At 59.6% G+C, this 112,156-nt stretch carries 114 protein-coding genes and 1 rRNA gene (1 of these 115 cut by a window edge); 66 read left to right on the forward strand and 49 right to left on the reverse strand.

From position 1 onward, the window contains the following. Nucleotides 1-76 (forward strand): 5S ribosomal RNA (gene rrf / locus H9C73_RS16475); the annotation flags it as partial. Nucleotides 77-224: 148 nt separating this feature from the next. Here the strand turns inward: rrf and H9C73_RS00005 are convergent. Next, on the reverse strand, nt 225-1,052 hold the full coding sequence (locus H9C73_RS00005) for an HDOD domain-containing protein (RefSeq protein ID WP_209285723.1): 828 nt from the start codon (nt 1,050-1,052) through the stop codon (nt 225-227). Nucleotides 1,053-1,142: 90 nt separating this feature from the next. On the opposite strand from H9C73_RS00005, the gene H9C73_RS00010 reads away from it, so the two are divergent. Then, nucleotides 1,143-1,802: a tRNA-uridine aminocarboxypropyltransferase gene (locus H9C73_RS00010; protein ID WP_209285724.1), complete on the forward strand. Its 660-nt coding sequence runs from the start codon at nt 1,143-1,145 to the stop codon at nt 1,800-1,802. Nucleotides 1,803-1,817: 15 nt separating this feature from the next. On the opposite strand, the gene secB is transcribed toward H9C73_RS00010, so the two are convergent. From secB to H9C73_RS00025, 3 genes are read right to left on the reverse strand one after another with little or no spacing between them, the layout of a single operon-like run. Next, complete coding sequence (secB, locus tag H9C73_RS00015; protein WP_209285725.1) at nt 1,818-2,297, reverse strand: protein-export chaperone SecB; 480 nt, start codon at nt 2,295-2,297, stop codon at nt 1,818-1,820. Nucleotides 2,298-2,325: 28 nt separating this feature from the next. Continuing rightward, nucleotides 2,326-2,580 carry a glutaredoxin 3 gene (gene grxC, locus H9C73_RS00020; RefSeq protein ID WP_209285726.1) on the reverse strand — a complete coding sequence of 85 codons (255 nt, stop codon included), beginning with the start codon at nt 2,578-2,580 and terminating at the stop codon, nt 2,326-2,328. A gap of 5 nt (nt 2,581-2,585) precedes the next feature. After that, the gene (locus tag H9C73_RS00025) at nt 2,586-2,999 is read right to left on the reverse strand and encodes a rhodanese-like domain-containing protein (protein WP_209285727.1); all 414 of its coding nucleotides are present in this window, start codon (nt 2,997-2,999) and stop codon (nt 2,586-2,588) included. 167 nt (nt 3,000-3,166) lie between these two features. Here H9C73_RS00025 and gpmI point away from each other — a divergent pair, with 167 nt between their 5' ends. From gpmI to H9C73_RS00040, 3 genes are read left to right on the forward strand one after another with little or no spacing between them, the layout of a single operon-like run. Beyond that, a complete protein-coding gene (gpmI, locus tag H9C73_RS00030; RefSeq protein WP_209285728.1) occupies nt 3,167-4,717 on the forward strand; it encodes a 2,3-bisphosphoglycerate-independent phosphoglycerate mutase in 1,551 nt (516 codons plus the stop codon). Nucleotides 4,718-4,725: 8 nt separating this feature from the next. Further along, nucleotides 4,726-5,859 (forward strand): murein hydrolase activator EnvC family protein, encoded by a 1,134-nt coding sequence (locus H9C73_RS00035; protein ID WP_209285729.1) that lies wholly within the window; start codon nt 4,726-4,728, stop codon nt 5,857-5,859. Between the two features lie 23 nt (nt 5,860-5,882). Then, nucleotides 5,883-7,172, forward strand: a complete 1,290-nt coding sequence (locus tag H9C73_RS00040; RefSeq protein ID WP_209285730.1) for a S41 family peptidase — start codon at nt 5,883-5,885, stop codon at nt 7,170-7,172. 51 nt (nt 7,173-7,223) lie between these two features. On the opposite strand, the gene slmA is transcribed toward H9C73_RS00040, so the two are convergent. The 5 genes from slmA to coaBC are packed head-to-tail and all read right to left on the reverse strand — an operon-like array spanning nt 7,224 to nt 11,861. Continuing rightward, entirely contained in the window at nt 7,224-7,826 is a 603-nt protein-coding gene (slmA, locus tag H9C73_RS00045) for a nucleoid occlusion factor SlmA (protein ID WP_209285731.1), read from the reverse strand. Next, complete coding sequence (argB, locus tag H9C73_RS00050; protein ID WP_209285732.1) at nt 7,823-8,743, reverse strand: acetylglutamate kinase; 921 nt, start codon at nt 8,741-8,743, stop codon at nt 7,823-7,825. Before argB ends, slmA begins: the two co-directional genes overlap by 4 nt. A 28-nt stretch (nt 8,744-8,771) precedes the next feature. Next, nucleotides 8,772-10,160, reverse strand: coding sequence for a phosphomannomutase/phosphoglucomutase (locus tag H9C73_RS00055; protein ID WP_209285733.1), 1,389 nt, complete (start codon nt 10,158-10,160; stop codon nt 8,772-8,774). 37 nt (nt 10,161-10,197) lie between these two features. Beyond that, nucleotides 10,198-10,653 carry a dUTP diphosphatase gene (dut, locus tag H9C73_RS00060; RefSeq protein WP_209285734.1) on the reverse strand — a complete coding sequence of 152 codons (456 nt, stop codon included), beginning with the start codon at nt 10,651-10,653 and terminating at the stop codon, nt 10,198-10,200. Beyond that, nucleotides 10,650-11,861 carry a bifunctional phosphopantothenoylcysteine decarboxylase/phosphopantothenate--cysteine ligase CoaBC gene (gene coaBC / locus H9C73_RS00065; protein ID WP_209285735.1) on the reverse strand — a complete coding sequence of 404 codons (1,212 nt, stop codon included), beginning with the start codon at nt 11,859-11,861 and terminating at the stop codon, nt 10,650-10,652. The genes dut and coaBC overlap by 4 nt, the downstream gene beginning before the upstream one ends. Before the next feature lie 112 nt (nt 11,862-11,973). Between coaBC and radC the strand changes: the two genes are divergently transcribed. The 8 genes from radC (at nt 11,974) to H9C73_RS00105 (ending at nt 17,698) form a co-directional block, all read left to right on the forward strand. Then, a complete protein-coding gene (gene radC / locus H9C73_RS00070) occupies nt 11,974-12,648 on the forward strand; it encodes a RadC family protein (protein WP_209285736.1) in 675 nt (224 codons plus the stop codon). Nucleotides 12,649-12,840: 192 nt separating this feature from the next. After that, the gene (rpmB, locus tag H9C73_RS00075; RefSeq protein WP_209285737.1) at nt 12,841-13,077 is read left to right on the forward strand and encodes a 50S ribosomal protein L28; all 237 of its coding nucleotides are present in this window, start codon (nt 12,841-12,843) and stop codon (nt 13,075-13,077) included. 12 nt (nt 13,078-13,089) lie between these two features. Beyond that, the gene (gene rpmG, locus H9C73_RS00080) at nt 13,090-13,260 is read left to right on the forward strand and encodes a 50S ribosomal protein L33 (protein ID WP_036511775.1); all 171 of its coding nucleotides are present in this window, start codon (nt 13,090-13,092) and stop codon (nt 13,258-13,260) included. A gap of 124 nt (nt 13,261-13,384) precedes the next feature. Further along, complete coding sequence (locus H9C73_RS00085) at nt 13,385-14,272, forward strand: DMT family transporter (RefSeq protein ID WP_209285738.1); 888 nt, start codon at nt 13,385-13,387, stop codon at nt 14,270-14,272. A gap of 44 nt (nt 14,273-14,316) precedes the next feature. After that, nucleotides 14,317-15,129, forward strand: a complete 813-nt coding sequence (gene mutM, locus H9C73_RS00090) for a bifunctional DNA-formamidopyrimidine glycosylase/DNA-(apurinic or apyrimidinic site) lyase (RefSeq protein WP_209285739.1) — start codon at nt 14,317-14,319, stop codon at nt 15,127-15,129. An 8-nt stretch (nt 15,130-15,137) separates the two neighbouring features. Next, nucleotides 15,138-16,052 (forward strand): alpha/beta hydrolase, encoded by a 915-nt coding sequence (locus H9C73_RS00095; protein ID WP_236013986.1) that lies wholly within the window; start codon nt 15,138-15,140, stop codon nt 16,050-16,052. Between the two features lie 72 nt (nt 16,053-16,124). Beyond that, the gene (locus tag H9C73_RS00100; RefSeq protein WP_209285740.1) at nt 16,125-16,655 is read left to right on the forward strand and encodes a phosphatase PAP2 family protein; all 531 of its coding nucleotides are present in this window, start codon (nt 16,125-16,127) and stop codon (nt 16,653-16,655) included. After that, a complete protein-coding gene (locus H9C73_RS00105) occupies nt 16,655-17,698 on the forward strand; it encodes an MJ1255/VC2487 family glycosyltransferase (RefSeq protein ID WP_209285741.1) in 1,044 nt (347 codons plus the stop codon). The genes H9C73_RS00100 and H9C73_RS00105 overlap by 1 nt, the downstream gene beginning before the upstream one ends. A gap of 344 nt (nt 17,699-18,042) precedes the next feature. Here H9C73_RS00105 and elbB read toward each other — a convergent pair whose 3' ends face one another. Beyond that, nucleotides 18,043-18,696, reverse strand: coding sequence for an isoprenoid biosynthesis glyoxalase ElbB (gene elbB / locus H9C73_RS00110; RefSeq protein ID WP_209285742.1), 654 nt, complete (start codon nt 18,694-18,696; stop codon nt 18,043-18,045). Nucleotides 18,697-18,885: 189 nt separating this feature from the next. On the opposite strand from elbB, the gene hemB reads away from it, so the two are divergent. Together hemB and ppk1 are read left to right on the forward strand one after the other, a co-directional pair. Beyond that, nucleotides 18,886-19,896, forward strand: coding sequence for a porphobilinogen synthase (gene hemB / locus H9C73_RS00115; RefSeq protein ID WP_209285743.1), 1,011 nt, complete (start codon nt 18,886-18,888; stop codon nt 19,894-19,896). A gap of 48 nt (nt 19,897-19,944) precedes the next feature. Continuing rightward, on the forward strand, nt 19,945-22,122 hold the full coding sequence (gene ppk1 / locus H9C73_RS00120) for a polyphosphate kinase 1 (protein ID WP_209285744.1): 2,178 nt from the start codon (nt 19,945-19,947) through the stop codon (nt 22,120-22,122). Here ppk1 and H9C73_RS00125 read toward each other — a convergent pair whose 3' ends face one another. Further along, entirely contained in the window at nt 22,123-22,953 is an 831-nt protein-coding gene (locus H9C73_RS00125; RefSeq protein WP_209285745.1) for an SDR family oxidoreductase, read from the reverse strand. 51 nt (nt 22,954-23,004) lie between these two features. Between H9C73_RS00125 and H9C73_RS00130 the strand changes: the two genes are divergently transcribed. The 3 genes from H9C73_RS00130 to H9C73_RS00140 are packed head-to-tail and all read left to right on the forward strand — an operon-like array spanning nt 23,005 to nt 26,510. Further along, the gene (locus H9C73_RS00130) at nt 23,005-23,922 is read left to right on the forward strand and encodes a hydrogen peroxide-inducible genes activator (RefSeq protein ID WP_209285746.1); all 918 of its coding nucleotides are present in this window, start codon (nt 23,005-23,007) and stop codon (nt 23,920-23,922) included. Further along, entirely contained in the window at nt 23,909-25,987 is a 2,079-nt protein-coding gene (recG, locus tag H9C73_RS00135) for an ATP-dependent DNA helicase RecG (protein WP_209285961.1), read from the forward strand. Before H9C73_RS00130 ends, recG begins: the two co-directional genes overlap by 14 nt. Beyond that, entirely contained in the window at nt 25,974-26,510 is a 537-nt protein-coding gene (locus H9C73_RS00140; RefSeq protein WP_209285747.1) for a DUF501 domain-containing protein, read from the forward strand. Before recG ends, H9C73_RS00140 begins: the two co-directional genes overlap by 14 nt. 53 nt (nt 26,511-26,563) lie before the next feature. Here H9C73_RS00140 and H9C73_RS00145 read toward each other — a convergent pair whose 3' ends face one another. Continuing rightward, on the reverse strand, nt 26,564-26,812 hold the full coding sequence (locus H9C73_RS00145) for a YfhL family 4Fe-4S dicluster ferredoxin (protein ID WP_209285748.1): 249 nt from the start codon (nt 26,810-26,812) through the stop codon (nt 26,564-26,566). Nucleotides 26,813-26,844: 32 nt separating this feature from the next. Next, entirely contained in the window at nt 26,845-27,327 is a 483-nt protein-coding gene (coaD, locus tag H9C73_RS00150; protein ID WP_209285749.1) for a pantetheine-phosphate adenylyltransferase, read from the reverse strand. A gap of 273 nt (nt 27,328-27,600) precedes the next feature. Here coaD and H9C73_RS00155 point away from each other — a divergent pair, with 273 nt between their 5' ends. Then, entirely contained in the window at nt 27,601-28,218 is a 618-nt protein-coding gene (locus tag H9C73_RS00155) for a TetR family transcriptional regulator (protein WP_209285750.1), read from the forward strand. On the opposite strand, the gene rsmD is transcribed toward H9C73_RS00155, so the two are convergent. Both rsmD and H9C73_RS00165 read right to left on the reverse strand, forming a co-directional pair. Then, the gene (rsmD, locus tag H9C73_RS00160) at nt 28,189-28,818 is read right to left on the reverse strand and encodes a 16S rRNA (guanine(966)-N(2))-methyltransferase RsmD (RefSeq protein WP_209285751.1); all 630 of its coding nucleotides are present in this window, start codon (nt 28,816-28,818) and stop codon (nt 28,189-28,191) included. The two genes, H9C73_RS00155 and rsmD, sit on opposite strands and share 30 nt — an antisense overlap. Further along, the gene (locus H9C73_RS00165) at nt 28,802-29,980 is read right to left on the reverse strand and encodes a hypothetical protein (RefSeq protein ID WP_209285752.1); all 1,179 of its coding nucleotides are present in this window, start codon (nt 29,978-29,980) and stop codon (nt 28,802-28,804) included. The genes rsmD and H9C73_RS00165 overlap by 17 nt, the downstream gene beginning before the upstream one ends. Before the next feature lie 123 nt (nt 29,981-30,103). Here H9C73_RS00165 and ftsY point away from each other — a divergent pair, with 123 nt between their 5' ends. The 10 genes from ftsY (at nt 30,104) to H9C73_RS00215 (ending at nt 38,134) form a co-directional block, all read left to right on the forward strand. Further along, a complete protein-coding gene (ftsY, locus tag H9C73_RS00170) occupies nt 30,104-31,822 on the forward strand; it encodes a signal recognition particle-docking protein FtsY (RefSeq protein WP_236013987.1) in 1,719 nt (572 codons plus the stop codon). Nucleotides 31,823-31,835: 13 nt separating this feature from the next. After that, the gene (ftsE, locus tag H9C73_RS00175) at nt 31,836-32,501 is read left to right on the forward strand and encodes a cell division ATP-binding protein FtsE (protein ID WP_209285753.1); all 666 of its coding nucleotides are present in this window, start codon (nt 31,836-31,838) and stop codon (nt 32,499-32,501) included. Then, nucleotides 32,494-33,483 (forward strand): permease-like cell division protein FtsX, encoded by a 990-nt coding sequence (gene ftsX, locus H9C73_RS00180; RefSeq protein ID WP_209285754.1) that lies wholly within the window; start codon nt 32,494-32,496, stop codon nt 33,481-33,483. The genes ftsE and ftsX overlap by 8 nt, the downstream gene beginning before the upstream one ends. 142 nt (nt 33,484-33,625) lie before the next feature. Then, nucleotides 33,626-34,483, forward strand: coding sequence for an RNA polymerase sigma factor RpoH (gene rpoH, locus H9C73_RS00185; protein WP_209285755.1), 858 nt, complete (start codon nt 33,626-33,628; stop codon nt 34,481-34,483). A 93-nt stretch (nt 34,484-34,576) separates the two neighbouring features. Beyond that, nucleotides 34,577-34,978 carry a DUF423 domain-containing protein gene (locus H9C73_RS00190; RefSeq protein WP_209285756.1) on the forward strand — a complete coding sequence of 134 codons (402 nt, stop codon included), beginning with the start codon at nt 34,577-34,579 and terminating at the stop codon, nt 34,976-34,978. After that, a complete protein-coding gene (gene thiS / locus H9C73_RS00195) occupies nt 34,956-35,156 on the forward strand; it encodes a sulfur carrier protein ThiS (RefSeq protein WP_209285757.1) in 201 nt (66 codons plus the stop codon). The genes H9C73_RS00190 and thiS overlap by 23 nt, the downstream gene beginning before the upstream one ends. Before the next feature lie 56 nt (nt 35,157-35,212). After that, nucleotides 35,213-36,010: a thiazole synthase gene (locus tag H9C73_RS00200; protein ID WP_209285758.1), complete on the forward strand. Its 798-nt coding sequence runs from the start codon at nt 35,213-35,215 to the stop codon at nt 36,008-36,010. Nucleotides 36,011-36,056: 46 nt separating this feature from the next. Continuing rightward, the gene (gene trmB, locus H9C73_RS00205) at nt 36,057-36,749 is read left to right on the forward strand and encodes a tRNA (guanosine(46)-N7)-methyltransferase TrmB (RefSeq protein ID WP_209285759.1); all 693 of its coding nucleotides are present in this window, start codon (nt 36,057-36,059) and stop codon (nt 36,747-36,749) included. A 19-nt stretch (nt 36,750-36,768) separates the two neighbouring features. Beyond that, nucleotides 36,769-37,209, forward strand: coding sequence for a GlcG/HbpS family heme-binding protein (locus H9C73_RS00210; RefSeq protein WP_209285760.1), 441 nt, complete (start codon nt 36,769-36,771; stop codon nt 37,207-37,209). A gap of 7 nt (nt 37,210-37,216) precedes the next feature. Next, the gene (locus tag H9C73_RS00215; RefSeq protein WP_209285761.1) at nt 37,217-38,134 is read left to right on the forward strand and encodes a DMT family transporter; all 918 of its coding nucleotides are present in this window, start codon (nt 37,217-37,219) and stop codon (nt 38,132-38,134) included. Nucleotides 38,135-38,156: 22 nt separating this feature from the next. Here the strand turns inward: H9C73_RS00215 and H9C73_RS00220 are convergent, their stop codons facing one another. After that, nucleotides 38,157-38,612 carry a Spy/CpxP family protein refolding chaperone gene (locus H9C73_RS00220; protein ID WP_209285762.1) on the reverse strand — a complete coding sequence of 152 codons (456 nt, stop codon included), beginning with the start codon at nt 38,610-38,612 and terminating at the stop codon, nt 38,157-38,159. A 137-nt stretch (nt 38,613-38,749) separates the two neighbouring features. On the opposite strand from H9C73_RS00220, the gene H9C73_RS00225 reads away from it, so the two are divergent. Both H9C73_RS00225 and H9C73_RS00230 read left to right on the forward strand, forming a co-directional pair. Next, nucleotides 38,750-39,481, forward strand: a complete 732-nt coding sequence (locus H9C73_RS00225) for a response regulator transcription factor (protein ID WP_209285763.1) — start codon at nt 38,750-38,752, stop codon at nt 39,479-39,481. Next, nucleotides 39,478-40,746: a sensor histidine kinase gene (locus H9C73_RS00230; protein WP_209285764.1), complete on the forward strand. Its 1,269-nt coding sequence runs from the start codon at nt 39,478-39,480 to the stop codon at nt 40,744-40,746. Before H9C73_RS00225 ends, H9C73_RS00230 begins: the two co-directional genes overlap by 4 nt. On the opposite strand, the gene astA is transcribed toward H9C73_RS00230, so the two are convergent. After that, on the reverse strand, nt 40,718-41,752 hold the full coding sequence (gene astA / locus H9C73_RS00235; protein WP_209285765.1) for an arginine N-succinyltransferase: 1,035 nt from the start codon (nt 41,750-41,752) through the stop codon (nt 40,718-40,720). The two genes, H9C73_RS00230 and astA, sit on opposite strands and share 29 nt — an antisense overlap. 117 nt (nt 41,753-41,869) lie before the next feature. Here astA and H9C73_RS00240 point away from each other — a divergent pair, with 117 nt between their 5' ends. Next, a complete protein-coding gene (locus H9C73_RS00240) occupies nt 41,870-42,022 on the forward strand; it encodes an entericidin A/B family lipoprotein (RefSeq protein ID WP_236013988.1) in 153 nt (50 codons plus the stop codon). A gap of 48 nt (nt 42,023-42,070) precedes the next feature. Here the strand turns inward: H9C73_RS00240 and glnK (H9C73_RS00245) are convergent, their stop codons facing one another. The 3 genes from glnK (H9C73_RS00245) to glnK (H9C73_RS00255) all read right to left on the reverse strand — a co-directional run bounded on the left by glnK (H9C73_RS00245) (nt 42,071) and on the right by glnK (H9C73_RS00255) (nt 44,204). Further along, entirely contained in the window at nt 42,071-42,409 is a 339-nt protein-coding gene (glnK, locus tag H9C73_RS00245) for a P-II family nitrogen regulator (RefSeq protein ID WP_209285766.1), read from the reverse strand. A gap of 138 nt (nt 42,410-42,547) precedes the next feature. Continuing rightward, nucleotides 42,548-43,822, reverse strand: a complete 1,275-nt coding sequence (locus H9C73_RS00250) for an ammonium transporter (RefSeq protein ID WP_209285767.1) — start codon at nt 43,820-43,822, stop codon at nt 42,548-42,550. 43 nt (nt 43,823-43,865) lie between these two features. After that, a complete protein-coding gene (gene glnK / locus H9C73_RS00255; protein ID WP_010324569.1) occupies nt 43,866-44,204 on the reverse strand; it encodes a P-II family nitrogen regulator in 339 nt (112 codons plus the stop codon). 284 nt (nt 44,205-44,488) lie between these two features. On the opposite strand from glnK (H9C73_RS00255), the gene H9C73_RS00260 reads away from it, so the two are divergent. Further along, a complete protein-coding gene (locus H9C73_RS00260) occupies nt 44,489-44,764 on the forward strand; it encodes an accessory factor UbiK family protein (protein WP_209285768.1) in 276 nt (91 codons plus the stop codon). 41 nt (nt 44,765-44,805) lie between these two features. Continuing rightward, nucleotides 44,806-46,323: a YifB family Mg chelatase-like AAA ATPase gene (locus H9C73_RS00265; RefSeq protein ID WP_209285769.1), complete on the forward strand. Its 1,518-nt coding sequence runs from the start codon at nt 44,806-44,808 to the stop codon at nt 46,321-46,323. On the opposite strand, the gene H9C73_RS00270 is transcribed toward H9C73_RS00265, so the two are convergent. Then, nucleotides 46,289-47,521, reverse strand: coding sequence for a putative bifunctional diguanylate cyclase/phosphodiesterase (locus tag H9C73_RS00270; RefSeq protein ID WP_209285770.1), 1,233 nt, complete (start codon nt 47,519-47,521; stop codon nt 46,289-46,291). The two genes, H9C73_RS00265 and H9C73_RS00270, sit on opposite strands and share 35 nt — an antisense overlap. Before the next feature lie 206 nt (nt 47,522-47,727). On the opposite strand from H9C73_RS00270, the gene rep reads away from it, so the two are divergent. Further along, nucleotides 47,728-49,743, forward strand: coding sequence for a DNA helicase Rep (gene rep, locus H9C73_RS00275; protein ID WP_209285771.1), 2,016 nt, complete (start codon nt 47,728-47,730; stop codon nt 49,741-49,743). Here the strand turns inward: rep and H9C73_RS00280 are convergent. From H9C73_RS00280 to H9C73_RS00295, 4 genes are all read right to left on the reverse strand, one after another. Then, complete coding sequence (locus tag H9C73_RS00280) at nt 49,718-51,550, reverse strand: sensor histidine kinase (RefSeq protein WP_209285772.1); 1,833 nt, start codon at nt 51,548-51,550, stop codon at nt 49,718-49,720. The two genes, rep and H9C73_RS00280, sit on opposite strands and share 26 nt — an antisense overlap. A 44-nt stretch (nt 51,551-51,594) precedes the next feature. Next, the gene (locus tag H9C73_RS00285) at nt 51,595-53,838 is read right to left on the reverse strand and encodes a putative bifunctional diguanylate cyclase/phosphodiesterase (RefSeq protein WP_209285773.1); all 2,244 of its coding nucleotides are present in this window, start codon (nt 53,836-53,838) and stop codon (nt 51,595-51,597) included. Between the two features lie 102 nt (nt 53,839-53,940). Further along, nucleotides 53,941-55,320: a TRAP transporter large permease gene (locus tag H9C73_RS00290; protein ID WP_209285774.1), complete on the reverse strand. Its 1,380-nt coding sequence runs from the start codon at nt 55,318-55,320 to the stop codon at nt 53,941-53,943. Beyond that, nucleotides 55,317-55,868 (reverse strand): TRAP transporter small permease subunit, encoded by a 552-nt coding sequence (locus tag H9C73_RS00295; RefSeq protein ID WP_209285775.1) that lies wholly within the window; start codon nt 55,866-55,868, stop codon nt 55,317-55,319. The genes H9C73_RS00290 and H9C73_RS00295 overlap by 4 nt, the downstream gene beginning before the upstream one ends. A gap of 137 nt (nt 55,869-56,005) precedes the next feature. Here H9C73_RS00295 and H9C73_RS00300 point away from each other — a divergent pair, with 137 nt between their 5' ends. From H9C73_RS00300 to H9C73_RS00310, 3 genes are read left to right on the forward strand one after another with little or no spacing between them, the layout of a single operon-like run. Beyond that, nucleotides 56,006-56,611 (forward strand): YjaG family protein, encoded by a 606-nt coding sequence (locus H9C73_RS00300; RefSeq protein ID WP_209285776.1) that lies wholly within the window; start codon nt 56,006-56,008, stop codon nt 56,609-56,611. Then, nucleotides 56,611-56,877, forward strand: a complete 267-nt coding sequence (locus H9C73_RS00305) for a hypothetical protein (protein WP_236013989.1) — start codon at nt 56,611-56,613, stop codon at nt 56,875-56,877. Before H9C73_RS00300 ends, H9C73_RS00305 begins: the two co-directional genes overlap by 1 nt. 14 nt (nt 56,878-56,891) lie before the next feature. Then, entirely contained in the window at nt 56,892-57,380 is a 489-nt protein-coding gene (locus tag H9C73_RS00310; protein ID WP_209285777.1) for a hypothetical protein, read from the forward strand. A gap of 1 nt (nt 57,381) precedes the next feature. Here the strand turns inward: H9C73_RS00310 and H9C73_RS00315 are convergent, their stop codons facing one another. Further along, nucleotides 57,382-58,323 (reverse strand): NADP-dependent oxidoreductase, encoded by a 942-nt coding sequence (locus H9C73_RS00315; RefSeq protein WP_209285778.1) that lies wholly within the window; start codon nt 58,321-58,323, stop codon nt 57,382-57,384. Between the two features lie 114 nt (nt 58,324-58,437). Between H9C73_RS00315 and cysZ the strand changes: the two genes are divergently transcribed. Further along, nucleotides 58,438-59,193, forward strand: coding sequence for a sulfate transporter CysZ (gene cysZ / locus H9C73_RS00320; RefSeq protein ID WP_209285779.1), 756 nt, complete (start codon nt 58,438-58,440; stop codon nt 59,191-59,193). Here cysZ and phoR read toward each other — a convergent pair. From phoR to H9C73_RS00365, 9 genes are all read right to left on the reverse strand, one after another. Beyond that, nucleotides 59,177-60,478 carry a phosphate regulon sensor histidine kinase PhoR gene (gene phoR, locus H9C73_RS00325; RefSeq protein WP_209285780.1) on the reverse strand — a complete coding sequence of 434 codons (1,302 nt, stop codon included), beginning with the start codon at nt 60,476-60,478 and terminating at the stop codon, nt 59,177-59,179. The genes cysZ and phoR overlap by 17 nt on opposite strands. Nucleotides 60,479-60,520: 42 nt before the next feature. Beyond that, a complete protein-coding gene (gene phoB / locus H9C73_RS00330) occupies nt 60,521-61,216 on the reverse strand; it encodes a phosphate regulon transcriptional regulator PhoB (RefSeq protein ID WP_209285781.1) in 696 nt (231 codons plus the stop codon). 105 nt (nt 61,217-61,321) lie between these two features. Beyond that, nucleotides 61,322-62,203 (reverse strand): 4-hydroxybenzoate octaprenyltransferase, encoded by an 882-nt coding sequence (gene ubiA, locus H9C73_RS00335; protein WP_209285782.1) that lies wholly within the window; start codon nt 62,201-62,203, stop codon nt 61,322-61,324. A gap of 23 nt (nt 62,204-62,226) precedes the next feature. Further along, nucleotides 62,227-62,769, reverse strand: a complete 543-nt coding sequence (locus H9C73_RS00340) for a chorismate--pyruvate lyase family protein (RefSeq protein WP_209285783.1) — start codon at nt 62,767-62,769, stop codon at nt 62,227-62,229. Nucleotides 62,770-62,865: 96 nt separating this feature from the next. Further along, on the reverse strand, nt 62,866-63,615 hold the full coding sequence (phoU, locus tag H9C73_RS00345; RefSeq protein WP_209285784.1) for a phosphate signaling complex protein PhoU: 750 nt from the start codon (nt 63,613-63,615) through the stop codon (nt 62,866-62,868). Nucleotides 63,616-63,635: 20 nt separating this feature from the next. Then, the gene (pstB, locus tag H9C73_RS00350) at nt 63,636-64,469 is read right to left on the reverse strand and encodes a phosphate ABC transporter ATP-binding protein PstB (protein ID WP_209285785.1); all 834 of its coding nucleotides are present in this window, start codon (nt 64,467-64,469) and stop codon (nt 63,636-63,638) included. Between the two features lie 37 nt (nt 64,470-64,506). Then, nucleotides 64,507-66,195, reverse strand: coding sequence for a phosphate ABC transporter permease PstA (gene pstA / locus H9C73_RS00355; RefSeq protein ID WP_209285786.1), 1,689 nt, complete (start codon nt 66,193-66,195; stop codon nt 64,507-64,509). A 24-nt stretch (nt 66,196-66,219) separates the two neighbouring features. Continuing rightward, the gene (locus tag H9C73_RS00360) at nt 66,220-68,484 is read right to left on the reverse strand and encodes an ABC transporter permease subunit (protein WP_209285787.1); all 2,265 of its coding nucleotides are present in this window, start codon (nt 68,482-68,484) and stop codon (nt 66,220-66,222) included. A 139-nt stretch (nt 68,485-68,623) separates the two neighbouring features. Further along, the gene (locus tag H9C73_RS00365) at nt 68,624-69,592 is read right to left on the reverse strand and encodes a PstS family phosphate ABC transporter substrate-binding protein (protein ID WP_209285788.1); all 969 of its coding nucleotides are present in this window, start codon (nt 69,590-69,592) and stop codon (nt 68,624-68,626) included. Between the two features lie 218 nt (nt 69,593-69,810). On the opposite strand from H9C73_RS00365, the gene H9C73_RS00370 reads away from it, so the two are divergent. Continuing rightward, nucleotides 69,811-70,212: an acyl-CoA thioesterase gene (locus H9C73_RS00370; RefSeq protein WP_209285789.1), complete on the forward strand. Its 402-nt coding sequence runs from the start codon at nt 69,811-69,813 to the stop codon at nt 70,210-70,212. A 43-nt stretch (nt 70,213-70,255) separates the two neighbouring features. On the opposite strand, the gene H9C73_RS00375 is transcribed toward H9C73_RS00370, so the two are convergent. From H9C73_RS00375 to ilvD, 4 genes are all read right to left on the reverse strand, one after another. Continuing rightward, nucleotides 70,256-71,590 (reverse strand): SLC13 family permease, encoded by a 1,335-nt coding sequence (locus H9C73_RS00375; RefSeq protein WP_209285790.1) that lies wholly within the window; start codon nt 71,588-71,590, stop codon nt 70,256-70,258. A 102-nt stretch (nt 71,591-71,692) separates the two neighbouring features. Further along, the gene (locus H9C73_RS00380) at nt 71,693-71,860 is read right to left on the reverse strand and encodes a hypothetical protein (RefSeq protein WP_328797904.1); all 168 of its coding nucleotides are present in this window, start codon (nt 71,858-71,860) and stop codon (nt 71,693-71,695) included. 13 nt (nt 71,861-71,873) lie between these two features. Continuing rightward, a complete protein-coding gene (gene ovoA, locus H9C73_RS00385) occupies nt 71,874-73,979 on the reverse strand; it encodes a 5-histidylcysteine sulfoxide synthase (RefSeq protein ID WP_209285791.1) in 2,106 nt (701 codons plus the stop codon). 154 nt (nt 73,980-74,133) lie between these two features. Continuing rightward, the gene (gene ilvD / locus H9C73_RS00390; RefSeq protein ID WP_209285792.1) at nt 74,134-75,966 is read right to left on the reverse strand and encodes a dihydroxy-acid dehydratase; all 1,833 of its coding nucleotides are present in this window, start codon (nt 75,964-75,966) and stop codon (nt 74,134-74,136) included. Nucleotides 75,967-76,101: 135 nt separating this feature from the next. Between ilvD and ald the strand changes: the two genes are divergently transcribed. The 6 genes from ald (at nt 76,102) to H9C73_RS00420 (ending at nt 80,215) form a co-directional block, all read left to right on the forward strand. After that, complete coding sequence (gene ald / locus H9C73_RS00395) at nt 76,102-77,223, forward strand: alanine dehydrogenase (protein ID WP_209285793.1); 1,122 nt, start codon at nt 76,102-76,104, stop codon at nt 77,221-77,223. Nucleotides 77,224-77,272: 49 nt separating this feature from the next. After that, entirely contained in the window at nt 77,273-77,506 is a 234-nt protein-coding gene (locus H9C73_RS00400) for a hypothetical protein (RefSeq protein ID WP_209285794.1), read from the forward strand. 26 nt (nt 77,507-77,532) lie between these two features. Then, the gene (locus tag H9C73_RS00405) at nt 77,533-77,724 is read left to right on the forward strand and encodes a YgaP family membrane protein (RefSeq protein ID WP_209285795.1); all 192 of its coding nucleotides are present in this window, start codon (nt 77,533-77,535) and stop codon (nt 77,722-77,724) included. A gap of 96 nt (nt 77,725-77,820) precedes the next feature. After that, nucleotides 77,821-78,156 (forward strand): PepSY domain-containing protein, encoded by a 336-nt coding sequence (locus H9C73_RS00410; RefSeq protein WP_209285796.1) that lies wholly within the window; start codon nt 77,821-77,823, stop codon nt 78,154-78,156. Further along, a complete protein-coding gene (locus tag H9C73_RS00415; protein ID WP_209285797.1) occupies nt 78,153-78,833 on the forward strand; it encodes a response regulator transcription factor in 681 nt (226 codons plus the stop codon). The genes H9C73_RS00410 and H9C73_RS00415 overlap by 4 nt, the downstream gene beginning before the upstream one ends. A 2-nt stretch (nt 78,834-78,835) precedes the next feature. Further along, the gene (locus H9C73_RS00420) at nt 78,836-80,215 is read left to right on the forward strand and encodes an ATP-binding protein (RefSeq protein WP_209285798.1); all 1,380 of its coding nucleotides are present in this window, start codon (nt 78,836-78,838) and stop codon (nt 80,213-80,215) included. Here the strand turns inward: H9C73_RS00420 and argA are convergent. The 3 genes from argA to H9C73_RS00435 form a co-directional block, all read right to left on the reverse strand. Further along, the gene (gene argA, locus H9C73_RS00425; protein ID WP_236014006.1) at nt 80,199-81,479 is read right to left on the reverse strand and encodes an amino-acid N-acetyltransferase; all 1,281 of its coding nucleotides are present in this window, start codon (nt 81,477-81,479) and stop codon (nt 80,199-80,201) included. The two genes, H9C73_RS00420 and argA, sit on opposite strands and share 17 nt — an antisense overlap. A gap of 167 nt (nt 81,480-81,646) precedes the next feature. Beyond that, on the reverse strand, nt 81,647-82,912 hold the full coding sequence (locus H9C73_RS00430) for an inorganic phosphate transporter (RefSeq protein WP_209285800.1): 1,266 nt from the start codon (nt 82,910-82,912) through the stop codon (nt 81,647-81,649). Between the two features lie 22 nt (nt 82,913-82,934). Then, the gene (locus H9C73_RS00435) at nt 82,935-83,612 is read right to left on the reverse strand and encodes a TIGR00153 family protein (protein ID WP_209285801.1); all 678 of its coding nucleotides are present in this window, start codon (nt 83,610-83,612) and stop codon (nt 82,935-82,937) included. Nucleotides 83,613-83,768: 156 nt separating this feature from the next. Here H9C73_RS00435 and H9C73_RS00440 point away from each other — a divergent pair, with 156 nt between their 5' ends. Both H9C73_RS00440 and glnE read left to right on the forward strand, forming a co-directional pair. After that, the gene (locus H9C73_RS00440) at nt 83,769-84,395 is read left to right on the forward strand and encodes a CYTH domain-containing protein (protein WP_209285802.1); all 627 of its coding nucleotides are present in this window, start codon (nt 83,769-83,771) and stop codon (nt 84,393-84,395) included. 14 nt (nt 84,396-84,409) lie between these two features. Next, nucleotides 84,410-87,322: a bifunctional [glutamate--ammonia ligase]-adenylyl-L-tyrosine phosphorylase/[glutamate--ammonia-ligase] adenylyltransferase gene (gene glnE, locus H9C73_RS00445; protein WP_209285803.1), complete on the forward strand. Its 2,913-nt coding sequence runs from the start codon at nt 84,410-84,412 to the stop codon at nt 87,320-87,322. A gap of 51 nt (nt 87,323-87,373) precedes the next feature. Here glnE and H9C73_RS00450 read toward each other — a convergent pair whose 3' ends face one another. Beyond that, the gene (locus tag H9C73_RS00450; RefSeq protein WP_209285804.1) at nt 87,374-88,369 is read right to left on the reverse strand and encodes a branched-chain amino acid aminotransferase; all 996 of its coding nucleotides are present in this window, start codon (nt 88,367-88,369) and stop codon (nt 87,374-87,376) included. A 200-nt stretch (nt 88,370-88,569) separates the two neighbouring features. Between H9C73_RS00450 and H9C73_RS00455 the strand changes: the two genes are divergently transcribed. The 8 genes from H9C73_RS00455 to H9C73_RS00490 are packed head-to-tail and all read left to right on the forward strand — an operon-like array spanning nt 88,570 to nt 96,406. Further along, nucleotides 88,570-89,469, forward strand: coding sequence for a mitochondrial fission ELM1 family protein (locus H9C73_RS00455; protein ID WP_209285805.1), 900 nt, complete (start codon nt 88,570-88,572; stop codon nt 89,467-89,469). Further along, the gene (gene tviB / locus H9C73_RS00460; protein ID WP_209285965.1) at nt 89,469-90,743 is read left to right on the forward strand and encodes a Vi polysaccharide biosynthesis UDP-N-acetylglucosamine C-6 dehydrogenase TviB; all 1,275 of its coding nucleotides are present in this window, start codon (nt 89,469-89,471) and stop codon (nt 90,741-90,743) included. Before H9C73_RS00455 ends, tviB begins: the two co-directional genes overlap by 1 nt. Continuing rightward, nucleotides 90,740-92,020: an O-antigen ligase family protein gene (locus tag H9C73_RS16300; protein WP_209285806.1), complete on the forward strand. Its 1,281-nt coding sequence runs from the start codon at nt 90,740-90,742 to the stop codon at nt 92,018-92,020. Before tviB ends, H9C73_RS16300 begins: the two co-directional genes overlap by 4 nt. A gap of 5 nt (nt 92,021-92,025) precedes the next feature. Beyond that, nucleotides 92,026-93,144, forward strand: a complete 1,119-nt coding sequence (locus H9C73_RS00470; protein WP_209285807.1) for a glycosyltransferase family 4 protein — start codon at nt 92,026-92,028, stop codon at nt 93,142-93,144. Beyond that, nucleotides 93,141-93,869: a hypothetical protein gene (locus H9C73_RS00475; protein WP_209285808.1), complete on the forward strand. Its 729-nt coding sequence runs from the start codon at nt 93,141-93,143 to the stop codon at nt 93,867-93,869. The genes H9C73_RS00470 and H9C73_RS00475 overlap by 4 nt, the downstream gene beginning before the upstream one ends. After that, nucleotides 93,805-94,581, forward strand: coding sequence for a CatB-related O-acetyltransferase (locus tag H9C73_RS00480; protein WP_209285809.1), 777 nt, complete (start codon nt 93,805-93,807; stop codon nt 94,579-94,581). The genes H9C73_RS00475 and H9C73_RS00480 overlap by 65 nt, the downstream gene beginning before the upstream one ends. A 15-nt stretch (nt 94,582-94,596) precedes the next feature. Next, nucleotides 94,597-95,367, forward strand: coding sequence for a hypothetical protein (locus tag H9C73_RS00485; protein ID WP_209285810.1), 771 nt, complete (start codon nt 94,597-94,599; stop codon nt 95,365-95,367). After that, nucleotides 95,357-96,406 carry an ELM1/GtrOC1 family putative glycosyltransferase gene (locus H9C73_RS00490; protein WP_209285811.1) on the forward strand — a complete coding sequence of 350 codons (1,050 nt, stop codon included), beginning with the start codon at nt 95,357-95,359 and terminating at the stop codon, nt 96,404-96,406. Before H9C73_RS00485 ends, H9C73_RS00490 begins: the two co-directional genes overlap by 11 nt. Here the strand turns inward: H9C73_RS00490 and H9C73_RS00495 are convergent. The 3 genes from H9C73_RS00495 to lpxL are packed head-to-tail and all read right to left on the reverse strand — an operon-like array spanning nt 96,384 to nt 99,270. Further along, nucleotides 96,384-97,460 (reverse strand): glycosyltransferase, encoded by a 1,077-nt coding sequence (locus H9C73_RS00495; protein ID WP_209285812.1) that lies wholly within the window; start codon nt 97,458-97,460, stop codon nt 96,384-96,386. The two genes, H9C73_RS00490 and H9C73_RS00495, sit on opposite strands and share 23 nt — an antisense overlap. A gap of 29 nt (nt 97,461-97,489) precedes the next feature. Next, nucleotides 97,490-98,305, reverse strand: coding sequence for a hypothetical protein (locus H9C73_RS00500; protein WP_209285813.1), 816 nt, complete (start codon nt 98,303-98,305; stop codon nt 97,490-97,492). Between the two features lie 41 nt (nt 98,306-98,346). Beyond that, nucleotides 98,347-99,270: an LpxL/LpxP family Kdo(2)-lipid IV(A) lauroyl/palmitoleoyl acyltransferase gene (gene lpxL / locus H9C73_RS00505; protein WP_209285814.1), complete on the reverse strand. Its 924-nt coding sequence runs from the start codon at nt 99,268-99,270 to the stop codon at nt 98,347-98,349. 166 nt (nt 99,271-99,436) lie between these two features. Here lpxL and H9C73_RS00510 point away from each other — a divergent pair, with 166 nt between their 5' ends. From H9C73_RS00510 to waaA, 4 genes are read left to right on the forward strand one after another with little or no spacing between them, the layout of a single operon-like run. Next, the gene (locus H9C73_RS00510; RefSeq protein WP_209285815.1) at nt 99,437-100,606 is read left to right on the forward strand and encodes a nucleotide sugar dehydrogenase; all 1,170 of its coding nucleotides are present in this window, start codon (nt 99,437-99,439) and stop codon (nt 100,604-100,606) included. Nucleotides 100,607-100,625: 19 nt separating this feature from the next. Beyond that, nucleotides 100,626-101,648 carry an NAD-dependent epimerase gene (locus tag H9C73_RS00515; protein ID WP_209285816.1) on the forward strand — a complete coding sequence of 341 codons (1,023 nt, stop codon included), beginning with the start codon at nt 100,626-100,628 and terminating at the stop codon, nt 101,646-101,648. After that, complete coding sequence (gene msbA, locus H9C73_RS00520; protein ID WP_236013991.1) at nt 101,638-103,419, forward strand: lipid A export permease/ATP-binding protein MsbA; 1,782 nt, start codon at nt 101,638-101,640, stop codon at nt 103,417-103,419. The genes H9C73_RS00515 and msbA overlap by 11 nt, the downstream gene beginning before the upstream one ends. Continuing rightward, complete coding sequence (gene waaA / locus H9C73_RS00525; protein ID WP_328797905.1) at nt 103,416-104,693, forward strand: lipid IV(A) 3-deoxy-D-manno-octulosonic acid transferase; 1,278 nt, start codon at nt 103,416-103,418, stop codon at nt 104,691-104,693. Before msbA ends, waaA begins: the two co-directional genes overlap by 4 nt. On the opposite strand, the gene cyaY is transcribed toward waaA, so the two are convergent. Then, nucleotides 104,679-105,011, reverse strand: a complete 333-nt coding sequence (gene cyaY, locus H9C73_RS00530; protein ID WP_209285817.1) for an iron donor protein CyaY — start codon at nt 105,009-105,011, stop codon at nt 104,679-104,681. The two genes, waaA and cyaY, sit on opposite strands and share 15 nt — an antisense overlap. A gap of 141 nt (nt 105,012-105,152) precedes the next feature. Between cyaY and lptM the strand changes: the two genes are divergently transcribed. The 6 genes from lptM to H9C73_RS00560 are packed head-to-tail and all read left to right on the forward strand — an operon-like array spanning nt 105,153 to nt 109,712. Next, nucleotides 105,153-105,272: an LPS translocon maturation chaperone LptM gene (gene lptM, locus H9C73_RS00535; RefSeq protein ID WP_456238091.1), complete on the forward strand. Its 120-nt coding sequence runs from the start codon at nt 105,153-105,155 to the stop codon at nt 105,270-105,272. An 8-nt stretch (nt 105,273-105,280) separates the two neighbouring features. Beyond that, entirely contained in the window at nt 105,281-106,534 is a 1,254-nt protein-coding gene (lysA, locus tag H9C73_RS00540) for a diaminopimelate decarboxylase (protein WP_209285819.1), read from the forward strand. A gap of 12 nt (nt 106,535-106,546) precedes the next feature. Further along, the gene (dapF, locus tag H9C73_RS00545) at nt 106,547-107,377 is read left to right on the forward strand and encodes a diaminopimelate epimerase (protein WP_209285820.1); all 831 of its coding nucleotides are present in this window, start codon (nt 106,547-106,549) and stop codon (nt 107,375-107,377) included. Beyond that, the gene (locus H9C73_RS00550) at nt 107,374-108,072 is read left to right on the forward strand and encodes a DUF484 family protein (RefSeq protein ID WP_209285821.1); all 699 of its coding nucleotides are present in this window, start codon (nt 107,374-107,376) and stop codon (nt 108,070-108,072) included. The genes dapF and H9C73_RS00550 overlap by 4 nt, the downstream gene beginning before the upstream one ends. A gap of 1 nt (nt 108,073) precedes the next feature. Further along, nucleotides 108,074-108,985: a tyrosine recombinase XerC gene (gene xerC, locus H9C73_RS00555; protein WP_209285822.1), complete on the forward strand. Its 912-nt coding sequence runs from the start codon at nt 108,074-108,076 to the stop codon at nt 108,983-108,985. Between the two features lie 4 nt (nt 108,986-108,989). Then, on the forward strand, nt 108,990-109,712 hold the full coding sequence (locus H9C73_RS00560; RefSeq protein ID WP_328797908.1) for an HAD family hydrolase: 723 nt from the start codon (nt 108,990-108,992) through the stop codon (nt 109,710-109,712). Nucleotides 109,713-109,721: 9 nt separating this feature from the next. Here H9C73_RS00560 and H9C73_RS00565 read toward each other — a convergent pair whose 3' ends face one another. Beyond that, nucleotides 109,722-111,578, reverse strand: coding sequence for a methyl-accepting chemotaxis protein (locus H9C73_RS00565; RefSeq protein ID WP_209285824.1), 1,857 nt, complete (start codon nt 111,576-111,578; stop codon nt 109,722-109,724). A 56-nt stretch (nt 111,579-111,634) separates the two neighbouring features. Then, a protein-coding gene (gene hemW / locus H9C73_RS00570) for a radical SAM family heme chaperone HemW (RefSeq protein ID WP_209285825.1) crosses the window boundary here: on the reverse strand, nt 111,635-112,156 show its 3' portion. It continues 624 nt past the right edge of the window; only the last 522 of its 1,146 coding nucleotides appear in the window; its start codon lies beyond the right edge, outside the window; the stop codon is at nt 111,635-111,637.

Below are 112,156 nucleotides of genomic sequence, written 5' to 3' on the forward strand. Positions count from 1 at the left end.
CGAACTCAGCAGTGAAACGCGTCATCGCCGATGGTAGTGTGGGGCTTCCCCATGTGAGAGTAGGTCATCGCCAAGCATTTAATTAAGTGAAAACCCCGGTCTCGTTGAGGCCGGGGTTTTTGCGTTATGGGCGGGTGAAACTGAATCGGAAGGAATCAGCGGTCGCTGGCCAAGGGGGAAGCAAGGGGGGAAGCGCCTGCTCACCCCGCTGCGACGGACAAAGATCAGTTAAGGGAGTCGATCAGGGATTCCCTGATGCTGAGATAGTCGTAATCGGTAAGGGCCAGGAACGCCAAGGCCTTGTTAACGCGGGGAGCAAGGTCATTCGGCTGGATACGCCAGTAATAGCGGAACTCGGCGCTGACATCCTGCGCGAGAGTAAGAATGGCAAGCAGTTCGCGCGTACGCTCATCCACCTGAACCCTGTCATTGAGCACATCTTCAAGCTGGGGCTGATAGCGGATGCTATCCGCCAAATGCTGCGGCAGGAACCAGCGCTCTGCCATCCGGCTGCCAACCTGATAATGACTGAACCCGTAGTGCTGCTTCTGCAGGGCTTCAAGCTCGGCGCTGTTATAGCAGGACGAAGCGCGCAGGGTGTCACGGAAGTCGGGATAGGCCTGAATCATCAGGGGGAGCCCGCAATCGTGCAGCATGCCCAGGGCATGCATGTCATCACGGTCCAGTTTGAGTTTCAGTCTGCTCAACAGCCTCAGTGACAGGTCCGATACATCCTTGGCGGTATCCCAGAAGCGTTCCATGCGGCCGGTCTTTTTCAGGGTGTTGCGCATGATGGTAAGCCGAACCAGATTGAACACCTGTCCCGTTCCCAGCAGGTTGATTGCATGCTCAACGGAGATCACCGGCGCTCTCAGCCCGTAGAAAGGGCTGTTAATGGTTTTGAGTACCACTGAGTAAAGTGCCACGTCCTGCTTGATAAGGGCACTGATCTGTTTCAGGTCAGGATTATCCTGTTTGAACAGCTTGGCCAGTTTAAGGAGGATCTCCGGCTGTGGCGGGATCAGAGAACGAAAGTCATGAGGCTGTGTCATCGCGAAGGTCTGCCAGAAGTCTAAGGGCCTTGTTTGGCTACAGACCCGCCAGTATAGTGCCGCTTTTGTTTACTTGCAGCAGGTTTGACCGTGAGAATTGAAAACCCACCTCGCAAGCCATTTCTGGCCCGTGGTTCAGGCGTCAAACGATGCCCTGACTGTCGGCTGCCTGCAGAGGTCTGTATTTGCGAGTGGCGGACTCAGGTGGGGGCGCGGTGTCATTTCTGGCTGCTGACCCATCGATACGAGCTGTACAAGCCGACCAACACCGGCCGCCTCATCGATGACTGTATCGCACAGACACGCATCTTTGAGTGGTCCCGCACTGAGCCGGGCCAGGATCTGCTGGATGCATTAAATGACCCTGCCTATGCTCCCTGTCTGGTGTTCCCGGCGGGTGACGACTATCAACACCGCATGCTGGATGCAGAAGCGGTGGCCGAGGGTGATACACGCATCCCGGTATTCATCATACTGGACGGGACCTGGCGACAGGCGCGGCGCATGTTTCGTCATAGTCGGTATCTTCAGCACCTGCCGGTTGTGGAGCCGCAAACGGATCGACTGACACGCTATAAGCTGCGCCGTTCAAAGGTGGACCATCACCTGTGTACGGCAGAGGTGGCGATTGCGCTGCTGGAGCAGATAGGCGATGAAATGGCGGCGGGCCATCTGGAGGGATACTTCGAACGCTTTAATGCGAACTATATTGCGACACGCCGGCGATGGGCGAAACGGGAGCCCGAGTAGACTCCCGTACCTGAATCAGTGCTTCTCTTCGCTGCCTTCCTGCTCGGCACGCTGCTGCATCTGCTGCGCGTACAGGGCATCGAAGTTGACCGGTGCCAGCATCAGCGGAGGGAAGCTGGCCTTGGTCACGAAGTTGTCGACGGCTTCACGCGCGTAGGGGAACAGCAGGTTGGGGCAGAAGGCACCCAGGGTGTGGTGCAGCTCTGCACCTTCAATACCGGCCACGAGGAAGATACCGGCCTGCTGAACCTCAACCAGAAACGCGGTTTCATCAGCGTTTTTGGCCGTGACGGTCAGCGTCAGTACCACTTCGTGATGATGCTCATCCAGTGAGTTGGTGCGCGTGTTCATTTCCAGATTCACTTCAGGCTGCCATGGCTGGGTAAATGCCTTGGCGCCCGCCGGTGTTTCCAGAGATGCGTCCTTCACATAGACACGCTGGAGGGCGAACTGTGGCTGAGTAGCTTGCTGGTTGGAAGTTTCGGTATCAGACATCGGTATATCCTTGCGGTTTATTGTTCTTTCAGGCGTTGAGCAGTGCGTCGAGCTTGCCCTCGCGCTCCAGCGCAAACAGCTCGTCGCAGCCACCGACGTGGGTCTCGCCAATGAAAATCTGAGGGACAGTGCGGCGCTGGCTTCGGGTCATCATTTCCTGACGCAGCTCAGGGGCAGCATCAACGTCAATGGCCTCATACTCGACCTGCTTGCTGTCCAGCAGAGCGAGTGCACGAGTACAGAAAGGGCACCAGCGCGTGAGGTAGATGGTCGTTTTGGCCATGGCAGTCACTTAACGATAGGCATGTTCTGGTTTTTCCATTCGGTCATACCGCCAGACAGGCGAACAACCTGCTCGTAACCGGCTGCCTTGAGCTTTTTGGTAGCCGTTCCGGCTGCCTGTCCGAGGTTGCACACCACAATCACCGGCTTGTTCTTGAACTTGTCGAGCTCGTTCAGACGACGGTCAAGGTCCGCAAGCGGGATGTGGTGGGCGCCGGTGATGTGTCCGGTATCCCACTCCTTGCGCGTGCGGATATCCAGCACGGCACCGGACTCCTTGTTGATGAGTCGGGTCGCCTCGGCCGGGGTGACGGATTTGCCGGACTTGCGTTTCTCTGCCGCCAGCAGGAGAACCAGGGTCAGGACCCAGGCGCCTACCAGGTAGTAATGCTGTATTGCGAATTCGATCAGGCGTTCCATAGTTGTTCCGATCAGATGCACGGATAGTGAAGACAGCAAGTATACATGCCCACCGAGACAGCGATAAGGGCAGCGCGGCAAATCCTGAGGGTGAGCGTTAGCTAATCCGCGCCCGGAGCGTTAAAATGGCTGCCTGTTTTTTAACCGACCGGACAGATAAGCACACCATGACTGACGCACGCGCAACCAAGGCACTGATTATTCTTGATGGCTTCGGCGTGGAGGTCACGCCCTCCTCGGCGGTCGAAGCAGCCCATACCCCCACCTGGGACCGGCTGCTGGCAGATAACCCCAATTCCCGCATCGAAACCTCCGGCATGGCGGTAGGCCTGCCGGATGGACAGATGGGCAATTCCGAAGTGGGGCACATGAATATCGGGGCAGGCCGCACCGTGTATCAGAACTTTACCCGCATCTCCAAGTCGATTGCCGACGGCGACTTTTTTGACAACGCTGCCCTGTGTGAGGCGATGGACAAGGCGATCGAAGCCGGACGCGCCGTGCATGTGATGGGGCTGTTGTCTCCGGGTGGTGTGCACAGCCATGAAGAGCACATTTTTGCGCTGCTGGAAATGGCCGTAAAGCGCGGTGCCAAGTCGGTGTATCTGCATGCGATTCTGGACGGGCGTGATATGCCGCCGCGCTCGGCTGAGCCCTCACTCAAGGCTGCGCAGGCAACCTTTGAGCGCCTGGGTACCGGCGCCATCGCAACCGTGGTCGGACGCTATTACGCCATGGACCGCGACAACCGCTGGGAGCGGGTGGAGCAGGCCTATGATGCCATGACGCGGGGTCAGGCCGAGGTCACCGCGGAAAGTGCACTGCAGGCGCTGGAAGCCGCCTATGCGCGCGATGAAAACGATGAGTTTGTAAAAGCAACGGTCATCACCGGCGCAGACGGGCAGCCGGTTGCAACTGTTGAAGCGGGCGATGCACTGATCTGTGCCAACTTCCGTCCGGACCGTGCGCGCGAAATTACCCGCTGCTTTGTGGAGCCCGAGTTTGACGGCTTCGCCCGGAAGGCGCATCCGGCGCTGAGCGGCTATGTCATGATGACCGAGTATGCGGCGGACATTCCGGCGCCGGTGGCTTTCCCGCCGGAACAGATCCATAACGATCTGGGGGAATATCTGGCGGCGCAGGGCAAAACACAGCTGCGCATTGCCGAAACCGAGAAGTACGCTCACGTCACCTTCTTCTTCAATGGTGGCCAGGAAGCGGTCTATCCCGGTGAAGACCGTATTCTGGTGCCCTCACCCCAGGTCGCGACCTATGACCTTCAGCCCGAAATGAGTGCACCTGAAGTCACCGAAAAGTTGTGTGAGGCGATCCGCAGCGGCAAATACGACCTGATCGTCTGCAACTACGCCAACGGTGACATGGTTGGCCATACCGGCAACTTTGATGCGGCCGTGAAAGCGGTCGAAACCGTGGATCAGAGCCTGACTCAGGTGCTCGCTGCTCTGGCGGACGTGGGCGGCGAAGCGCTGATTACGGCGGACCACGGCAACGTCGAGATGATGCAGGACCCCAATACCGGACAGCCCCATACGGCACACACGAACTGGCCTGTTGCATTGATCTACGCAGGCCCCCGTGCCGAACGGGTGACACTGTCCGACGGTGCACTCTGTGACCTGGCCCCCACGCTGCTGGACCTGATGGAACTGTCGGCGCCAACCGAAATGACAGGCCGTAGCCTGGTCAGCCTGGCCTGACATTGAATATGCGGGCCTACGGCCTCCTGCTCTCACTGCTGTTGTCAGTGGGAGCCGTGCAGGCTGCCCCCGATCCTGCCACCACCGAGCGTGAGCTCAAGGCGGTCAAGCAGCAGATCAGCCAGTTGCAGAAGACGCTGGCCAAGCGTCAGCAGCGTCTGGAGGCTGCCGAGCGTGAGCTGAAGCAGCATGACAAGCGTATCGGTGAAGTGAAGGCTCGCCTGCAGGCACTGGGCGAAGAGCAACAGACCCTGCAGAGCCGCCGCAGTGAACTGGGCAAGAATGAGGATCAGCTGCTTGCCGTTCTGCAGGCACGGGAAAGTCAGATTCGTGAGCTGCTGCGTGAGCAGTACCGCCTGGGACGTCAACCGGCTCTCAAGCTGCTGCTGTCACAGGAGGACCCTCAGTCGGTATCACGCATGTTGCGGTATTACGATCACCTGACCGATGCGCTGAATGCCGAGCTCAAGGGGTATCGTCAGGCGCTGGCAGAGCTGACCGAAACCCAGTCTTCGATTGCCGAAACGGACTCCAGCCTGCTCAGCACCCGGGAGCAGCTTGAAGCCCGGCGGCAGGAGCTGGCCGATGCGCGCGCTGCTCAGGCCAAGACACTGGCTCGCTTGCGTCAGCAGCAGTCCAGTGATCGTGGGCGGCTGGGACAGCTGGAGCAGGATCAGGTTGAGCTGGCGGCGGTACTGAAAGAGATCCGGCGCTCGCTGGAAGAAGTCCGGCTGCAGCAGGATGGTCTCAAGTTCCATCAGCGCAAGGGCAAGCTGAGCTGGCCGGTGAAGGGGCGGATCAAGCGTGCCTTTGGTGCCCAGGTGGAAAATGTGGCCTATGAAGGGTTGCTGATCGACGCCAGCGCCGGTACCGAGGTCAAGGCGGTCCACCATGGCCGTGTCGTCTTTGCGGACTGGCTGCGGGGCTACGGCCTGGTATTGATTCTTGATCATGGAGGTGGTTACCTGAGCCTCTATGGCCACAATGACAGCCTGTTGCGAGAGCCGGGTGAGTGGGTTGGTACGGGTGAAACCCTGGCGTTGGCAGGCAGCAGTGGCGGCAGTACCGAGCCGGGCCTTTACTTTGCCATTCGCTACAAGGGGCGCTCAACGGACCCGATTGTCTGGCTGGAACGGCGTTAACATACCAAGCAGGGAAATCGATGATGAAGCTTTTCAAGCGTAATCCGCTCATGGCTGCCGTACTGGGCTGTACCCTGTGCCTGTCGGTACCGGCTCAGGCGCAGGACGAAGGCACGGACGGCCAGAATACGCTACCGCTGACCGAGTTGCGCATGTTCGCGGACGTGTTCGATCGCATCAAGCAGGCCTACGTGGAGCCGGTGGATGACCGTGACCTGCTGGAAGACGCCATTCGTGGCATGCTGACCGGGCTGGACCCTCACTCTGCCTATCTTGAACCGGAGGCCTTTGAAAGCCTTCAGATTCACACCAGTGGTGAGTTTGGCGGTTTGGGGATTGAAGTGGGTCTGGAAGACGGCTTCATCAAGGTGATCGCGCCGATCGACGATACCCCGGCTCAGCGTGCCGGCGTGCGTGCCGGCGACATGATCATTCGCCTTGATGACACCCCGGTGCAGGGCATGGACCTGAACGAGGCGATTGACCTGATGCGGGGCGAGGTGGGAACGCCCATTCGCCTCACCATCATGCGTGAAGGGCGTGACCAGCCGCTGGAAATCAAGATCGTGCGTGACGTGATCAAGGTGAAGAGCGTGCGTCATGAGTTGCTGGAGCCGGGATACGGTTATCTGCGCATCTCCCAGTTCCAGTCCCACACTGGAGAGGACACGGTCGCGGCTATCCGCTCACTGGCCGAGGAGGCGCCGCTGAAGGGGCTGGTGCTGGATCTGCGTAACAACCCGGGCGGGGTACTGCAGGCGGCGGTAGCGGTGAGTGATGCGTTTCTGACGGAGGGCACCATCGTGTACACCGAAGGGCGCCTGCCCAACTCCGAACTGCGTTTCAATGCCAGCAGCGAGACGGTGGCACCGGACACCCCGCTTGTGGTGCTGATTAACGGTGGCAGTGCGTCTGCCTCTGAGATCGTGGCCGGCGCGCTGCAGGACCATGAACGTGCGCTGATCATGGGCACGGACAGCTTCGGTAAGGGGTCGGTACAAACGGTGTTGCCGCTGGGGCAGGAGCGTGCGATCAAGCTGACCACGGCACGTTACTTCACGCCGGGCGGACGCTCCATTCAGGCTCAGGGCATCAAGCCGGACCTGAGAGTGGATGAGGCGCGTTTGACCTTGCTGGAAGAGGAAGGTCGCGTCAAGGAGCGCGATCTGGCCGGACATCTGGAAAATGCCAACGGGGAATCAACCGAGCAGGCGTCTGCGTCAGAAGGGCTTCTGTCACGGGATTTCCAGCTGTTTGAAGCGCTCAACCTGCTGAAGGCGATGCAGATCCTGCAGCGCAACCCGGCGGGCTGAAGTCGAACGTTGCTGGAAGGGGCCAGAGCCCCTTCCGGATAGCCTGCCGCTTTAGCCTGTGGCCCTGAACAGACCACTGCCCAAACGGGCCCACTGCTCGGGCCAGAACTCCGTGGGCCGGCGCTTGAACTCGGAGCGGACGAACTGGCGAATGCGCCCTTCGGCGGCGGCAATGGCCAGGTTGGCGGCGGATCCGGCCGGGATCTCGGTACGCAGCCCTTCCTTCAGTTCCGCTTCTCGCATCACCTGTTTCAGCTGTGTCTCCAGTCGCTCAAACAGCTGATTCACCCGCACCCTGAGGCGGTCGGTCTCGCCCGACAGCGCATCACCGGTCAGGATACGTGCCATGCCCGGGTTCTTCTCCACAAACGCCAGCAGCAGGGTCAGAATCTGCTCGCACTGGCGAGTGGCCGGAATATCCGACTGGATGATCCGCTTGATGCGCGAGAACAGCGTTTCTTCGATAAACCCGATCAGACCCTCGAACATGCGCGCCTTGCTGGGGAAGTGGCGATAGAGTGCCGCTTCGGATACACCCACTTCGCGGGCCAGTGCCGCCGTGGTAATGCGCTGGCCCGGGTTGGTTTCCAGCATGCGGGCCAGTGCCTGCAGGATCTGCTCCCGACGTGAAATCTTCTGTGCCTTGTCGCTCATGCGGACGCGCTCACTCCGATGTCGTCATTGGTGATCAGGGTACCCACACCTTCATCCGTGAAGATCTCCAGCATGCAGGCGTGCTCGACGCGGCCGTCAATGATATGGGCACTGCGGACGCCGCTCTTGACCGCACTCAGGGCACAATCAATCTTGGGCAGCATGCCGCCATAGATGGTGCCGTCTTCGATCAGTGCGTCCACCTGAGCCGTATTCAGGCCGGTGAGGACCTTGCCTTCCTTGTCCAGAAGGCCCGCGATGTTGGTCAGCAGCATCAGCTTTTCGGCCTTGAGCACTTCCGACACCTTGCCGGCCACCAGATCGGCGTTGATGTTGTAGGAGTGGCCGTCTTCGCCAACGCCGATGGGCGCGATCACCGGAATAAAGTCCGAGTTCACCAGCATGTCGAGCACACGGGTGTTGACGCTGTCGACTTCACCCACATGGCCGATGTCGATGATCTCGGGCGCTTCCATCTCCGGGGTCTTGTGCTTCACTTTCAGCTTGCGGGCACGCAGCAGTTCGCCATCCTTGCCGGTCAGACCAATCGCCTTGCCACCGGCGGCGTTGATCAGGCCAACGATCTCCTTGTTCACCATGCCGCCGAGTACCATCTCGACCACGTCCATGGTCTTGGAGTCGGTCACTCGCATGCCGTTGATAAAGTGGGACTCGATCTTGAGCTGCTCCAGCAGGTTACCGATCTGCGGGCCACCGCCATGCACCACGATCGGGTTCAGGCCGATCAGTTTCATCATGACCACATCGCGGGCAAAGCTGGCTTTCAGCTTTTCGTCGATCATGGCGTTGCCGCCATACTTGATCACGATGGTCTTGCCGACGAAGCGCTGAATATAGGGCATCGCCTCGGACAGAACCTGGGCGGTGGACATGGCTTGAGAACGTGACAAAGGCATGATGTCTCCTTGTAAGCTTCCTTGAGGTTCAGGCGTCAGGGATCAGCAGGCTGCTGTCGATGGCGCTCAGGCGGGCCTGAAACTCGTTCTTGATTCGGTTGAGGGCGGTACGGCTTTCGGCTTCAAAACGCAGCACCAGCACCGGCGTAGTGTTGGAGGCGCGCATCAGGCCCCAGCCATCAGCATAGTCGACCCGCACACCGTCGATATGGCTGACCTGCCCGTCCGGAAATTCGGCCTGCTGCAGCGCCTCGACCAGCGCGAACTTGTTGTCTTCACGCACTTCGATATTGATCTCCGGCGTGCTGATGTCTTCCGGGTAGGCGGTAAAAATGGCATCGGCATCCTGATCGCGGCCGGACAGAATTTCCAGCAGGCGAGCCGCGCTGTAGAGCCCATCGTCAAAGCCGTACCAGCGTTCCTTGAAGAAGATGTGGCCGCTCATCTCGCCTGCCAGCAGCGCACCCGACGCCTTCATCTGGCGCTTGATCAGCGAATGACCGGTTTTCCACATGGTGGCCTTGCCGCCGGCCTGTTCGATCACCTGCGGCAGCAGACGGGAGCATTTGACGTCGAAGAGGATCTCGGCGCCCGGGTTGCGGCTCAGCACATCCTCGGCGAACAGCATCATCACCCGGTCCGGGTAGATGACGTGGCCGCTGGGCGTGATCACACCGACGCGGTCGCCATCGCCGTCGAAGGCCAGTCCCAGATCCGCCCGGTGCTCGGCCACGGCCGCAATGGCGTCCTGCAGGTTCTTCAGCTTGCCCGGGTCCGGGTGATGGTTGGGAAAGGTGCCATCCACCTCGCAGTAGAGCGGGATCACCTCGCAGCCAAGCTGCTCGATCAGTGCCGGGGCCAGCTTGCCGGGGATGCCGTTACCGCAGTCGACCACGACCTTCATGCCGCGCTTGAGCCGGATGTCGTCCAGAATGCGCTGCAGGTAAGAGTGCTCAACTGCCAGCGAACGGGCCGACCCCGTGCCCTCGACGTAATCGCGGGCCTCGATGCGGTCCGCCAGCGCCTGGATCTGATCCCCCGACAGGGTTTCACCCCCCAGCATCATCTTGAAGCCGTTGTAGTCGGAGGGGTTGTGGCTGCCGGTGATCATGATGCCGGTCTGATCGGCCTGCTGGTGAGCGGCAAAATAGAGGGTAGGCGTCGGCACGTACCCCACATCCAGTACCTGACAGCCGCTGTCGGTCAGCCCCTGAATCAGGATCGTTTTCAAGTGCGGGCCGGACAGGCGGCCATCCGCGCCCACAACGACCTCAGAGATCTGGCGCGCAGCGGCCTCGGCCGCAAAGGCACGGCCGATATGGTAGACGCAGGTATCGGTCAACGACTGGTCGACGATGCCGCGAATGTCGTAGGCACGAAAGATATCGCGATCAAAGTGCTCAAGCGGGTAAGGCATGAACGGGCAGTCCTCTGGTCAGTCAGTACTCACTTGCTTAATGGCGGCCGGATGAACCGAAGCCGCCCGCGCCACGGTCCGAGTCGCTGAACTCGTCGACGATCTCGAACTCGGCCTGTACAACCGGCACCAGTACCATCTGGGCAATACGCTCGCCCGGCTCGACGGTGAACGTAGTCTGGCCGCGGTTCCAGCAGGAGACGAACAGCTGACCCTGGTAGTCGGAATCGATCAGACCGACCAGGTTGCCTAATACGATGCCGTGCTTGTGGCCCAGTCCCGAGCGCGGCAGGATCATGGCGCAGAGGCTGGGGTCTTCAATATGGATCGCCAGCCCGGTGGGAATCAGCTCCGTCTGGCCCGGCTCCAGGGTGAGGGCTTCATCGAGACAGGCGCGCAGATCCAGGCCTGCAGAGCCTTCGGTTGCATAGGCGGGCAGCGGAATGTCGCGACCGATACGGTCGTTCAGGATTTTGACTTGCAGTGCTTTCATGAGGTGCTCTTCAGGTAGTGCTGTGCAATCTGTTCAATCAGCTGGCGTGCCAGCTGGCGTTTGGACGTTTGAGGCAGCCCCGTCTCGCCCTCGGCGCTGACCAGCGTGACGGCGTTGTCGTCGCTGTTGAAACCGATCTCCGGGTTGGACACGTCATTGGCTACGATCAGGTCCAGCCGTTTGCGGGCCAGCTTGCTGCGGGCATAGTCGATCACGTCACGGGTCTCGGCGGCGAAGCCCACGGTGAACGGGCGCCCTGTTTCAAGTCCGGCGACGGTGGCGACAATATCCGGATTCTTGACCAGGCGCAGCTCCATGATCTCTTCGCTGCCTTTCTTGATCTTGTGCTCGGCGATGGCGACCGGGCGGTAGTCGGCGACCGCCGCTGCCGCGATAAACAGGTCACACGCTTCGATGCCGTCCAGCGTGGCGGCCAGCATCTCTTCGGCCGTTTCCACCTGAACGCATTCGACCCGAGGGGGGACGGGCAGCATGACGGGGCCGCTGACCAGCTTGACGCTGGCGCCGGCGTCTGCGGCGGCTTCGGCCAGTGCGTAGCCCATCTTGCCGGAGCTGTGGTTGGAGATGTAACGCACCGGATCCAGCGGTTCCCGGGTCGGGCCGGCCGTAATTACGACGCGCTTGCCGGACAGAACCGTATGTTCAAACTGTTCGGCAGCCAGTTCGGCCAGCTCCTCGGGCTCCAGCATTCGGCCCGGGCCCGTATCGCCACAGGCCTGAGCGCCCACACCCGGTCCCAGCAGCGTCACCCCCTGTGACGTCAGCTTGTGGGCATTCGCTTGGGTGCGCGGGTCCCGCCACATCGCCTGGTTCATGGCTGGTGCCAGGCAGATGGGTGCGTCCGACGCCAGGCAGAGGGTGGTCAGCAGGTCGTCGCCCATGCCGGCACTGAAGCGGGCGATGAAATCGGCACTGGCGGGTGCGACCAGAATCAGGTCGGCCCACTTGGCCAGTTCGATATGGCCCATGCCGGCTTCCGCTTCCGGGTCCAGCAGCTGCAGATGAACCGGGTGGCCCGACAGCGCCTGCAGGGTGAGGGGGGTGATGAACTCGGTCGCGGCGGGGGTCATCACGATGCGAACATCGGCACCGGCGCCCTTGAGCAGCCGTGTCAGTTCGGCACTTTTGTACGCGGCGATACCACCTGTAATGCCGAGTAGAATGCGCCGGTTAGTAAGTCTCTGCATACCCTGAATATCCGGTTGTTTCTCATCTTGGGACAGGGCGCTAAGATACCACTTTGGCTGAACAAAGCGTAGGGAGGTTCAGCTTCCATACAGAACTCACAGGGAGGTGGGTATGACAATCAGGGACTGGCCGGCGTCCGAACGGCCACGGGAAAAGCTGCTTGCACGCGGCGCAACGGCACTGTCCGATGCGGAGCTGCTGGCGATCTTTCTGCGCACCGGTGTACAGGGACGCAGTGCCGTTGATCTGGCGCGGCAACTGCTGGCGCACTTTGGTGGTCTGCGGGCGTTACTGGAATGTGACCAGCAGGCATTTTGCAGTGCTCACGGCCTGGGGCCGGCCAAGTTTGTTCAGTTACAGGCCGTGCTGGAAATGTCACGGCGTCATCTTGCGGCGCAGCTGGAACGCGCCTCGGCGCTGGAAAGCCCTGCCATGGTGCGGCGCTATCTGGCCACCCGGCTGCGGCATGAGCCACGTGAGGTGTTTGCCTGCCTGCTGCTCGACAACCGACATCGGGTGATCCGCTATGAAGCTCTGTTCTACGGCACCATCAATGCCGCCAGCGTACATCCGCGCGAGGTGGTGAAGCTGGCGCTGGCCCATAATGCGGCCGCGTTGATTCTGGCGCACAACCACCCCTCCGGCGTTGCCGAACCCTCGCAGGCGGATCGCCAGATTACGGATCGGCTGGTGCAGGCTCTGGGGCTGGTGGAGATACGGGTGCTGGACCATATCGTGATCGGCGATGGAGAGGCGGTGTCCTTCGCCGAGCGTGGCCTGCTCTAGCGCCTGGTGAAAAAATCAACAATTCACTGGCGCTCGTGGCAGATGCTCTATATAATACGCCGCCTTCTGTCCCTTAATGGTACGGTATTTTGTCCGGGTACGTTTGGACGCTCCGCCTGAGGCTGCGCCGGTTGTGCAGCCAATAAACATCGGACAGAAGTTACTTAACTCTGGTAAGAAAGGTTTACCGATATGTCTCGAGTTTGCATGGTAACGGGCAAGGGCCCGGTCACCGGGAACAATGTATCCCACTCAAACCGTAAAACGCGTCGTCGCTTCCTGCCGAACCTGCACTGGCACCGTTTCTGGGTAGAAAGCGAAAACCGTTTCGTTCGTCTGCGTGTTTCCTCCAAGGGCATGCGTATCATCGACAAGAAGGGCATCGATGTAGTTCTGGCTGAACTGCGTGCCCGCGGCGAGAAAGTCTGAGGAGATTGAATCATGGCTGCTAAAGGCGCACGCGAGAAGATCCGCCTGGTATCCTCTGCTGGTACCGGTCACTTCTACACTACTGACAAAAACAAGCGTAACACTCCGGACAAGTTCGAATTCAAGAAATACGACCCGGTTGTTCGCAAGCACGTGATCTACAAGGAAGCCAAGATCAAGTAATTGATTCTGGACTGGAGATCCCGGAACCCCGCACTGCCTTGCGCACTGCGGGGTTTTTTTATGCTGGCCGTTACCCGCCCGGGTCGTTTAGGATAATGATCATTACACTTGCAGGAGGCTCCAAATGACGTCGTTCCCCCCGGGCGTGATTCGCTTTGTTCCGCTGATATTTGTGCTGCTGTGGAGTACCGGTTTTATCGGTGCCCGGTTTGGCCTGCCCTACATTGAACCCTTTTACCTGCTGTTGATTCGCAACCTGCTGACGCTGGGCGTTTTTCTGGGGCTGATACTGCTCTTCCGGGCACGCTGGCTGTCACCGCGACAGGCGCTGCATCAGATGGTCACGGGGGCGCTGGTACACGGCTGCTATCTGGGCGGTGTGTTTGCGGCCATCAAGTGGCAGCTGCCGGCGGGGGTGACGTCCATTCTGGTCGGCCTGCAGCCCGTGCTGACAGCGGTGCTGGCCTGGGCCATGCTGGGCCAGGCACTGCAGAAGCGCCAGTGGCTCGGACTGATGCTGGGCCTGGTGGGCGTGGTGCTGGTGTTGGGCACCGGCCTGCAGCCGGGGCAGTTCGAGTTGCGCTACGAAGCCGTGCTGGCCGCGATGCTGGCGCTGGTGGGGATCTCGGTGGGCACGCTCTACCAGAAGCGCTTCGGTGCCGGAACGGACCTGCTGACCGGCTCCTTCTATCAATACCTGTCCACGGCACTGATGATGGCGGTGCTGACCTTTGCATTCGAGCAGCAGCATGTCGAGTGGCATCCGCAGCTCATCGGAGCCCTTCTGTGGCTGGTGTTTGGCCTTTCGGTCAGTGCCATTCTGTTGCTGATGCTGATGATCCGGGAAGGGGAGGTATCGCGCGTGGCCAGCTACTTCTATCTGGTACCGCCGGTGACAGCGCTGGAAGCCTGGCTGCTGTTTGATGAGCAGCTGTCCGCCATTGCGCTGGGGGGCATGGTGCTGGCCGTGCTGGGCGTCTATCTGGTGCTCCGTACCAGGCCGGCTGCGTAAGCAGAACCTGATATACTGGCCTGAGTGAATAACGAGGAGTTTGCATGCCGGAGTTGCCTGAAGTTGAAACGACCCGGCGCGGTATCGCCCCCCATATTGAACAGCGCCGCGTAAAAGCCCTGCGGGTACGTCAGCCCAAACTGCGCTGGCCGGTACCTGCCCAGCTGCCGCAGTGGATCGAAGGGGACTGCATCCAGTCGGTCGAACGGCGGGCCAAGTACCTGTTGCTGCGCTTCAGTCGCGGCACCCTGATCCTGCATCTGGGCATGTCCGGCAGTTTGCGCATTCAGCCCTGCAACACTGAACCCGGCAAGCACGACCATGTGGACCTTGAGCTGGATTCTGGCCAGTTGCTGCGCCTGACAGACCCCCGCCGTTTCGGCGCGGTCCTGTGGCAGGAGAACGGCACGGTCCATCCGCTGCTGGCTTCTCTGGGACCGGAACCGCTGGACGAGGCCTTTGATGCCGCCTATCTGCAGCGCTGCTGCAAGGGGCGTCGCACCGCCATCAAGGCACTGATCATGAATGCCGAGATTGTCGTGGGGGTTGGCAATATCTACGCCAACGAAGCCCTGTTCCGTGCCGGGATTGACCCGCGCCGTGCGGCCGGCCGCATCGCGGCGGCACGTTTGGAAAAGCTGGTGGCTGCGATCAAATCGGTACTGGCCGCGGCGATTGAGCAGGGAGGCACCACCCTGAAGGATTTTGTGGGCGGTGACGGCAAGCCGGGGTATTTCAAACAGGCGCTGGATGTCTACGGTCGCGGCGGTGAGCCCTGTCACCAGTGTGGTGAGCCGTTGTCTGAAATTCGATTGGGGCAGCGCAGTACCGTGTTCTGTCGCCAGTGCCAGCGTTAGGAGCTGCCATGACTGATCTTGCCGTGTCCCCCCGTATGGACAGTGCCTTCAAGCAGCATCGCACGCTGCTGCGCCGCAAGCTGGACATCAACCAGCAGCTCAAGCGTCGGCGCTGTGTGTCCATCGGTGACCTGCCGATTCATACCGAGTTCTATGCCAGCCACGAAGAGGCGCCGCTGCTGCTCTTTGTGCCGGGGATCGGCACCTACAGCGAGCTCTATGCGCAACTGCTTAGCCAGTTGTGCGACCACGGCTTCAATGTGGTGGGGGTGGATCTGCGCGGGCATGGCTACTCCGGTGGTCCTCGGGGTCAGTACCGGGTTGAAGACGTCATTCAGGATTTGCAGCAAGTGATTGATCACTATCAGCAAAGCCCTGATCAACCGGTTTATCTCTATGGCTACTCGATCGGGGCCCTGCTCTCGGTGGCGGCGGCCGAGGCGGACCCGCGTATTCAGGCGGTTGCCTGTGGCACCTTGCTGGTGCCTTCGCTGGCACCGGATATGCTGCACCAGGTGGGCTGGTCCTGGATCTGGGGCAGTGCAATGTTGATGCCGGGCATCGCGCTGCCGATGCAGAGCTTTATTGATTACGAGCAGCTCCTGGCCGGACATCCTGCCGGCGAAGAGATCAACGCGGACCCGCTGGTGGTATTCGATTATCCGCTGGGGACGCTGTCGAGCCTGTTTACCTGGCGGCTGGGCTGCCTGCAGCAGCGTTATCCGTTCCAGGGGCTGATCATCCACGGGGACCGCGACGAGGTACTGCCGCTGAGTTACTCCGAGCGGGTGCAGGCCACGCTGGCCCATCCGTTTGAACTGCAGAAAGTGGCGGGGGAGGGGCACATGCTGCCCTGGGACCGGCCCGGCCTGCTGGCGCGCATGATCAGTGACTGGCTCAAGGGCACTGTCACGAAAGCGTAAGCATGCGTTCATCGGCGTGTCACGCCGGACTGGCCACAATGCCAACCTGTAGCACAAGACAGGGTGGCTGCCATGAACCGTCTGCAGAAGCTGAATGCCTTCGATACCCGAGCGTTTTACTGGTTCAACGGATATGGACGCTCGACCCCCGTACTCACCAGCAGTCGCTGGATCTCCCGTATGGGAGACGGCAGCCTCTACCTGCTGCTGGGGCTGGCGCTTGCACTCTGGGAGGCGGAAGACGGCCGTGCCTTCCTGCAGGCCGGGCTGATTGCCTATGCGATCGAGTTGCCGCTCTATCTGGTCCTCAAGAACACCATTCGACGCGATCGCCCCTGCCATCGGTACGCTGGCTTTCAGGCGGCGATTGAGCCGTCCGACAAGTTCAGTTTTCCGTCGGGCCACGCCGCTGCCGCCTTCGTGTTTGCCACCCTGCTGGCCGAGTTCTACCCTTCGATTGCACCGCTGGGTTTTGCGCTGGCCACGCTGGTGGGCGGTTCCCGCGTAATGCTGGGGGTACATTACCCCACGGATATTCTGGCCGGTGCGCTGCTGGGGATGCTTACGGCGGGCCTGGGTATCGGGCTCTGGGAGGTGCTCTGATGCGGATCCTCTATGGTGTTCAGGCGACCGGCAATGGCCATATCACACGTGCACGGGTGCTGCTGCCTGCGCTGCAGGCCGCCGGAGCCGAGGTGGATGTGCTGTTCAGTGGCCGCCCCCGTGAGCGGCTGTTCAATATGGAGCCCTTTGGCCGCTATACCCACCGCCGGGGGCTGACCTTCATCACTGAGGCGGGACGGGTAAAGTGGTGGCAAACACTGCTGCAAAACCGGCCGGTGGAGCTGATGCGTGATATACGGGCACTGGATGTGCGCGGCTATGACCTGGTGCTCAGTGACTTTGAACCGGTGACAGCCTGGGCGGCGCGCCGAGCAGCTGTCCCTTCGCTTGGCATCGCACACCAGTATGCCTTCCTGTACCCCATCCCGGGGACCGGCTTTTCCCCCTGGCTCAAGCCGTCGATCCGGCTCTTTGCCCCCGTAGACGAAGCCGTAGGCCTGCACTGGAGCGCCTTTAACGCACCTATCCTTCCCCCCATGATCGAACCTCTGACAGGCCAGCCGAGCCGCGAAGCGGACAAGGTACTGGTATATCTGCCGTTCGAGGCGCGCGACGAGGTGGTGTACTGGCTATCCGGGTTGCCCAAGGTACGCTTTCGTGTGTATTGCAATGTGGATCAGCCGCGCACAGTCGATAACGTGGAGCTGCTGCCGTTCAGCCGCAGCGGCTTTCAGCAGGACCTGTACACCTGCCGAGGCGTGATCGCCAATGCAGGTTTTGGCCTGTGCAGCGAAGCGATCCAGGCAGGCAAGAATCTGTTGGTGAAACCCTTGAGCGGTCAGCTGGAGCAGGTGTCCAACGCGGTCGTGCTGGAGCAGATGGGGCTGGCGCAGGTGATGCCGCGGCTGGGACTTGACCCCATTCGGCATTGGCTGGAGCAGCCGGCGGCCAACCCTGTGCCCTGGCCCAATGTGGCCTCCACACTGGCGCGCTGGATTCTGACTGGGCGTCAGGTGCCGCTGGAACAGTTGTCTCGAGAGCTCTGGCAGGATACCCGCGTGCCTGTGATCACACCGGCCTGAGCAACTGCTGCCTGTACAAATTATTGCGTATGCTGCTGAACGATAATGGCATTTCGGATGCGTGCAGGCGCGTGCTGCTGGAGAGTGCGTGGTGAAGGTGGCCCTGGCGGCCAGGATCGGATAGGAAATGTGGGGGCCTGAGCGAAAGGGGTGTAATGGTCCGTTACCACACCCCTTCCTCTGGCTTCCTATCCGTGCGGTTAAGCGGCGTCCTGCCGTGTCGTCCCTCGGTCCTGTACCGCTGCAGGGCCATCCTTGCATTCGTTCCCTGAACAGGAGATCCACGGTTCTAATTATGCGGATCAGGGAATTTCTGGATATAGGAATTTTTCCTAATTTTCACTTCAGGCCATCTGAAGGACTTTATCCACCAGCTTATTGATACCGGCCCCGGCTTCTGAAATGGAGCCGGCCAGCATGTATGCAGGCGTGGTGACGACCTTGTTCTCGCTGTCGACCACAATCTGGTCTACGGCACAGGTCTGGTGCTGGCCGCCCATGGTCTCAATGGCACCGGAGACGCCTTCGTCGTTACCGATGGTGCACTGGATGCCGGTGCCCAGCAGCTTGGGAGTCAGCGCAGGTGTGATACAGATCAGGCCGACCGGCTTGCCGGCTTCATGGATGGCGCGGGCAAAACGAACCAGGTCAGCATTCAGGCTGCAGTCGGCCCCCTTGACCGCGAAATCACTCAGGTTCTTGGCGGCACCGAAGCCTCCCGGGATGATCAGAGCATCGAACTCGTTCGGGTCAGCCGTGGCCAGGTCCTGGATCTCCCCGCGTGCCAGTCGGGCCGCTTCCACCAGCACATTGCGGGTTTCACCTTCAGCGACTTCGCCGGTCAGATGGTTGATGACATGCATCTGGTCGATATTGGGGGCAAAGCACTGGTACTTCACGCCGTGGTGCTCAAGGCGGAGAAACGTCAGAACGGACTCGTAGATCTCGGAGCCGTCAAACACACCACTTCCGGACAGAATCACTGCAACTTTATTCATGCTCTGCTTGCTCCTTGAAAAATGGAACTCAAAAGTGTCGGAACGTGTTGATACGTACCATGTCGAAGTTGTTCAAGATTACGTTAAGATGGAAAGCATTACCAAATGCATGGTGGCGTGTGACAGCTGTCGTTGTCATCCCACTGTCATCTTGTTGTCGTCAAATGCACCCAGATAAAGGATACCGCCGTGGCTTTTACCAACAGTCAGCGTTACTACCCTGAAACCCGGATGCGCCGCATGCGCGCTGATGAATTCTCCCGTCGTCTGATGCGAGAAAGCAGCCTGAGCACCGATGACCTGATCTATCCGGTCTTTGTGCTGGAGGGTGAGGGGCAGGTAGAGGCGGTGCCCTCGATGCCGGGTGTGAAACGCTACAGCATCGACCTGCTGCTTGAGAAAGCGCGCGAGTGGCATGCGCTGGGCATTCCGGCACTGGCACTTTTCCCGGTCACGCCCGCCAGCGTCAAGAGCGAGCTGGCAGAGGAGGCGTTCAACCCTCAGGGGCTGGTGCAGCGTGCCGTGCGGGCGCTCAAGGCGGCGCTGCCGGAGCTGGGCATCATGACTGATGTGGCGCTGGACCCGTTCACGACCCATGGTCAGGACGGCATCATCGATGAAAACGGCTATGTTTTGAATGACCGCACTGTGGATACGCTGGTGCGTCAGGCCGTGTCACATGCAGAAGCCGGTGCCGACATCGTGGCGCCCAGCGACATGATGGATGGCCGTATCGGGGTGATCCGTGACGAGTTGGAAAGTCATGGCTTTGTGAATACGCGCATCATGGCGTACTCGGCCAAGTATGCAAGTGCTTACTATGGTCCTTTCCGCGACGCTGTGGGTTCCGCCGGCAATCTGGGCAAGGGCAACAAGTCCAGCTACCAGATGGATCCGGCCAACACGGACGAGGCTCTGCATGAAGTCGCACTGGACCTGGCAGAAGGGGCCGACATGGTGATGGTCAAACCCGGCATGCCCTATCTGGATATCGTGCGCCGCGTCAAAAACGAGCTGAAAGCGCCGACGTTCGCCTACCAGGTCAGCGGTGAGTATGCGATGCACATGGCCGCGTTTCAGAACGGCTGGCTGGATGAAGAGGCCGTCATCATGGAGAGCCTGCTCAGCTTCAAGCGGGCAGGTGCCGATGGCATTTTGACCTATTTTGCCGTCAGGGCGGCCGAAATACTTAACCGCTGATAGAAGTGGATGCAGATGGACGACAGCTTGAATCCAGGAGGCGATACGATGAACGACAACATACAGGAACCGGCCTTTCAGCCGGAGCAGCAGGAAGCCACCGCCGCGCTGGTGGAGAGCCGCGAGATTCTGCCAACGATCGACCCGATTGAAGAAGTACCGGTCGATCTCAAGGCACCTGAGCTGTATATCAACCGTGAGCTGAGCCATCTGCAGTTTAACGTGCGCGTACTGGAGCAGGCGCTGGACGAAAGCTATCCCCTGCTTGAGCGGCTGATGTTCCTGCTGATTTTTTCCAGCAACCTGGACGAGTTTTTCGAAATTCGGGTGGCGGAGCAGTTGCGTCAGCTCAAGTACGGGCGTGAAGCCGTGGGGCCGGATGCGATGCATCCGCAGAAGGTGCTCGACAAGATCAGCGAGATCTGCGCCGTCAACGTGGACCGTCAGTACAAGATTCTGAACGAGATCATGTTCCCGGCGCTGGAAGCGGAAGATATCAAGTTCCTGCGCCGTGCCGACTGGACCGATGCCCAGCGGGAGTGGGTCAAGGAGTATTTTGAAGACCAGTTGCTGCCGGTGATCAGCCCCATCGGGCTGGATCCGTCGCATCCCTTCCCGCGGCTGGTCAACAAGAGTCTGAACTTCATCGTCGAGCTGGACGGCAAGGATGCGTTCGGCCGTGAAACCGGCATGGCGATCATCCCGGCGCCGCGCTCCCTGCCGCGCCTGATTCGGCTGCCGGACGAGCTGTGCGATGGCGGTGACAACCTGATCTTCCTGTCGTCCATCATCCACGAATTTGCCGAAGAGCTGTTCCCCGGCATGAAGGTGGACGGCTGCTTCCAGTTCCGTATTACCCGTAACGCGGACCTGAGCTTTGATTTTGAAGAGATCGAAGACCTGGCCCGCGCCCTGCGGGGCGAGCTGCATTCGCGCAAGTTCGGTGATGCCGTCCGCCTTGAGGTGGACAGCCGGACCCCGGCGGAGCTGATCAGTTTCCTGCAGGCGGAGTTCAATCTGCCGGACAGCCATGTGTATCGCGTTAACGGCCCGGTCAACCTGACCCGTCTGATGGCCGTGCGTGATCTGGTCGAGCGGCCGGACCTGCGCTGGAAGCCCTTTACGCCGGGCATGCCCAACAAGCTGAAAAACACCGAGGATATCTTTGCGGTCCTGCGCAAGAACGACCAGCTGCTGCAGCACCCCTTCCAGTCGTTTACGCCGGTCGTCGATCTGCTGCGTCAGGCGGCCAAGGATCCTCAGGTGGTGGCGATCAAGCAGACGCTGTACCGCACCGGCGTCAAGTCCGATATCGTCAACGCGCTGGTGGAAGCGGCGCGCAACGGCAAGGAAGTCACCGTGGTGATCGAGCTGCGGGCCCGTTTTGACGAAGAGAGCAACCTGCAGCTGGCCAGCCGCCTGCAGGAAGCAGGCTGCCTCGTGGTATATGGCGTGGTGGGCTACAAGACCCATGCCAAGATGATGCTGGTGGTACGCCGGGAGGGCGCAGATCTGGTGCGCTACAGTCACCTGGGCACCGGGAACTACCACTCGGGCACGGCGCGCCTGTACACGGACTACAGCTACATGACCGCCGATGATGAAGTCGGGGAAGATGTACACAAGATCTTCCAGCAGCTCACCGGCATGGGCAAAATCCAGAAACTGCAAAAACTCTACAACGCGCCCTTTACCCTGCATGCCAAGATGCTGGACCTGATCCAGAACGAAATTCGCAATGTGAAGGCGGGCAAAAAGGGTCACATCATCATCAAGGTGAATGGGCTGACCGAACCCAAGCTGATTCGGGCGCTGTATGAAGCCTCCCAGGCCGGTGTTCAAATCGATCTGATTATCCGAGGCATGTGTCGCCTGCGCCCGGGGCTGGAAGGCATCTCCGACAATATCCGCGTGCGCTCCATTATCGGCCGTTTCCTGGAGCACACCCGCATCTACTGGTTCGCCAACGAAGGCGGCAAGCCGGTCGTGATCGGGTCCAGTGCCGACTGGATGGAGCGCAACATGCTCAACCGTGTCGAAACCGGCTTTGAACTGTTCGGCAAGCATGCCGAGCGCATTCGTAATGAGCTGGAATACTACCTGCGAGATAACGTCCAGGCCTGGGAGCTGCACTCCGATGGCAGCTACAGCCTGGTGCAGCCGGCCGAAAGTGAAGAGCGGGTCAGCGCCCAGCAGAAGCTGCTGGACGATCTGGCCCTGTTCTGATCAGCGCAGCAGCGCCCGGAAGCCGCTGCGGTAGTCCGGGTACTGAAAGCGGTATCCGCTGGCCCTGAGCCGGCGGTTGCTGCAGCGCTTGCTGCCACCCCGGCGTACCTCTTCGCGCCGGGTAATATCGACCCCCAGCTGCTCGGCCAGCCACTCCATCACTTCGTGAATGGGCGTCGGTGCATCATCGCTGGCCAGATACAGCGGCTTGAGTGCCTTGCCATCTTCCAGCAGTTGCAGCAGGTGGTGGAGTACCCCCACACAGTCGTCCCGGTGAATACGGTTACTGAAGTGAATCGGCTCTGACGGGGCTGCGATGCCGGCCATCACCTTGCGCAGCAGGTGGTCACGCCCGGGGCCGTAGATGCCGCTGAAGCGGACCACGGTGGCCGGAATGCCGCTGTTCAGCGCCAACTGCTCACTGGCCAGCAACGCCTTGCCGCTTTCGGTGGTGGGTTGCACCGGCGACTGCTCATCGACCCAATCATGCTCGTGTTGATGGTAGACACCCGTGCTGCCGGTCAGAAACAGGTGGCGTGGCGGGACCGGCAAGGCGGCCAGCAGGTTGCGCAGGCTGTCCACGTAGGTGTGCTGGTAGGCTCCCGGCTCACGGCTTTTGGGTGCCGCGGTAAAGAACAGATGGTCACACTCCGGCAGCTCGGTCAGAGTTTCGGGCCGGGTCATATCTGCGGCAATGCCGTGGATGCCTTGGGGCAGCTGGTTTATAGTACGCCGAAGGCCAAACACCTGTGCCCCCTCGGCGGCCAGTTTGAGCCCAAGGCGGGTTCCAATGTCGCCACAGCCGGCGATGAGCACGCGTTGTTCCTGCATGTTGCCCCCTATTGAAAGTCGAGTTGTCCATCCTAACAGAGGTACGTCCCCATGACGTTGACAGAGCTGCGATACATAGTGACCCTGGCCCGGGAGCAGCATTTTGGTCATGCTGCCGAGCGCTGCTATGTCAGCCAGCCCACCCTGTCGATCGCGGTAAAAAAGCTTGAAGAAGAGCTGGGCGTCGCTCTGTTCGAGCGCAGCAAGAATGCCGTACGCGTGACCCCGGTTGGTGAAAAGGTCGTCCGTCAGGCCCAAACCGTGCTGGAGCAGGCGGAAGCGATCAAGGAGCTGGCGCGGGAAGGCAAGGACCAGCTGGCCAGCCCGCTGCGGATTGGTGCGATCTACACCATCGGGCCTTACCTGTTTCCGCAGCTGATTCCCCAGATTCAGCGTCTGGCACCGGATATGCCGCTCTATATCGAAGAGAATTTCACTGACAACCTGCGCACCAAGATTCGCAACGGGGAGCTGGATGCGATCATCATCGCGCTGCCATTCCATGAGGCGGATGTGCTGACACGCCCGTTGTATGACGAGCCCTTCCTGATGGCCATGCCCAAGGGGCATGAACTGGCCAGCCAGAGCGAGATTGATACCCGCCAGATGAACGAGATCCGCATGCTGCTGCTGGGTGAAGGGCACTGCTTCCGCGATCAGGTACTGGAAGCCTGCCCGACCCTGAACCAGTCGTTCCATGACCAGCATACGGTGACAGAAGGCAGTTCGCTGGAGACGATTCGGATGATGGTGGCGTCGGGGCTGGGCACCAGTGTCTTGCCTCTCTCGGCCGTTGAAAACCATCCGACCAGTGACCTGATCGAAATACGCCCGTTCAAGCAGCCCCAGCCGATGCGTACCGTCGCCGTGGCCTGGCGGGCCAGTTTTCCGCGACCCAAGGCGATCGATGTGCTGGTCGAAGCGATCAACCACTGTCAGGTGAAGGCCGCGAGTGATGACTCCACCTGACAACGGCGTGTCCGTTACTACCCTCAAGGGCGTAGGGACGGCACTTTCGCTCAAGCTTGAGCGGTTGGGTATTCATACGGTGCAGGATCTGCTGCTGCACCTGCCGCTGCGCTATCAGGATCGCACCCGTGTTGTTCCTGTGGGCAGCCTGCGCTCAGGGGACGAAGCCCTGATAGAAGGCACGGTGCGCGCGGCCGATATCGCGCAGGGGCGCAGGCGCAGCCTGATGTGCAGGATTCAGGATGGCAGTGGTTCCCTGACGTTACGCTTTTTTCACTTCCGAGCCGCGCAGAAGAACAGCTTCCAGCCGAGCACGCGTCTGCTCTGCTTTGGCGAGGCCCGTCCGGGGCCGGGTGGCCTTGAAATGGTTCACCCCGAGTACAAGTTGCTGAAAGGCGATGGGCCGGCGGTCATGTCCGAGCAGCTGACGCCGGTGTATCCGCTGACGGAAGGGCTGACACAGGGGCGTATCCGCAGCCTGATTACATTGGCACTGGAATGGATGCGGGATCAGGGCTTGAAAGACCTGCTGCCGGATACATTGCTTCAGCAATGGAAACTGCCGAGCCTGCCTGATTCCCTGGAATACCTGCACAACCCGCCGGTCGATGCGGACCAGTCGCTGCTGCTGGACGGAAAGCATCCGGCGCAGCGCCGGTTGGCGATGGAGGAGCTGCTGGCGCACCACTTGTCGCTGCAGAAGGCGCGGGAGCGGGTACAGCAGCAGGGGGCACCTGCTCTCAAGGCGACCGGTGCGTTCAGCCGTCCCTTTCTGGCCGGGCTGCCGTTCGAGCTGACCGGCGCGCAGCTGCGAGTGGCGCGAGAAGTGGCCCGAGACCTGCAGCAGCCGCTGCCCATGCTGCGGCTGGTGCAGGGGGATGTCGGGTCAGGCAAAACCGTAGTGGCGGCGCTGGCGGCATTGCAGGCGGTTGAAAACGGCTTGCAGGCGGCGGTCATGGCGCCGACCGAGATACTGGCCGAGCAGCACCATATCAACTTCAGTCACTGGCTGGAGCCGCTCGGTATTCGGGTGGCCTGGCTGGCCGGCAAGGTCAAGGGCAAGGCGCGTGAGGCCCAGCTGGAGGCGATTCGCAGCGGCGAGGCCCAGATTGTGGTCGGCACCCATGCCCTGTTTCAGGAAGAGGTCCGGTTTGCGGATCTGGGGGTCGTGGTGATCGATGAGCAGCACCGCTTCGGGGTGCACCAGCGCCTGAGCCTGAAAGAAAAGGGACGCAACGGTGAGCGCAGCCCGCATCAGCTGATCATGACGGCAACCCCCATCCCCCGCACGCTGACCATGAGTGCCTATGCAGATCTGGACTGCTCGATCATCGATGAGTTGCCACCGGGCCGAACGCCGGTACAAACGGTCGTGGTGGCTGATTCCCGCCGTGACCAGGTGGTGGAGCGGGTACGTCAGGCCTGTGACGAAGGGCGCCAGGCCTATTGGGTCTGCACCCTGATTGAAGAATCCGAGGCCCTTCAGTGTGAAGCAGCCGAGGTGACAGCCGAGCGTCTCAAGGAGGCGCTGCCGCAGCTGCGGATCGGCCTGGTCCATGGACGCATGAAGCCGGCGGAAAAGGCGGATATCATGGCGCGCTTCAAGGCGGCCGAGCTGGACCTGCTGGTTGCGACCACGGTGATTGAAGTCGGTGTGGACGTGCCTAACGCAAGTCTGATGATTATCGAGAACCCGGAGCGGCTCGGGCTGGCCCAGCTGCACCAGCTGCGTGGACGGGTCGGGCGCGGCAGTGTCGAAAGCTACTGTGTGCTGATGTACCATGCGCCGCTTTCCAAACAGGGGCGTGAACGTCTGGGTGTCATGCGCGAGACGACGGACGGTTTCCGCATTGCCGAAAAGGATCTGGAGCTGCGGGGGCCCGGTGAAGTGCTGGGCACACGGCAGACCGGCATGATGCAGTTTCGTATTGCCGATCTGCAGCGTGACGCGGACCTCTTGCCCCGTATCCATCAGGTGGCCCTCGAACTGAAAACAGAGCCCGCACTGAATGATGCTTTGATCCGGCGCTGGCTGGGAACAGGAGATATGTATGCACAGGTTTAATACCCACCGGCAGCCGCCTACGGACGCGCAGCTGGCGCTGATTGAGCAGCAGATCGGGCGTGAGCCACGCGGGATCGAGGCCGTGGCCTGTGCCACGGATACCGGACTGCCGCTGGTGTTGCAGATGCGTACGCTGGTCGCGGACCAGCCGTTCCCCACACTGTATTGGCTGTGTGGTCGTGACCTGTGTCGTGCCATCGGGCGCATCGAGGACAGTGGTTGGGTGAAGCAGATTGAGCAGGCGTTACAGGATGACGAGGACCTGCGCGAGACCTATCTGGCGCAGCAGCAGCGCTATGTGGAGCGACGCTGGGCGCTGATGCGGGAAGAGGACCGACAGCGCATTGAACAGCTGGGATTTACCGAGCTGTTTGACCGCTATGGCATTGGCGGGATCGCCCAGTGGGACAAGGTGCGGTGCCTGCACATGCAGTATGCCCACTGGCTGGCGGAGGGGGATAACATCATCGGGGAACGCCTGGAGCAGGCCTTTTCGCCCAGCACGCTGGACATGAAACTCTGAAAACACAAACGGCGACCCGAGGTCGCCGTTTGTTGAATACCGTTGCGGGCCGCTTACTTGCCGGTCAGCTTGTGGTACTTGTCCATCAGCATATCTTCGGTCTCAACGTGATCCGGATCTTTCGGGATACAGTCGACCGGGCACACTTCCACACATTGTGGCGTGTCGTAGTGACCTACACACTCGGTACATTTGTTCGGGTCGATTTCATAAATCTCGTCCCCCGGAGAGATCGCCTCATTCGGGCATTCCGGCTCACATACATCACAGTTGATGCATTCATCAGTAATCATCAATGCCATGACTGGCTACCTCACTCAATCTGACAGGTTCTTTATTGCTGGCTCAGGTGCTGCTCAAGTGCTTGGGCAACGGCCGGGTGCACAAACTGGCTCACATCTCCGCCCAGTGACGCGATTTCGCGAATCAGGGTGGAGGAGATGAACGACAGGTGCTCGGCCGGTGTCAGGAACAGACTTTCGGCCTGAGGCGCCAGCTTGCGGTTCATGTTGGCCAGTTGAAATTCGAACTCGAAGTCCGAGACGGCACGCAGGCCGCGCAGAATAATGTTGGCCTTCTGGTCCTGGACCAGTGTTGCCAACAGACAGTCAAATCCGATGACCTCGACGTTTGGCAGATGTTCGAGGGCGGTCTTGGCCAGCTCCACGCGCTGTTCCAGCGGCAGCATGGGGCGCTTCTTGGGGCTTGCAGCCACCGCGACCACAACCCGGTCGAACAGACGCGCTGCGCGTCCCACCAGGTCGGAATGGCCATTGGTGATCGGATCAAAAGTACCGGGATAGATTGCCGTATTCATAGCGGTTCAGCTGACCTTCTGGTGGCTAATGGGCAACACTGTTGAGCGGGATGTTAGCCGAATTGTCACAGGGGCACAAATAGATTAGAGGAATGATAAGTATGCTTAAAGTTATTAAAAAATAATCTTTTATTTTTAAAGGTTATATTTGAGGGCGCCTTGAATATGACAGTTTGATGAAGCTCAGGCCGGGAGGCTTGTGCCCTTGCAGCGGCCACACTAGTGTCTATGCTCTTCATATACCTGTAGCAATGTAAATAAGGATATCCCGCCATGGCTCGACGGACTCGGGAAGAGGCCGAACAGACTCGCCAGACCCTTCTGACCACAGCACTGACGCTGTTCAGTGAGCAGGGGATTGGCACCACCACCCTGAAACAGATTGCGCGTGAGGCCGGCGTGACGCACGGTGCGGTATATTGGCATTTTCGCAATCGACCGGACCTGCTGGAACAGATTCACCATGCGTACATGCTGCCGTTTGAAGCGCAGTACCTGGAGCAGCGTCAAGGTGTGCAGCAGGATGCACTGGCGGCACTGGACCACTATTTTCTGGGCGTGCTCAGGGCCTTCAGTCAGGATGAGCAGGCGCAGCAGCTCTACCGCGTTTTCTATATGCCGGCCAGCCCGGTGGCCGACCTTGCCGGGCTCGAACAGCGGCTGGCGGATAATCGCCAGCTGTGGCAGGAGCAGCTGCGGTACTTCCTCAAGCAGGCCCGCAAACAGAAGCAGCTGCGCAAGAAAGCCTCACCTGCCGCACTGGCGCAGACGCTTCAGCTGATGCTGGATGGGCTGCTGTGCCAGTGGCTGCGCAGCGGTCAGGCGTTTGATCTGGTCGAACAGGGGCGCAGTCTGCTGGCGTTACTGCGCGACGGGCTGCCGGAGAAATAGCCGATAGGCCACCTGCCCCGCCTGCTTTTCCCGGTGCAGCTGCCAGTTGTCGGGCAGGCCCTCCAGCGCCAGCTCGGCTTCGGTTTCCAGGTAAATCAGGGCATGGGCCTGCAGCAGGTTACGTTCTTCCAATAATGTGCAGATCGGCAGGGCCATGTCCTGACGGAAAGGCGGGTCCAGAAAAACCAGATCATACCGCACCTCTTCATCCGCCTTTTGCTGGGCCAGCCAGTCCTGTGCTGAGGCCGCAATAATCTCGGCGTTCTGCGCCTTGAGCAGATTGAGGTTGGTGCGCAACTGGCTGATGACGGCCGGTGCCCGGTCGACGAAAGTGACGCTGCCGGCGCCGCGTGAGAGTGCCTCCAGCCCCAGTGCTCCGCTGCCGCTGAACAGATCCAGACACTGCGCACCCGGCAGGTCGGCCTGGACCCAGTTGAACAGCGTCTCGCGAACCCGGTCCGGCGTTGGCCGCAGGCCCTCAACGGCGGGAAAGTCCAGCTTGCGTCCGCGCCACTGGCCGCCAATGATGCGCAGGCTGGATCGAACGGCATCCACGCCATTTTTGGGGCGGGGCGGGCGGTGGTTATTGCGACGGGGCATAGCGGTCCTCGGTGGCACTGGGAAAGATCAGGCGACGATAACTATCAGAGGCGGGCCCCTGCTGCAAGCGCTGGTTGAGTGACGCGCGTTCGATCTGGGACAGTTTCGATGTGACGTCCGAGAACGGAGTGGGCGAGAGCCCGTATCGAGCCAGTTGCAGCAGCCAGCTTTGTGGCTGGCGCTCGGTCAGCGCTGTCCAGCCTGTGCGCCATTCCTGTTTGAGAGCCTCAAAGCGAGCGCCCTGGGGGCATTGCAGCAACTCGGTCAGCTCCAGTTGGCTGGGGGAGGGTATAAACAGGCTCAGTTGCCCGCCGGAGTGCCAGGCGCGCCAGCGCATGCGGATATCCGCGTGCCGAATGGCTGAGGTCTGATGGCGCAGACACTGGAGTGCCAGTTGCTGCTCCAGCCATTCATCCGCACTGGAAGGGGCCGGCCAGCGCCACTGATGTACTGTGCCGGCCGGTGCGCTACCGGGATGAGGCAGCAGCTGCATGAATAGACTGCTCTCGGGGGTTGGCTCAGCGGCTCTGGCTTGAGGGGCCACAAGGGGCTGCTGCTCTGGTGTCAGCAGGCTCAGGCGCCAGTGCTGCGGTGCCGTATACTGGCTGACGAGTTGAGCCGGGCGAGTATGCCAGCCCGAGGGCAGCGGCCCATCCAGCAGTTCGGGGAACGGCTGAGTGCCTTCGGATTGCTGCGCCAGATAATGCGCGGCACTCAGCTGCTCCAGCCGGGCACTCCAGTTGACTGTCGCAAAGTCGCCCAGCAAGTCGAGCAGCTCTTCGATGGCTGCGGGGGTAGGTGGTTGCTGGCTGAGCAGGCTGAGTCGCCACTCGGTTGGGTCCGATGCGTGCTGCAGCCCTTGCCAGCCCTTGCTGCGCAGCCACTGCTGCAGATCGGGCGATGTCAGGCGTGTCGACAGGAGTGAGGGAATCAGCCGGGCAGCCAGCCATTGATCCGCCGTCTCGGGGGGCGGCAGCGGCAGCTGTAACGCCAGCCGGTAGTTGTTGCGCGGCTGCGGTTGCTGGAACACGCGCCGCTCCGGATCCGCCAGTATCTGCGGCTCGCCGGGCATGGGGCCGAGCAGGGTGAGCAGCAAAATGATGCCGGGCAGCAGGATGATCAAGAGCCATAGCTGGCGTCGGCTCAGAAACGGTCGGTTCATAGGTGGCCCTGAATTGACTGGCGCCGGGTTGGTCGTGGGGGGCTCTGTGCTAAGATAGCGCCCCATTAGGTTTTGAACTCGCAGGCCTGTTTCCAGGCCCCTCTACCGCGGATATTACAGACTATGGAAGCGCTCTACACCTGGATGACCGAGCAGGGCATCGATCCTGCCATTTTGCCCTATCTGGCCGGTGCATTGGCCATTGTATTCTTGCTGATCGTTGTGCGTGTCATGCGCAAGCCGTCTGTGACGGATACGCAGCTGAACGCGCGTACCTCAACCGATGAAATCGCACCCAAGGCGGACGTTGCCGAGGCCGCGCGCCAGGTGGCCGAAGAGGCGGAGCAGCGCGCGAGCGAGGAAGCCGAGCGCAAGGCGGCCGAGGACGAGACTGCCCGTCAGGCGGCCGAGGCAGAAGCAGCACGTCAGGCGCGTGAAGAAGCCGAGCGCAAGGCGGCAGAAGAAGAGGCAGCCCGTCAGGCGGCCGAGGCAGAAGCGGAACGTCAGGCCCGTGAAGAAGCCGAGCGCAAGGCGGCAGAAGAAGAGGCGGCACATCAGGCGGCCGAGGCGGAAGCAGAACGTCAGGCCCGTGAAGAGGCCGGGCGCAAGGCTGCCGAGGAAGAGGCAGCCCGTCAGGCGGCTGAGGCGGAAGCGGAACGTCAGGCCCGTGAAGAAGCCGAGCGCAAGGCGGCAGAAGAAGAGGCGGCACGTCAGGCGGCCGAGGCGGAAGCAGAACGTCAGGCCCGCGAAGAGGCCGAGCGCAAGGCGGCAGAAGAAGAGGCGGCTCGTAAGGCGGCCGAGGCAGAAGCGGAACGTCAGGCCCGCGAAGAGGCAGAGCGTAAGGCTGCTGAAGAAGAGGCTGCTCGCAAGGCCGCAGAAGAGGAGGCAGCGCGCAAGGCCGCCGAGGAAAGCCCGGAGCAGAAAAAGGCCGGCTTTTTCTCACGCATTAAAACCGGCCTGAGTCGCACCAAGGCCAACCTGACCGAACAGCTCAGCGATCTCTTTCTGGGCGCGAAGGAGATTGATGATGATCTGCTGGAGGAGATCGAAACCACCCTGCTGATGGCGGATATCGGGGTAGAGGCGACCACGGAGATTATCGAACGCCTCACCGACCGGGTAGAACGCAACCAGCTCAAGGATGCAGAAGCGCTGAAACAGGCGCTCAAGGAGGAGCTGGGCGACCTGCTGGGCGGTGTTGAGCACCCGCTCAACCTGCCGGCAAAGAAACCGGCCGTGATCCTGATGGTCGGCGTCAACGGTGTGGGCAAGACGACCACCATTGGCAAGCTGGCCAAGCGGTTCCAGAACGAAGGCAAGTCCGTCATGCTGGCGGCGGGTGATACCTTCCGTGCCGCTGCCGTTGAGCAGCTTCAGGTGTGGGGCGAGCGCAACAGCGTACCGGTGGTGGCTCAGCACACCGGTGCAGACTCGGCATCCGTGATCTTTGATGCCCTGCAATCGGCCCAGTCGCGAGAAATCGATGTATTGATCGCCGATACCGCGGGTCGTCTTCAGAACAAGGACAACCTGATGCAGGAGCTGGAAAAGGTCGTGCGCGTGATGAAAAAGCTCGACCCCGACGCCCCGCATGAGGTGATGCTGGTGCTGGATGCCGGCACGGGCCAGAACGCCATCAGCCAGGCCAAACAGTTCAAGGAGTCGGTGGGCGTGACCGGTATTACCCTGACCAAGCTGGACGGTACCGCCAAGGGCGGCATTATTTTTGCCATTGCCAAGCAGTTTGGCCTGCCCATCCGCTTTATCGGGGTGGGTGAGCAGGTAGATGATCTGCGTCCGTTTGAAGCGGACGAGTTCGTACAGGCATTGTTCGAGGACTGACCGGGAGCCTGTTATGGCCGCCATTCGCTTCAGTAATGTATTCAAGCGCTACGCCAGCGGGCAGGATGCCCTGCTGGGCGTGAACTTCGAGCTGGCATCCGGTGAGATGTGCTTTCTCACCGGCCACTCGGGGGCGGGCAAAAGTACCCTGCTGAAGCTGATCATGCTGATGGAGCGGCCCAGTCGCGGCCAGGTCTGGGTGGGTCAGCAGGACCTGTCCAAACTGCACCGTGCCCAGATTCCGCTGCTGCGCCGTCAGGTCGGCGTGGTGTTTCAGAACCACCAGCTCCTGTTTGATCGCAGCGTGTTCGACAATGTCGCCCTGCCACTGCAGATCAGCGGGTATGATCCGGCCGATGCCGCGCGCCGGGTCAGGGCCGCGCTCGATAAGGTCGGACTGCTGGATCGTGAGCGGCATAACCCGGTGACGCTGTCCACGGGTGAACAGCAGCGGGTGGGGATTGCCCGTGCCATCGTCCACAAGCCGCGCCTGCTGCTGGCGGATGAGCCGACCGGGAACCTGGACCCGGAACTGTCGGAAGACATCATGCGCCTGTTCGGGCAGTTCAATCAGATCGGCACCACCGTGCTGATTGCCAGCCACGACCACTCATTGATCAACCGGATGCACCACCGAGTGCTGACGCTTAGAAATGGACGCCTGATCGCCGATGACTAAACGCACTGCGCCTGATACGCCCCCTCGCCGCGGTGCACGTCAGCACCGGGTAGATTCTTCCGACCGTCGTCGCAGCTGGCGTCGTCACCACGCCAGCGTGGCGCGAGGGGCGTTGCTGCGTCTGCGTCAGACACCGGTCGCATCCACCATGACACTGGCCGTACTGGCCATCGCGCTGGCCCTGCCGGGCTTTTTGCTGACAGTTCTGACCAACCTGCAGGCACTGACCGCAGGCTGGGACACCCAGCCGCGCATCGCTCTTTATATGCAGACAGAGCTGAGCGACGCGGCCATTGACCGTTTCAGTCGAGAGTTGCTGTTGCGGGACGACCTGAGTGGCGTTGAGCTGATCAGCCGGCAGAAGGGGCTGGAGGAGTTCAGCGAATACTCCGCTTTTTCCGACCTGCTGGAGCAACTGGAGGCCAATCCGTTGCCGGCGGTGATTATGGTCACGCCCCTGTCGGATGATCCGGTCAAGCTGCCGCTGCTGAAAACGGAGCTGGCGGGGCTGTCGCAGGTGTCCGAGGCGGTGCTGGACATGGAGTGGGTACAGCGGCTGGAAGCCGTGCTGGCGCTGGCGCAGCGCGGCAGCTATGTACTGGGCGGGTTGCTGGCACTGGCGGTATTGCTGGTGGTGGGCAACACCGTTCGGATGACCATCGAAAGCCGGCGTGACGAAATTCTGGTCAGCAAGCTGGTCGGGGCAACCGATGCCTGGGTACGTCGCCCGTTTCTGTACAGCGGTTTCTGGTTTGGTCTGCTGGGCGGTGTGCTGGCCTGGCTGCTGGTGCAACTGGCTCTGTTGATGCTGGAGGCTCCGGCGCGCGCACTGGCCGAGCTGTACCTGAATCGGTTTGAGCTGCAGGGGCTGGGGCTTGAGGGCTCGGTGCTGATGCTGGGAGCCTCGGTGCTGCTGGGCTGGGTCGGGTCCTGGCTGGCGGTGGCCCGTCACCTGCGTGAAATCGAACCGGGTGAAGTGTAAGTCGGTTGCAATACTTGCGCTGTATCCTGAATCGCGTTAGATTTTTCTGTCCTTTGCCAGTTTGACGGCGCTGAAGTGGAACTTTCGCCGCTGAATAGCGTCACAAACGTGAATATAGTGAATACTGCGAGGTCATTCCTGAATGGGCACAAGCTTGCAAGTTGTTGAACATCTGTCACCGGGCCGCAATGTCGATGCCTATGTTCAGACTGTGAGTGCCATTCCGATTCTCTCCGCCGAGGAGGAACGGGATCTGGCAGAGCGCCTGCATTACCAGAGCGATCTTGAAGCGGCACGACAGCTGGTCATGTCGCACCTGCGTTTCGTGGTTCACATTGCCCGCAGCTACTCCGGCTACGGTCTGCCGCTGGGCGATCTGATCCAGGAAGGCAATGTCGGCCTGATGAAGGCCGTTAAGCGTTTTGATCCCACCATGGGTGTGCGTCTGGTGTCCTTTGCCGTGCACTGGATCAAGGCGGAGATGCATGAATTTATCCTGCGTAACTGGCGCATCGTGAAGATCGCCACCACCAAGGCTCAGCGCAAGCTGTTCTTCAACCTGCGCTCGCAGAAGAAGAAACTGAACTGGATGACCAACGAGGAAGTCCAGGCGGTGGCTGAGGATCTGGGCGTCGATGCCAAGGTGGTGCGTCAGATGGAAGGCCGCATGGCGTCCACGGATACCGCCTTCGATGCACCTGCCAGCGAAGACGAAGAGAGCACCTACCTGTCGCCGTCTGCCTATCTGGAAGACCAGTCGGCTGATCCGGCTGTTCAGCTGGAAGAGGCCAACTGGGAAGAAGATGCCCAGCGTCGTCTGCTCAGTGCGATGGAAAATCTGGACGATCGCAGCCGCAGCATTCTGGCGCGCCGCTGGCTGGCAGAAGACAAGGCGACGCTGCATGAGCTGGCTGCGGAATACCAGGTTTCGGCCGAGCGCATCCGCCAGCTGGAAAAGAACGCCATGAAGAAAATACGCGGTGCGATGCTGACGGCCTGAGCCGGGCATTCACCAGAACACAAGCCGCCCCGTGCGGCTTTTTTCATTTCGGGCCCGTGCCTGAGCCATTATAATGCCATCGCGAGAAATCAAATGTCGGCACGCACTGTCCTGATGCTGGCTGCCCTGCTGGGTGCACTGGCGGTCATGCTGGGGGCCTTTGCCGCCCACGGCCTGCGTGAGCAGCTGAGTCCGCGCCTGTTGGAGGTCTTTCGGACCGGAGTCGATTACCAGTTCTGGCATGTGCTGGCGTTGCTGGCGGTGGGGCTACTGCAGCAACGCGAGGCACGTTTCGGTTTCAGTCTGAGTGCCGGTGCGTTTCTGGTCGGTATTCTGCTGTTCAGTGGCAGCTTTTACGTGCTGGCATTGAGCGGTACCCACTGGCTGGGCATGATCACCCCGGTGGGGGGCGTTGCGTTCATTGTTGGCTGGCTTAGCCTGGCCGTTACATTGCTTATACAAGGTAAACAGAATGCAGATTCAGGTGAACGGTGAGGCGCTGGAGGTGCAGGAAAGTACCACTCTGGCGGACCTGACCGAGCAGCTTCAGTTGACGGGAAAACGGATTGCGATCGAGCTCAATCTTGAGATCATTCCGCGCAGCGAACATGCCGCAACCCGCCTTTCGAGCGGCGACCGCGTGGAAATAGTCCATGCCATTGGCGGCGGTTAACAGCCGAACCTGCCTGCTCGACGTGCTCACTTAATTCCATATTCAGGGTATAGAAGATGTCAGAACTGGAACACAACGATCCGCTGGTGATTGCGGGACAGACCTTTCGTTCGCGCCTGCTGGTAGGCACCGGAAAATACAAGGATATGGCGGAAACGGGCGCCGCGATTGAAGCCAGTGGTGCTGAAATCGTCACCATGGCGGTGCGTCGGACCAATCTGGGCCAGAATCCGGACGAGCCCAACCTGCTGGATGTCATTAGCCCTGAGCGCTATACCCTGCTGCCCAACACGGCAGGCTGCTATACCGCCGACGATGCCGTGCGCACCTGTCGTCTGGCCCGTGAGCTGCTGGACGGCCACGACCTGGTGAAGCTGGAAGTGCTGGGGGATCAGAAAACCCTGTACCCGAATATCGTGGAAACCGTCAAGGCGGCGGAAACGCTGGTCAAGGATGGCTTCAAGGTGATGGTGTACACCAACGATGACCCGATTGTCGCCAAGCGACTGGAAGAGATCGGCTGTGTGGCCGTGATGCCGCTGGGCTCGCTGATCGGCTCCGGTCTGGGCATCCAGAACCCGCACAACATCCGCCTGATTCTGGAAGAGGCGCAGGTGCCGATTCTGGTGGATGCAGGCATAGGTACACCCTCTGAAGCCGCCATGGCGATGGAAATGGGCTGTGCCGGCGTGCTGGTCAACTCGGCCATTGCCGGTGCGCAGAATCCGGTGTTGATGGCACAAGCGATGCAGAAGGCAGTGCAGGCCGGCCGTGAAGCGCATCTGGCTGTACGCATGCCGCGCAAGGCCTATGCCAGCGCATCTTCGCCGCTGGAAGGCGTGATCAACAACTGAACGTAACGAGACAGGGCGCGCTGGCGCCCTGAATGTGAACAACGACATGACAGACGAACAGAAACCGATCCGTCGCGTACGCAGCTTTGTGGTGCGTGCCGGCCGCATGACCGAAGGCCAGCAGCGCGCGCTGGATGAGAACTGGCCACGCTACGGCCTTGAACTCGGCGACGGTCGTATTGACTATGCCGAGGTGTTTGGCCGCGAGGCGCCGGTGGTGCTCGAGATCGGCTTCGGCATGGGTGATTCCCTGATCGAAATGGCCAGGCATGCGCCCGAGAAGGATTTTATTGGCATCGAAGTGCATCCGCCGGGTGTCGGCCGCCTGCTGGCCCGTGTTGCCGAGGAAGGGCTGACCAATATTCGCGTGTACTGTGATGATGCGGTTGAGGTGTTGGCACAGTGTATTCCGGATGACAGTCTGGATACGCTGCAGCTGTTTTTCCCGGACCCCTGGCCGAAGAAGCGCCACCACAAGCGCCGTATCGTTCAGCCGGCCTTTGCCCAGAGCATCCGCAAGAAACTGCGAGTGGGCGGCTGCTTCCACATGGCGACGGACTGGGAAAACTACGCCGAGCACATGATGGAGGTGATGTCCGCCGCCGAGGGCTATCGTAACCGGGCCGGTGAGGGACAATACTCGCCTCAGCCCGAATGGCGTCCGGTCACCAAGTTTCAGCAGCGCGGCGAGCGCCTGGGGCACGGTGTCTGGGATCTGATGTTTGAACGCACCGAATAAGCTGCACAAGGAGCCTGCCATGACCACGTCATTGACTGTATCACACACCTCGCTGGACTACCGTGCTGCTCTGGCAGCCGTGACCGCCGCGGCGGAAGAGGCCGAGCGCCAGGGGGTGAGAGTGAGCATTGCCGTGGTCGGGCGCGCCGGACAGCCGCTGGCGCAGCTGAGCATGAATGATGCCCCGCCGCAGACCTCTCAGTTGTCATTGCGCAAGGCGCGGACCTCGGCGGGTTTCAAGGTGCCCAGCAACTTCTTTCGCGACAGGAACGCCGAGGATGTGCACCTGCTGGCCGCACTGGATACCCATCCGGATCTGCTGATGCTGGGCGGTGGCCTGCCGGTGATGCTGAATGATGAGTGTGTGGGGGCCGTCGGTGTATCAGGCGCCTCGCAGCAGCAGGATATCGCCTGTGCGCAGGCCGCGCTTGCGGTGCTGGGAATTGAGCAGGGAGGCTGACCACCCGATGCCAACACAGACACAACAGGGGGCTGGTTCAGCCCCCTTTTTATTGATGGCGGTCGTGTCCGCTGTCCTGATGGGGACCATCGGTGTGATCTCCCGTTACGCGGGCCTGAGTGCCGAAACCCTCACATTCTACCGCCTGGGGCTGGGGGCCGTGCTGATGCTGGCCTACCTGTTGCTGGTCGGGCAGGCGCGGCTGCTCTGGCACTGGCCGGGCTGGCGTGTCCTGATCAATGGCGGTCTGCTGTCGACGTTTATTGTCTGTTACGTGCAGGCGATGCTCTACACCAGCATGGCCAATGCGATCATGATGGTCTATCTGTCGCCGGTGACGGCCTCCATCGTGGCCCATTTCTGCATGGGTGAGCGCCTGAGCCCTGCGGGAATCGGCCTGATACTGCTGGCACTGTTCGGGTTTGCCATGATGATGGAGTTTCAGCTCAGCTTCGATAACCCGGAGGATGCGACCGGCATGCTGTTCGCACTGCTGGCGATGCTGGCTTATGCCGGCTTTATCCTGATGAACCGGATCATGCCCGCCCGCGTGCATACCTATACCCGGTGCTGGTATCAGCTGCTGGCGGGTGCCCTGTGCATGTTGCCGTTGATGCTGCAGCAGGGGGAGAGTATCTCGACGGCCCAGTGGGGCTGGCTCTTCATGGCCGGTCTGCTGCCGGGCTTTCTGGCGATCCTGTTTGCGGTGGTGGCACTGCGGGAGCTGCCGGCGGCCACCTTCGGCACCCTGGCCTACATGGAGCCGATCGCGGTGGTCACCTTTGGCTGGGTTCTGTTTGACCAGTCCCTGAACCTGATGCAGCTGTCCGGCTGTGGTCTGATTCTGGGCTCGGGGATCGCCCAGGCGCTGCTGAGCCAGCGCCAGGAGCGAAAGTTGCGGGCCCGTCTGGCGGCCGAAGCCTGATTTACCAGCGATCACCCGCACCCTAATGCCCGTGGCCATGTCCCCGGTGTGCCGCCTTGCGGGCCTGGAGTTCGGCCATTTTCTGCTCCTGCTCCGGGGTCAGAATGGCATAGAGTGATGCCTGAAAACTGGCTCTGGCCTGTATCCGCTCGGCCAGTTGCTGCTGCATCTCGGTGATCAGTGCCTGCACCTGCTGCTGATAGTCCGCCGCGTTGGGGTCCAGTGCCTGCAGTCCGTGCATCCGCTTGCCCTGCCCCGGGTGGTCAGCCCGCTGGGCAGCCTGATCGTTGAACAGCGCCTTCAGCGATGCCGTCTGTGCCGGGTCCAGGTCCAGCCGCTCCGCCAGCCGGTCGGCATGACGCTCGGCGCGCTGCATTCCCTTGTCACAGCCCTCTTTCTGCCCGGCATAGGCCAGAGCACTGCTGCCGGCGACCAGTGACAAGGCCAGTGTTGTTACCACCCATTTGCGTGTTTTCATGGGAAATGCCTCCTGTGTTGATGTAGGGGCAGTATGCGGAAGACGTGCGCAAAGTTGTGTGCCGACGGGGTAAAGTTAGGTAAAGGTCGTTCGGAAGCAGGCATCCGCGCCCTAGAATGATGGCAGGAGGAAAGTATATGCAACATCAGACTCAAGCCCGGCTGCTGCTGGTGGATGATGATCCGGAACTCTGTGCCATGCTGTCGGAATACCTGTCGCACGAGGGCTATCAGGTTGCCTCGGTGCATTCGGCACAGGCCGCACTGGACGTGCTGCAGGCGTCGCCGCCGGATCTGATCGTGCTGGATATCATGATGCCGGGCATGAGCGGGCTGGAGCTGCTGCAACAACTGCGCCCCCGTCTGGACGTGCCCGTGCTGATGCTGACGGGCCGGGGCGAGGCCATCGATCGGATTCTGGGTCTGGAGATGGGCGCCGATGATTATCTGTCCAAGCCCTGCCATCCGCGAGAGCTGTCGGCACGGATCAAGGCCATTCTCCGGCGCTGTGCCGGGGGCAATGGCGAGCGCACCGAGGAAGCCGGCGCCTTTCCTCGGCGTGTTCTGCAAGCGGACAATCTGGTGCTGGATCCGGGCCAGCGGGAAGCAACTTATGACCATGAACCGCTGCACCTGACCAGCGCCGAGTTCAACGTGCTGGCCTACCTGATGCAGCATGCCGGACAGGTGCTGAGCAAGGAGGACCTGACCCGCTGGGTCCTGCACCGGGAGCTGACCGCCTATGACCGGGCCATTGATGTACACGTGAGCCGGCTGCGTCAAAAGCTGGCGGCCGTTGCAGCGGATGGTGCCGAACGGATCAAGACCGTGCGCGGGCAGGGCTATCAGTTTGTCAGGAGTCTGGCATGAAGTGGTACCAGCGTCTGTTCTGGAAGATGTTTCTGGTGATCTGGCTGGTCAGTCTGGTGGGCATGGGCGGGACCTTTCTGCTGTTAAGCAGCCGTTACGATCAGGACCAGCGCCTTGCACTGCTGGAGGCGCGTGCCCGTGGTCAGGCCATGCTGATGCTGGAGCGCTATGAAGCGGGCGTGAAGGACTGGTATCGCCTGCCGGGCCGGCATCGCTCGGTGCCTGTCTGGTTGTACGACACCGAGCGTGAGCAGCCCCTGCTGCCGCAGCTCGAGCGCCCGTCACATCGATCCCTCAAGCTTTCCTTGACCACGGACAGCGGGCACGAATACCGCGCCTGGGTGGCATTGCCTCGCGAGGCGTTCATGGTGGAACGGCTGCTGGGACGCCTGTTTTCGGTGCAGATGGTACTGATTCTGGTGGTGTCCGGCTTGTCGGGCCTGCTGCTGGGGGCTCTGGTGGTACGGCCGATTCGGCGCCTGCGGGATCATGTGCGTGACCTGCATCAGGCTCAGGACCTGACCCTCAGGGCCGATGCCGGGCTCAGTCAACGGCAGGACGAGATCGGTGAGCTGACCCGTGAGTTTGACTGCATGGTCGAATCGGTAGAGCAGACGCTGCTGGCACGTCAGCGCCTGCTGCAGGATGTGTCACATGAACTGAGGGCACCGCTGGCCCGGCTGCAGGCGGCCGCCGGTTTGATCGAGCAGCGCCTCACGGCGGATGACCCGATGATGGCGCGCATCAACCGTGAATGCGAGCGTCTGGATGCGCTGATCGGCGATATTCTCAGTTTCAGTCGGGAGCAGGCGTCAAAGGCTCCCGAGCGATTTTCACTGTCGGCCCTGTGCCGGTCGCTGGCAGAAGACGTGCAGCTGAGGCAGCCCCAGCGTCCCTTCAGGCTGACGCTGCCCGACCGGGAGGTGTTCTGGCTCGGTCGACGTGAACTGCTGCTGCAGGCACTGCAGAACGGTATCGAAAACCTGCTGCGTCACACGCCTGCGGACAGCGCAGCATGCCTGCTGCTGGAGCAGAGGGCGGATGGCCGACTGGACCTGCGCTTGCAGGATACCGGCCCCGGTGTCGATCCCGAGGTGTTGCCGCGCCTGTTTGAGCCGTTCGTCCGTGGCGATCAGGGGGATGGCTTCGGGCTGGGCATGAGCATTGCCCGCCGTGCCGTGGATCAGCAGGGTGGCACGCTCAGTGCGTGCAATCGCCCGGAGGGCGGTTTTGAATTCAGGATCCAGCTGCCGCCGGCAGGCTGACCAGCCGCACCTGATCACCCGCACTCACGTCCAGACAAGCGGCCACCTCCGGCAGCAGATGCACCCGTTTCAGGTTCGGTTGCACCCGGGCCTGGGTGCAGCGAAAGTGCTCGCATTGGGTATTGCTGATCAGGAATGGACGTGCGCTGGCGGGCGGCGGTGTCGAGTCGATGACCACCTCCACACAGCGGCTGCGGGCGATGGCATGAATCTCCTCCGGCCGCGCCGCCAGCGTGGGGCCCGCGTCAAAGATATCCACATAGTTTTCATACCGGAAGCCCTGTGACTTGAGCAGCTGGCAGGCGGGACGGGTGTTCGGATGTACTTCGCCAATCACCGCCTGGGCAGCCTCCGGCAGCAGGTGAATGTAGATCGGATGCCGGGGCATCAGCTCGGCAATGACCACCTTGTTGCCCGAGCCGGTCAGGAAGTCGGCCTTGCGATAGTGCATGGAGAAGAAGTGTTGCCCCAGCCCTTCCCAGAACGGGTTGCTGTCGTCATGGTCGGTAAAACCGCGCATTTCGGCAATAACCCGATCGGCAAAGCGCTCCGGGTGCTGTGCCATGAACAGGAAGCGGGCACGGGAGAGCAGACCGCCCCCGCCGCTGCCACGGCTGTCCGGGCGCAGAAACAGGGAGCAGAGCTCCGAGCTGCCGGTGTAGTCGTTACAGAGGTACAGGGTGCGGAACTCGTTGTAAATGCCCAGTTCATGTGAGGCATGTACGATGGTGCCGATGTGGTAGTGATACCAGGGCGCGTCCAGGCCCACTGCAGCGGTGACGCCGCTGGTACCCATTACCTCGCCGGTCTCCGTGTCTTCCAGCACGAACAGGTAGGTCACCGGTGCCGGCTCGTGGGTGCGCTCAAAGGCGTCGATCGACTGCCTCAACTTGGTGTTGAGCAGTTCCGGGTTGTCCGGCAGTGAGGTGAAACCGGGGCCGGCCTCACGCGAAATCTGCTGCAGCAGGCCTGCATCGCCTGCTCTGATCGGTCGTACTCTCAGCATCCTGGCCTCCTGCGTCACCGGGTCCGTTTTCAGTATAGAATAGAGGCGTACAGCCGAAATGCCATCCCGGATCGGCTGACCGTATGATCAAGTCGCGTCACATGATGAGGGTTCACCATGCAGAAAAAACTGTTCAGTTTGATGGCCAGTCTGGGGCTGCTGCTGGCGTTTGGTCTTCAGGCCGGATGCAGCACCATTGAAGGGGCTGGGAAGGATTTGTCCAAGGCGGGCGAAGCGATTCGTGAAGCCGCGCAGGATGCGCAGAACTGATAGACGGGTTCATCAAGAGCAGGCCGGCCCTGAAGGCCGGCCGGCCAATCAGAGGGCGTCCGGGCCAGTCTCGCCGGTACGGATACGCACCACCTGCTCCAGCGGCATGACGAAGATCTTGCCATCGCCAATCTTGCCGGTGTTGGCAGTCTTGCTGATCGCCTCAATCACCTGATCGAGCATATCGTCGTCGATGGCGACCTCAATTTTGACCTTGGGCAGGAAGTCGACCACGTACTCTGCACCACGGTAGAGTTCCGTGTGGCCTTTCTGGCGGCCGAAGCCTTTTACCTCGGTCACGGTTACGCCCTGAATGCCGATATCGGACAGGGCCTCGCGAACGTCATCCAGCTTGAACGGTTTAATCACCGCTGTGACGAGTTTCATCATTCAAGTCCTCGCAATGTTGGGGCAGTCCCAGTGTACCCACCGTCGTTCGGTGGAGACTCCTTGGGCGCCAGTATACCCATAATCAAAAGGCTGCGCATAATCTGCGCAGCCTGAAGGGAGTATCCGGTAGCGGGTTTACTTCTTGCCGCCGGTAAATTCCGGGTAGGCTTCCATACCACACTCGGCCAGGTCGACCCCTTCGTACTCTTCTTCTTCGCTGACACGGACACCCATGACCGCTTTCAGAATCATCCAGACCACCAGGCTGGCAATGAAGACCCAGCCGAAGATGGAGACGATACCCAGCAGCTGAGCGCCGAAGGTTGCATCACCGTTGTTCATCGGTACGGCCAGCAGGCCCCAGATACCGACTACACCGTGCACGGAGATGGCACCGACCGGGTCATCGATACGCAGCTTGTCCAGCGCCACGATGGAGACAACCACCAGAGCACCACCGATCGCACCGATCAGGGTAGAGGCCAGCGCGCTCGGAGACAGCGGATCAGCCGTGATGGCGACCAGACCGGCCAGAGCACCGTTCAGCGCCATAGTCAGGTCCGCCTTGCGGAACCACAGGCGAGCAACGATCAGGGCAGCGATCACACCACCGGCAGCGGCAGCGTTGGTGTTGACGAAGATTTCGGCAACGGCGTTGGCTTCACCCACATCAGACAGTTTCAGCTCGGAACCACCGTTGAAGCCGAACCAGCCCATCCACAGGATGAAGGTACCCAGAGTAGCCAGCGGCAGGTTGGCACCCGGAATGGCGTTGATTTCACCATTCTTGCCGTATTTGCCCTTACGAGCACCCAGGACCAGAACACCGGCCAGAGCAGCAGAAGCACCTGCCATGTGGACGATACCGGAACCGGCGAAGTCAGAGAAACCGGCTTCGCTCAGGAAACCACCGCCCCAGGTCCAGTAACCGGAAGTCGGGTAGATAAAGCCGGTCATGACGACGGCAAAGGCCAGGAACGCCCACAGCTTCATACGCTCGGCGACGGCACCGGATACGATGGACATGGCGGTTGCCACGAACACGACCTGGAAGAAGAAGTCGGAACGCATGGAGTAGTAAGGTGCGTCATCGCCGCCGGCCAGAACGGCATCGACCGCGTTTTCATCACCGATCAGTGCACCCAGGCTCGGCAGCACGCCACCGGCATCTGAGCTGTACATGATGTAGTAGCCACACAGCAGGTACATGGTACAGGCGATGGCGTAGAGGGCGATGTTCTTGGTCAGAATCTCGGTGGTGTTCTTGGCACGCACCAGACCCGCCTCGAGCATGGCAAAACCGGCCGCCATCCACATCACCAATGCACCACACATCAGGAAGTAGAAGGTATCGACCGCGTACTTCAGCTGGGTCACATCCCCGGCTGTTGAGTTCAGCAGTTCTTCCATTGTTATATCCTCCAGAGATAAACGGAATCTTGGTCAAGTGGACTTATAGCGCGTCGTGGCCGGATTCACCGGTTCGGATGCGAACCACCTGCTCCAGCGGTGTCACGAAAATCTTGCCGTCACCGATCTTGCCGGTGTGCGATGCCTTGCTGATCGCTTCCAGCACCTGATCGACAATGTCGTCTGCTACGGCCGCATCGATACGAACCTTGGGCAGAAAGTCGACAATGTATTCGGCGCCACGGTACAGCTCGGTGTGGCCTTTCTGGCGCCCGAACCCCTTGACTTCGGTAACGGTAATCCCCTGAACGCCGATGTCGGACAGGGCCTCACGTACATCATCCAGCTTGAACGGTTTGATGATCGCTGAGATCAGTTTCATCGTTGTGTCCTCTAGGCTATGCGTTGATCCGGACATCCCGACATTCAGGATGCTGGCGCTATGCCCGGTATAAGCGAAGGTTGTGCCAAGTAGTTTTTTTTGCTGTTTAAACAGGTGGTTACGATGAAATATGCTTAACAGAGGCGGGCGGGCTTCAGATTGGAGCAGAAAATATTGCACCAAACTGGTGCGTGTGCTCTTTTGGTGCGCGATGGCCGGTCTGACCTGAGCCCCAATCTGGTTTATAGTGGGCGCATCAGCTGACCACTTTGATGGAGAGACCCATGATTCACCAGAAACTGATCGACAGCCTGTCCGGTCAATTCAATCAACTCCTGGCGGGGCGCCCTGACATTCCGGGCCAGCAGGAGCTGCAGGAGCAGATGCGCAGCCTGCTGCAGGGCACCTTTGCACGCCTGGATCTGGTGACGCGGGAAGAGTTTGATGCCCAGCAGGCGGTGCTGATGCGGACCCGTGAGCGTCTGGAACAGCTGGAGCAGCGTCTCCAGGCACTGGAAGCGCCCGCCGCCGCCACAGACGACGCGCCGACGGAAGGCTAACCCCAGGCGTCACCCGAAATACGCGACACAAGGATGGTGTCATGTCACTTGCCGTTGTTCAGACCCGGGCACAGCTCGGGATCAGTGCGCCACCGGTTTCGGTGGAAGTACATCTCTCGGGGGGCCTGCCCTCCATGTCCATTGTGGGCCTGCCCGAAACGGGCGTGAAAGAAAGCCGTGAGCGGGTCCGCAGTGCCCTGATTACGGCGGGGTTCGACTTCCCGCAACGCCGCATCACAATCAATCTGGCACCCGCCGACCTGCCCAAGGAAGGCGGACGCTATGATCTGGCCATTGCCATCGGCATCCTGTCCGCCTCCGGACAGCTCAAGGGCTGGAAGCCGACCCCCGACCTGGAAGTGTTGGGCGAACTCTCCCTGTCGGGCGAGATTCGCTCGGTTCGCGGGGTGCTGCCGGCGGCGGTGGCAGCCGGCCGCCTTAAACGCACTCTTGTGGTGCCTCGCGACAATGCCGAGGAAGCGGCAATGGCAGAAGAGGTGGAGGTGCTGGCACCGGTACACCTGATTGAGCTGGTCGAACACCTGCTGCGGCGTCGGCCGCTGGCGCCGGTGGTGGTGTCCGAATCGGATGTTGGCCTGGTCGACATGCCGGATCTGGCCGAGGTCAAGGGCCAGCTGCAGGCGCGCCGCGCACTGGAGGTGGCGGCCAGCGGCGGCCATAATCTGCTTTTTTCAGGACCGCCGGGGAGCGGCAAGAGCATGCTGGCCGCGCGACTGCCCGGGCTGCTGCCGGATCTGGCGGCTCGCGAGCGGATGGAAGTCGCGGCAATCGCCTCCATCTCGGGGCGCGATGTCCGCCCGGCCTGTGACGGTGTCCGACCCTTTCGGGCCCCTCACCATACCGCCTCGGCGGTGGCACTGGTGGGTGGCGGCAGCCATCCGCGGCCGGGTGAAATTTCGCTGGCGCATCAGGGTGTACTGTTTCTGGACGAGTTGCCGGAATTTCCGCGTCGGGTGCTGGAAGTGCTGCGTGAGCCCATGGAAACCGGTGAGATCCTGATTTCGCGCGCCATGCGCCAGACGCTTTACCCGGCCCGGTTCCAGCTGGTCGCAGCCATGAACCCCTGTCCCTGTGGCTATCACGGCGATGGTACGGATCGCTGCCTGTGCACGCCGGACCAGATACGGCGTTACCAGCAGAAAATTTCCGGTCCGCTGCTGGACCGTATCGACCTGCAACTGCATGTGCCGGCGCTGCCGCCTGACGCTCTGCTGGCACCGACTCAGCCCGGTGAAAGCAGCGCCGAAGTACGCCAGCGCGTGGTGCGGGCCCATGAACGTCAGCTGGTGCGTCAGGGCTGTATGAACCGGGATCTGGGCGGCACCGTTTTGGAGCAGGTCTGCGGTCTGGACGCGGATGGACGGGTGCTTTTAACCCGTGTCATGGAGCGCTATCAGCTGTCGGCACGCAGTTGTCATCGCATTTTGAAGGTCGCACGCACACTGGCCGATCTGGCGGGGCAGTCGAGGGTAGAGGCCGCGCAGCTGCTGGAAGCGCTGGCGTTCAGAGGGTGTGTTGATGACGCTGACGCCGGCTGAGCAGCGTCAGAAACTGATCCAGCGGGACAGGGCGGCTGAAGAAGTATCCCTGTACCTGATCACAGTCGTGTCGAATCAGGAATTCGAGTTGGGCGCGCGTTTCCACCCCTTCCGCAATCACCTGTTTTTTCAGGTTGTGGGCCAGGTTGATGATGGCGCGTACAATCTCTTCATCGTCCGGGTTGCCGGGAATCCCGTCCACGAAGGACTTGTCGATCTTGAGGGTGGTGATCGGCAGCTTTTGCAGCAGGCTGAAGGAAGAATAGCCGGTACCGAAGTCGTCCAGTGAGAACTCCACACCGCGCTGGCTGAGCTGCTCAATGGTGCTGCGGACATGCTCTTCATCATTGCAGAGCGCCGTTTCCGTCAGCTCGAACTCCAGTGCATGGCTCGGCATCTTGTGTTCATCCAGCAGTCGCTCGATGGTGGAGGCCAGGTAGCTGTCCTGGAACTGACGGAATGAAAGGTTGATGCCGATGCGACCGGCAAGACCGGCTTCATGCATGGCCGGCAGGGCCTGTCCGGCCGCCTGAATGATCCAGTAGCCCAGCGGTACGATCAGGCCCGAGGTTTCGCAGCTGGGGATAAAGGTGTCCGGTGGCAGCAGGCCGCGCTCCGGGTGCTGCCAGCGGATCAGGGCTTCGGCTCCGCAGATCTCGCCCTGGCGCAGGTCGATACGCGGCTGGTAGAACAGTTCGAACTCTTCGCGCTGCAACGCTCGCCAGAGCTCAGGGTCATAGCCCTCCAACGACAGGTCGGGCTTGGGCGGAAGCTTGGGCGTTTCCGCATGTCGCTGCTGCAGGGTGCAGTAGCGCAGAATGCGTCGGATCGTGTCCGGGTTGCTGCTGGGCAGGTGCAGGTAGTCATTCAGCGGATCGTCGAGCAGGGCCCCCCAGAGTTCCATATCCGGGGCCTGCTGGAGCAGCAATACGGCCGGTACACTGGGATGCACATGGCGAGCTTGATCCAGAGCATCATTGGCCTGTTCGGGATCGGCTACATCCAGCAGCAGAATGGGTTGGTGAAGGTGTTGCAGAACAGAAACGGTTGGCTTGATGGAGTCGAAGTAGTGGAGCTGACCGCCCCACCAGGGTGTCAGCCAATCCTGCCAGCAGGCCTCCAGATTGCGGGAGGCACTGACCAGCACCAGAGTGGGCGTCGAGGCGCCCGAACGGGTCTGTGCGAATTCTGCCTGCATGGTACTTCCTCCCCCCTGCACCTTGGCGCATGGGGAACTGAGTTTATCAGGGGGCCATGTCATAATAGGCGACTACTTTGATCGCCGGACGAGGTTAGCACGCTTTGCCAGCAGGCTGAACTCCCGGGCCGTCGATCCCGTTTTCCAAGCAGCAGCTGAAAGGTTATCGGCCGCTATGGGGCCGGGTTGAGTTTTTTTGAGGTGTCATGAGCAAATTAAATCCACGTCAGCGCGAAGCGGTGCACTACATTGGCGGCCCTCTGCTGGTGCTGGCGGGGGCCGGCTCCGGCAAAACCAGCGTGATTACCCGCAAGATCGCCTGGATGGTCCGGGAGGCAGGGTTTGAGGCACGCCGTATCGCGGCCGTGACCTTCACCAACAAGGCGGCACGGGAAATGAAGGAACGTGTGGGCCAGTTGCTGCAGGGCGGTGAGTCACGCGGGCTGACTGTATCAACCTTTCACAACCTGGGCTTGTCGATCATCCGCCGGGAGCGCAAGCATCTGGGGCTCAAGTCCGGCTTTTCGCTGTTTGACGATCAGGACAGCAAGGCATTGCTGCGTGACCTGCTGCTGCAGAATGATGAAGATACCGACCAGCTGAACGAGATTCAGCATCGTATTTCCAACTGGAAAAACGACATGGTCACGCCGGATCAGGTATTGGCGGCGGCAGAAGGCCCCGCCGATATTCTGGCCGGACACGCCTACGAAGCCTATGAACGCCACCTGCGGGCCTACAACGCGGTCGACTTTGATGACCTGATCCTGTTGCCGGTACAGCTGTTCAGTGATCATCCCGAGGTGCTGGAGCGCTGGCAGCGCCGCATACAGTACCTGCTGGTGGACGAATATCAGGATACCAACCTGTCCCAGTACCGGCTGGTGCGCCAGCTGGTCGGCCATCGCGGTGGGCTTACCGTCGTGGGCGATGACGATCAGTCGATCTATGCCTGGCGAGGGGCGCGACCGGAAAACCTGGCGCAGCTGCAGGTGGATTTTCCCAGTTTGAAAGTAGTGAAACTGGAGCAGAACTACCGCTCGACCAGCCGCATTCTGAAAGCGGCCAACACACTGATCGCCAACAACCCTCACGTGTTCGAGAAAACGCTCTGGAGCGAAATGGGGTATGGCGAGCCCATCCGTGTCCTGCACACCCGTAACGACGATGCGGAAGCCGAGCGTATTGCCACCGAAATTCTGGATCGGCATCTGCGTCAGCGGATTGCGTTTCGCGACTTTGCCGTGCTCTATCGCGGCAACCATCAGTCGCGCCTGATCGAGATGAAGCTGCAGAATTATCAGATTCCCTACAAGCTCAACGGGGGCACCTCGTTTTTTGCCCGCGCTGAAATCAAGGATCTGATGAGCTACCTGAAGGTGCTGATCAACCGGGATGATGACAACGCATTTCTGCGCATCATCAACCTGCCCCGGCGTGAAATCGGGCCCAGCACGCTGCACAAGCTGGGTGAATATGCCTCGGCACGGGAGATCAGCCTGTTTTCGGCCTGCGGCGAGTTGGGGCTGGAGCAGCAGTTGCAGCCTCAGGCGGTCGAACGACTGCGCCGTTTCTGCGCACTGATGGACGAGCTGTATACCCGCTGCCAGCAGGGCGACCCGATCGAGGCGATCCATGCCCTGATCGATCAGATCGATTATGCCGGCTGGATTCGCCAGAACGCCTCCAGTGAGGTGGTGGCGGAGAAGCGGATGCAGAACGTCTATTTTCTGGTGGAATCGCTGGGCAGTACGCTGGAGCGGCTGCAGGAGGATGACCCCGAGGCCGGCATTGAAGAAGCGATCGCGCGGCTGGTGCTGCTGGACATGCTGAACCAGCAGGATGAGGAGGACGACACCGACAAGGTGCAGCTGATGACGCTGCACGCCTCCAAGGGGCTGGAGTTTCCGCACGTGTTTCTGCTGGGCATGGAAGAGGAGCTGCTGCCCCATCGCAACAGCATCGAAATGGATACCATCGAAGAGGAGCGGCGGCTGGCGTACGTGGGTATTACCCGCGCACGGGAAACCCTCACCATGACGCTGGCCAAACAGCGGCGCCAGTTTGGCGAGTGGCAGGAGTGCATGCCCAGCCGTTTTCTGGACGAGCTGCCGACCGATGATCTGGAACACGAGGGGCGGGGCGATGACCGCCCGGAACAGAATCGGGCCAAGGGACGGGCGACACTGAACAGCCTCAAGGGGATGTTTGACGACCTGTGAAACGCAGGGGCAGTCGCAGCCTGAACCGGGTGCCTTTGCCCGGTGCGCTGTCCAGCTGTATGGAGCCTTTCAGCAGTTGCGTGACCCATTGATGTACCAGATGCAGCCCCAGCCCGGTGTGCCCTTCACTGCGGCCGCTGGTCACAAAGGGATCGAACAGTCGGGAGTGCTCTTCAGCGGGGATGCCACGGCCGTTGTCACTGATACTCAATTCCAGCTGATCGCCTGACAGCAGCCGTCCTTCGATCCGAATATGGCCAGCCTCACCCGGTTGGAAGGCATGCTCAAGGGCGTTCTCAACCAGATTCTGCAGTACCTGCGACAGCAGTCCCGGGTGGCTGAACAGCTCGCACTCGGGTATGTCCAGTGTCAATTTCACCTGGCCGTGCTTGAGCCTTGGCTTCAGGCTGTTGGCCAGATCGTTCGTACAGTCGCGCAGCCGGAAGGTCACGGGCTCATCCAGACTGCGATCCACGGCCAGCCGCTTGAAACTGCGCACAAGGCCTGCAGCGCGCTCCAGATTGCGGTGTGCCAGGCGGAAACCTTCGTCCGCATGTTTCAGGTAGGCATGCATCTGGTCTTCGGTCAGTTCACCCTGATCAACCGCCTGCTCCAGCTTGTGCAGAGAGTCCTCCAGCGATGTGAGGGTGACCAGAGTGCTGCCCGTGGGGGTGTTCAATTCATGTGCCACGCCCGCGACCATCATGCCCAGAGAAGAAAGCTTGCGGGTTTCCACCAGCTCATTCTGCAACTGTTGCTGACGTTCCAGCGACAGTTTCAGCTCCTGATTGGCCTGTCGCAGTTCGGATTGCTCCTGCCTCAGATCCTTCAGCAGTTGAAGACGGCTGTCTTCCCCCTTGGCGACCCGCCACAGAAAACCGCCGCCGGTGAGCAGCACCAGTGCACTGATGGCCGCCGTGGGCAGGGCGATACTGCGTCGAATCTGAGCCAGGGTATCCGGTGAACCGGACAGAATAAGGTGCCAGTAGCGCTCCTCTGATGGCAGCGGCTGGATTCGGCTATGGCTCCAGATATGTCCGCCCGAGCGCTCTCCGCGGTGGTTGGCCTGCTGACGGATTTGTTGCCAGAGTGCCGGCGCCGCCTGCGCCAGCGACAGGTAGGGCTGGTCATACAGAAACCCCCATTCACGCCAGGGTGCAGGATGGACCAGCCAATAGCCTTGTGCGTTCAGCAATTCAATTTTCCGGTCGGGCTGCTGCAGTTCGCGCAGCTCCTTGAACAGTTCGGTCAGCGAGAAGTTGATCACCAGTACGCCGGGTTTCAGGCCGTCTACCGGGGTCGTGCGCATGGCCGCGCGCACCGTCGGGACCGGCGGCATGGCCAGCACCTCCTGCTCGACATTCAGGTCCAGTGGCGACAGGTAGATCTCACCGGGTGCCAGTCGCAGCGCCTCCCGAAAATAGTAGCGGCTACGCTTGTTCTGTAGCTGTGTATCAGAAACAGGCTGTGCGCCCTGTGGCGACAGGTTGACGCGAACCCGCTCCTGGCCCTGATGATCGAGCCAGCGGATCTGGGAGATCAGCGCCGAGGCCTCGCCAAAGCGGCTGAAATGCCGACTCATTAGAGTGATATCGAGTGGGCTGTCCAGTTGCAGAGAATCTCTGAAAGCAACGCTTTGTTGAAGGATGCGGGTCAGCTGGGCCAGATAGCCCAGTTCCCGATTGAGGCGAGCGCTGAGCCGGTCAATGAGCGTTGTCTGGGTACTGATCACCGGCTGCAGCTTGAGCCGGTACAGTTCGCTGTAGGTCACCCCGGCGGTGATGCCGGTGACCAGCAACAGTGGCATAAACAGGGCCAGCCAGATCAAGAACCGCCGGCGCTTGCGCTGTATTACGGCGATGAGGAGTCCTCCCGGCTTGCCTCGCTGCCATAATGCTCCCGCGCGTACTTGAGTGCCTCTTCAAGCGGCAGTGGGCGGGCAAAGAGAAAGCCCTGGCCGGTGGTGCAGCCGCGGGATGTCAGGACCTGCTGCTGATACTCGGTTTCAATGCCCTCTGCCACCACTTCAAAGCCGAAGCGCTCGCTGAGTCGCAGAATCATTTCGACCACATGCAAGGCATCCTCGGATTCACCCAAGCGGCTGACGAACGCGCGGTCAATTTTCAGCGTACTGGCAGGCAGGTCCGTGATATGCGAAAGGGAGGAATATCCGGTCCCGAAATCGTCAATGCTGATACCCACCCCGATCTGACGCAGTTTGTGCAGCTGCTGTGCCGTCTGTTCGTACTCTTCCATCACCTGTGTCTCGGTGATCTCCATATCCAGCAGCTCGGGGGAGCCGGAAGCCTCGATACGGGTCAGCAGGTGTTCGAAATACTCCGGGCTGAGCAGGTCCAGCGTCGAGGTGTTGAAAGCCACGGGTACGGGGGTACTCTGCTCCTTCAGTCTTTGCACGAATGCCTGTGTCATCTCGAACACCTGGAAATCCAGTTCGTTGATCAGCCCTGCCGTTTCGGCCAACGGGATGAAGACGCCGGGTGAAATCGGTGTGCCGTCATGGTCGGTCCAGCGGGCCAGTGCTTCAAAACCTTTCAGAGTACCGCTCTGCAGGCAGACCTTGGGCTGAAAGGCCAGGGTAAAGGACTTCTGGTCCAGCGCCTGACGCAGCTTGTCCAGCAGGAGCTGGCGCTCGCGCATCTGCTGTTCATGGCTGGGGTCATAGGTCACAAAACGCTTGCCGTCACGCAGCGCCCCTTCGACCGCCAGCTCACCCAGCCGAAGGACCTGCTCGGCAGGGCTGTCGATGCAGTCTTTCAGCTGGACCACGGAAGTGATGGATTGAATATGATGGGTGGCACCGTCAATACAGAAGGTGGATTGCAGCGCTTGTTGAATATCGGGATGGATCTCGGCTGCAGGTGCCAGCAGGGCGCAGTCGTAGCGATCCAGCCGTGCTACCAGTGCAGGGCCTTCGCAAAGTGACTTCAGCCGTTCAATCAGGGCGCGTAGCACATCATCGCAAAAGTCCTCACCGAAGATCAGCGCCGCGTCATTGAGTTCGTGCAGCCGTACCGTGATAAACAGGTGCTGCTCACTTTCGGGGGTGGTCATCTGCCTGAGTGCACGCTTGAGGTAGTTGCGATTGGGCACTTCCAGCAGGGTGTCCTGATAGGCCAGCCGGTTCAGGCGGTTATAGAGTGCGATGTTACGAAAACCGGTGCTGATGTTCTCGCAGAACACCTCCAGCAGGTTGATTTCTGCCTGCTCCAGCGCTCGATCCGTTTGCACCACTACAAGATAGCGATTGTCACCCTGCTCGGCTTCGACAAAGTTCAGGACGGTATAGCTCGGCATGTAAATATGCTGCCTGCTGCCCAGTGCCTCCTCAATTGTGCCGAGCATTTCCCGGTCTGCGATATGCTGCAGGGAGTGGTTTTGAAGGCCTGCGAATTTGCCACTGGCGGCCATGACATCAGATTCATCCAGCCCCGCATCCTGAGGCTGAAGTGCACAGACAATTCCGCCGGCCTGAACATCCAGCAATGAACCCAGGTGCGACAGCACGGACTGGGTGTATTGCTGCAGGTCGCGCTGCTGGCTGAGTGACTGGGAGGCATCGACGATGATCTGCAGGCCCTGCCGTGCGCGCTCGAGCTGGCGGGTGCGGTCCCAGGTGCGGATGTTGCCGTTCATCACCGACAGCAGATGGTCGTGAGTCAGGTCCGACTTGCACCAGTAATCGTCGATATCGTAGTGCCGCATGATATCGGTGCGGGGGGCCATGCCGGGCTGGCCGGTCAGCAGTACGATGCGCACCAGCTGGTTGCCGATGAACTCCCGGATCGTGCTGACCAGCTTGAGGCCGGCATCATCCTCTTCCATGACCACATCCAGCAGGATCACGCTGATATCAGGGTGTTCCGGAATAATCCGTGCCGCTTCCAGTGCCGAGCGGGCGGTCATTAATTCGATGGGACGCTCATCCACCTGCAGGGAAGCACAGGCATGCTTGAGAGAGGCCTGGTAGTCCGGGTCATCCTCGACACTCAGAACCTTCCAGGGGGGCAGTGATGCGCTCGAGCGTGCCTTGGCAACGTCAGGCGACTTGAATTGAAACAGCTGACTCCTTGGCATGGGGGGGGCACCATTCGCATTAAGGCTGTTAAGTCCGATATGGGAAAGTGTGGACCCGTCAGCGCGAAATGCAAGAAGTCAGCTGTTATTTTATTGCGACACTTATCCGTACACTGCGGTTGGCAGCCAGGTCGCCAGCCCGGTTTGCCAGGCCAGCAGCGCCAGCATGGCCAGCTGGATCAGGATAAAGGGCACCACGCCTTTGTAGATCTGGCCTGTGGACACATGCTCGGGCGCGACCCCCCTGAGATAAAAGAGCGCGAACCCGAACGGCGGTGTCAGGAACGAGGTTTGCAGGTTCAGTGCCAGCATGACGCCCAGCCACACCGGATCCAGCCCCATGCTCAATAGAATCGGTGCCACGATCGGGACCACCACGAAGGTGATCTCGATGAAATCGAGGAAGAAGCCGAGCAGGAAGACGATCAGCATGACGATGGCCATGGCGCCGAAAACGCCGCCGGGCAGGTCATGCAGGAAGTCGCGCACCAGATCGTCACCGCCATAGCCGCGGAACACCAGCGAGAAGATGGACGCGCCGACCAGGATGATAAACACCATGGAGCTGACCTGGGTGGTGGAGCGCATCACTTCATTCAGGGTTTTCAGGTTGAAGGCGCGGCGCATGACGGCCAGCCCCATGGCTCCCACTGCCCCCACGGAGGCGGCCTCGGTCGGGGTTGCGAACCCGCCCAGAATGGAGCCCAGTACCAGCCCGATCAGGACCACCGGTGGTACCAGTGCCTTCAGCGCCCGCAGCCAGAGGTTGGTGATCTGGTTCAGCTCTTCCTCCGGAATGGCCGGAACCGCACGCGGGCGGGTGATTGCGACAAACACCATGTAGCCGATATACGCGACTACCAGCAGCAGGCCCGGAATCAGTGCGCCCAGGAACAGGTCGCCCACGGTCACGGTTTCCGGTGAAAAGATGCCCTGGTCGATCTGTGACTGCTGATAGGCAGAGGAGATCACATCGCCCAGCAGGACCAGTACGATGGAGGGCGGGATAATCTGGCCCAGTGTGCCCGAGGCGCAGATGGTGCCGGTGGCAACGGCGGGGTCATAGCCGCGCTTGAGCATGGTCGGCAGTGACAGCAGGCCCATGGTGACCACGGTGGCACCCACGATACCGGTGCTGGCCGCCAGCAGCATGCCCACCAGCGTCACCGAGATACCCAAGCCGCCGCGCAGGGTGCCAAACAGGGCTGCCATGGTATCGAGCAGTTCTTCGGCAATGCGGGATTTCTCCAGCATCACGCCCATGAATACGAACAGGGGAACGGCGATCAGGACCTCATTGTTCATCACTCCGAACACGCGGTTGGGGACGGCTTCCAGAAAAACCGCATCAAAGTGCCCGGTCAGGGTGCCGATGGCGGCAAACAGCAGGCCGGTACCCGCCAGAGAGAAGGCGACGGAGTACCCCATAAGCAGCACGACAATGGCGCCTGCAAACAGCAGCAGTGGCAGTAGTTCGGTCACAGGGCATGCTCCTCTTCAGCCGGTGGCAGGTGAGCCTTGCCGGTGAGCACCAGCAGGCTGCGCAGCAGTTCCGCGATGCCCTGCAGCACCATCATGGCCGGCATGGCCAACAGGGCTGACTTGAGCACATAGCGATAGGCGATGCCGCCCGCCTCCTGAGAGCCTTCTTTCAGTGACCACGAGGTGGCCACATACTCCCAGGAGATCCAGAACAGGAAAATACAGACCGGCAGCAGCAGGAACAGGGTGCCGATCAGATTGATGATGGCTTTGCCTTTCTCGCCCAGGGGGCGGTAGATGATATCGACGCGTACATGACCGTCATGCTTGAGGGTGTAGGCAGCGCCGAGCAGGAATACGAAACTGTGCATGTACACCACGGATTCCTGCAGGGCGATGTTGCCCTGTTCAAACACATAGCGCATGACCACAACGACAAACGTCGCGACAACCATGAACAGCGTCAGCCAACTGATCAGGCGACCGGTCCATTCACTGAACCCGTCCAGCAGCCGGATCAGGGCAGCAGCAGGGTGGGGGTGATTCATTGCTCTTGTTCTCGTTATTAGTGGGTAAACGGGCTCGAGTATATCAGGTAATTCCGTGGGGGGAGCAGCCCCCGCCCCTACTGCTCGGGCCTGCAAAGCCGTACAATAGTCCGACCGTCACCAAGTGGAGAAACCCCATGACCGAACTGCTCAATCTTGAGCCTGAGCTGGAGACTTTCGAGCCCTGGCAGCTGACCGCCTTTTCGGCTGCAATGACCGAACGCATGTTTCCCAACTTTGCGCTCTTCGCACGTTTGGTTGAGTTCGGCGATGCGGCCAAGCTGCGCCAGATTCTGGATGGTGTCTGGGACAGCCTGACCGGTCGTGCCGGGAAGATGAACTTCGAGGTCCAGCAGGAAGCCGTTGAGGCCAATATGCCGGACCTGGAAGAGTACGACATGTACGGTGCTCTGCCGGCGCTGGACGCGGTTGTCGCCCTGAATGCGACCCTGAGCTGCATTCTGGAGAAGGACGTCAGCGCGGCGGCCAGTATCGGGCAGCTGTCACGTGAATGTGTCGCCACCTTTCTGGAAGTGACCGAAGGGGATGACCAGCTGTCTGATGAAGAGCTGGTCAAGCTGATCAACACCCATGACCTGATGCTGGCTGAAGATGACTTCCGCGAAGAGGTGATCGAGCGCGTGCGTGGTCAAAAACACCCCAATGCCGAATGGGTTGCCTCCCTGCGTGAACTGGCACGCAACGAGGGTGTCAGTAACATCGGCATCAGCGACGACGACTGATGCTGCTGCGCTTGGGATTGATCTTGCTGGTGGTGCCGGCCCTGCTGCTGATGGGAGGCTACCTCTATGACCTGTCGCTGGCCGATGCCTGCCTGGATCAGGGCGGCAGCTGGGACTATACCGCGGCGCAGTGTGACAGTGCCGATGCGAACCATCCGTTCGTGCCCTTCATGGTGCGCCACCCGTTGTGGGTGAACGGCGGCATGCTGCTGTCGGTGCTGGGTCTTTTCTTGTGTATTGCCGGGTTGTATCGACGCCGCATGTAAAGGGAGCAGGTTGGATGGTGAAAAAAATCATAGCGGCGCTGGTATTGATACCGGCTCTGATCGGGGTACTCCTGTGGCAGGTCCAGCCGGACTGGTGGCAGGCGGCGAAGGCTGCCTGGCTGGAGGAGTTCAACGCTGAGCGAGCCCAGCAGGCGGCGGCCTGGCGCAACGACGGTCTGGCGTTCGGGCGTGCCAACAGCCAGTCGGACTGCCTGGACAAGGCGCTGACGGAGTTTGACGGCTGTACCGGCTTTGAGTGCACCGTGAACCATGGCCGCTTCCTGAACGCCTGTCTGGAAACGGCGGCCGCCAGTGACGGGTTCTGTGAAGGGGTGCCCGAATTCCGCGAAGAACCCACGGAAGACGATAAGAGCTGGGCCAAGTATGCCTGCTGGGACCGCAACATTCGGGGTGAAGGTTGCCGCCTGTTGATGCGCCAGCAGGCGCTGTTTTGCTCGGGCGGCAATGTGCCGGGCGCCGCGGATTCAGGCAGCGCCCAATAGATCAGCGGATGGTCAGGACCAGTTTGCCACGGGTATGGCCCTGAGCGCTGAGACGGTGTGCCTCGGCGGCCTGCTCCAGCGGCAGGCTGTCGGCCAGTGTCAGCATCACCTTGCCGCTGGAAGCCAGCATGGCCAGTTCGTGCAACTGGGCCGCATCCGGGCGGGCACGAATACCACAGACTTTCACGCCTTTGGCTTCACCGGCGGCGATCACCTCGGCAGCGGTAACCGACGGCAGCGTCACCATGCGGCCGTGCGGGTTCAGACAGTCCAGCGCCTTGATGGCGGCCTCGCCTCCCACGCCGTCGATGATCAGATCGGCATCGTGAATCAGGTTCTCCACATGCTGGCGGGTGTAATCAATGATGTCATCACATCCCAGGCTTTGCAGGAACGCCTTGTTGGTGCCTGAGGCGGTCCCGATCACGTAAGCCCCCTTGCACTTGGCCAACTGTGCGGCCAGATGGCCCACGCCGCCGGCCGCGGCCAGCACCAGTACGGATTGGCCGGACTTGAATTCGCCGGCTTCAAACAGGGCTTGCCAGGCGGTCAGGCCCGCAAGGCCAAGCCCGGCGGCCGAGACGGGGTCCAGCGCAGCGGGACGCAGGCAGATCTGGTCTGCCGGGGCCACCAGATATTCGGCATAACAGCCGGCCGCATGGGGGAAATTGGTGAAGCCCAACACTTCATCACCCGGGCGGAACTGGTCGACCCCCTCACCCAGTGATTCCACGGTACCGGCGAACTCCCAGCCCGGGCAAAAGGGCATAGACTCAATAAAGCTGCTGGCGCCTCCGCCGGAGCAGGTTTTCCAGTCAATCGGGTTTACCCCTGCCGCTCGATTGTGCACCAACACCTCGCCGGGGCCGGGAACTGGGCAGTCGATTTCCTCCAGGCGGAGCTGCTCAGGGCCGCCAAAGTCATGGATGCGAATGGCTTTCATGTTAATCTCTCCGGTTTATTGGCCCGCGGTCGGCATGGCCGTTTATGCGGGTAGCATAGTTCAAGAGTAAATGGATCCGGCCTGATCTGGCAATCTTTGCAGCGAGGAGGAGTGATGAAAGGCAATCCCGTCCATGGGGCCAGTTATCTGTTGCGGGGCGCGGCCATGCTGCCTCAGCCCGGCTTGAGACGCTTCGTATTGGTGCCGTTGTTGGTGAACGTGCTGCTGTTTGTAGGAGCGATCTGGCTGCTGATCGAGCAGTTCAGTGTCTGGGTCGATTACTGGCTGAGCTTTGTGCCGGACTGGCTCGACTTTCTGTACTGGCTGTTCTGGCCGCTGTTTGCGCTGGTCGTGATGGTGGGCGTGTATTACGGCTTTTCCATCGTGGCGAATTTGATCGCGGCGCCGTTCAACGGCTTTCTGTCGGAAAAGGTGGAGCGGCAACTGCGGGGCGATCCGATCACGGATGAAGGCTGGATGGCCGTGCTGGCGATGATTCCGCGTGCCCTGCAGCGTGAGCTGCACAAGCTGGCGTATTACCTGCCGCGCTTTCTGGTGATACTGGTGCTGACATTCATCCCCTTCATTACGCCGCTGGCCCCTCTGCTCTGGTTCCTGTTCGGGGCCTGGATGATGTCGATTCAGTACTGTGACTATCCGATGGACAACAACAGGGTCAGCTTCAGGCAGATGAAGGAGCTGCTCAAGGCGCGCCGGGTGACCTCGGTCGGGTTTGGCGCTCTGGTGCAGCTTGGCATGCTGATCCCGGTCGTCAACCTCATCGTGATGCCGGCGGCCGTGATCGGCGCCACCCTCTACTGGGTGGAAGAATATGCGGGGGAGAGCCGCGAGCTTACTCCGCGCGTCTGACCGGGACCACCATGTCGGGCGGGAAGTGGCAGGTAAAGGTGCTGCCCTCGCCCGGCACACTTTCGATGCTCAGGTGGCCGTCGTGCCGCACCAGCACGTGCTTGACGATGGCCAGTCCCAGTCCGGTGCCGCCGCTGGCGGAGGAACGGCTCTCGTCGATACGGTAGAAACGTTCGGTCAGGCGCGGGATGTGCATGGGTTCAATGCCGATGCCGTCATCGGTGACGGAGAAGTGCCCCCCCTGAGTATCCGCCCACCAGCGCAGTGTAATGGTGCCGTTGTCCGGCGTGTAGCGCACGGCGTTGAACACCAGGTTGGAAAAGGCGCTTTGCAGCTCGTTTTCCTGCCCCAGCAGATCGTATTCCGGGTCGATATCCAGCACGAAACGGTGGCCACGTTCGGTCGCCAGCGCTTCGCCATCTTCGTGAATCTGCCGAATCAGGGCGTGAATCAGAATCGGGTGCTCGTCACTGATATGCTGGCTGGCTTCCAGTCGCGACAGCAGCAGGAGGTCGGTGACCAGGCTCTCCATGCGCCGAGCCTGCTGCTGCATCTGATTCAGGCCACGCATCAGCGGCCGTGGCAGTTCCTGATCGAGGAAGGTTTCCAGATAGCCTCGGATCACGGTCAGCGGGGTGCGCAACTCGTGTGAGGCGTTGGCCACGAAGTCCTGACGTGTCTGCTCCAGCCGGACCAGTCGCGTGATGTCACGTGCGACCAGCAGGCGGTCCTGATCACCGAAGGTGCTGATCTGGTACTGCAGGCGGATATCGCTGTTTACCGGTGAGGGCAGCTCCAGCGGTTCCTGGTAGTGCCCCTTGCGGTAATAGCGCACGAAGCGCGGGTCACGCAGCAGGTTCATCAGTGGCTTGCCGCGGTCGGAGGTGGCCCTCAGGCCCAGCAGGCGGTCTGCCGCCCGGTTCCACCATTCCAGGTTGTGCTGGTTGTCGACGATGACGATGGCATCGGTCAGGGCTGCCGAGGACTGCTGGAAGCGGGAGATGATGCCGCGCAGGTACTGCTCACGGGCACGGCCGCGTTTCTGCATCCGGGCCAGCTCGTCAAACAGCTCGCCCCAGGCGCCCCGGGCTTCCGGTGGCTCGGCACCATCCTCCCGCTGCAGCCACTCGCTGAGCTGATTGAAGCGGCGAATCTGGTAGGCGGCCCACACCAGCAGCCCGACACTGAACCCCGCCAGCGCGTGGCCGAGCAGGGCCCCTGTGGCCAGGCCAATCAGGCCGCACAGCACCAGTTTGATCAGCAGTGCATGCTGGGGTACATGCATGAAAGGACTCCATCCGGTGGACGTTCAATCAGGGTCTGCGGCTCAGGCGACCTGCGCCGAGAAGCGGTAGCCGGTGCCGCGTACGGTTTGTACCAGATAATCATGACGGTTGCCCAGTGCCTTGCGCAGGCGCCTGATGTGTACGTCGACCGTCCGTTCTTCGACATAAACGTTACCGCCCCAGACCATATCGAGCAACTGGCTGCGTGAGTAGGCGCGGTCAGGGTGGGTCATGAAAAACTGCAGCAGGCGAAACTCGGTCGGGCCCAGCTCCAGCGGCGCATTGTCAGCGGTGACCCGGTGTGAAACCGGATCCAGCGTCAGACCATCCACGGTGACCGGCTCCTCGACGCCCTTGGGGGTCGTCCGGCGCAGGACTGCCTTGAGTCGTGCCACCAGCTCGCGGGGTGAAAAGGGTTTGGTGATGTAGTCGTCGACACCACTGTCCAGTCCCTTGATCTTGTTATCCTCATCGGTCTTGGCGGTCAGCATGATGATGGGGATATCGGCGGTCACTTCATCCTTGCGCAGTCGGCGCGCGAACTCAACGCCGCTGGTGCCCGGCATCATCCAGTCCAGCAGGACCATATCAGGCGTGTGGTCGATAATCTGAGCGTGGGCGTCCTGTGCATTTTCGGCTTCGAAGCACTCGTAACCGGCCATTTCCAGAGCCACGGCAATCATTTCGCGGATCGGCGCTTCGTCGTCAACGATCAGTACGCGTTTTGATGCAGACATCGTTTTCTGCCTCGTTTACAGGGTTGTCGGAGGCTAATATTAGAAGACGTTTCGATTACAGTAATATGACAACCCCGGATTTTGTCCAGCTCGCGCTGATGCCGGTCAAGTCAGTGCGTAGTCCAGGATCAGCCCCAGCAGCACGGCCAGCTCGGCATAGTGGTTGTTGAGAAAGGCCCTGAAGCAGGGCATGCGCTCCCGGTCACGGATCAGCCACTGCTGGTAGACAAAGAAGCCCAGCGCCACCAGCAGGCTGAGGTGAAACGCCAGCCCCAGCTGTTCGATCCGGCCCACCCAGAGCAGCAGGCCCAGTGCCACCAGTTGCAGCAGACCGACGATCATTTTATCCAGGCGTCCGAAGAGTACCGCGGTGGATTTGACGCCGATTTTCAGGTCGTCGTCCCGGTCCACCATGGCGTACTGGGTGTCGTAGGCGACGGTCCAGAGCAGCTTCGCGGCGTACAGCAGCCAGGCGGTCAGCGGGATCTGCTCCTGAGCCGCCGTGAAGGCCATGGGGATGGCCCAGCCAAAGGCCGCGCCCAGTACCAGCTGCGGCAGGTGGGTATAGCGCTTCATGAAGGGGTAGACAAACGCCAGCGCCAGACCGACGAAGGACATCAGGATGGTCATCGTGTTGGTGAACAGGACCAGCACGAAAGCGGCCAGCATCAGTCCGATGAACAGACCGATCGCTTCACGCTCGGTCACCCGCCCGGTGGGCAAGGGGCGCTGGTTGGTTCGCTTTACATGGCCGTCAATGTGGCGGTCGGCAAAGTCGTTGATGACGCAGCCGGCGGAACGGGTGAGAAACACGCCCAGACAGAAAATGACCAGCAGGTCGAGCGGCGGCATCCCCTCGGCAGCGATCCAGACGGCCCAGAGCGTTGGCCAGAGCAGCAGATAGGTCCCGATCGGTCGATCGGCACGCATCAGATGCACGTAGGCCTGTAAGCGGTCTTTCAAGGGACGTTCGGCTGAGGTCTGCAACTGGGGTACTCCTGCTCAGAGGGTCAGAGCGGGTATTGTACGTGCTCCATGGCAGGGAGAAAAACCTCGCATACCAGCAGGGGCTTGGCGTGTAATCGGAACACGGAGCGCCTGGCCCAGTAACGCTGTCCGTGGTCATCGGTGAGGGCGGCCGCAAACAGCGGACTGCGGCTGAGGCTGGGGTCACTGAACATCAACGAACCCAGCGAGCGGCTGCCGATCAGGCGCAGGCGACGCTCGCGACCGGTCAGTGTGGTGGCCGGCAGTACCGAGCGGGCATAGACCCAGGGGGTGCCATCCTTGCCCAGCAGCTCCACTTCACGAATCAGGGCCACCTGACGGCTGCGCATCCCCAGTGCACGGGCTTCATCGGCGGTAGGGCGTGACCAGCGCTGGGACAACACACGCACGGCAAATTCGCCGTTGGCGGCGCGTGTCAGGCGTTGCGTCAGTGAACCCTCGTCCTTGAGCCAGGGACGCCAGTGCCGCGGGGCTTGCCCCGGACAGGCGGCAGGCTGCCAGTGGTGGGATCGAGCAGGATTGATCAGAGCTGTGCGAGCAGACACGTACACCGTTTCCGTCAGTTCGGGGGTGCGCAGTGTAGCATTTTCAGGCGCGTGCTGTCCGGGCCGACAGGCGGTGCCGACCCGGACCAGAGCGGATCAACCTTCGTCGTCAGACGAGTTGTCGGCTTCTTCGCGGACGGTCTGTTTGATCTGCTTGAGGCTCTGGTGGCGCACGTCGGTGCCGCTGACCTGATAGATCAGGTGCTCAGCCAGGTTGCGGGCGTGGTCACCGATACGTTCCAGGCTGCGCAGCGCCCAGATCACGTTCAGAACGTTGGAGATGGCGCGGGCATCTTCCATCATGTAGGTCACCAGCGAGCGCATGGCCGTACGGTATTCCTGGTCGACGCTGCGGTCCTGTTTGGCAACGCTGTAGGCCATCTCCAGGTCGTTACGTGCGAAGGCGGTCAGCACTTCCTTGACCATGTCGCGTACCAGGTTGCCGATGTGACGCACTTCCTGGAATCCGCGCTGGTTGGCGCCGTTATCGGCCAGCTCGATCGCCATCTTGCAGATGCGGGTCGCTTCGTCACCGATCCGCTCCAGGTCGGAGACGGCACGGCTGATGGACACGATCAGGCGCAGGTCGCTGGCAGCCGGCTGACGGCGAGCGATGGTGGTGGTGCACTGTTCGTCGATCAGCAGTTCCATTTCGTTGGTCTGCTGGTCGATGCGGCGCGACTGTTCGGCCAGCTCCACATCACCGTTGAGCAGAGCTTCCACGGCATCACTGACCTGACGCTCTACAATGCCACCCATGGTCAGCATCTGAGTGCGGATCTGTTCCAGCTCCTCGTTGAACTGCTGGGAAATATGGGTCGAATAGCTGTCTTTTTCGAGTTCCACGGTTGTTGTCTCCCTGGATATTAACCGTAACGGCCGGTGATGTAGTCTTCAGTCTGCTTCTTCTCGGGGTTGGTGAACAGCGCATCGGTGGCACCAAACTCGATCAGATCACCCATGTACATGAAGGCGGTGTAGTCGGACACACGGGCCGCCTGCTGCATGTTGTGGGTCACGATAACAATGGTGAAGTCTTTCTTGAGCTCGTGGATCAGTTCCTCGATCTTCAGCGTGGAGATCGGGTCCAGTGCCGAGGCCGGTTCGTCCAGCAGCAGCACTTCCGGTTTTACCGCCACGGTGCGGGCGATCACCAGACGCTGCTGCTGACCACCGGACATGCCCAGCGCACTTTCGTGCAGGCGGTCCTTCACTTCGTCCCAGAGGGCGGCGGAGCGCAGGGCCCATTCCACGGTTTCGTCGATGACACGCTTCTTGTTGATGCCCTGAATACGCAGGCCGTAGGCCACGTTTTCATAGATCGACTTGGGGAAGGGGTTCGGCTTCTGGAACACCATGCCCACGCGGCGGCGCAGGTCCGCCACGTTAACGGTACGGTCGTAGATGTTGTCGCCATCGAGCAGCAGCTCACCGCTGATGCTGCAGCCGTCCACCAGATCGTTCATGCGGTTGAAGCAGCGCAGCAGGGTGGATTTGCCGCAACCGGACGGACCGATAAAGGCGGTCACACGGTTCTTGGGGATATCCATGTCGATACCGTGCAGGGCTTCCTTGTCGCCATAGCTCAGGCGCAGGTCTTTTACCTGCAGGGTGATCTGCTCGTCATCCAGGTTCAGCTGACGGTCGTCACGCTGCATGGAAGAGATGTCGATAGCGTGGGTTTTGGCTTCGCTAGTCATGTTGGTCAACCTTCAAATCAGAATTCGTGAGCCTGGATTACATTTCAAGCGCTTTGTATTTTTCGCGCAGGTGGTTGCGGATCGCAATGGCCGAGAAGTTCAGCAGGGCGATCACGACGACCAGCAGGAATGCCGTAGCATAGACCAGCGGTCGGGCGGCTTCGACGTTCGGGCTCTGGAAACCGACATCATAGATGTGGAAGCCCAGGTGCATGAACTTCTGGTCCAGGTGCAGGAACGGATAGTTACCGTCCAGCGGCAGGCTCGGTGCCAGCTTCACAACACCTACCAGCATCAGCGGTGCCACTTCACCGGCCGCGCGGGCAATCGCCAGAATGACACCGGTCATCATCGCCGGGCTGGCCATCGGCAGAACCACCTTGACCAGGGTTTCAAATTTGGTAGCACCCAGCGCCAGTGAACCCTCACGCACGGAGCGTGGGATACGGGCCAGACCTTCTTCGGTGGCCACGATCACGACCGGCACGGTCAGCAGGGCCAGGGTGATGGACGCCCACATCAGGCCGCCGGTGCCGAAGGTCGGTGCCGGTTTGGCTTCCGGGAAGAACAGATCGTCGATGGTGCCGCCCAGGAAGTAGACGAAGAAACCGAGACCGAATACACCATAGACAATGGAGGGCACACCGGCCAGATTGTTCACCGCAATGCGGATCAGGCGGGTGATAAAGCCCTGCTTGGCGTATTCACGCAGGTATACCGCAGCGATCACACCGAACGGGGTGACCAGTACGGACATCAGGATCACCATCATCACGGTACCGAAGATGGCCGGGAAGATACCGCCTTCCGTGTTGGCCTCACGCGGTTCGTCCGACAGGAACTCCCAGAGTTTGGCTGCGTAGTGCATCAGCTTGTCGCCGGTGCCCATGTTGTTGGGCAGGAAGGCACGCACCACCTTGGCCACATCCACTTCCACTTCACGACCGTCCGCAATCTCAGCGGTGAAGCTGTCGCGGTTGATGCGGGTGTACAGGTCGATCAGGTCCTGTTGCAGTACTTCGTAATCGGCATCCAGCTCGGCACGGCGCGCTTCGATTTCGGCATAGGCGTCGGCGTCGGTGGACTGTTCCAGCTCCAGCGAACGCTCTTTCAGACGCAGGCGCTCAAGCTCGTAGTTGATGCTGCCGATCTTGTGCTTTTCGATCTCCAGAATCTGCTCACGGATCTCCAGTACGCGCTCGATGCGGCGCTGGAACTCCTGCCAGACATTCATGTAGTCGTCGTTTTTCTCGTAGCCCTCATGACGGGCAACGGTCTGGCCGTCTTCACGCACTTCACGCAGGTAACCGTAGAAGTTGCCCCACTCCAGACGCTCGGCGACCATGATCATTTCCGGATGGGTCCGGTCGGTGATCCGGCTGTCCATGGCCCAGACAAAGTCGGCCGGGAGATGGTCACGGTTACCGACCTTGAGCAGGTCACGGCGCATCGCTTCCACCCCTTCGGGAACCTGAATGCCGGCGCCGCGCAGCTGCTCGGCAGGCACCATTTCCTGCTGCACCAGCTCACCCATGATGCGACGGCTCTGGTCGCCCTGGGTGTAGGTGGCCTGCATTACATCGGCCGGCCAGAAGTGGGCCAGACCGCGCACGGCGATCAGGCCCAGCAGCCCCACCACCATGATCACGCTGATGGCGACCGCACCGGCATTAAGCCAGACCCACGGCGAGCCGGATTTGGTCCATTCACTGACTGAATAACGCATCTATCTAATCCTCACTCTCGGCGATCACAGGGATCCGTATTTCTTGCGCAGGTGCTGACGTATGAATTCCGCCAGAGTGTTCACGAAGAAGGTGAACAGGAACAGCACGAAGGCGGCCAGGAACAGGGTGCGGTAGTGGGTACTGCCGACCTCGGATTCCGGCATCTCAACCGCGATGTTGGCGGCCAGAGTGCGCATGCCTTCGAAGATGTTGATGTCCATGATCGGCGTGTTGCCGGTGGCCATCAGCACGATCATGGTTTCACCCACGGCACGGCCCATACCGATCATCAGGGCCGAGAAGATGCCCGGGCTGGCGGTCGGCAGGACCACGCGGGTCAGCGTCTGCCAGGTGGTGGCACCCAGTGCCAGTGAGCCGTAGCTCAGGTGCTTGGGCACGGCAAAGATCGCATCTTCGGTAATGGAGAAGATGGTCGGGATCACGGCAAAGCCCATGGCGATACCCACCACCATCGCGTTGCGCTGGTCGTAGGGGATACCCACTTCATTGCTCAGCCAGGTCGGCATGTGGCCACCGAAAAGTGCATCCTCAACCGGAACGGCGAGTCCCAGGCCCAGCCAGGTGGCCAGAATCACCACCGGCACCAGCAGGGCCGCATCCCAGCCCTCCGGAATCATGAAGCGGATCTTGTTGGGCATGTTGTTCCAGGTGAAACCGAACAGCACGATGGCGATCGGAATCACCAGCAGGCAGACGAAAATGCCGGCCAGATTGGCTTCCATGAACGGGGCCAGCCAGAGGCCTGCCAGGAAGCCGAGGATAACGGTCGGCAGCGCTTCCATCAGCTCGATAAACGGCTTCACCTTGCGGCGCATGCTCGGCACCATGAAGTAGGCGGTATAGATCGCACCGCAGATTGCCAGCGGGGTGGCCAGCAGCATGGCGTAGAAGGCCGCTTTCAGGGTACCGAAGGCCAGCGGCATCAGGCTGTACTTGGGTTCGAAGTCGTTGTTTGACGCAGAGGACTGCCAGATGAACTCGGGCTCCTCGTAGCCCTCGTACCAGACCTTCTCCCAATAAGCGCTCCAGGAGATCTCCGGGTGCTCGTTGTCCACATGCCAGAAGCTGAGCTGGCTGCCGTGCTGCACCAGCAGGGCATCGGCACGCGGTGCCAGTGCCATGGCATCAGCCTGACGATCAAACAGGGGCTCACGCAGTACGTTGCGGTTGGCGGTACTGTTGAAGATGTTGAGCGTGCCGTTTTCGGTCAGGGTCAGGATGCCCTTGCGGCGCTGTTCAGTGGTCAGGTTGGTAATGGCGTCTGGCGTGTGCTCGAAATCACGGATGTGGGTCAGGTGATATTCATTGTCTTCATCGCGCACGAAGAACCACTGAGACAGGCGGCCCTTGCTGTCACCGATGATCAGGGAGTTGCCGCCCAGCAGCAGCTCAAAGCTGGTGATTTCGCCCTTGGTGGCTTCGATCAGCTCAGAGACTTCCGGCTGGTTGCCCAGCGTCATCACGGCCACGCGGCCCAGCGGCAGACTGGCCAGCAGCCAGCGATGGTCCGGGGTCATCAGCAGCTTGTTCGGCGCCTGATTGAAGGCGGGCAGATCGCGACGGCTTTCTTCAATTTCGACTTCGCCGGTCAGGAAGTTTTCCGTCAGCGACAGGGTCAGCTCGGTCAACTGGCCGGCACTCAGGGCGATCAGAGCCCACTCGTCGGAGTCGCGGTTGATGGCCAGCTTCTGAATCGGACCGTTGGCGACCTGCAGCGGCGCTTCACCCAGCGGATACACCAGCTCCGGGATCAGTACGCGCTGACCGTTGGGGTAGGTCGCCTTGTAGTTGTGCTTGATCACCTTGATGGTGCCGTCGCTGAGACCAAAGGCAAAGGTCTGGCTCGCTTCGGACAGCAGGCTGAAGGTGGTCACGCTGACGTCCTCCGGCAGTGCCAGCTGTTCGGTCTTGCGCACCTGTCCGGTTACGGTGTCAAAAAAGATCATCTCGCCGGTGTCGGTGACCCGGAAGCCGATTTCGGCCTGCTCCTCGACCGCCAGATAAAGCGTAGAGCCACTGCCGGGCACCGGGTAGGTCACTTCCTCCTGGCCGCCCCAGGGCTCGATGTCCGCTGAACGGAACATGGGAGCCACTTCATACAGCAGGTAGAAGAAGATCATCACGACGGCAAGGATCACGCTGATACCGCCAATGGCGATGCTGCTGGCAGCCAGCTTGTCCTTCAGCATGCGTGCCTGTCGAAGGCGACGCTGAGCCGGGGTGTTAAAGTCCAGCTCCGGCACGGTGTTGGATTGCTCAATACTCATGGTCGAGGGTCCTGAGAAGTGTCGAACTTGGTATGGCGCGTACAATAAGTCAATAGTGTGACAGCTCTGTTACAGCTGTCATAAAACGCAAAAAGGGGAGTCAAACGACTCCCCGGTGATACAGGTAGGGCTGTGTTCCTTACAGACCCAGGTCCTGCATCTGCTTCTCAACAACCTTGGCCGGCAGCGGAATGTAGCCGTCTTTTACGACCACTTCCTGACCGATTTTGGACAGCACCAGTTTCAGGAACTCACGCTCCAGCGGCTGCAGGTCCTGGCCCGGCTTCTTGTTGATGTAAACGAACAGAGAGCGTGCCAGCGGGTATTTGCCAGTGATGGCGTTTTCCGGAGTCGGCTCAACGAAGTCGGTGCCTTTCTTGGACAGCGGCAGTGCGCGAACAGAGGCAGTCTTGTAGCCGATGCCGGAGTAGCCCAGTGCGTTAACAGAGGTAGACACAGACTGAACAACGGACGCAGAACCCGGCTGTTCGTTTACGCTGTTTTTGAAGTCACCTTTACACAGAGCGACTTTCTTGAAGTAACCGTAGGTGCCGGATACAGAGTTGCGGCCGAACAGCTGGATGCTCTGGTCTGCCAGAGAACCGCTGATGCCCAGATCGCTCCACTTGGTTGCGTCGGCAGCAGCGCCACACTTGCGAGTAGAGGAGAACACAGCGTCAACCTGGTCGATGCTCATGCCCTTGATCGGGTTGTCCTTGTGTGCGAATACGGCCAGCGCGTCGATGGCAACGGCAACCGGAGTCGGCTTGTAACCGTATTTCTTCTCGAAGGCTTCGATTTCCTTGTCCTTCATCTTGCGGCTCATCGGGCCGATGTTGGACGTGCCTTCGGTCAGAGCGGGCGGCGCAGTAGAAGAACCAGCAGCCTGAATCTGGATGTTGACGTTCGGGTAGTTGCGCTTGAACTCTTCAGCCCACAGCGTCATCAGGTTGGCCAGAGTGTCAGAACCCACGCTGGACAGGTTACCGGATACACCAGAAGCTTTCTGGTAAGTCGGCAGGTTCGGGTCCAGCAGGTCACTTGCCTGAGCGGTGAAGCAGGTGGCGGTCATGGCAACGGCCGCGAACAGCTTTTTCATCGGTTTCATCATCGGCTCCTGGTTAGGAATCGGGTTATTGATTTGACATGCAGGCACTATAGGGAAGGTTTGTGACGGAAACGTGACAACGGCACAAAGAATTGGAATCCGTGTCGAGATTCAGAGACGGCTGTGTTTGTGTACGACTTACGTATAATGTGCACAGCACACAGCAACGGTGGAGGCCACCGGCTGACAACCATAAGCGCAACGAGAGATCAGCGACAATGACAATAAACGATGATCAGGCCCTGCAACCGGAAGGGGAGTTAAGCCTTCAGCTGCCGGCCGGCCAGCAGGCGGTCAACATGTTTGGGGATGTATACGGTGGCTGGGTGGCCTCGCAACTGGTGCTGGCCAGTGAAATCCGGGCGGGCCAGGAAGCGCGGGGCCGTGTGGCAACGGTGTCGGTAGGACCGATGAGCTTCATGTCACCGGTACTGCAGGGTACGGTGTTGAGCTTTTACACCCGGGTGCTGGAGCGGGGGCACAGTTCCCTGCGTATTGGCGTTGAAGCCTGGGGCCAGTGTCCGGACGGACAGGAGCTGCGCAAGGTGACCCGTACCGAGTGTGTGCAGGTGGCCATCGATCCGCGCGGACATATTCGCGCGTTGCCCAAGGCCGACTAGGCCGGAGACCCGCTCGGGTTCCGGCCGCACAGGGTGAAATGGCCTAGAGCATGGCCCAGGCGCCACCGGCGATGATCAGGGTCATCATCACATTCAGCACTACCCCGGCGCGCATCATCTGACGCTGGGGCAGGTAGCCCGAACCGTACACAATGGCGTTGGGCGGCGTGGCCACCGGCAACATAAAGGCACAGGAAGCCGCCACGGCGATCACCACTGCCATGATATCAGCCGGCAGCCCCATGCTGCCGGCGATGCCAACGAAGATCGGGACCAGCAGGGCACTGCTGGCCGTATTGCTGGCGATTTCCGTCAGCATGACCACAAAGGCAGCCACGACCAGCAGGAACAGCGGGGCCGAGGCGCCGGCCATCAGATCACTCAGGCCACCGGCCAGGAAGGCGCTGGCGCCCGTTGCTTTCAGCATGGCGGACAGGGTCAGCCCCCCACCGAACAGCAGCAGCACGCCCCAGTCCGCCGACTCCTCAATCTTCTTCCAGTTCACCAGCTGCAGCATACACAGCAGCAGGATGGCGTTCAGGGCGATGATGGAGTCCAGCCCCTTGCTGATGCCGATCAGACCCGAGAGCGGCTTGCTCAACAGCCACATGGCCACGGTGAGCGCGAAAATGCCCAGCGTCATCCACTGCTGGCGATTCAGCGGCTCGTGACGATGTACGGCCTGGAAACGGTGGCTCATGTCCGGGCGGCAGAGGAAAAACAGCGCCAGAATCATCAGCGGCAGCGAAAGGATGACGGTGGGAATGCCGAACTTGAGCCAATCGGTAAAGCTCAGCCCTACCTCGGCGGCGGCAATGGCATTGGGCGGAGAGCCCACCAGTGTCCCGATGCCGCCAATGTTGGCGGAATAGGCGACCCCGAGCAGCACGAACCAGTAGGTGCGTTCATTATCCTCATAGGGCAGCTGGCGCAGCAGGCCCAGAGCCAGCGGCAACATCATGGCGGTGGTGGCAGTGTTGGAGATCCACATGGACAGCCCGGCTGCGGTGAGGAACAGCAGGATGGATGCGGTGCCCAGGCGGCCGCGAGCGAGCCGAATGACATGACCGGCAATGAACTTGTCCAGCCCCTGCGCATTGAGTGCAGCCGCCAGACCGAACCCGCCCAGAAACAGGAAAATGATCGGGTTGGCAAAATTCTTCAGTGCGTCCGCCACTGAAAATACGCCGGCCACAACGGTCAATACCGGTACCAGCAGTGCCGTGACGGTAATATTGAAGGTTTCGGTCATCCACAGAATGGCGATGACGGCCAGAATGGCCAGACCGGTGCGCAGCTCGGCTTCCAGCGGTGCCAGAAACCAGATGCCGGCAGCACTGAGTACCGCCAGCAGAAAGGTGATCCACTTGCCGGACATGCTTATCTCCCAGTACGCGTTTAAAGGAGCGCGAATTCTACACAGTTGGCCGGTATGGAGCTACTTTGGTCGTAGCCACACCGATTTGAAGTGTAGAGTGGCTTAGCCGAAAAACCAGTAGCCACAGAAGATGGCGGCGACGATGCCCGCCAGGTCGGCACTGAGGCCGCACCAGACGGCGTGACGGGTGTGGCGCACCCCAACGGCACCGAAGTAGACGGCCAGTACATAAAAGGTGGTTTCGGTGGAACCCTGGATAATGGAGGCCACCTGGGCGTTCAGATCAAGACCTGAGCCGCCAGCATGTGACTTCGGACAGGGTATGCTGGTATTTGCGACGGGTTTCGCGAATGACGAAGGGAATTTCCTCAGGTTCGCGAATGCGCTCAAAGTGCGTGTCCAGCACGGCATGCAACCCATCCAGTGTGGTCACGCTTTCCCCATCGCGCTTGAACCCGCCCAGCCAGGCCTCTTTCGGGGTATGGGCTTCCAGCCAGGTGTAGGGGGAGGCGAGCACCAGCAGGCCGTCCGGGTTCAGGCGGGTGTGGACCTGTTCCAGGAACTGGCGCGGGTCGTAGAGTCGGTCGATCAGGTTGGCGGCCAGAATCAGATCGTAGCCGGTAAGGATCGGCTTGAGATTGCAGGCATCGCCCTGAATGAAGTTGACCCGCTCGGCGCATTCGCTCAGGCCGAGTGAAGCCAGATCGCACTCATGGTAGCTCACCAGCTCACCTTCTTCAGGCAATGTATAGCGCAGGCGGCCCTGCTGCTGCAGCTGCACGCCCAGATTGATCAGGCGGGCAGAGAAGTCCACCCCGTCGACGTGGCGGAAATGATGGGCCAGCTCGAAACTGGCCCGGCCGGTTGCACAGCCCAGATCCAGCGCTTTGGTGTTGCGCTCGGGGCCTGCCAGCTCAATGGCCAGACGCGCCAGCGTACGCGGGAAATTGGCCACGCTGAAATGGGATTCACCGTAATGGAAGTCCGCGTACTGGGCAGCCAGCTCATCGGTTTCATAGCGGGACGTGACCGGCGCTTCGGGAGCGGGGCCGGACACGTAGCGGAAGCCGGCATGCTGGAAAAAGTGACGCCGGAAGGCATAGCGTGCGCTGCGCAGGCTCTCGTTGCCACAGGAGATCCAGCTGCCGCCCTTGATCAGGTTGTGCTGGTCGTCAAAGGTGGGGGTGGTGAAGTCGTCGTAGTACGGGTACACCGCAAAGCCTTCAAACGGATAGATCGGTGTCTGCGTCCACTGCCAGACATTGCCGCTGATATCGAAAAAGTCGCCCTGAGCAAAGCGGTACACCGGGCAGGAAGAGGCAAAGTGGTCCAGGTGCAGGTTGGCGTTGACGGTGTCACCGGGAGCGGGGGCTCCGACCTGAGCCAGGTCGTAGAGGCGGTACCACTCATCCTCGCTGGGCAGCCGAATCGGCTCACCGGTTTGATCGGCCTTCCAGCGGCAGAACGCCTCGGCCTCGTGGCAGTTGACTTCAACCGGCCAGTCCCAGGGCATCAGCACTTGCTCACACATCAAACGCAGTTCCCACGCCTGCTCAGTGTGGACCCAGAAGGTGGGGTGCTCGGCCTTGGCAAACTGGCACCATTGCCAGCCCTCCTCGCTCCACCAATTGGGTTCGGCATAGCCTCCGGCTTCCACAAAGGCGAGAAACTCCTGATTGGAGACCAGCATCTGTGCGGCCTTGAAGGCATTCAGCTCGGCCACATGTTCGCCGTACTCGTTATCCCAGCCGTAAAAGGCATCGTCGCGTGCCTTACCCAGTGTCACGCGGCCCGCCGGAATTTCGATCAGCTGGTTGGCCGGGGCCGGACCCGAGTCGCGACAGGCGGGCCAGGCCGGGTGGGACTGTACGTACTTGAGCGCATGCTGGCGGATCAGTACCGATGAGGTTTCCAGATGAATGCGCTCGTGTTCGATGCCCATCAGCAGTGTCCACCAGGGGTGGTCCCAGGTGACGGGCGTTGTCAGCGGTGCTTCCCGAATCACCCGATCGACCCGCTGACGCACCTGATGGCGATAGGCTCGCACCGCCTCGACGGTCGGCCAGTCATAGTGATCGTCATTCAGGTCGTCCCAGCTCATCTCGTCCACCCCAACGGCAAAAATGGACTCAAAGTGCGGGTTGATGCGCGTTTCTATCAGACCGCTCAACAGCAGCTTGTTAATAAAAAAGGTGGCAGTGTGGCCGTAATAGAAGATCAGCGGGTGGCGCAGCGGGATGGGTTTGACGGTATAGGCTTCGTCGCAGGTCAGCACTTCAAACAGCTGCTCGTAGCGGTCACAGGTGGTATGAAAGTAGTCCAGAATCTCGCGGCGCAGCGCATCCGTGTCCGGGTTATCCAGCCTAGGGGTACGGGTTAGGCGTTCCATGTGCAGTCCTGATCCGAGGGGTGAAAGGGTCAACTGAGTGTAGACGACCGGACAGGTGTGGCATGAGAGGCCGGCCGTGGGCTCGGATATGGATACTGCGATAAGGCGGGATTGGATCAGACCCCGGAGCCGGCAGGCGGCTCCGGGGGGAGGCTCAGTCGAGCTGGTCCAGGTCGCGGACCGCGCCCTTGTCAGCCGATGTGGCCAGTTTGGCGTAGGCTTTCAAGGCTGCGGAGACCTTGCGCGGACGCTCTTCCGCGGGCTTCCAGCCCAGCTTGTCCTGCTCGGCACGGCGCAGCGCCAGTTCCTCATCGGAGACCAGCACGTTGATGCTGCGGTTGGGGATGTCGATACGGATGCGATCGCCGTTCTTCACCAGACCGATGGCGCCGCCTGCAGCGGCTTCAGGCGAGGCGTGGCCGATTGACAGGCCGGAGGTGCCCCCGGAGAAACGACCGTCGGTCAGCAGCGCACACTCCTTGCCCAGTCCCTTGGACTTCAGGTAGGAGGTGGGGTACAGCATCTCCTGCATGCCGGGGCCGCCTTTCGGGCCTTCGTAGCGGATGATGACTACATCACCGGCCTTGACTTCATCGTTGAGGATTTTGCGTACCGCTTCGTCCTGAGACTCCATCACGTTGGCGCAGCCTTCGAAGACCAGAATGGAATCATCAACCCCTGCGGTTTTCACCACGCAGCCATCCAGTGCGATATTGCCGTACAGCACGGCCAGGCCACCTTCCTGTGAGAAGGCATGCTCGATGGAGCGGATACAGCCGTTGGCACGGTCACCATCCAGAGACGGCCAGCGGGTCGCCTGGCTGAAGGCTTCCTGCGTCGGAATGCCGGCCGGGCCCGCCTTGTAAAATTCAACGACTTCAGGCGTCGGGCTGCGCATGATGTCCCACTCGTCCAGCGCATCGGCCATGGTGGCCGAGTGCACCGTCGGCACGTCAGTATGCAGTTTGCCGGCACGGTCCAGCTCACCCAGAATCGCCATGATCCCGCCGGCGCGGTGCACATCTTCGATATGGTATTTCTGAGTGTTCGGCGCCACCTTGCACAGCTGAGGTACAACGCGGGAAAGGCGGTCGATATCCTTCATGGTGAAGTCGATCTCCGCTTCCTGAGCGATGGCCAGCAGGTGCAGGATGGTGTTGGTGGAGCCGCCCATGGCGATATCCAGCGTCATGGCGTTTTCAAACGCCTTCAGGCCCACGGCGCGGGGCAGGATGCGTTCGTCGTTGCCTTCATAGTACTTTTTGGCCAGGTCGACGATGGTGCGGCCGGCACGCAGGAACAGCTGCTTGCGGTCGGCGTGGGTCGCGACCACGGTACCGTTGCCCGGCAGTGCCAGACCCAGTGCTTCGGCCAGACAGTTCATGGAGTTGGCGGTGAACATGCCGGAGCAGGAACCACAGGTGGGGCAGGCAGAACGCTCAACGGCTTCCACCTGCTCATCCGATGCATTCGGGTCGGCGGCCAGCACCATGGCATCGACCAGGTCCAGCTTGTGGTCCGCCAGTTTGGTTTTACCGGCTTCCATGGGGCCGCCGGTGACAAAAATGACCGGGATGTTCAGGCGCATGGCGGCCATCAGCATCCCCGGGGTGATCTTGTCACAGTTGGAGATGCACACCAGCGCATCGGCACAGTGGGCGTTGACCATGTACTCCACGGAATCGGCGATGATGTCGCGGCTCGGCAGCGAGTAGAGCATGCCGTCGTGACCCATGGCGATGCCGTCATCCACGGCGATGGTGTTGAATTCCTTGGCGACGCCGCCTGCGGCTTCAATTTCGCGCGCGACCAGCTGCCCCATGTCCTTCAGGTGTACGTGCCCTGGCACGAACTGGGTAAAGGAGTTGGCAACGGCGATGATCGGCTTGTGGAAATCATCGTCCTTCATGCCGGTGGCGCGCCAGAGGGCGCGGGCACCTGCCATGTTGCGGCCGGCGGTAGAGGTCTTGGAACGATACTCTGGCATGGGGCTCCCCTCGGAATTCGGGTTCTTCAAATAAGCCCGAGTATATCAGATAAAACCGCAGCGCCGAGGTGCATGAACCTGCTTCAGCATCAACTACACTGACTGTTATCGAAGGCATTAAAAAGGAGTCTTGTCATGCGTGTCGGTATCCCCAAAGAGATCAAGAACCACGAATACCGCGTTGGCATGACCCCCATGGGCGTGCGAGAGCTGGTCGAGCAGGGCCATCAGGTTCAGGTCGAACAGAGCGCGGGTGTGGCCGCCGGCTTTAGCGACCGAGCCTACGAGCAGGCCGGTGCCGTGATGGTGGATGACCCTCGGGCCGTATTCTCCTGGGCAGACCTGATCGTCAAGGTCAAGGAACCCCAGTTGAACGAATGTGGCTGGCTCAGTGCGGATCAGGTGCTGTTCACCTACCTGCATCTGGCGGCCGACCGGCCGCAGACGGAAGCGTTGATCGCCAGCGGCTGCACCGCGATCGCCTATGAGACGGTCGAGGATGCGCACGGCGGTCTGCCACTGCTGGCCCCCATGAGTGAAGTGGCCGGCCGGATGGCCGTTCAGGCCGGTGCGCACTGCCTGGAAAAGGCACAGGGTGGCCGGGGCGTGCTGCTGGGTGGCGTACCGGGCGTGAGCCCGGGGCGAGTGCTCATCATCGGCGGGGGTGTCGTGGGTGAAAATGCGGCCCGGATTGCGGTGGGCATGGGCGCGCAGGTGTGTCTGCTGGACAAGTCGATACCGCGCCTGAAACAGCTGGATGAGCGCTTCGATGGCCGTGTGACCACACTTTATTCCACCCGTGAAAATATCGAACAGCAACTGGCCCAGTCTGATCTGGTGGTGGGTGCGGTCCTGTTGCCCGGCGCGGCGGCACCCAAACTGGTGACCCGTGCCATGCTCAAGCAGATGCAGCCCGGTGCCGTGCTGGTCGATGTGGCGATCGATCAGGGAGGCTGTTTTGAAACCAGCCACCCGACCACGCATGCCGATCCGGTATTTGAGGTCGATGGCATCGTGCACTACTGCGTGGCCAATATGCCGGGTGCCGTGGCGCGTACCTCAACGCTGGCGCTGACCAATGCCACCCTGCCCTACATCGAGCGCCTTGCTGATGATGGCTGGCGCCGGGCGCTGCAGGAGGTGCCGGGTTTTCTGCCCGGGCTCAATGTGCATTCAGGCCGTATTACCTGCGCAGGGGTGGCGCGCGCCTTTGATCTGCCGCATAGTGATCCGGAAAAAGAGCTGGGCGGTGCTTGATCGTGCATCGGGGCCGCTTCAGACTCGGGATTCATATAAGGAGATGCTGATGCAGCAGAACAATTCCATTCATGCGGACCCCTGGTTGAAACGCTGTATGAAACTGGGGATTCCACTGGCAATCCTGTGTGTGGCCAGCCTCTGGCTGGGCCAGGTATTGGGCAGCCCGGCACTGGGCTGGGTTTTTCTGCTGACCCTGCCACCGGTTCTGCTGCTGGGGCTGACATACAACCTGCGCTTTTTGCTGCTGTGGCAACGCTCACGGCGGCAATCGTCTCGCTAATTGTCGTGTAGAGAGGAGTGACCCTCATGGAACGCAATATTGGTATTCTGGATCAACTGGTCCGCGTATTGATCGGACTGGTGTTCATCATTCTGATCTTCTTTGGCCCGCAGACCTGGTGGGGGCTGATTGGGGTCCCGATCATTGCCATCGCGATTTCCGGTACCTGCCCGCTGTACAGCCTGCTGGGGCTTCGGACCTGCCGCCGCAGCGACTGAATTCAGACAGCATTCATCACCGGCGCTCTAAGCTCTGGCGCATGATTGCATGTGCCAGCAGGGACGCGTGCCAATAGACAGGGATGTTGTTCAAGAATGGAGATCAATCAGGTGGATACACGCCTGCCGGGACTCAAGTGCTATAGCCTGTGCCTGCTGCTGTCAGGGGCGGGCAGTCTGGCCGCTGAACCCTTGACGCTGGAGCCCTCCCGGGCAGACCCTGCGGGGGGCACCGGTGTGAACCTCGTGGAAGCTTCCGAAATCGCCCGTCAGCAGCTGGGGGGCGAGGTGATCAAGGCGGAGCTGGCGCACGTGGGCGGTGGCCGGGTGTACAAGGTTCGGCTGCTTGAGGACGGGCGTGTGCGTGATGTGATGATTGATGCTGCCAGTGGCACTCTATTGAAGCCTGAACTGCCGGAGCAAACTGAATGAAAGCGTTGATAGTGGAAGATGATGCTGACCTGAGGCGGCAGCTCACCCAGATGCTGACCCAGAAGGGTTATACCGTTGAAGAAACGGATAATGGCCGTGAGGCCAGCTATCTTGGCGAAGAGTACGAATACGATATCGCACTGGTGGATATCGGTCTGCCGGAAGTATCCGGTCTGGATGTGATCCGTCAGTGGCGCGAGCGGGGTGTGACCCTGCCGGTGCTCGTGCTGACGGCGCGTGGTGACTGGCAGGACAAGGTCGAAGGGCTGGAAGCGGGGGCCGATGACTATCTCGCCAAGCCCTTTCATGCCGAGGAGCTGGTGGCACGGTTGAATGCACTGGTGCGGCGCGCCTCCGGCCATGCCAGCCCGGTGCTGAAGTTTGGCCCACTTGAGCTCGATACCAGTGCCCGGGTGGTAACGCTGGAGGGAAGCGAAGTGCGCCTGACCAGCTATGAATATCGCACGCTGGAGTACCTGATGCTGAATGCGGGTAAAACCATCTCCAAGGCGGAGCTGACCGAGCATCTCTATCATCAGGACTATGACCGCGACAGCAATGTGCTTGAGGTGTTTATTCGCCGCCTGCGTCAGAAAATCGATCCGGAGCAGACCCTGCAGCCGATCAAAACGGTGCGCGGCCTCGGCTACCGGTTTGCCCTTGAGGGTGCTGCCTGAGCGTGTCTGACAGCACCCTGCCTCTCTCCCTTCGTGGCCGATTGCTGCGTGCGTCGGCCATCATTCTGCCGCTGGTGATCGTACTGGCCGGCCTGGCACTGTTGAAAGCGTTCAATTCCAGCCTTGAAAATGCGGAAGCCTCACAGGCGCGGCTGCAGGTCTACCTGCTGCTGGGGGCTATCGATGTGCAGGACGGACGTCTTGAGCTGCCGGATCATCTGCTTGATCCGGGCTTCAGTCGTCTGAACTCGGGGGTTTATGGCTTCATTCATGGCGAAGACGGTCGTCTGTTCTGGCGTTCCCGTTCCAGTCAGGCGCTGCCGGCCGAGCTGGTACAGCGCCTGCCCAGCCGGGCGCTGCAGCCGGGTCAGTCATTGTTCAGCCACCTGCCGGAGCAGAAGCTTTACCTGTTCCAGTATCCGGTCATCTGGGAGAGCGGTTCCGGTGAGGCGCGCTTCCTGATTTCGGTCCTGCGCAGTGATGAGCAGATTCGCAGCGAGATGAAAGAATTCAGCCGCCAGCTGCTGGGGTGGCTCAGTGCGATCTGTCTGGTCGCGCTGTTGGCACAGTACTTTATCATGCGCTGGGGCCTGCGCCCCCTCGACCTGCTGGCGCGCGACCTCCAGCGTATAGAGGCTGGCGAGACCGACAGTCTGGATGGGCGCTATCCGGTGGAAGTGCAGGGGGTGACCGACAGCCTGAACCGCCTGATCGAGACCGAACGTCGCCAACGCGAACGCTATCGCAATACGCTGGGGGATCTGGCACACAGCCTCAAGACACCGCTGGCCGTGATTCGCGGAGCCGGGGATGAAGGCCAGGATGCCGAGAGTTACCGGCGGCAGGTGGACGAGCAGGCGCTGCGCATGCAGCAGATCGTGCAGTACCAGCTGGCGCGAGCGGTGAAAAGTCAGGGGCAGGCGCTGGCCCGAGCCATCCCGGTACAGCCGGTGGTGGAGCGGTTGCTGGGCGTGATGAAAAAGGTTTATGCCGACACCCCGCGACAGGTGGAACTGTCACTGGAGCCCGGTGCCGGCTTTGCCGGAGATGAGCGGGACCTGATGGAGCTGCTGGGCAATCTGATCGACAACGCCTACAAGTACGGTGCCCGGCGGGTGGGAGTCGAGGTACAGCTTGAGGGCGATACCCTGCACCTGAGCGTCAGTGACGACGGACAGGGCATCGCACCGGAACAGCGTCAGGTGATTCTCGAGCGCGGTGCCCGGCTGGATACGCGTACCCCGGGGCAGGGCATCGGGCTGGCGGTGGCAGTGGATATTGTCAGCAGCTACGACGGTGCGCTGGAAGTGTCCGAGTCACGCTGGCAGGGCGCCTGCTTCCGCGTGACCCTGCCGGGTGCACCGGTCAGCCTAAAGTCTTGAAGAACACCTTGGAGTTGCGCTGCAGGTTATAGATCGCCTGCTTTTCATGCGGCAGTCGGTCCTTTTCAGCGGCGTGAAAGCCCCGTTCCAGAAACCAGTGAGCGGTACGTGTGGTCAACACGAACAGCTGCTCAAGCCCCATCTCCCGGGCGCTGGCTTCAATCGCTTCCAGCAGGCGGTCGCCCCGTTGTCCGCCGCGATAGTTGCCGTCAATGGCAACGCAGGCCAGCTCACCGATGCGGTCTTCGGCAAAGGGATACAGGGCGGCACAGCCGATAATGGCACCGTCGCGCTCGACCACCGTGAAGCGCTCGATTTCCGCTTCCAGCAGTTCACGTGAGCGCCGCACCAGTACGCCTTTCTCTTCCAGCGGCGCGATCAGTTCCAGAATGCCGCCCACGTCTTCGATCGTAGCCGAGCGCACCTGCTCATAGGAGTGACTGACCACCATGGTGCCCTGGCCGTCACGGGTGAACAGCTCGTTGAGCAGGGCGCCATCGTCGCGGTACCCGATCAGATGGCAGCGGGGAACGCCCTGCTCGCAGGCGGTCGCCGCACACTCGAGCAGATTGGCGGTTTCGCTGAAGGGCTGTTCGGGGTCGTCCAGATGCGCGTGATATTGATGCACCAGGCGTCGAGCGGTCTGTGCCAGCAGCTCGCTGCGCAGGTCGCCACGGCTGTCACGGATACCGCCATCGGCACCGAACAGAATCAGCTTGTCGGCCTTGAGTGCGATGGCCGCCTGAGTGGCCACCTCTTCGACCGCCAGGTTGAACACTTCGCCGGTCGGTGAAAAGCCCAGGTTGGAGAGCAGTACGATCTGGTTCAGGTCCAGCAGCTTGCGAATGCCGTCATGGTCGATGCGGCGCAGTTCGCCCGTGTGGCCCATGTCGACCCCATCCAATACCCCCACCGGGCGGGCGGTGACAAAGTTGCCGCTGCAGACACGGATGCGTGCCCCGTGCATGGGGGTGTTGGCCAGTCCCATGGAGAGGCGGGCCTCAATATCGGTGCGCAGGCAGCCGACCGCTTCGATCACGCACTCCAGAATTTCGGTGGACGTGATGCGCAGGTCATGGTGCAGGCGGGTGGACAGGCCGCGTGCCTCCAGGCGTCGCTCTGCCTGAGGGCGTGCGCCGTGCACGAGCACCAGTCGAACCCCGAGGCTGTTCAGCAGGGCGATGTCGTGGACGGTGTTGGCAAAGTTGTCGTCGGCTATGGCCTCGCCACTGAGCATCAGCACAAAGGTCTTGCCCCGGTGCATGTTGATGTAGGGTGAGGAGTGCCGAAACCAGTTGACGTAGTTGGTGGAGGAGTCGCTGCCGCTCAATGTCCGCTCCCGGTCAGGCTTGTTGAGCCTGTCATTGTGCAGCCTTTGGCGGCCGGGGTCCATGCCTGTGGACGGCCCGGGGTCCGGGCCGTCCGGCTGGATCAGGTGAACATGCCCTTGAGCATGAAGAAGAACATGATGGCCAGAATGGCACCGGCCGGCAGGGTCACGATCCAGGAGATGAAGATGGTGCCCACCACCCGGAGGTTGAGGGCCGCCAGTCCGCGGGCAATACCCACGCCCAGCACCGCACCCACCAGAGTGTGAGTGGTGGAGATGGGCAGACCGGTACCGGATGCAACAACCACAGTGGTCGCGGCTGCCAGTGTGGCCGCGAAGCCGCGGCTGGGGGTCAGCTCGGTGATGTTCTGACCCACGGTGGCGATTACCTTGTGGCCGTACATCACCAGGCCTGCAACGATACCGCCGCCGCCAAGCAGCAGAATCCAGGCCGGCATGGCGGTCTTCTGGGCCACTTCACCACCGGAACCTACGACACCGACGATAGCGGCCAGCGGGCCGACGGCGTTGGCCACATCGTTCGAGCCGTGTGCGAATGCCATGGCACAGGCGGTAAACAGCATCAGAACGCCAAATACCTTCTCCACGCTGGTGAAGTGGTATTCACGATCGGCGCTGGGGTCGATCTGAATCTTGCGCTGCATCATGATGCCGATGCCCATGGTGATCAGGCCGATGATGACCGAGATACCGGCGCTCTGGAACCAGCTCAGATGCAGGCCAATATGCTTGAGGCCCTTGGTGAAGGTCACCATGGCAATGATGAAGCCTACCAGGAAGATGTAGAAGGGCACATAACGCTTGGCGTTGGCGAAGGGCTGCTCGGTATCCAGAATCAGCTTCTGCACACTGCGGAACAGGAAGAAGGCGATCACCCCGGCCGTGACGGGCGAAACGACCCAGCTGGCGACGATGGTGCCGACCTTGGTCCAGTGAACGGCTTCCATGGAGATCCCCACGGCAGCAAAGCCCACGATCGCACCGACGATGGAATGGGTGGTGGAAACCGGCCAGCCGAAATGGGTGGCGATCAACAGCCAAATGCCGGCTGCCAACAGTGCTGCCATCATGCCGAACACCAGCAATTCCGGGTTGCCCGACAGCATGGAAGGCTCGATGATGCCTTTGCGGATGGTGGATGTGACAGCCCCGCCGGCCAGATAGGCACCGGCGAATTCAAACAGGATGGCGATCAGAATCGCCTGTTTCAGGGTCAGGGCGCGGGAACCGACAGAGGTACCCATTGCGTTTGCGACATCGTTTGCACCCACACCCCAGGCCATGAAGAAGCCGAAGATGCAGGCCATGATGACCATGATGTTGCCGTACTGAGCAATGATATCCATTGTGAAGCCTTGTCAGTCTTGTTTAACGTGCAAGTAACTGCTGCAGTCGGTTGCCGACCTGCTGAGACAGGTTCGCCAGGTCACCGACCCATTGAATGATCTGATACAGGAACATGACATCAATCGGGTAGAGGTCACGTTCAACGGCAAACAGTGAGGAACGCAGCGTGCGTTCATGTTCGTCAGCCTTGTGTTCGAGCTGATCCAGCTCGGTGATCAGACGCTCGACGATGTCGACTTCATGACCACGGAAACCGGCTGCCAGCAGTTCGTCCAACTCGTTCAGTGCCAGCACGGCCTGTTCGATCGCCTGGAGCGTGGTGCGCAGCAACTCCAGCAGTTCCTGCTGAATCGGCTCGGGGATAGCCATTTCGCGTCCCAGCATCAGGCCGGAGATATCCTTGGCCCGGTTGGCGATCTTGTCCTGCATGCGCAGCATGTCCAGCAGGTCGGTGCGTGGCACGGGCAGAAACAGGCTGGCGGGCAAGCGTTGACGAATATCACGCTTGAGATCGTCGGCCTCATGTTCCAGCTCGGTGATGCGTTGCTGTGAAGCAGTCGCCGCTTGCCAGTCGGATGCCATGACGGCTTCAAAGAAAGGGATCAGTTCAGCGGCGCTTGCCTGCGCCTTGACGATATGCTCCTGCATCGGCTTGAACGGGGAACGGGCAAACATTTGTAGAATAGGGCTGTTAACCATATGCGTTCCTGTTGCAGGTGGGTAAAAAAACTGGCGCAAGTATACGTGCTGATGTCATGGATCTGTAGTCATACTGTCATAAAAAATGCCGATTCCTGATGTTCGTCACCTCCTTTACTTGGGTAGACTGATACAAAGAGAGCAGGTGATGGAAACATGGCGACTGAAACCGAATTGAAACTGCAACTGGATGCGCAGGATGTGGCAATGCTGCGCACCCACCCGCTGCTGGCGGCAGCCGAACACCAGGCCCCGCAGACGTTGTTGAACACCTATTACGATACGCCGACGCTGGCGCTTGCGGATGCTCGGGTGGCGCTGCGCATTCGCCGTCAGGGCACGCGCTTTATCCAGACACTCAAAACCCGAGGGCAAAGTATCAACGGATTGCATCAGCGCGGTGAATGGGAATGGACGGTTGCGGGGGATGCACTGGAACCCGAGCACCTGGATGCCAGCGGCTGGCCGGACGCCCTGCCGGCGGCCGCGAACCTGACGCTGGTACCCGTGTTTACCACCGACTTTCAGCGCGAGCTGTGGATATTGGATCATGCGGGCGCACGGATTGAGGTGGCACTGGATCAGGGTGAAATACGTTGTCAGTACGGTGACCGGTCGCTGACTGACCCCCTGCTTGAACTTGAACTGGAGCTCAAGTCCGGTGACCCGGAAGCGTTGCACCGGCTGGCGGAGGCCCTGTCGAGCGAGATCAGGCTGAAGCCTTTTGATATCAGCAAGGCGCAGCGGGGCTATGCCCTGTTCCATCAGCTGGTTGGGTCGTAAACGAGGAATAAGGAATGAATCTGATGACGTCGGTTCTGGACCGAGTGCCAGAACACTTGAATGCGGTGCTTGAGCGGAATCTGGCCCGTATTGCACCGGCGCTTGAGGCGGTAACACTGTCGGAACAGCAGCAGTGGCATTTGGCCCAGACATTACTGGGCAGTGATTTTGTGGCCGCTCAGCTGGAAGCTCATCCGGAGTGGCTGGCTCAGCTGCTGGACTCGGGTGATCTTGACCGGGCCTATGATGCCTCGACCTGTGAGGAGCGTTTGCAGGCCTTGCTACAGCCGGTTGAGGATGAGAAGGCGCTGCAGCGTGTGCTCCGACAGTTCCGCCAGCGTGAGATGATCCGCTTTGTCTGGCGTGACCTGAACCGACTTACCGACATGCGCGGCACCACACAAGAGCTGTCCTGGTTTGCGGATGCCTGTATCGACCAGACCCTTGAATGGCTGTATCAGGACGCCTGTCGTCGCTGGGGCACTCCGCACTCGCGGCCGGATGCCAGCGGGCAGCGCCATCCGCAGCGGATGGTGGTGCTGGGCATGGGTAAACTCGGCGCCCACGAGTTGAACCTATCGTCCGATATCGACCTGATTTTCTGCTTCCCGGCCAATGGTGAAACGGACGGCGAACGCAAGAATCTGGATAACCAGGACTTCTTTATCCGGCTGGGCCAGAAGCTGGTGCAGGCGCTGGATAATCAAACCATCGACGGATTCGTGTTCCGTGTGGACATGCGCCTGCGCCCCTTCGGTACAGCCGGGCCTTTGGCCTGCAGTTTTGCCGCCATGGAGAGCTACTATCAGGACCAGGGGCGTGAGTGGGAACGCTACGCCATGATCAAGGCGCGAGTGGTTGCGGGTGACAAGGCGGCGGGCGACGAGCTGATTCAACTGCTGCGGCCCTTCGTGTACCGCAAATACATCGACTTCAGTGCCTTTGAGTCATTGCGCGACATGAAAGCGATGATCAACCGTGAAGTGCGCCGCAAGGGGCTGACACATAACGTCAAGCTGGGCGCCGGCGGGATCCGTGAGGTGGAGTTCATCGCACAGGCGTTTCAGTTGATCCGCGGTGGCCGTGACTCCGATCTGCAGCAACGTGAGCTGCTCAACATTCTGCCGCTGCTGCCGGACAAGGTCGGGATGCCGGAGGCGGCTGTTAACGAGCTGGTGGATGCCTATACGCTGCTGCGTAATCTGGAGCATGGCATTCAGGCGATTGCCGACAAGCAGACCCAGGAACTGCCGCAGGATGAAGAAGGACGCGCACGTCTGGCCTTTACTCAGGGGTTTGCCGGCTGGGATGAGCTGATGTCGACGCTTGAGGCGCAGCGCAGCAACGTCTCGCGCCACTTTGCGGATGTTATTGCACCTTCCGAAGAAGCCGATGAGCAGGATGACGACGTGCGGGCCGAGTGGCTGGCACTCTGGCATGGCCTGATGGAAGACGAGGATGCGTGTGGCTTCCTGACTGAGCAGGGCTACGAGGATGCCGTTGCCGCGCTGAAAGCACTGCAGGCGCTGAAGGCACAGCGAACCGTGCAGATGCTGCAGCAGGTTGCGACCGAGCGACTGGAGGCGGTGCTGCCTCAACTGTTGTCGGCGGCCGGGGAGTACGCCAACGCCAGCGTGACGCTGGAGCGGGTGCTGGTCCTGGTACAGGCCGTGCTGCGCCGCTCGGCCTACTTTGTGCTGTTGAGCGAGAACCCGGGCGCGCTGCAGCAGCTGGTGCGGCTATGTTCGGCCAGTGCCTGGTTTGCCGAGCAGCTGTCACGTCAGCCCGTACTGCTGGATGAGCTGATCGACCCACGCACGCTGTATGCGCCCCCCGACAAGGAGGTGCTACGGGCGGAGTTGCGGCAACAGCTGCTGCGCATCCCGGAAGACGACATTGAGCAGTTGATGGAGACGTTGCGTTACTTCAAGCATGCGCACATGTTGAAAGTGGCCGCTTCGGATATCACCGGTGTCCTGCCGCTGATGAAGGTCAGCGATTACCTGACCTGGCTGGCTGAAGCCGTGCTGGAAGCGGTGCTGGATATTGCCTGGCGCAACCTGACCGAGAAGCATGGTGCGCCTCAGCGTGCAGCGGGTGTCCCCTGTGATCCGGACTTTATCATTCTGGGCTATGGCAAGGTGGGCGGTATCGAGCTGTCATATGGTTCGGATCTGGATCTGGTGTTCCTGCATGACGCCGCGGCCAACCTGGAAACGGATGGTGGCAAGCCTATCGCCAATACCGTGTTCTTCAACCGGCTGGGCCAGCGCATCATTCACATTCTCAACACCTTTACCCCCTCGGGCATGTTGTACGAAGTGGACATGCGTTTGAGGCCATCCGGCAACTCAGGCTTGCTGGTCAGCTCGTTGAAGGCTTTCGAGGACTATCAGCGCAGCGAAGCCTGGACCTGGGAGCATCAGGCGCTGGTGCGGGCCCGTGTGGTGGCCGGCAGCCCGGAACTGGCCGATCGTTTCACTGCGCTGCGTGAGTCCATACTGGGGCAGCCGCGTGACGAGGCCAAGCTGCGCCAGGAAGTGCGGGAGATGCGTGAAAAAATGCGCCAGCATCTGGGCTCCAAACCCAGTGATGATGAGGAACAGCGCGTCTTCCACCTGAAGCAGGATCGGGGCGGGATCGTCGATATCGAGTTTCTGGTGCAGTATCTGGTGCTCAGACATGCCCCGGAAAAGCCTGATCTGCTGCGCTGGACTGATAACATCCGCATTCTGGACAGTGTTGAGGCGGCGGGCCTGTTGCCATCGGAGGATGCGGAGCTCCTGCGCGAAGCCTACAAGGCTTACCGGGCGGCCGGCCATCGCCTGACTCTGCAGAACCTGTCAGGGGTGCTGGGGGATGAGGAGATGACAGAGCATCGCCGAGGAGTGGCCGAGATCTGGCAGCGGATCATGGAGCACGGCTGAGGCGCAGACTGTAAAAAAGCCGGCCTGTTCAGGTCGGCTTTTTCAGAGCGGTCAGATGCTTTCCAGCCAGCCGTGAGTGTCTTCGGCCTTACCCCACTGGATATCGTTCAGCGCCTGGCGCAGCTTGACGGTAGTCTCGCCAATCCCCCCGTTACCCACCGGGTACTCCTTGCCGTTGTGGATCAGCGTGCCGACCGAGGTCAGTACGGCGGCTGTGCCCGACAGTGCGGCTTCACAGCCCGGGCGTGCACTGCGCTCCAGCAGTTCTTCGATGCTCAGCTGACGTTCCTGTACCTCCATGCCCATGTCGCGTGCCAGGGTCAGGATGGAGTCGCGCGTGACCCCGTGCAGGAAGGTCGAGTCCAGCGCCTTGGTGATGATCTCGTTGCCGTCGATCAGCAGGAAGTTCGCGGCGCCGGTTTCCTGCACATCACCGCCCGGGCAGAATAGCACCTGGTCGGCCTGGTATTCGGCACGTGCCTTCATGATCGGCTGCAGCGCGCCGGCGTAGTTACCCCCTGACTTGACCATGCCCATGTGCGGCGGGCAGCGCATGCCCTCATCATCCAGCAGCAGGCGCAGGGCCTTGTCGCCGCCGGTGAAGTAATCCCCGACCGGTGACAGCAGAATGTACAGGCAGGAGGTCAGCGAGGGGACCGCAGCCTTGCCGATTGCCGGCTCAGTGCCGATATGGGTCGGACGGATATACAGGGACCCCGGCGGCTCCGGCGCCTGATCGGCATACTTGGCCACCAGGTCACGGATCATCTGGCTCACCACTTCCTGATCGAACTGGGGCAGGGCCAGCAGCTCGGAGCTCTGCGCAAAGCGCTGCATGTTCATATCCATGCGGAAGATCCTGACCGAACCGTCTGCATGGCGAAACGCCTTGAGGCCTTCAAAACAGGTGCTCGAATAATGCAGCACATGGGCACCCGGATGCAGCTGCAGGCTGTCGCTGGGGACCACTTCCGGCTCGCTCCATTGAGAACCATCAAACCAGGTGATTGCCATCTCGGGCATGAAAACGGAACCAAAAGCAGACATATAACCTTCCTAACAAGCTGGATTGAGACAGGCCGGTAAAGCGTGAGAGCACGCATTGCGGAATGCATCCTAGATTGTATGCATTCGACGGAAAAATGGAATTGCCCAAAGGGTAAATAGTGTTGCGCACTTCGTTGCATCCGGCCCTGATGCTAACATACGCGCCTTTAGGACCAGTCGTCACCGGAGGCTGACAGCGCATGAACAAGACCCCAGCCGAAATCTGGATTGTGTCCGATGGCAAACCCGGGCATCTGAACCAGTCCCGTGGTCTGGCCGAAGCGCTGGCACGCAAGCGGGATCTGGTGATCAGCGAGCAGCCCCCGATGGGGAAACTGCAGGCGTTGCGCCTGTGGCTGAGCGGTGGACTGCCGCGACTGGAGGCCGCGCCTGCACTGATCATCGGCGCGGGCCATGCGACCCATCTGACGCTGCTGGCGCTGCGTCGGCTGTATCGAGTGCCGGTTGTGGTCATGATGAAGCCGTCTCTGCCGATGGGCCTGTTTGATCTGTGTCTGGTACCCGAACATGACCAGCCGCCCAGACGGCCCAATATCCTGCCAACGCAGGGGCCCCTGAACCGCATGCGGCAGGGTGACAAGGTGCCGGGCAGCGGCGTGGTGCTGATCGGTGGGCCATCCAGGCACTTTGACTGGGATGAAGCCCTGGTATTGAGCCAGGTACAGGCGCTGTTGGCCTCTGAACCGCGGCAGTGGCTGATCGGTTCATCGCGCCGAACCCCGCCGTCTACCGAGCAGGCCCTGGTTGAATTGGCGGGTGAACGTTTCATCCCGGCAGCCGAGACCGGTCCGGACTGGCTGCCCCGGCAACTGGCAAGGGCAGAGGCCTGCTGGGTCACGCAGGACAGCGCATCCATGGTGTATGAGGCGCTGACGGCCGGCTGCAAGGTGGGTGTGCTGATGCTGGATGCGCAGACGGAAAACCGTATCAGTCGTGGTGTTGAAACCCTTTGTCAGCAAGGGCGAGTCACAATGTCGCCGGACTGGCAGATGGATGAGGTGGCGATGACACAGCAGCCATTTAACGAAGCTGAGCGGTGTGCTGAGGAAATTTTAAAGAGAGGCTGGATATGTCAGTAATGACGCTTGAACAGGTACGGCTGGGCATAATAGGACTGGGCTACGTGGGTCTGCCATTAGCCGTAGAGTTTGGTAAAAAGCGCCCGGTCATCGGGTTTGATATCAATGCCTCACGTATCCAGGAACTCAAGCAGGGGAAGGACCAAACCCTTGAAGTCAGCTCAGAGGAGCTGAAAGAGGCTGGATACCTCAGCTTTACCGATGACTCTGCCGAGTTGGCCGCCTGTAACGTGTACATCGTGACGGTACCGACACCCATCAACGGACATAAGCAGCCAGATCTTACCCCTTTGATTCGGGCCTCGGAACTTTTGGGCAGCGTTGTGAAAAGAGGGGATGTGGTGATCTATGAATCGACTGTTTACCCCGGTGCCACCGAAGAGGACTGTGTCCCTGTAATTGAGCAGATCTCGGGGCTGGTTTTTAACCGTGACTTCTTCGCCGGTTACAGCCCGGAGCGCATCAATCCCGGTGACAAGGTGCACAGAGTGACCAGTATTAAAAAGGTTACGTCCGGCTCTACGCCCGAGGTGGCTGACCTTGTCGACAACCTGTACCGGGAAGTCATTCAAGCGGGAACTCACAAAGCGAGCAGTATCCGTGTCGCCGAGGCAGCAAAAGTTATCGAGAACACACAACGCGACCTGAACATTGCCCTGGTGAACGAGCTGGCGATTATTTTCAATCGTCTTGGTATCGATACTGAAGAAGTGCTGGAAGCGGCCGGGACCAAGTGGAATTTCTTGCCCTTCCGGCCCGGCCTGGTGGGCGGGCACTGTATCGGTGTCGATCCCTACTATTTGACCTACAAGGCGCAGGCTGTCGGGTATATTCCCGATGTGATTCTGGCGGGGCGGCGTATCAACAGCAATATGGGTGCCTACGTGGCGGACGAGATGGTCAAGGCCATGTTGCGCAAGCGGATTCACGTGGCTGGCAGCCGTATCCTTGTTATGGGGTTCACTTTCAAGGAAAACTGCCCTGACCTTCGCAACACGCGGGTGATCGACATCGTCAGAGTTCTGGAAGGCTATGGTGCCACGGTGGATGTGTACGATCCCTGGGCGGATCCGGAAGAAGCTTTGGAAGAGTATGGAGTGACGCTGGTCGAGTCTCCCGTTAATGGTGGCTACGAAGGTATTCTGGTAGCGGTCGCGCACCAGGCGTTCTATGACTTGGGAGTTGATCAGGTCAAGAGTTGGGGTAGGTCATCACATGTATTGTATGACTTGAAATATGTATTCTCTGCTGATCAAGTTGATTTAAGACTGTGATTAAATTAGTGCCTGCCCAGATAAACCTTAATTTTTTGGCTAACATAAGCGTTTATGTGGTGCTAGCTTATGTTTTTAGTTTTATTTTTTTCTTTCCGGTTGGGGATGGATTACTGAAAGAAATAATGCTGTTATCAAGCATTCTGTGCATTAGCTGGCGCTTTCAGAAAAGGTCTTGGAGCTTTGGAGAGACTAAATATATTGTTATTCCCATGGCAATATATATAACTGTGCTTATTGTTTCATACCTGCTGTATGATGGTTTCATGAGCACGATCAGCATGTTCCTATTCAGTATTCTGTTTCTTTATAGTGCATCACTTATTAAGCTAAGAATTTCTTTTGTTGCTGTTATCTGTTTGTTATCTGCTTTTCAAACGCTAGACATGGTCGTTGACCATTTATTACATGGTACTGATCGACTAGCTGGCACAAATAACCCTATATTCTTGGCCATGTTTACTTGCTTAATGTCAGTTTTATGTTTTTATCTATCATTATCTGTATCAGGAAAATTTCTTCGCTTCAGCCTTTGGGCTGGCACTTCTATTTTTCTGCTAGCAACGGTTCTGACAGAAACAAGAGGGGTTATTATTGCCTACATACCCTTACTGATATTGATGATTTATTTTGTTCTTAAAAAGGTCAAATTTAAACTGAATGTTAGAAGCGGAATGGCCTTTGTTTTGTTTTCAATAATTCTGATAGATCTGGCATTGCATTCAGATAGCTTGAAGGTTCCTTTTAAAACCATGAAACTGGAACTCCAGGAGATGCTTGACGAAAGCCCCAAAGATGAAATCTACATAACTTCTGTTGGTTTCAGGATATTAATGTGGGAGTTCTCGTGGGCAGTAGCCCAAGAGCACCCCTTATTGGGGGCAGGCCGGGAGGGGTTTTACCGCTACCGTCAGGAGTGGTCTGAAAATGGTCGCTTTCCGTCTGCACTAGGCCAACACTTGCCGGAGACGCATGCTCACAGTCAATACTTCCAAGAACTGGCCATGCGAGGGGCTGTGGGGTTGGTGGCTTTGCTAGGCTTGTTTGTTATGCCCGCAGCGCGTGGGATGAGACTTCTTAGGGCTGACGATAACCAGCGGCAATGTGCAGGCGCAATACTTCTAAGTGTGGTGATAGCTTTTGCCACCTTTGCCTTGACCGAGGTTTCTTTGAAGCATTCCGAAAAGATTGCTGTTTTCGTTGCTTTGTCTTTCGTTGCGTTGTCGCTTGGCCAACGAAGCCAGTCAACCTCACCCGTTATGGCCACAAAGGAATGAGAGCGTTGAAAGTTTTGCAGGCTTTGCCCTCTTTAGAAAGTGGGGGCGTTGAGAAAGGGGTGCTGGAAGTGGGCCGCTTCCTGGTTGAGCAAGGACATGAGTCTTTGGTTCTATCGGCCGGTGGTGGAATGGTGAGCCAGCTGGAACAAGAGGGAAGCCGACATATTCAGCTGGATATTGGTCGTAAATCTCCCTTTACCTTCCGGCATGTGTGGACTTTGCGCCGGCTGTTGCGTCGTGAGCGCCCGGATATTTTGCACCTGCGGTCACGTATGCCTGCATGGGTTTTCTGGGTCGCCTGGAAAGGCCTGCCTGCTGATATAAGGCCGCGATTGGTAACAACCGTGCATGGCCTTTATTCGGTGAGTGCTTATAGTGCCGTCATGTGCAAGGGGGAAAGAGTCATTGCAGTGTCTCGCACGGTGCAGAATTACATTCATTCGCATTACCCCGAAACCGATCCGGCAAAGGTACGGCTAATATATCGAGGTATAGAGCCTGAGGAATTTCCGCGTGGTTACCAGCCGGCACCTCAGTGGAAGCAGAGCTGGTTTGAACAGTTTCCCCAACTTGAAAGCGGGTTTGTATTGACCTTGCCTGGTCGATTGACGCGCTTGAAAGGACACCTTGATTTTATCAACCTCATACAAGACCTGCGACGGCTTGAGCTTGATGTCAAAGGCGTTATTGTGGGCGGGATTGACCCGAAGCGGCAAGACTATGCCAGAGAGCTTCAGCAGGCAGTGATTGATAAAGGGCTGCAAGAGCAAGTGGTGTTTACCGGGGCCCGGCGTGATATCCGCGATATTTATGCTGTTTCGGATCTGGTACTGTCTTTGTCAACCCAACCGGAATCTTTCGGTCGAACGGTTGCTGAGGCGCTCAGTCTCGGGCGCCCGGTAGTAGGTTATGACCACGGAGGCGTTGGTGAAATCTTGCAATGCGTCTTTCCAGAGGGGCGGGTTCCTCTTTGCGATCATGAGCAATTGTTGAGCGTTGTATCTCAGCAATTGAAACAACCAGCAACGGTGCAGGATATGCCGTTCTTGAAGCAAATGATGCTTGAACAAACCTTGTCCTGTTACCTAGAGCTCTCCAGTCAGGCTGAAGGTGAGAAGGTATGAGTGAGGCTGTACATTTTGTATGTCTGAAGTGGGGGGATAAGTATCCCGCCAGCTATGTCAATCGTCTTTACCACATGGTCAGTCGTAATCTGACACAGCCTTTTCGTTTTCACTGCCTCACTGAGAATGCCTCGGGACTGGAACCGGGTATTGAGCACCTGCCACTTGAGACCAGTGACCTCACGGGTTGGTGGTACAAGCTGTCACTGTTTCAGCGAGACTTCTTTGGGCTTGAGGGTGACCTGGTCTATCTGGATCTTGATGTCGTCATTACAGGGAACATCGATTTTCTGATTAATCAGCCGGGTGATTTCATCATCATTCGCAACTGGTCTCGCAACAAGATGTGGAACAGCTCAGTGATGCGGTTTCGGATTGGAGAGTATGCACACGTCTGGGAACGCTTTCAGGGTGAACAGGAGCGAGTGGTTCGCGACATGAATGGTGACCAGGAGTGGATTTATGCCTGTGTCCCCGAAGCGAAAAACTGGCCAGCTGACAAAATTGTTTCCTATAAGAAAAGCCTGAAGTCTAAAGCCTTTCGACCGTTGGAAAAGCTCGGTCTTGATCGCCTTGGCCTGAAGGCTCCGGACTGGATGGATACACCATTGCCGGCACATGCGGCCATTGTTATTTTTCATGGCAAACCGGACCCTGAAGATGTTGCAACCCAGGCTTATGGCCTGTGGAAAAGAGCTTCTTTTATTGAGCGATGCTGGAAGTAGTAAAATGTGGGTTATTAACCGTTATCATCAGAAAAAAGCCAAGTCACTGGGGGTAAAACTCAGTAACACCACATTAATCTCAGGCAATAGGCTTTTCTACGTAGAGGCACCTGCAGCATTAGGTCAAGTTGAGCTATTTAGGGAAAAATTAGAGCTGGGCCCTGTTAAGTGGGGTGCCCACAGTTACATTCGTAGCGGCGAAATTCACCATTTATCAGAGGTAGGGCGTTTTTGCTCCATAGGGCGTCAAGTAGTGCTGGGGCAGGACCGCAACAATCATCCGCTGGATTGGGTCTCTACCAGCCACAGGCTCAGTACCTGTCATCAGTCGACACCTGCGCCTGTGAAAATAGGTAATGATGTCTGGATAGGCGACGGTGCGGTGCTGCTTGATGGCATATGTATCGGTGATGGTGCAGTTATTGCTCGTAATGCTGTGGTTACCAAGTCGGTGGGGGCTTATGAGATCGTCGCCGGTAACCCTGCGCGCTGTATTCGAAAACGTTTTAGTGATGATGTAGCAAAAAAGCTTGCATCGAGCGCCTGGTGGGAATATCCCTTGGAGCAGCTAAAAAAACTGGATTACAGAGATCCTGAAGTGTTTTTGCAAACAATCGGTACTCTCAAGAAAAAGGCTGTATATTCCATTGTAGAAGTCGGTAATGGTGTTGTGAATGCTTCTATTACCGAGAGCCATCCAGAAAATGGTTAAGGCCATGTCAGAACTATGAAAAATTTCATTTGTATGAAGTGGGGCTCGCTTTATGGCCCTGAGTACGTTAACCGTCTCTATGCCATGGTGCGCAAAAATGCATCTGGACCGATTCGTTTTGTTTGCCTTACGGATAACGCTGCAGGTGTGCGTAATGAAGTTGAATGTTACGGTTGCCCTGAAATACCCCTTCCGGAGCCGCAGTGTCGACTGGGATGGCGTAAGCTGACCCTGTACCGTGAAAGTGAACATTTGTTCGGCCTTGAAGGTGATTGGCTATATCTTGACCTTGATGTGGTGGTATCTGGCAGCCTTGATCCCTTTTTTGAATATATGCCGGAAAAAACATTTGTGGTTATGCAAAACTGGACACAACCCGGCAAGGGGATAGGCAATACGTCGGTTTATCGCTTTCGAGTGGGGGCTGATGCCTATCTGTTTGATCATCTCATTGAGAATCAGGCCGAAATTTTCAAGCAGTATCGTAATTCGCAGACCTATATCTCTCGCACCGTGAAGGAGTTGAACTTCTGGCCAGATGACTGGTGTGTGTTATTCAAAACGCACTGTGTACCCCCTTGGCCAGCCCGCTTTTGGCAGGAGCCTTTATTGCCCCAAGGAGCGAAGGTCGTTGCTTTTCCGGGAGACCCGAATCCACATGATGCCGTGCAGGGGCGTTGGCCCGTGAAAAAAAGCTATAAGAAACTGTACAAGGTGATCCGGCCTGCTCGCTGGATTCGGGACATTTGGGACGACGCTGAGCACAGCTTGACCGATGGCCATTGATATGTCACTGAGCGTACTTGTCCTTGACGAAGGTTCTCCCGGTCATCTTGCTCAGTCAGAGGGTGTGGTTCAGCTGATGCGACGTCAGGGGCTGAATCTGCAGGTGGAGCAAGTACGAGTAAACAACTGCTTGCCAGGTATTCTTCGTGGTCTTCTACGTGCACTGATGTCCCTGCCCTGGTTTAATAACGTAGGCTTGTACCTGACGAGCCGCCTGGAACGGCTACCGCAGTGCAGTCCAGATCTGATTATTTCCAGTGGGGGGAAAAGTGCCTTTGCCAGCTTGGCCTTGAGGCGCCGTTACGGAGCACGCAATGTGTTTGTAGGTGTCCCCGAGCCGTTCCCCGACCACTGGTTTGATCTGATTATTTCACCGGTAAAGCGCCCTTTCGGGGTGCCTTTTCTTGTCAGCGGGCTGATTCCGAACCCGGTGACTCCCAAGCAAGTACAAGCGGCTGGAGAGAATTATTGGCAGCAGGAGTGGCCAGGGGCGCCCTGTTGGTCGATCCTCATCGGTGGCAACAGCAAAAGTCATCACTACAGTGAGCATGACTGGCAATCTCTGGTCAACGGCATTAACGAGCTGGGTAAGCGGCTGGGAATTCGTTGGCTGATCACGACATCGAGGCGGACGCCTGATGAAGTCGAGCAGCTACTGGCCGACCAGGTCGAGCCAGCAGTCGTCGCTGAAATGGTCCTTTATAACAGGAAGCCCAAGCGTGTGGTACAGCCGTTCTTGGCTGCCTCTGAACGTGTTCTTGTGACTCAGGACAGCCTGACCATGGCAAGTGAAGCTTTGTGCAGCGGCCGTCCGGTAACGCTTTTGTCGCCGGAGGTGCTCAAAGTAAAGCCGGGTTCCTTCTTTGCGGAGATGATCGAGTACTTCCCTTGTCTTGAAGGGGTAGAGCGAACGCCGCTGTCCTGTTTGCCTGGCTATCAACCGAGCGTCAACAGTTGCAAGGCAGTTGCCAGCCTTGATTCACTGGGCCCCGAGCTGCTGGAAGCGCTGAAGTTGATCAGGACGCCTCAGCCTCACTGACGGGCTTTCCAGCGATTACATCGTTGAACATCTCTATGTATTGAGTTGCAATGGCTTCACGGCTATAGAGACGGGTGAAGGTATTCAGGCCATTGCGGACAAGACGCTTTCGTAGAGCTTCATTCTCACAGACTTGATTGATTGCTTCGGCCAGTGCTGATACATCGTCGACCTGAACCAGAAGGCCGTCCTCGCCAGGTGTTACCAGCCAAGAGGGGCCCGCAGCTGCAGTGGTTACCAAGGGGACTTGTTGGGCCCAGGCTTCTACTACGACATTACCAAAGGGTTCCTCACGCGAGGGGAATACGCAGATGTCACTTGCCTTGAACAGGTAGCTTGTGTCGCGCCGCCAGCCCAGCAGGTGCACTCGGCCCTGTAGTTTCAGTTCTACAATCAGCTGTTCCAGTTCGCTTTTCAATGGGCCGTCACCAGCGATCAGCAGGCTGGTATTGTCTGTCAGAGCAACTGCCTGAATAAGCGTGTCATGCGCCTTGGCTGGGTGTAACCGACCGAGTGCCAGCAGAACCTTGTGCGAGTCCGGTATGCCATATTGCTGACGGACTTCGTTGCGGGCTTGTGACTCGTCAGTGTCACAGGGGGCAATTTCGCCAAAGTTTGGAATGCATTGAGTTTTGTCAGCAGCAATGCCCTCTTTCTGCAAATAGCGAACAATATCTGGCGTGTTGCCGATCAACCGGTCGCTTTTGCGATATCGTTCAACCCGGTAATAGCCGCCAAGGCGGGCAACGATGGGACAGTAGCCTGTAGGGGCGCGTTTGATGGCACGGCTCATCCAGGTCATCAGTAGGTCAGGTTGCTGGCGGCGTAGCAAGAGATGCAGCCTTGCTCGTCCCAGTAGCTCGTGAAAACCGCGAAAACGAAGCGTATGGATACGAATGTTTGGGTGTTTGGCAAACAGGTGTTCTCGGCGCTCATGTGGCTCAATAACCACGTCTTGGTAAACTCCAGCGTCAGCCAGTGCTATTACCAGTTTCTCAAAAAAGGTCTCTGCACCACCGTTTTGGGTGGACAGCATCAGTTGCATAATGTGCATTGAAGTTCCTTGGTATGGGAGGGGCAAACCTATTCCCTCCAATGTTCCTTTATCCACTCGGCTGGCATGAAGAAGCGCTTCAGGTAGCGAAAGCGTGAGCCTTTGAATCCTCGGCTGAAACAGCTCTTGATATGTGCAATACGGCCTTGGGCCTTAACTTGGTCGGACCAGCGTCCCTGAATCGCATCGGAGGGGTCTGGCTTGCCCGGGAAGATAACAACACGGGTACCTATGGGCAGCTTAGGGGGGCGCAGGTAGCGCAGTGGCCAGGGCCCAAGACAGTCCATTCGGAAATGGCGCACCCAACCACGAGGCCAGAACTTGATACCACCTTTGATGCAGTTGGTGACATAGCGCTGTTCAAACTGATACTTGCCCGCAATACCTTCTGGGTTTTGCTGAAAATTTTCCAGCATGTAACCGTGCCGGCCGATTTCAAAGCGGAAAATCGACGTTTGGCCGAGCCTCTCGAGTGGTTTTACCCAGTTGCGTGCCAAAATAACATCTTCGGGTGCGCCATAGCTGAAGAAAGGATCCAGGCTGCCGGTAATAACCACGTCCAGGTCGATAAAGAGCACAACGCCAGTCAGGTCAAACAGCTTGTGGCCCCATAAAGCGGTTTTGGGCCACTTGCCGGGCGCATTGGTTGGGCGTGGGCATCCCAGTTCCGGTAAACCGCGGCAGACAACTTCTTGACGGATGCCCTCAGAGTCATCGGTCAGGCAGATTACCCTGAAAGGCGGCGTGATATTGCGTTCCACCATTGCGTAGATTCGGTTGACATACTCAGGGCCATAGCGTGTTCCCCATTTTATACAGATAACCTGCTTGATCTGTTCACTCATGCTTGGGTCCTGTGCATATTCAACAGGTTTTCAGACCTGTTTCAGCGTTGACGGTAAAGGTAGTTTTTACCTTGGGGGTGGGTCTTGAAACGTCGATGCACCCACATGTATTGAGCTGGATCCTTGCGAATTGCACGCTCAATCTCCTGGTTGACACGTTTGGCATCAGCCTCTTCATCGCCGCTTGGGAATGAAGTGATAATCGGGAAAAGCTCAAGTTCATAACCTGAATAGTCCGGTAGTCGATGTTGTGCCAGCATTAGAATTGGTGAGCCATTTAATTTGACCATGCGACTTGTGGCCGTGATGGTGGCGGCAGGAACTCCAAAGAAGGGAGCATACACCGAGTGACGGTGCCCGAAATCCTGGTCAGGTGCATACCAGACGATGTGGTTCTGGCGGAGGGCTTTCAGTACTGTACGAATATTAGAGCGCTCGATAACCAGGTCGAAAAAACGTTGGCGACCGCGTGTAATGATCCGCTCCAGCAGAGGGTTGTTATGGCGTCGGTACATGGCGTCAACAGGATAGAAATTTGAAAAAAGCAACCCTCCCAAGTCCAGTGTTGAAAAATGGGCGCCTAACAGAACAACCCCTTTACCTTGAGCCAAGGCAGCATCGAGGTGCTCTCGGCCTTTCAGAGTGACCTTCATGTCAAGACGCTCACGCGGTGTCCACCAGGCCATGGCGGTTTCAAATAAGCCGATACCGTTGTTCACGAAGACCTGACGGACCATGCGAGCTTGAGCCCGGGTATCCAGTTCAGGGAAGCAGAGGCGAATATTGACTCGGGTGACATGTCGGCGATGTGAACTCAGGTAGTAGATTATGTGACCCAGTATTCGGCCCAAGCTGATCTGCCAGCGCCAGGGCAGATGATTCAGCAACCGCAACAGGCCAATGCCAAGCCAGGTAGGCCAGAAAACGGGGGCAGCATAGCTTTCTGAAGAGGTATTTTGACTCACGGGTTCACATGGGGTTTGAGGACAGGTGTCTGAATTGTAAAGCCCTCCATTGGATGCAGCAAACCTGCGTCAAGAGAGTCGGGTCCTGAAGACATCATGTGGCCGTTTGCCATGTCATGTTATGATGCGCGACCAAATGCAGACAGACATACTTAACAGGTAGCAGATGAAGATTGCAGTCGCAGGAACGGGTTATGTCGGGTTGTCCAACGCTGTTCTGCTGGCACAGCATAACGACGTGGTAGCGCTGGACATTGTGCCGGAAAAGGTTGAGCTGCTGAACTCAGGGATATCTCCTATCGAAGACATTGAGATCAGTGAGTATCTTGCTTCTGGCAGGTTGCATCTTCAGGCAACGCTGGACAAAAAGGCGGCCTACGAGGGTGCTGACTTTGTTGTCATTGCTACACCAACGGACTATGACCCTCAGACCAACTATTTCAATACTCGCAGTGTGGAAGCGGTTATCAAGGATGTGCTGAGCATTAATTCTGATGCTGTCATGGTTATCAAATCTACGGTACCCGTTGGCTATACTGCAGAACTCAGGCAGAGACTCAAGGTTGATAACCTGATCTTTTCACCCGAATTTCTGCGCGAGGGCAAGGCGCTTTATGACAACCTGTACCCCTCGAGGATTATTGTTGGTGAGCAGTCAGAGCGTGCCATGCAGTTTGCCGAGCTGCTCAAGCAAGGCGCTCTTAAGAAAGATGTGCCGGTTCTGTTTACGGATTCCACCGAGGCAGAAGCGATAAAGCTCTTCGCGAATACTTACTTGGCAATGCGTGTGGCGTATTTTAATGAGCTTGATACTTATGCTGAAACGCACGGGTTGAACACTCGTCAGATTATCGAGGGTGTAGGACTGGATCCTCGTATCGGCATGCACTACAACAACCCATCATTCGGATATGGTGGTTATTGCCTGCCGAAAGATACCAAACAGCTGCTGGCCAACTATGACCAGGTCCCCAATAACCTTATCCGTGCGATTGTGGACTCAAATACCACTCGTAAGGACTTCATTGCCAGCGCAGTATTGGGCAGAAATCCTGATGTGGTCGGTATTTATCGTCTGGTGATGAAAGCGGGATCGGATAACTTCCGAGCCTCGGCGATTCAAGGTGTTATGAAGCGCCTTAAGGCCAAAGGCGTTGAAGTTGTGGTCTATGAGCCGGTTCTGGAGGATGAACTGTTCTTTAACTCGCGTGTCATCAAGGATTTGGGTGAGTTCAAGCGGATCAGCGACGTCATTATCGCCAATCGCCTGAGTGAGGAAGTGGAGGACTGCGCAGACAAAGTTTACACACGAGACCTGTTTGGCGGGGATTCCTGATGGTGGAACTGAGGTCAAAATGAAAATACTGGTCACAGGTCATGCTGGCTTTATTGGTTTTCACACTGCGCGATGCCTGCTGCAGGCTGGGCACGAAGTAGTCGGTTTCGATAACGTTAATGACTATTATGACACCGAGTTGAAAGAAGCCCGATTGATCGAGTTGGAGCAGGTTGCGGCTGGCTTGGGCTCGGCTTATCGGTCTATTCGGGGAAATCTGGCGGATCGTGCTGCTGTGGAGAGCTGTTTTGATCAGCACTGTTTTGATCGCGTCATTCATTTGGCTGCACAGGCCGGTGTGCGCTATTCAATCGAGAATCCCCACGCTTACGTTGAAAGTAACCTGGTTGGATTTGCCAATGTGCTGGAGTGTTGCCGACAGAAGCGGGTAGAGCACCTGATTTATGCCAGCACCAGTAGTGTCTATGGTGCCAATACCAAAATGCCCTTCAGTGAGCAGGACTCGGCTAACCACCCTGTTCAATTTTATGCGGCAACCAAGCGCTCGAACGAATTAATGGCTCATAGTTACAGTCATTTGTTTCAGCTGCCGACTACAGGCCTGAGGTTTTTCACCGTATATGGTCCTTGGGGGCGGCCGGATATGGCTCCGCACTTGTTTACGAGCAGAATACTCCGAGGGCAGCCAATCCAGGTATTCAACCAGGGCAACCACTCGCGTGATTTCACCTATATTGATGACATAGTGGAAAGTATTATGCGGGTAGCAGACGGGGTCGCGTTACCTGACCCTAACTGGAACAGTGACAGCCCGGCCCCGTCGTGCAGTAGGGCTCCCTATCGCATCTACAATATTGGCAATAGTCATGCAGTGCGGCTTGCGGATTTCATAGCGGCGATTGAGCGTGCTACCGGCAGAACAGCCGTGAAAGAGTACTTGCCATTGCAGCCAGGTGATGTGGCTGACACCTTTGCCGACAGCTCGGCCTTACAGGAGCATATCAATTACAGGCCCTCTACCTCCATAGAGGAGGGCGTTTCACGCTTTGTCCAGTGGTACCGGGAGTATTATGACATCTGAGCAGGATAAGTCGGGACCGGACGCGATGCGCTCGAAAGAAGGGTGGTCAATCTATAAGCGCCTGCTGACATATGTAATGCCATATTGGCCAGCATTTCTGGTCAGTTTTATTGGCTTTGCCATCTACGGTGCAGGCCAGGCGTTATCCGCCAAGTGGCTTGAGCAGGTTGTCGATACTGTGCAGCGAGAGGACTTTGAACAGCGGACATGGCTGGCCTTGGCTGTATTGGGTATTTTTCTGATGCGGGGGGTTGGTACCTTTATCGGCAACTACAGCATCGCTTATGTGGGCCGCGAGACTGTCCATCGGATGCGCTCAGAGGTGTTTGAACATCTGCTGTTTTTGCCATCGCACTTCTACAGCTATCACGCCAGTGGTGAGCTTTTGGCTAAGCTGACATATAACGTCGAACAGGTCACCGGTGCGGTAACCAACGCAATTAAAATCTTCTTGCGTGAGACGCTGACTCTGATCGGCCTGATGGCGTACATGTTTTATTTGAATTGGAAGCTGACATTGATCTTTATCGCGGCAGGCCCCTTGATTGGCCTAGTTGTTTCGATGGCTTCCAAACGAATGCGACGCTTGAGTCGAAGAATTCAGCAGTCAGTGGGTGACATCACTGAGTCAGCTTCTGAAGCGATCAAGGGCTACCAGGTTGTTAGAGTGTTTGGTGGTGCCAGTGCCGAGCGACAGCGCTTTCAGGAGGCTAGCCTGCGCAACAAGCGCCAGTTTATGAAGCTGGTGGTGACTCAGTCGCTGAACACGCCGGTCATTCAAATGCTGATTGCGGTGGCACTGTCTACACTTCTATATCTTGCGATGCATCCGGATGTGATGGGGGACATGACAACAGGAGGATTTGTTGCTTTCCTGACGGCAGCGGGCATGTTGACCAAGCCGGTGCGTCAGTTGACGGATATCAGTGCGATTATTCAGCGCGGTATCGCGGCCGCTGAGAGCCTTTTTGAGGTGTTGGACGAGCCAGTTGAGCAGGACAGAGGGAATCAGCGTCTGGAGAAAGTTGGCGATATTGAGTTTAAGCAGCTCAACTTTACGTACCCCAATACGACCAAGCCTGTATTACGTGATATTTCACTGCGTTTGCCACAAGGCAAAAGCCTGGCGCTGGTTGGCCGCAGTGGCAGTGGAAAGTCGACATTGGCTAGCCTGCTGCCCCGCTTTAATGACGGTTGGGACGGTGAGCTGCTTATAAATGGGGTGCCCGTCGAAAGTTTTACGTTAGCCAGCCTGCGTGACCAGATATCGCTGGTGAACCAAAATGTGGTGCTGTTCAATGGCACCATTGCCGAGAATATCGCTTATGGCGCCATGGCTGGGGCAACAGAGGAACAGATTCTGGCAGCGGCAGAGGCTGCTCATGTCAATGAATTTGCTGCGCGCTTGCCAGACGGCATTCATACACCAGTCGGTGAAAACGGGGTGTTGCTTTCTGGTGGCCAGCGTCAGCGTATTGCTATTGCCAGGGCGATCCTGAAAGATGCGCCGATACTGATTTTGGATGAAGCAACCTCAGCGTTGGATACAGAATCAGAGCGGCACATCCAACAGGCGCTGGAAGAAGTGATGAAGGGGCGCACAACACTGGTGATTGCTCACCGCCTGTCCACCATTGAAAAGGCCGATATTATTGCCGTGATGGATGATGGCAAGGTTGTTGAGCAGGGCTCACATCCTGAGCTGCTTGATCAGCAGGGTGCCTATGCCAAGTTTCACATATTACAATCCGATGTGGACATGGGGTCGTGACACGCCTGGCACAATGGGGTTACAGCCTTTGCTTTTGCCTGCTCACACCGGTTCTGCTGCTGCGTCTCTGGTGGCGCGGCCGCAAGGCGCCCGGCTATCGGCGCAACTGGCACCAGAGGTTGGGGTTGGGGACGGCGATTTCAGAGCCGGTTATCTGGGTGCATGCCGTTTCCGTGGGCGAGACGGTGGCCATCGCGCCGCTGGTCCGCCGACTGATCAAGACCTTTCCGGGCCACCGCATCCTGATCACCAACATGACGCCTACCGGGGCCGAACAGGTCAGAACGCTGTTTGGTGACCGGGTCGAGCAGCGCTTCTGTCCCTGGGACCTGCCCTGGGCGTTGAAGGGCTTTCTGCGCCGAGTAAGGCCGCAGCTGTGCATCATTGTCGAAACCGAGCTCTGGCCCAACCTGGTGCACCAGTGTGACCGTGCAGGGGTGCCGGTGTTGCTGGCGAATGCGCGCCTGTCCGAGCGTTCTGCCCGTGGCTACCGCCGCTTTTCTGCACTCACGGTCCCCATGCTGAACAGGCTCAGCCTGATTGCCGCTCAGGGGCAGGCTGATGCAGACCGCTTTATCGGTCTGGGCATGGCGCCCGAGCGAGTCGTGGTGACCGGCAGCATCAAGTTTGACCTCCAGCCCAACCCGGATCAGGTGGCGGCCGGGCAGGCACTGCGGCAGCGGCTGGGGGCGCACAGACCGGTGCTGATCGGTGCCAGTACCCATGCCGGAGAGGATGAGATTCTGCTGCGCACCTGGCAGCGGCTGCGTGAGCACTACCCCGAGCTTGCCCTGATTCTGGTGCCTCGCCATCCGGAGCGGTTTGATCAGGTGGCGACGCTATGCCATCAGTTCAGCGCAAGGGTGGTCCGTCGCAGCCGTGGCGATGCCGTTGATCCCGGCATTGATATCCTGTTGGGCGACAGCATGGGTGAGCTGATGCTGTTTTACGCTGCCGCCGACATTGCGGTCGTGGGCGGCAGCTTCTCGGGCACGGGCGGGCACAACCCGCTGGAGCCGGCGGCGCTGGGCGTGCCGGTCGTCATGGGGCCCGACTGTTTCAATTTCCAGTCGATCACCGATGCGTTAAGGGATGCCGGCGGGCTTGTCTGTGTGCCTGATGAAGCGGCCCTGGCGGCACGTCTGGACAGGATGCTGGCCGAGCCGAACCGGCGGGCCGAACAGGGGCGTCAGGCGGCTGATTTTGTGGCGGCCAACCGGGGGGCTCTGGCGCGACTGGAAGCCGAAGTGATGCGCCTGTCAGCCCAGCAGTGAATCGAAGTCGAAGGTTTCTCCGGCCTGCTCGCTGAAGGCATCCGTCAGTACCCTGGTCAGCGGGGCACCATCCGAGTCACGCAGCCACTGGCCCTGCTCCGGGCTGTAATCGAAATGGAAGCCGCCATTGCGTGTTGCGACCCAAAGCTGCTTTACCGGGGGCTGACGGGTGAAGATGATCTGGCTGCCGTTCTCACATTTCACCGTCATCATGCCGCCCTGGGTCTCGTAATCCAGATCGCTTTCGGCATCGTCGAGAATCTCTTCGAGCTGTTCCAGGGTGGCGTCCACCCGGGCCATGAATTCGGACTCGGTCATCTGGGCCTCTCTAAGCACATTGAAAACTGGGTGAATGAGTATAACTCAGCCGTGGGCGGTACTCAGCCCTTCGGGCTGCAGGTATAATCGATTCATTCATGGCCCGACATATAACGGGCGTAACCGATTACAAAGGGATTGATGATGCTGAAACGCTGCTGGCCGCTGTTCCTGTTGGGGGCTCTGGTACTGTCGGGATGTGGTCAAAAGGGGCCACTCTACCTGCCCGACGAAACGGCCGAACACCATCAATCACAATGAGAGTTTGCATGGACACTTTTGAATACCAGAACGGCCTGCTGCATGCGGAAGAAGTTTCCCTGAGCAAAATTGCCGAGGAGTTCGGCACCCCGACCTACGTCTATTCGCGTGACGCGCTCGAGCGCGCCTACCTGGATTATGCAGAAGCGCTGGAAGGCCGGGATGCACTGGTCTGCTACGCCGTGAAGGCCAACTCCAACCTGGCGGTGCTGAACGTACTGGCACGGCTGGGCGCGGGTTTCGACATCGTCTCGGCCGGTGAGCTGGAGCGTGTGCTGCGTGCCGGTGGAGACCCCGCCAAGGTGGTCTTTTCCGGCGTTGGCAAGCAGCCGGATGAGATCCGCCGTGCGCTGGAAGCCGGTATCCTCTGCTTCAACATCGAGTCCGATGCCGAGCTGGATCGAGTCAATGCGGTGGCAGGCGAAATGGGCGTGAAAGCGCCGGTCTCCTTTCGCGTGAATCCGGACGTGGATGCCGGTACTCATCCCTATATTTCCACCGGCCTGAAAGAAAACAAGTTCGGTATCGATATTGATACGGCTGTTGAGGTATACCGGCGTGCTGCGGCTTTGCCGCACGTGGACGTGGTCGGAATGGATTGCCACATCGGCAGCCAGCTGACCGAGATCAGCCCGTTTCTGGATGCACTGGACCGATTGCTGGCACTGCTGGATACATTGGCGCAGGAAGGCATCGAAATCGAGCATCTGGATCTGGGCGGTGGTCTGGGCGTCTGCTACACCGATGAACAGCCGCCAAGTGCGGGCGAATATATCGCCGCCGTGCTGGATAAAATGGGCACACGTGGACTCAAGCTGATCTTTGAGCCGGGCCGCTCCATCGCGGCCAATGCCGGCGTTATGCTGACCCGGGTCGAGTTTCTCAAGCAGACCGGCGAGAAGAATTTTGCCATCATCGACGGCGCCATGAACGACCTGATCCGGCCGTCCCTCTACAGCGCCTATCAGGAAATCATCCCGGTTCAGCTGCGCGAAGAAGGCGACACCAAGGCCTGGGATCTGGTGGGACCTGTGTGTGAAACCGGCGACTTCCTCGGCAAGGATCGACAGCTGAACCTGCAGCCCGGCGACCTGCTGGCCGTATGCTCGGCCGGTGCCTACGGCTTTGTCATGGCCTCCAACTACAACACCCGTCCGCGTCCGGCCGAGGTGATGGTGGATGACAACCAGGCCTATCTGGTGCGTGCGCGTGAGAGCCTGAGTGACCTGATGCGCGGCGAGCAGCTGCTGCCGCAGGGCTGAGGGAGGCGTTCGATGCTGGTACGCTTCACCAAAATGCACGGACTGGGCAACGACTTCATGGTCGTGGACGCCCTGTCCCAGCGCGTGCGCATGACGCCCAAAATCGTGCGCAAGCTCGCCGATCGCCATCTGGGAATCGGATTTGATCAGCTGTTGCTGGTCGAACCGCCCAGCCGCCCCGACATGGACTTCCGCTACCGGATCTTCAATGCGGACGGCTCCGAAGTGGAGCACTGCGGGAACGGTGCCCGCTGTTTTGGCCGTTTCGTGCGGGACCGTCGCCTGATCATGAAAGACGAGATCCGGGTCGAGACCGCTCGCGGTCAGGCCGTGATCTACCTGCAGGAAGACCGGCAGGTGGACGTGGATATGGGCGCACCGGAGCTTCGCCCCGCCAATATTCCCTTCCAGGCCGAGCAACAGGCAGCCACCTACACGGTGGATGTTCAGGGGCAGACGGTTGAGCTGAGCGCGGTGTCCATGGGCAACCCGCACGGCGTGCTGGTCGTTGACAGCGTGGATACCGCGCCCGTTGAAACCCTGGGGCCGGCACTGGAGGCGCACCCCCGCTTCCCGCAGAAGGCCAATATCGGCTTTATGGAAGTGGTGAGCCGTAACGAGATTCGACTGCGCGTGTACGAACGAGGTGCCGGCGAAACGCTCGCCTGCGGCACGGGTGCCTGTGCGGCGGTCGTGGCCGGACGGATCCGGGGGTTGCTGGACGAAGAGGTCCGGGTACACCTGCCGGGTGGCGAACTGCGCATTCGCTGGGCCGGCGAGGGCGAACCCTTACGGATGATCGGGCCGGCCACAACCGTTTTTGAAGGACAGATTTACCTATGAACGATGCAAGCGAAGTACTGGAGCAGCCGGAGCTGAGCGCCGATCAGGTGGCGGAGTACCTGTCCCGGCATCCGGACTTTTTCACCGAGCATACCTGGCTGCTGGAAAAGCTGTATGTACCCCATGAACGCGGCACCGCCGTGTCGCTGGTGGAGCGTCAGACCTCCTTCCTGCGTGAACGTAACCAGCAGCTGCACGGACATTTGGCTGAGCTGATCGACGCGGCCAAGTACAACGATGTGCAGTTCGACAAGACCAAGCGCATGGTGCTGGCACTGCTGGAAGCGGCCACGCTCGACGACGTGGCCGTGGCCATTGAGGAAAGCCTGTGCCGTGACTTCTACGGTGACGAGACAGAGCTGCTGCTGTTCAGTGAAAAGGCATTGGCCAGCAACGGTATTCGTACCCTGGCGCGGGCCGAGGATTCACTGGTGCAGCCCCTGATCGAGACCAACCTGCCCAGCTGTGGTCAGCTGTCCGAAGCGATGAATCGGTTCCTGTTTCAGGACCGCAGCGTGAAGGTCCAGTCAGCCGCCGTGGTCCCGCTGGTGAAGGGGGAGACACTGGGCCTGCTGGCGATCGGCAGCCATGACCCCAACTACTTCCAGAGCAGCCAGGGCACCCTGTTCCTGAGCTACGTTGGCGAAGTGCTGAGCCGGGTCCTGTTCCGCATCCTGCAGGGGCAGGAGTGTTAAGATGACAGCGCCGGCCGTTGTCGACTGGCCGACTCATTTCCTGCACTACCTGCGGGTGGAGCGACAGCTTTCCCCGCATACCCTGAACAACTACCGCCGCGACCTGATGCGGCTACAGCAGGTGCTGTCCGAACATCAGTTGCCAGACTGGCAGCAGCTGGACGAAGCGGCACTGCGGTACGCCATTGGTCAGCTGCATGCGGATGGCCTGTCCGGGCGCAGCCTGCAGCGCCTGTTATCCGCGACCCGCGCCTTTTATCGCTTTCTGGCCCGTGAGGGCTGGATGTCACGCAATCCTGCGCTCGCCATTCAGGCCCCCAGGGCGCCACGCCGTCTGCCGCAAACGCTGGATACGGAACAGGTCAGTGCCTTGCTGGAAATTCCCGGTGATGAGCCGCTGGATATCCGCGACCGTGCCATGATGGAGCTGATCTATTCATCCGGCTTGCGTGTGTCCGAGGTGGCAGGCGTGGACCTGCGTGATCTGGACCTGGCGGATGCGGCCATCACGGTACTGGGCAAGGGACAGAAAACACGCCGCCTGCCTCTCGGGCGGTTGGCCGTCAAGGCGATCAGGGACTGGCTGCCGGTGCGCAATACGCTGGCGCGACCGGATGAAACCGCCCTGTTTGTCGGCCAGCGTGGGCGTCGGCTGAGCACCCGTGCGATCGAACAGCGCCTGCAGCAGCGCGGCGCCGAGCAGGGCACTCAGGGGCGGGTGTATCCACACCGATTAAGACACAGCTTTGCCAGCCATCTGCTGGAATCCAGTGGCGACCTGCGTGCCGTACAGGAGTTGCTGGGACATGCCAATATCAGCACCACGCAGATCTATACCCATCTGGACTTCCAGCATCTGATGGACGTTTATGAACAGGCCCACCCACGAGCGAGGCAGAAACAGGATGATTAAGTGCGTGACCTTCGATCTGGACGACACCCTCTGGGCAGTTGACCCGGTGATTCACGAAGCCAACAGGACGTTGTGGGAGTGGCTGGACACCAATGCGCCGCTGTTTACCGGACTCTATCGGCAGGAGGATATGGCCGAGGGCTCGGCGTTGCGCAAGGCGCTGCTGGAACGTCACCCCGAGATTGCACACAGTGTCAGCCTGATCCGTATCAAGCTGCTGGAGCAGGGCTGTATCGAAGCCGGCTATACCGAGGTGGAAGCCATTAACCTGGCCGAGCGCGCCTTTGAGGTGTTCATGCAGGCGCGGCATCAGGTGGAACTGTTTGAGCATGCTCAGGCGATGCTGGAGCAGCTGCGCCGGGAAGGGTTTGTGATCGGGGCGCTGAGCAACGGCAATGCCAGTGTCAGTCAGACCCTGGTAGGGCATCTGTTTGATTTCCAGTTCAATGCCGATACGGTGGGCTATGCCAAGCCGGAGCCCCAGATGTTCCAGCAGGCGTTGCATCATACCGGACTGCGACCGGAACAGGTGGTGCACGTGGGAGATCACCCGATCAACGATGTGCAGGCGGCACGTGAGGTGGGCCTGTGGACGGTGTGGGTCAATCTGCCGGGCCAGCACTGGCCGCAGCCGGGGAATGCGGATGTGCGGGTCAGCTGCCTGTCCGATCTGCCCGCTGCCATTGCCCGCCTGCAACAGCAGTCAGACGGGCGGGCAACGCTCTGAGCCGAGCCCTCAGGTCTTGAAGCTGCCGACCGCGTTTTGCAGGTCGGCGGCCTGCTGAGCAACCGTCTGGCTGGCATCGGCGTTCTGGGCGACCTGCTCGTTGGCATTTTCCATAATGCTGCGGATATGGTCGATATTGCGCGTAATTTCGGCCGCGACCGACGCCTGCTCCTCAGTCGCTGACGCGACCTGACTGGTCATATCCACAATGCTGTTGGCGCCGGCGGTGATGGTGTCCAGCGCCTCAATGGTTTCTCCGGCTCGTTCGGCGCTGGCTTCACTGTCAGCAACGCTGGTCTGCATCAACTGGCTCACATGCTCGGTCTGCTCCTGCAGGCTGTGTACCAGCTTTTCGATCTCCGCGGCCGAGGTTTGTGAACGGGCGGCCAGGGTGCGCACTTCGTCAGCCACGACCGAGAACCCGCGGCCCTGCTCGCCGGCACGGGCGGCCTCAATGGACGCATTCAGGGCCAGCAGATTGGTCTGCTCGGCAATATCCTTGATCACGTCCAGCATGGTGCCGATCTGGCTGCTGTTATCGCGCAGCTGTTCAACCACATCGGCCGTCTGACGCGCCTTGGTCGCCAGCTCTTTCAGCGCTTCGATGTTGCCGCTGACTCTGGCTGTACTGTCGGAGGCATCCTGCTGTGCCTGACGTGCCGTATTGGCGGTTGATTCGGTGCTGCCGGCGATCTCCTGCATGGAGCTTTCCATCTCCTGCACGGCAGTGGCCACTTGCAGCACCTGCTGTTGTTGGGTGCTGAGCCCGCGTGAGGTATCGCTGGTGGTGGCCGACAGCTGCTCTGCCGCGGCAGCCAGTTGCGAAGAGGTGCCGGCTACCCGGGCGATCAGGTCGCGGAAACGGTCCATCATGCGGTTGAAGTCCCCGGCCATCCGCGATACTTCATCCTTGCCGGAGGCGTCAAAGCGCAGCGTCAGGTCGTGCTCTTCGCTGGCGCGACTCATGGTATTGGCCAGACCGGTAATGGGCTTGAGAATGCTGCGGCCCAGCAGCAGCGCCGACAACGTATTCAGGGTAATAAAGATGGCCAGTGCCAGCATGGCTATGAGCGTCAGGCGCTGTTCTTCCGATGCCAGCAGCTGCGTCAGATGTTGCTCAAGCGTATCCAGATCTTCGGTGGTGGTGTGCACGGCCGAGCGCATCTGCCCCATCAAACCCTCGTCGGAGCTGAAGCCCAGCGTCTGGAAGCCCTCAAACAGTGCGGTAAAGTCGCGCTGGTAACGCGCCAGTTTCGCCTTCAGCGTGGTCGCTTCTTCCGGGAGCAGGGCGATGTCGATCTGTACCTGGATCGCCTCAATCTGCTTGTTGAAGCGGTCCAGGTATTTGGGGTTCAGGCGTAACAGAAAATCCTTCTCGTGACGGCGCAGCATCAACAGGTCGCTGAGTAACTGGGTATCGCGCGTGGCCCGGATCTGTTCTTCCGCTTCATGCACCGCATTGCGCAGGGCGCCTCTCAAGCCACTGGTCTCGTCCAGACCAATCTTGGTTCGGATGCCGACAACTTCATCGAAGCTGCTGCGGTACAGCTCCATCTGCTGCCGTAACGTGCTGACATTCTGCTGCAGACGGGGATCGTCGAGCAGTCCTTCCATGGTGTCCAGCTCAGACTGAAAGCGTTCGTAACGATCTGCAAAGCGTTCGGCGTAGGAGACATCCAGCCGTGCCAGAAAGTCCTTCTCATGGCGGCGCAGTTCAAGTTTGTCGGTTTCGATCTCCGTCAGGACCTGGCTGGTTTCGACCAGCGTGCCGTAACGCTCCAGCGTGTAGAGGAAAATGGCGCCCATGCCGATGAAGCCGAACAGAATCAGGCCGATCAGGGTGCCCAGCTTTTGCTTGATGGTCATGCAGTGCACCTCCAGGCGCGTCTTATCAGTCCCTGCAGCAGGCTCGGGGCCCCGGTTCAATCCAGGAACAGGGCCAGCAGATCATTGAGGAACAGGCGTCCCTGACGGGTGGGGGTGAGCCGGGCGCTTGAGGGTTCCAGTAATTCAAGCTGTTGTGCTTTTTGTATTAGCGGTACGACAGTTTTCAAGTTAACGCCTGTTCGTTGTTCGAACAAGTCTTTTGGAATGCCTTCAGTCAATCGTAACGCATTCATCATAAATTCGAAGCTGCGTTCCTCGGGCGGAATCAGCTGCTGGCCGGCCAGACGTTTGGCCGGGTCCATGTAGCCCTTGGGCTGGCGCATCTTGTGGCGGCGCTCGATCTGCAACCGGCCCTCGGCATCCCGGTAGCTGATTTTGCCGTGGGCGCCGGCACCAATGCCGAGGTAGTCGCCGAAGGTCCAGTAGTTCAGGTTGTGCCGGGCTTCCTGACCGGGACGGGCATGAGCAGACACTTCGTACTGCCGGTATCCGGCGCGTGACAGCAGGGCCTGTCCCTGCTCCTGAATGGCCCAGAGCGCCTCATCCAGTGGCAGTTG

Origin of the sequence: Marinobacterium alkalitolerans (assembly GCF_017776525.1) — a bacterium.
GTDB lineage: Bacteria > Pseudomonadota > Gammaproteobacteria > Pseudomonadales > Balneatricaceae > Marinobacterium > Marinobacterium alkalitolerans.

Coding starts and splice junctions, on each gene's coding strand:
- H9C73_RS00035 (WP_209285729.1), top strand. CDS start 4,726: ATGCGGGCCTACGGCCTCCTGCTCTCACTGCTGTTGTCAGTGGGAGCC.
- elbB (WP_209285742.1), bottom strand. CDS start 18,696: ATGAATAAAGTTGCAGTGATTCTGTCCGGAAGTGGTGTGTTTGACGGC.
- ftsE (WP_209285753.1), top strand. CDS start 31,836: ATGGCCGCCATTCGCTTCAGTAATGTATTCAAGCGCTACGCCAGCGGG.
- H9C73_RS00230 (WP_209285764.1), top strand. CDS start 39,478: ATGAAGTGGTACCAGCGTCTGTTCTGGAAGATGTTTCTGGTGATCTGG.
- pstA (WP_209285786.1), bottom strand. CDS start 66,195: ATGCGTTATTCAGTCAGTGAATGGACCAAATCCGGCTCGCCGTGGGTC.
- H9C73_RS00515 (WP_209285816.1), top strand. CDS start 100,626: ATGAAAATACTGGTCACAGGTCATGCTGGCTTTATTGGTTTTCACACT.
- H9C73_RS00300 (WP_209285776.1), top strand. CDS start 56,006: ATGACCGAACTGCTCAATCTTGAGCCTGAGCTGGAGACTTTCGAGCCC.
- H9C73_RS00365 (WP_209285788.1), bottom strand. CDS start 69,592: ATGAAACCGATGAAAAAGCTGTTCGCGGCCGTTGCCATGACCGCCACC.
- H9C73_RS00200 (WP_209285758.1), top strand. CDS start 35,213: ATGTCAGAACTGGAACACAACGATCCGCTGGTGATTGCGGGACAGACC.
- H9C73_RS00140 (WP_209285747.1), top strand. CDS start 25,974: ATGCACAGGTTTAATACCCACCGGCAGCCGCCTACGGACGCGCAGCTG.
- slmA (WP_209285731.1), bottom strand. CDS start 7,826: ATGAGCGACAAGGCACAGAAGATTTCACGTCGGGAGCAGATCCTGCAG.
- H9C73_RS00280 (WP_209285772.1), bottom strand. CDS start 51,550: ATGCCACTGTTGCTGGTCACCGGCATCACCGCCGGGGTGACCTACAGC.
- H9C73_RS00005 (WP_209285723.1), bottom strand. CDS start 1,052: ATGACACAGCCTCATGACTTTCGTTCTCTGATCCCGCCACAGCCGGAG.
- H9C73_RS00025 (WP_209285727.1), bottom strand. CDS start 2,999: ATGGAACGCCTGATCGAATTCGCAATACAGCATTACTACCTGGTAGGC.
- H9C73_RS00215 (WP_209285761.1), top strand. CDS start 37,217: ATGCCAACACAGACACAACAGGGGGCTGGTTCAGCCCCCTTTTTATTG.
- xerC (WP_209285822.1), top strand. CDS start 108,074: ATGACAGCGCCGGCCGTTGTCGACTGGCCGACTCATTTCCTGCACTAC.
- H9C73_RS00455 (WP_209285805.1), top strand. CDS start 88,570: ATGAACAAGACCCCAGCCGAAATCTGGATTGTGTCCGATGGCAAACCC.
- H9C73_RS00055 (WP_209285733.1), bottom strand. CDS start 10,160: ATGCCTTACCCGCTTGAGCACTTTGATCGCGATATCTTTCGTGCCTAC.
- H9C73_RS00490 (WP_209285811.1), top strand. CDS start 95,357: ATGGCCATTGATATGTCACTGAGCGTACTTGTCCTTGACGAAGGTTCT.
- H9C73_RS00500 (WP_209285813.1), bottom strand. CDS start 98,305: ATGAGTGAACAGATCAAGCAGGTTATCTGTATAAAATGGGGAACACGC.
- cyaY (WP_209285817.1), bottom strand. CDS start 105,011: ATGACCGAGTCCGAATTCATGGCCCGGGTGGACGCCACCCTGGAACAG.
- H9C73_RS00400 (WP_209285794.1), top strand. CDS start 77,273: ATGCAGCAGAACAATTCCATTCATGCGGACCCCTGGTTGAAACGCTGT.
- rpmB (WP_209285737.1), top strand. CDS start 12,841: ATGTCTCGAGTTTGCATGGTAACGGGCAAGGGCCCGGTCACCGGGAAC.
- H9C73_RS00190 (WP_209285756.1), top strand. CDS start 34,577: ATGTCGGCACGCACTGTCCTGATGCTGGCTGCCCTGCTGGGTGCACTG.
- H9C73_RS00315 (WP_209285778.1), bottom strand. CDS start 58,323: ATGAAAGCCATTCGCATCCATGACTTTGGCGGCCCTGAGCAGCTCCGC.
- H9C73_RS00285 (WP_209285773.1), bottom strand. CDS start 53,838: ATGCCAAGGAGTCAGCTGTTTCAATTCAAGTCGCCTGACGTTGCCAAG.
- ppk1 (WP_209285744.1), top strand. CDS start 19,945: ATGAACGACAACATACAGGAACCGGCCTTTCAGCCGGAGCAGCAGGAA.
- H9C73_RS00375 (WP_209285790.1), bottom strand. CDS start 71,590: ATGTCCGGCAAGTGGATCACCTTTCTGCTGGCGGTACTCAGTGCTGCC.
- H9C73_RS00475 (WP_209285808.1), top strand. CDS start 93,141: ATGAGTGAGGCTGTACATTTTGTATGTCTGAAGTGGGGGGATAAGTAT.
- H9C73_RS00310 (WP_209285777.1), top strand. CDS start 56,892: ATGGTGAAAAAAATCATAGCGGCGCTGGTATTGATACCGGCTCTGATC.
- lysA (WP_209285819.1), top strand. CDS start 105,281: ATGGACACTTTTGAATACCAGAACGGCCTGCTGCATGCGGAAGAAGTT.
- H9C73_RS00130 (WP_209285746.1), top strand. CDS start 23,005: ATGACGTTGACAGAGCTGCGATACATAGTGACCCTGGCCCGGGAGCAG.
- H9C73_RS00565 (WP_209285824.1), bottom strand. CDS start 111,578: ATGACCATCAAGCAAAAGCTGGGCACCCTGATCGGCCTGATTCTGTTC.
- trmB (WP_209285759.1), top strand. CDS start 36,057: ATGACAGACGAACAGAAACCGATCCGTCGCGTACGCAGCTTTGTGGTG.
- radC (WP_209285736.1), top strand. CDS start 11,974: ATGACAATCAGGGACTGGCCGGCGTCCGAACGGCCACGGGAAAAGCTG.
- H9C73_RS00495 (WP_209285812.1), bottom strand. CDS start 97,460: ATGCACATTATGCAACTGATGCTGTCCACCCAAAACGGTGGTGCAGAG.
- H9C73_RS00405 (WP_209285795.1), top strand. CDS start 77,533: ATGGAACGCAATATTGGTATTCTGGATCAACTGGTCCGCGTATTGATC.
- H9C73_RS00435 (WP_209285801.1), bottom strand. CDS start 83,612: ATGGTTAACAGCCCTATTCTACAAATGTTTGCCCGTTCCCCGTTCAAG.
- H9C73_RS00125 (WP_209285745.1), bottom strand. CDS start 22,953: ATGCAGGAACAACGCGTGCTCATCGCCGGCTGTGGCGACATTGGAACC.
- H9C73_RS00480 (WP_209285809.1), top strand. CDS start 93,805: ATGTTGCAACCCAGGCTTATGGCCTGTGGAAAAGAGCTTCTTTTATTG.
- tviB (WP_209285965.1), top strand. CDS start 89,469: ATGACGCTTGAACAGGTACGGCTGGGCATAATAGGACTGGGCTACGTG.
- ilvD (WP_209285792.1), bottom strand. CDS start 75,966: ATGCCAGAGTATCGTTCCAAGACCTCTACCGCCGGCCGCAACATGGCA.
- H9C73_RS00510 (WP_209285815.1), top strand. CDS start 99,437: ATGAAGATTGCAGTCGCAGGAACGGGTTATGTCGGGTTGTCCAACGCT.
- H9C73_RS00265 (WP_209285769.1), top strand. CDS start 44,806: ATGTCACTTGCCGTTGTTCAGACCCGGGCACAGCTCGGGATCAGTGCG.
- secB (WP_209285725.1), bottom strand. CDS start 2,297: ATGTCTGATACCGAAACTTCCAACCAGCAAGCTACTCAGCCACAGTTC.
- rpoH (WP_209285755.1), top strand. CDS start 33,626: ATGGGCACAAGCTTGCAAGTTGTTGAACATCTGTCACCGGGCCGCAAT.
- H9C73_RS00100 (WP_209285740.1), top strand. CDS start 16,125: ATGAACCGTCTGCAGAAGCTGAATGCCTTCGATACCCGAGCGTTTTAC.
- H9C73_RS00370 (WP_209285789.1), top strand. CDS start 69,811: ATGACAATAAACGATGATCAGGCCCTGCAACCGGAAGGGGAGTTAAGC.
- H9C73_RS00210 (WP_209285760.1), top strand. CDS start 36,769: ATGACCACGTCATTGACTGTATCACACACCTCGCTGGACTACCGTGCT.
- glnK (WP_209285766.1), bottom strand. CDS start 42,409: ATGAAACTCGTCACAGCGGTGATTAAACCGTTCAAGCTGGATGACGTT.
- H9C73_RS00415 (WP_209285797.1), top strand. CDS start 78,153: ATGAAAGCGTTGATAGTGGAAGATGATGCTGACCTGAGGCGGCAGCTC.
- ald (WP_209285793.1), top strand. CDS start 76,102: ATGCGTGTCGGTATCCCCAAAGAGATCAAGAACCACGAATACCGCGTT.
- cysZ (WP_209285779.1), top strand. CDS start 58,438: ATGAAAGGCAATCCCGTCCATGGGGCCAGTTATCTGTTGCGGGGCGCG.
- H9C73_RS00305 (WP_236013989.1), top strand. CDS start 56,611: ATGCTGCTGCGCTTGGGATTGATCTTGCTGGTGGTGCCGGCCCTGCTG.
- ovoA (WP_209285791.1), bottom strand. CDS start 73,979: ATGGAACGCCTAACCCGTACCCCTAGGCTGGATAACCCGGACACGGAT.
- dapF (WP_209285820.1), top strand. CDS start 106,547: ATGCTGGTACGCTTCACCAAAATGCACGGACTGGGCAACGACTTCATG.
- ftsY (WP_236013987.1), top strand. CDS start 30,104: ATGGAAGCGCTCTACACCTGGATGACCGAGCAGGGCATCGATCCTGCC.
- phoR (WP_209285780.1), bottom strand. CDS start 60,478: ATGCATGTACCCCAGCATGCACTGCTGATCAAACTGGTGCTGTGCGGC.
- phoB (WP_209285781.1), bottom strand. CDS start 61,216: ATGTCTGCATCAAAACGCGTACTGATCGTTGACGACGAAGCGCCGATC.
- H9C73_RS00485 (WP_209285810.1), top strand. CDS start 94,597: ATGAAAAATTTCATTTGTATGAAGTGGGGCTCGCTTTATGGCCCTGAG.
- argA (WP_236014006.1), bottom strand. CDS start 81,479: ATGCACCGGGGCAAGACCTTTGTGCTGATGCTCAGTGGCGAGGCCATA.
- pstB (WP_209285785.1), bottom strand. CDS start 64,469: ATGACTAGCGAAGCCAAAACCCACGCTATCGACATCTCTTCCATGCAG.
- rpmG (WP_036511775.1), top strand. CDS start 13,090: ATGGCTGCTAAAGGCGCACGCGAGAAGATCCGCCTGGTATCCTCTGCT.
- H9C73_RS00270 (WP_209285770.1), bottom strand. CDS start 47,521: ATGCAGGCAGAATTCGCACAGACCCGTTCGGGCGCCTCGACGCCCACT.
- H9C73_RS00410 (WP_209285796.1), top strand. CDS start 77,821: ATGGAGATCAATCAGGTGGATACACGCCTGCCGGGACTCAAGTGCTAT.
- lptM (WP_456238091.1), top strand. CDS start 105,153: ATGATGCTGAAACGCTGCTGGCCGCTGTTCCTGTTGGGGGCTCTGGTA.
- H9C73_RS00250 (WP_209285767.1), bottom strand. CDS start 43,822: ATGGAAGAACTGCTGAACTCAACAGCCGGGGATGTGACCCAGCTGAAG.
- H9C73_RS00440 (WP_209285802.1), top strand. CDS start 83,769: ATGGCGACTGAAACCGAATTGAAACTGCAACTGGATGCGCAGGATGTG.
- dut (WP_209285734.1), bottom strand. CDS start 10,653: ATGAAAGCACTGCAAGTCAAAATCCTGAACGACCGTATCGGTCGCGAC.
- H9C73_RS00220 (WP_209285762.1), bottom strand. CDS start 38,612: ATGAAAACACGCAAATGGGTGGTAACAACACTGGCCTTGTCACTGGTC.
- astA (WP_209285765.1), bottom strand. CDS start 41,752: ATGCTGAGAGTACGACCGATCAGAGCAGGCGATGCAGGCCTGCTGCAG.
- ftsX (WP_209285754.1), top strand. CDS start 32,494: ATGACTAAACGCACTGCGCCTGATACGCCCCCTCGCCGCGGTGCACGT.
- glnK (WP_010324569.1), bottom strand. CDS start 44,204: ATGAAACTGATCTCAGCGATCATCAAACCGTTCAAGCTGGATGATGTA.
- msbA (WP_236013991.1), top strand. CDS start 101,638: ATGACATCTGAGCAGGATAAGTCGGGACCGGACGCGATGCGCTCGAAA.
- mutM (WP_209285739.1), top strand. CDS start 14,317: ATGCCGGAGTTGCCTGAAGTTGAAACGACCCGGCGCGGTATCGCCCCC.
- rsmD (WP_209285751.1), bottom strand. CDS start 28,818: ATGCCCCGTCGCAATAACCACCGCCCGCCCCGCCCCAAAAATGGCGTG.
- gpmI (WP_209285728.1), top strand. CDS start 3,167: ATGACTGACGCACGCGCAACCAAGGCACTGATTATTCTTGATGGCTTC.
- rep (WP_209285771.1), top strand. CDS start 47,728: ATGAGCAAATTAAATCCACGTCAGCGCGAAGCGGTGCACTACATTGGC.
- H9C73_RS00040 (WP_209285730.1), top strand. CDS start 5,883: ATGAAGCTTTTCAAGCGTAATCCGCTCATGGCTGCCGTACTGGGCTGT.
- H9C73_RS00145 (WP_209285748.1), bottom strand. CDS start 26,812: ATGGCATTGATGATTACTGATGAATGCATCAACTGTGATGTATGTGAG.
- argB (WP_209285732.1), bottom strand. CDS start 8,743: ATGCCTTTGTCACGTTCTCAAGCCATGTCCACCGCCCAGGTTCTGTCC.
- coaD (WP_209285749.1), bottom strand. CDS start 27,327: ATGAATACGGCAATCTATCCCGGTACTTTTGATCCGATCACCAATGGC.
- H9C73_RS00240 (WP_236013988.1), top strand. CDS start 41,870: ATGCAGAAAAAACTGTTCAGTTTGATGGCCAGTCTGGGGCTGCTGCTG.
- H9C73_RS00095 (WP_236013986.1), top strand. CDS start 15,138: ATGACTGATCTTGCCGTGTCCCCCCGTATGGACAGTGCCTTCAAGCAG.
- thiS (WP_209285757.1), top strand. CDS start 34,956: ATGCAGATTCAGGTGAACGGTGAGGCGCTGGAGGTGCAGGAAAGTACC.
- H9C73_RS00105 (WP_209285741.1), top strand. CDS start 16,655: ATGCGGATCCTCTATGGTGTTCAGGCGACCGGCAATGGCCATATCACA.
- H9C73_RS00260 (WP_209285768.1), top strand. CDS start 44,489: ATGATTCACCAGAAACTGATCGACAGCCTGTCCGGTCAATTCAATCAA.
- H9C73_RS00360 (WP_209285787.1), bottom strand. CDS start 68,484: ATGAGTATTGAGCAATCCAACACCGTGCCGGAGCTGGACTTTAACACC.
- H9C73_RS00295 (WP_209285775.1), bottom strand. CDS start 55,868: ATGAATCACCCCCACCCTGCTGCTGCCCTGATCCGGCTGCTGGACGGG.
- coaBC (WP_209285735.1), bottom strand. CDS start 11,861: ATGCAGAGACTTACTAACCGGCGCATTCTACTCGGCATTACAGGTGGT.
- H9C73_RS00225 (WP_209285763.1), top strand. CDS start 38,750: ATGCAACATCAGACTCAAGCCCGGCTGCTGCTGGTGGATGATGATCCG.
- H9C73_RS00430 (WP_209285800.1), bottom strand. CDS start 82,912: ATGGATATCATTGCTCAGTACGGCAACATCATGGTCATCATGGCCTGC.
- glnE (WP_209285803.1), top strand. CDS start 84,410: ATGAATCTGATGACGTCGGTTCTGGACCGAGTGCCAGAACACTTGAAT.
- H9C73_RS00165 (WP_209285752.1), bottom strand. CDS start 29,980: ATGAACCGACCGTTTCTGAGCCGACGCCAGCTATGGCTCTTGATCATC.
- recG (WP_209285961.1), top strand. CDS start 23,909: ATGACTCCACCTGACAACGGCGTGTCCGTTACTACCCTCAAGGGCGTA.
- H9C73_RS00155 (WP_209285750.1), top strand. CDS start 27,601: ATGGCTCGACGGACTCGGGAAGAGGCCGAACAGACTCGCCAGACCCTT.
- H9C73_RS00085 (WP_209285738.1), top strand. CDS start 13,385: ATGACGTCGTTCCCCCCGGGCGTGATTCGCTTTGTTCCGCTGATATTT.
- grxC (WP_209285726.1), bottom strand. CDS start 2,580: ATGGCCAAAACGACCATCTACCTCACGCGCTGGTGCCCTTTCTGTACT.
- H9C73_RS00450 (WP_209285804.1), bottom strand. CDS start 88,369: ATGTCTGCTTTTGGTTCCGTTTTCATGCCCGAGATGGCAATCACCTGG.
- H9C73_RS00550 (WP_209285821.1), top strand. CDS start 107,374: ATGAACGATGCAAGCGAAGTACTGGAGCAGCCGGAGCTGAGCGCCGAT.